Annotated in this window: 120 protein-coding genes and 5 pseudogenes (2 of these 125 only partly in view); 58 read left to right on the top strand and 67 right to left on the bottom strand. The window is 61.6% G+C overall.

Features of this window, described 5'->3' with window-relative positions; genetic code table 11:
• From GGI48_RS01535 to GGI48_RS01525, 3 genes are all read left to right on the top strand, one after another.
• Nucleotides 1-404, top strand: the end of a protein-coding gene (locus tag GGI48_RS01535; protein WP_179596539.1) for a CaiB/BaiF CoA-transferase family protein. It extends 802 nt beyond the left edge of the window; the window shows 404 of its 1,206 coding nt (coding positions 803-1,206); its start codon lies beyond the left edge, outside the window; it ends in the stop codon at nt 402-404.
• A 111-nt stretch (nt 405-515) separates the two neighbouring features.
• A complete protein-coding gene (locus tag GGI48_RS01530) occupies nt 516-1,328 on the top strand; it encodes a CoA ester lyase (protein ID WP_179596537.1) in 813 nt (270 codons plus the stop codon).
• 55 nt (nt 1,329-1,383) lie between these two features.
• The gene (locus tag GGI48_RS01525) at nt 1,384-1,815 is read left to right on the top strand and encodes a GTP pyrophosphokinase (protein WP_179596535.1); all 432 of its coding nucleotides are present in this window, start codon (nt 1,384-1,386) and stop codon (nt 1,813-1,815) included.
• A 47-nt stretch (nt 1,816-1,862) separates the two neighbouring features.
• On the opposite strand, the gene GGI48_RS01520 is transcribed toward GGI48_RS01525, so the two are convergent.
• The 4 genes from GGI48_RS01520 to GGI48_RS01505 form a co-directional block, all read right to left on the bottom strand.
• The gene (locus GGI48_RS01520) at nt 1,863-2,192 is read right to left on the bottom strand and encodes a hypothetical protein (protein WP_016967481.1); all 330 of its coding nucleotides are present in this window, start codon (nt 2,190-2,192) and stop codon (nt 1,863-1,865) included.
• A 53-nt stretch (nt 2,193-2,245) separates the two neighbouring features.
• Complete coding sequence (locus GGI48_RS01515; RefSeq protein WP_179596533.1) at nt 2,246-3,703, bottom strand: amidase; 1,458 nt, start codon at nt 3,701-3,703, stop codon at nt 2,246-2,248.
• 105 nt (nt 3,704-3,808) lie between these two features.
• Nucleotides 3,809-4,930: a polyamine ABC transporter substrate-binding protein gene (locus GGI48_RS01510; protein WP_179596531.1), complete on the bottom strand. Its 1,122-nt coding sequence runs from the start codon at nt 4,928-4,930 to the stop codon at nt 3,809-3,811.
• Nucleotides 4,931-5,036: 106 nt separating this feature from the next.
• Nucleotides 5,037-6,068, bottom strand: a complete 1,032-nt coding sequence (locus GGI48_RS01505; protein WP_047304014.1) for an AraC family transcriptional regulator — start codon at nt 6,066-6,068, stop codon at nt 5,037-5,039.
• A gap of 184 nt (nt 6,069-6,252) precedes the next feature.
• Here GGI48_RS01505 and GGI48_RS01500 point away from each other — a divergent pair, with 184 nt between their 5' ends.
• Genes GGI48_RS01500 through dctM form a run of 3 tightly spaced genes read left to right on the top strand, consistent with a single transcriptional unit; the run spans nt 6,253 to nt 9,222 of the window.
• A complete protein-coding gene (locus GGI48_RS01500) occupies nt 6,253-7,254 on the top strand; it encodes a TRAP transporter substrate-binding protein (protein WP_179596529.1) in 1,002 nt (333 codons plus the stop codon).
• 55 nt (nt 7,255-7,309) lie between these two features.
• On the top strand, nt 7,310-7,942 hold the full coding sequence (locus tag GGI48_RS01495; RefSeq protein WP_179596527.1) for a TRAP transporter small permease: 633 nt from the start codon (nt 7,310-7,312) through the stop codon (nt 7,940-7,942).
• Nucleotides 7,942-9,222, top strand: a complete 1,281-nt coding sequence (dctM, locus tag GGI48_RS01490) for a C4-dicarboxylate TRAP transporter large permease protein DctM (RefSeq protein WP_179596525.1) — start codon at nt 7,942-7,944, stop codon at nt 9,220-9,222. Before GGI48_RS01495 ends, dctM begins: the two co-directional genes overlap by 1 nt.
• A 167-nt stretch (nt 9,223-9,389) precedes the next feature.
• Here the strand turns inward: dctM and GGI48_RS01485 are convergent, their stop codons facing one another.
• The 5 genes from GGI48_RS01485 to GGI48_RS01465 form a co-directional block, all read right to left on the bottom strand.
• Entirely contained in the window at nt 9,390-10,007 is a 618-nt protein-coding gene (locus GGI48_RS01485; RefSeq protein ID WP_179596523.1) for a DNA-3-methyladenine glycosylase family protein, read from the bottom strand.
• 117 nt (nt 10,008-10,124) lie between these two features.
• Nucleotides 10,125-11,027, bottom strand: coding sequence for an alpha/beta hydrolase (locus tag GGI48_RS01480; protein WP_179596521.1), 903 nt, complete (start codon nt 11,025-11,027; stop codon nt 10,125-10,127).
• 44 nt (nt 11,028-11,071) lie between these two features.
• Complete coding sequence (locus tag GGI48_RS01475) at nt 11,072-13,312, bottom strand: TonB-dependent siderophore receptor (protein WP_179596519.1); 2,241 nt, start codon at nt 13,310-13,312, stop codon at nt 11,072-11,074.
• A gap of 103 nt (nt 13,313-13,415) precedes the next feature.
• Nucleotides 13,416-14,753: a sensor histidine kinase gene (locus GGI48_RS01470; protein WP_179596517.1), complete on the bottom strand. Its 1,338-nt coding sequence runs from the start codon at nt 14,751-14,753 to the stop codon at nt 13,416-13,418.
• On the bottom strand, nt 14,753-15,445 hold the full coding sequence (locus tag GGI48_RS01465) for a response regulator transcription factor (protein ID WP_179596515.1): 693 nt from the start codon (nt 15,443-15,445) through the stop codon (nt 14,753-14,755). The genes GGI48_RS01470 and GGI48_RS01465 overlap by 1 nt, the downstream gene beginning before the upstream one ends.
• 185 nt (nt 15,446-15,630) lie before the next feature.
• Between GGI48_RS01465 and GGI48_RS01460 the strand changes: the two genes are divergently transcribed.
• From GGI48_RS01460 to GGI48_RS01445, 4 genes are all read left to right on the top strand, one after another.
• Nucleotides 15,631-16,326: a transcriptional regulator gene (locus tag GGI48_RS01460; protein WP_179596513.1), complete on the top strand. Its 696-nt coding sequence runs from the start codon at nt 15,631-15,633 to the stop codon at nt 16,324-16,326.
• Between the two features lie 5 nt (nt 16,327-16,331).
• On the top strand, nt 16,332-17,117 hold the full coding sequence (locus GGI48_RS01455; protein WP_179601872.1) for a PhzF family phenazine biosynthesis protein: 786 nt from the start codon (nt 16,332-16,334) through the stop codon (nt 17,115-17,117).
• A gap of 115 nt (nt 17,118-17,232) precedes the next feature.
• Nucleotides 17,233-17,880: a hypothetical protein gene (locus GGI48_RS01450; protein WP_179596511.1), complete on the top strand. Its 648-nt coding sequence runs from the start codon at nt 17,233-17,235 to the stop codon at nt 17,878-17,880.
• Nucleotides 17,877-18,347: a surface-adhesin E family protein gene (locus GGI48_RS01445; RefSeq protein ID WP_179596509.1), complete on the top strand. Its 471-nt coding sequence runs from the start codon at nt 17,877-17,879 to the stop codon at nt 18,345-18,347. Before GGI48_RS01450 ends, GGI48_RS01445 begins: the two co-directional genes overlap by 4 nt.
• A gap of 10 nt (nt 18,348-18,357) precedes the next feature.
• Here the strand turns inward: GGI48_RS01445 and GGI48_RS01440 are convergent, their stop codons facing one another.
• Nucleotides 18,358-18,786, bottom strand: a complete 429-nt coding sequence (locus GGI48_RS01440; RefSeq protein ID WP_179596507.1) for an N-acetyltransferase — start codon at nt 18,784-18,786, stop codon at nt 18,358-18,360.
• An 89-nt stretch (nt 18,787-18,875) separates the two neighbouring features.
• Here GGI48_RS01440 and GGI48_RS01435 point away from each other — a divergent pair, with 89 nt between their 5' ends.
• From GGI48_RS01435 to GGI48_RS01420, 4 genes are all read left to right on the top strand, one after another.
• A complete protein-coding gene (locus tag GGI48_RS01435; RefSeq protein WP_016965765.1) occupies nt 18,876-19,169 on the top strand; it encodes a hypothetical protein in 294 nt (97 codons plus the stop codon).
• Between the two features lie 39 nt (nt 19,170-19,208).
• Entirely contained in the window at nt 19,209-19,580 is a 372-nt protein-coding gene (locus GGI48_RS01430) for a hypothetical protein (RefSeq protein ID WP_179596505.1), read from the top strand.
• Nucleotides 19,581-19,666: 86 nt separating this feature from the next.
• The gene (locus tag GGI48_RS01425; RefSeq protein ID WP_047304037.1) at nt 19,667-20,278 is read left to right on the top strand and encodes a hypothetical protein; all 612 of its coding nucleotides are present in this window, start codon (nt 19,667-19,669) and stop codon (nt 20,276-20,278) included.
• Between the two features lie 16 nt (nt 20,279-20,294).
• Nucleotides 20,295-20,882, top strand: a complete 588-nt coding sequence (locus GGI48_RS01420; protein WP_016965769.1) for a hypothetical protein — start codon at nt 20,295-20,297, stop codon at nt 20,880-20,882.
• Between the two features lie 86 nt (nt 20,883-20,968).
• Here the strand turns inward: GGI48_RS01420 and GGI48_RS01415 are convergent, their stop codons facing one another.
• Both GGI48_RS01415 and GGI48_RS01410 read right to left on the bottom strand, forming a co-directional pair.
• Nucleotides 20,969-21,523, bottom strand: a complete 555-nt coding sequence (locus GGI48_RS01415; RefSeq protein ID WP_179596503.1) for a UPF0149 family protein — start codon at nt 21,521-21,523, stop codon at nt 20,969-20,971.
• An 85-nt stretch (nt 21,524-21,608) separates the two neighbouring features.
• Entirely contained in the window at nt 21,609-22,010 is a 402-nt protein-coding gene (locus GGI48_RS01410) for a hypothetical protein (RefSeq protein ID WP_103741986.1), read from the bottom strand.
• Between the two features lie 115 nt (nt 22,011-22,125).
• Between GGI48_RS01410 and GGI48_RS01405 the strand changes: the two genes are divergently transcribed.
• The gene (locus GGI48_RS01405) at nt 22,126-22,842 is read left to right on the top strand and encodes an RNA polymerase sigma factor (protein ID WP_409565337.1); all 717 of its coding nucleotides are present in this window, start codon (nt 22,126-22,128) and stop codon (nt 22,840-22,842) included.
• On the opposite strand, the gene GGI48_RS01400 is transcribed toward GGI48_RS01405, so the two are convergent.
• The 5 genes from GGI48_RS01400 to GGI48_RS01380 all read right to left on the bottom strand — a co-directional run bounded on the left by GGI48_RS01400 (nt 22,814) and on the right by GGI48_RS01380 (nt 25,627).
• A complete protein-coding gene (locus GGI48_RS01400; protein WP_179596501.1) occupies nt 22,814-22,999 on the bottom strand; it encodes a type II toxin-antitoxin system RelE/ParE family toxin in 186 nt (61 codons plus the stop codon). The genes GGI48_RS01405 and GGI48_RS01400 overlap by 29 nt on opposite strands.
• On the bottom strand, nt 22,999-23,277 hold the full coding sequence (locus GGI48_RS01395; protein ID WP_047304071.1) for a type II toxin-antitoxin system ParD family antitoxin: 279 nt from the start codon (nt 23,275-23,277) through the stop codon (nt 22,999-23,001). The genes GGI48_RS01400 and GGI48_RS01395 overlap by 1 nt, the downstream gene beginning before the upstream one ends.
• Nucleotides 23,278-23,385: 108 nt before the next feature.
• Entirely contained in the window at nt 23,386-24,006 is a 621-nt protein-coding gene (locus tag GGI48_RS01390) for a LysE family translocator (protein ID WP_179596499.1), read from the bottom strand.
• Between the two features lie 194 nt (nt 24,007-24,200).
• The gene (locus GGI48_RS01385) at nt 24,201-24,773 is read right to left on the bottom strand and encodes an AidA/PixA family protein (protein WP_179596497.1); all 573 of its coding nucleotides are present in this window, start codon (nt 24,771-24,773) and stop codon (nt 24,201-24,203) included.
• A gap of 224 nt (nt 24,774-24,997) precedes the next feature.
• Nucleotides 24,998-25,627 carry an alpha/beta fold hydrolase gene (locus tag GGI48_RS01380; protein WP_179596495.1) on the bottom strand — a complete coding sequence of 210 codons (630 nt, stop codon included), beginning with the start codon at nt 25,625-25,627 and terminating at the stop codon, nt 24,998-25,000.
• 231 nt (nt 25,628-25,858) lie between these two features.
• On the opposite strand from GGI48_RS01380, the gene GGI48_RS01375 reads away from it, so the two are divergent.
• Nucleotides 25,859-27,046: a PrpF domain-containing protein gene (locus GGI48_RS01375; RefSeq protein WP_179596493.1), complete on the top strand. Its 1,188-nt coding sequence runs from the start codon at nt 25,859-25,861 to the stop codon at nt 27,044-27,046.
• A 234-nt stretch (nt 27,047-27,280) separates the two neighbouring features.
• Here the strand turns inward: GGI48_RS01375 and GGI48_RS01370 are convergent, their stop codons facing one another.
• Nucleotides 27,281-27,622 (bottom strand): low molecular weight protein tyrosine phosphatase family protein, encoded by a 342-nt coding sequence (locus tag GGI48_RS01370; RefSeq protein WP_179596491.1) that lies wholly within the window; start codon nt 27,620-27,622, stop codon nt 27,281-27,283.
• A 249-nt stretch (nt 27,623-27,871) separates the two neighbouring features.
• Between GGI48_RS01370 and katG the strand changes: the two genes are divergently transcribed.
• The gene (gene katG, locus GGI48_RS01365) at nt 27,872-30,052 is read left to right on the top strand and encodes a catalase/peroxidase HPI (protein ID WP_179596489.1); all 2,181 of its coding nucleotides are present in this window, start codon (nt 27,872-27,874) and stop codon (nt 30,050-30,052) included.
• A gap of 207 nt (nt 30,053-30,259) precedes the next feature.
• Here katG and GGI48_RS01360 read toward each other — a convergent pair whose 3' ends face one another.
• A complete protein-coding gene (locus tag GGI48_RS01360) occupies nt 30,260-30,688 on the bottom strand; it encodes a hypothetical protein (protein ID WP_179596487.1) in 429 nt (142 codons plus the stop codon).
• A 235-nt stretch (nt 30,689-30,923) separates the two neighbouring features.
• On the opposite strand from GGI48_RS01360, the gene GGI48_RS01355 reads away from it, so the two are divergent.
• The 3 genes from GGI48_RS01355 to GGI48_RS01345 all read left to right on the top strand — a co-directional run bounded on the left by GGI48_RS01355 (nt 30,924) and on the right by GGI48_RS01345 (nt 32,613).
• On the top strand, nt 30,924-31,838 hold the full coding sequence (locus GGI48_RS01355; protein ID WP_179596485.1) for an SGNH/GDSL hydrolase family protein: 915 nt from the start codon (nt 30,924-30,926) through the stop codon (nt 31,836-31,838).
• Between the two features lie 320 nt (nt 31,839-32,158).
• Entirely contained in the window at nt 32,159-32,422 is a 264-nt protein-coding gene (locus GGI48_RS01350; protein WP_179596483.1) for a hypothetical protein, read from the top strand.
• A gap of 2 nt (nt 32,423-32,424) precedes the next feature.
• Nucleotides 32,425-32,613, top strand: a complete 189-nt coding sequence (locus GGI48_RS01345) for a DUF6360 family protein (RefSeq protein WP_260620598.1) — start codon at nt 32,425-32,427, stop codon at nt 32,611-32,613.
• A gap of 46 nt (nt 32,614-32,659) precedes the next feature.
• Here GGI48_RS01345 and GGI48_RS01340 read toward each other — a convergent pair whose 3' ends face one another.
• Entirely contained in the window at nt 32,660-33,328 is a 669-nt protein-coding gene (locus GGI48_RS01340; protein ID WP_179601868.1) for a phytanoyl-CoA dioxygenase family protein, read from the bottom strand.
• 430 nt (nt 33,329-33,758) lie between these two features.
• Here GGI48_RS01340 and GGI48_RS01335 point away from each other — a divergent pair, with 430 nt between their 5' ends.
• The 4 genes and pseudogenes from GGI48_RS01335 (at nt 33,759) to GGI48_RS01320 (ending at nt 38,298) form a co-directional block, all read left to right on the top strand.
• Nucleotides 33,759-34,052, top strand: coding sequence for a DUF3077 domain-containing protein (locus GGI48_RS01335; RefSeq protein ID WP_179596479.1), 294 nt, complete (start codon nt 33,759-33,761; stop codon nt 34,050-34,052).
• Nucleotides 34,053-34,302: 250 nt separating this feature from the next.
• Nucleotides 34,303-35,847, top strand: coding sequence for an SIR2 family protein (locus tag GGI48_RS01330; protein ID WP_179596477.1), 1,545 nt, complete (start codon nt 34,303-34,305; stop codon nt 35,845-35,847).
• Between the two features lie 63 nt (nt 35,848-35,910).
• Nucleotides 35,911-36,344: pseudogene (locus GGI48_RS01325) on the top strand (tyrosine-type recombinase/integrase); the annotation flags it as partial.
• Between the two features lie 412 nt (nt 36,345-36,756).
• Complete coding sequence (locus GGI48_RS01320) at nt 36,757-38,298, top strand: AAA family ATPase (RefSeq protein WP_179596475.1); 1,542 nt, start codon at nt 36,757-36,759, stop codon at nt 38,296-38,298.
• 91 nt (nt 38,299-38,389) lie between these two features.
• Here GGI48_RS01320 and GGI48_RS01315 read toward each other — a convergent pair.
• Nucleotides 38,390-38,800: pseudogene (locus GGI48_RS01315) on the bottom strand (cupin domain-containing protein); the annotation flags it as partial.
• A gap of 212 nt (nt 38,801-39,012) precedes the next feature.
• Here GGI48_RS01315 and GGI48_RS01310 point away from each other — a divergent pair.
• Nucleotides 39,013-39,468, top strand: coding sequence for an SMI1/KNR4 family protein (locus GGI48_RS01310; RefSeq protein ID WP_179596473.1), 456 nt, complete (start codon nt 39,013-39,015; stop codon nt 39,466-39,468).
• A 192-nt stretch (nt 39,469-39,660) separates the two neighbouring features.
• Nucleotides 39,661-40,419, top strand: a complete 759-nt coding sequence (locus GGI48_RS01305; protein ID WP_260620597.1) for a hypothetical protein — start codon at nt 39,661-39,663, stop codon at nt 40,417-40,419.
• 171 nt (nt 40,420-40,590) lie between these two features.
• On the opposite strand, the pseudogene GGI48_RS01300 reads toward GGI48_RS01305, so the two are convergent.
• A pseudogene (locus tag GGI48_RS01300) lies at nt 40,591-40,749 on the bottom strand (cupin domain-containing protein); the annotation flags it as partial.
• Nucleotides 40,750-40,977: 228 nt separating this feature from the next.
• On the opposite strand from GGI48_RS01300, the gene GGI48_RS01295 reads away from it, so the two are divergent.
• Complete coding sequence (locus tag GGI48_RS01295) at nt 40,978-42,429, top strand: hypothetical protein (protein WP_179596471.1); 1,452 nt, start codon at nt 40,978-40,980, stop codon at nt 42,427-42,429.
• 726 nt (nt 42,430-43,155) lie between these two features.
• A complete protein-coding gene (locus GGI48_RS01290) occupies nt 43,156-43,437 on the top strand; it encodes a hypothetical protein (protein WP_179596116.1) in 282 nt (93 codons plus the stop codon).
• Nucleotides 43,438-43,488: 51 nt separating this feature from the next.
• Here the strand turns inward: GGI48_RS01290 and GGI48_RS01285 are convergent.
• From GGI48_RS01285 to GGI48_RS01275, 3 genes and pseudogenes are all read right to left on the bottom strand, one after another.
• Nucleotides 43,489-43,740: pseudogene (locus GGI48_RS01285) on the bottom strand (cupin domain-containing protein); the annotation flags it as partial.
• A 499-nt stretch (nt 43,741-44,239) separates the two neighbouring features.
• A pseudogene (locus GGI48_RS01280) lies at nt 44,240-44,799 on the bottom strand (cupin domain-containing protein).
• Between the two features lie 140 nt (nt 44,800-44,939).
• Nucleotides 44,940-46,892, bottom strand: a complete 1,953-nt coding sequence (locus GGI48_RS01275) for an FAD-dependent oxidoreductase (RefSeq protein WP_179596469.1) — start codon at nt 46,890-46,892, stop codon at nt 44,940-44,942.
• A 215-nt stretch (nt 46,893-47,107) separates the two neighbouring features.
• Here GGI48_RS01275 and GGI48_RS01270 point away from each other — a divergent pair, with 215 nt between their 5' ends.
• From GGI48_RS01270 to GGI48_RS01210, 13 genes are all read left to right on the top strand, one after another.
• Nucleotides 47,108-48,181, top strand: coding sequence for an ABC transporter substrate-binding protein (locus GGI48_RS01270; protein ID WP_179596467.1), 1,074 nt, complete (start codon nt 47,108-47,110; stop codon nt 48,179-48,181).
• A gap of 99 nt (nt 48,182-48,280) precedes the next feature.
• On the top strand, nt 48,281-49,075 hold the full coding sequence (locus GGI48_RS01265) for a class II aldolase/adducin family protein (protein ID WP_093408513.1): 795 nt from the start codon (nt 48,281-48,283) through the stop codon (nt 49,073-49,075).
• 268 nt (nt 49,076-49,343) lie between these two features.
• Entirely contained in the window at nt 49,344-49,982 is a 639-nt protein-coding gene (locus GGI48_RS01260) for a TetR family transcriptional regulator C-terminal domain-containing protein (RefSeq protein ID WP_047304617.1), read from the top strand.
• 82 nt (nt 49,983-50,064) lie between these two features.
• Complete coding sequence (locus tag GGI48_RS01255) at nt 50,065-50,781, top strand: response regulator (protein WP_179596465.1); 717 nt, start codon at nt 50,065-50,067, stop codon at nt 50,779-50,781.
• 1 nt (nt 50,782) lies between these two features.
• Nucleotides 50,783-51,580 (top strand): substrate-binding periplasmic protein, encoded by a 798-nt coding sequence (locus GGI48_RS01250; RefSeq protein WP_179596464.1) that lies wholly within the window; start codon nt 50,783-50,785, stop codon nt 51,578-51,580.
• Nucleotides 51,577-53,832: an ATP-binding protein gene (locus tag GGI48_RS01245; protein WP_179596462.1), complete on the top strand. Its 2,256-nt coding sequence runs from the start codon at nt 51,577-51,579 to the stop codon at nt 53,830-53,832. The genes GGI48_RS01250 and GGI48_RS01245 overlap by 4 nt, the downstream gene beginning before the upstream one ends.
• Nucleotides 53,833-54,040: 208 nt before the next feature.
• Entirely contained in the window at nt 54,041-55,444 is a 1,404-nt protein-coding gene (locus GGI48_RS01240) for an amino acid permease (protein WP_179596460.1), read from the top strand.
• A 1,240-nt stretch (nt 55,445-56,684) separates the two neighbouring features.
• A complete protein-coding gene (locus GGI48_RS01235; protein WP_179596458.1) occupies nt 56,685-57,476 on the top strand; it encodes an enoyl-CoA hydratase/isomerase family protein in 792 nt (263 codons plus the stop codon).
• 216 nt (nt 57,477-57,692) lie between these two features.
• Nucleotides 57,693-58,853: an acyl-CoA dehydrogenase family protein gene (locus GGI48_RS01230; RefSeq protein WP_060838997.1), complete on the top strand. Its 1,161-nt coding sequence runs from the start codon at nt 57,693-57,695 to the stop codon at nt 58,851-58,853.
• A 21-nt stretch (nt 58,854-58,874) separates the two neighbouring features.
• A complete protein-coding gene (locus GGI48_RS01225; RefSeq protein WP_179596456.1) occupies nt 58,875-60,974 on the top strand; it encodes an acetate--CoA ligase family protein in 2,100 nt (699 codons plus the stop codon).
• 10 nt (nt 60,975-60,984) lie between these two features.
• Entirely contained in the window at nt 60,985-62,592 is a 1,608-nt protein-coding gene (locus GGI48_RS01220; protein WP_179596454.1) for a 5-guanidino-2-oxopentanoate decarboxylase, read from the top strand.
• 27 nt (nt 62,593-62,619) lie between these two features.
• On the top strand, nt 62,620-63,828 hold the full coding sequence (locus GGI48_RS01215) for a pyridoxal phosphate-dependent aminotransferase (RefSeq protein WP_179596452.1): 1,209 nt from the start codon (nt 62,620-62,622) through the stop codon (nt 63,826-63,828).
• 9 nt (nt 63,829-63,837) lie between these two features.
• Nucleotides 63,838-64,542, top strand: coding sequence for an NAD(P)H-dependent oxidoreductase (locus GGI48_RS01210; protein WP_179596450.1), 705 nt, complete (start codon nt 63,838-63,840; stop codon nt 64,540-64,542).
• Nucleotides 64,543-64,809: 267 nt separating this feature from the next.
• On the opposite strand, the gene GGI48_RS01205 is transcribed toward GGI48_RS01210, so the two are convergent.
• Genes GGI48_RS01205 through GGI48_RS01185 form a run of 5 tightly spaced genes read right to left on the bottom strand, consistent with a single transcriptional unit; the run spans nt 64,810 to nt 68,680 of the window.
• Nucleotides 64,810-65,169 (bottom strand): phage tail assembly chaperone, encoded by a 360-nt coding sequence (locus tag GGI48_RS01205; protein WP_179596448.1) that lies wholly within the window; start codon nt 65,167-65,169, stop codon nt 64,810-64,812.
• Nucleotides 65,170-65,172: 3 nt separating this feature from the next.
• Entirely contained in the window at nt 65,173-66,624 is a 1,452-nt protein-coding gene (locus GGI48_RS01200; protein WP_179596446.1) for a hypothetical protein, read from the bottom strand.
• Complete coding sequence (locus tag GGI48_RS01195) at nt 66,624-67,205, bottom strand: phage tail protein (RefSeq protein ID WP_179596444.1); 582 nt, start codon at nt 67,203-67,205, stop codon at nt 66,624-66,626. Before GGI48_RS01195 ends, GGI48_RS01200 begins: the two co-directional genes overlap by 1 nt.
• Nucleotides 67,198-68,319: a baseplate J/gp47 family protein gene (locus GGI48_RS01190; protein ID WP_179596442.1), complete on the bottom strand. Its 1,122-nt coding sequence runs from the start codon at nt 68,317-68,319 to the stop codon at nt 67,198-67,200. Before GGI48_RS01190 ends, GGI48_RS01195 begins: the two co-directional genes overlap by 8 nt.
• Nucleotides 68,303-68,680 (bottom strand): GPW/gp25 family protein, encoded by a 378-nt coding sequence (locus tag GGI48_RS01185; RefSeq protein WP_179596440.1) that lies wholly within the window; start codon nt 68,678-68,680, stop codon nt 68,303-68,305. Before GGI48_RS01185 ends, GGI48_RS01190 begins: the two co-directional genes overlap by 17 nt.
• Before the next feature lie 196 nt (nt 68,681-68,876).
• Here GGI48_RS01185 and GGI48_RS01180 point away from each other — a divergent pair, with 196 nt between their 5' ends.
• The gene (locus GGI48_RS01180; protein WP_179596438.1) at nt 68,877-69,434 is read left to right on the top strand and encodes a DUF4145 domain-containing protein; all 558 of its coding nucleotides are present in this window, start codon (nt 68,877-68,879) and stop codon (nt 69,432-69,434) included.
• Here GGI48_RS01180 and GGI48_RS01175 read toward each other — a convergent pair.
• The 7 genes from GGI48_RS01175 to GGI48_RS01145 all read right to left on the bottom strand — a co-directional run bounded on the left by GGI48_RS01175 (nt 69,431) and on the right by GGI48_RS01145 (nt 75,649).
• Nucleotides 69,431-69,982, bottom strand: a complete 552-nt coding sequence (locus tag GGI48_RS01175; RefSeq protein ID WP_179596435.1) for a phage baseplate assembly protein V — start codon at nt 69,980-69,982, stop codon at nt 69,431-69,433. The two genes, GGI48_RS01180 and GGI48_RS01175, sit on opposite strands and share 4 nt — an antisense overlap.
• Complete coding sequence (locus GGI48_RS01170; RefSeq protein ID WP_179596433.1) at nt 69,982-71,094, bottom strand: phage late control D family protein; 1,113 nt, start codon at nt 71,092-71,094, stop codon at nt 69,982-69,984. The genes GGI48_RS01175 and GGI48_RS01170 overlap by 1 nt, the downstream gene beginning before the upstream one ends.
• Nucleotides 71,082-71,291 carry a tail protein X gene (locus GGI48_RS01165; protein ID WP_081818753.1) on the bottom strand — a complete coding sequence of 70 codons (210 nt, stop codon included), beginning with the start codon at nt 71,289-71,291 and terminating at the stop codon, nt 71,082-71,084. The genes GGI48_RS01170 and GGI48_RS01165 overlap by 13 nt, the downstream gene beginning before the upstream one ends.
• Complete coding sequence (locus GGI48_RS01160) at nt 71,288-72,169, bottom strand: phage tail protein (RefSeq protein WP_179596431.1); 882 nt, start codon at nt 72,167-72,169, stop codon at nt 71,288-71,290. Before GGI48_RS01160 ends, GGI48_RS01165 begins: the two co-directional genes overlap by 4 nt.
• Entirely contained in the window at nt 72,169-74,760 is a 2,592-nt protein-coding gene (locus tag GGI48_RS01155) for a phage tail tape measure protein (protein ID WP_179596429.1), read from the bottom strand. Before GGI48_RS01155 ends, GGI48_RS01160 begins: the two co-directional genes overlap by 1 nt.
• A 183-nt stretch (nt 74,761-74,943) precedes the next feature.
• Nucleotides 74,944-75,258, bottom strand: a complete 315-nt coding sequence (locus GGI48_RS01150; protein ID WP_179596427.1) for a phage tail assembly protein — start codon at nt 75,256-75,258, stop codon at nt 74,944-74,946.
• A 157-nt stretch (nt 75,259-75,415) separates the two neighbouring features.
• Entirely contained in the window at nt 75,416-75,649 is a 234-nt protein-coding gene (locus GGI48_RS01145) for a hypothetical protein (protein ID WP_179596425.1), read from the bottom strand.
• On the opposite strand from GGI48_RS01145, the gene GGI48_RS01140 reads away from it, so the two are divergent.
• Nucleotides 75,648-76,091, top strand: coding sequence for a hypothetical protein (locus tag GGI48_RS01140; RefSeq protein ID WP_179596423.1), 444 nt, complete (start codon nt 75,648-75,650; stop codon nt 76,089-76,091). The two genes, GGI48_RS01145 and GGI48_RS01140, sit on opposite strands and share 2 nt — an antisense overlap.
• Here the strand turns inward: GGI48_RS01140 and GGI48_RS01135 are convergent, their stop codons facing one another.
• From GGI48_RS01135 to GGI48_RS01025, 23 genes are all read right to left on the bottom strand, one after another.
• Complete coding sequence (locus GGI48_RS01135) at nt 76,092-76,616, bottom strand: phage major tail tube protein (RefSeq protein WP_179596421.1); 525 nt, start codon at nt 76,614-76,616, stop codon at nt 76,092-76,094.
• Nucleotides 76,616-78,040, bottom strand: coding sequence for a phage tail sheath subtilisin-like domain-containing protein (locus GGI48_RS01130; RefSeq protein WP_179596419.1), 1,425 nt, complete (start codon nt 78,038-78,040; stop codon nt 76,616-76,618). Before GGI48_RS01130 ends, GGI48_RS01135 begins: the two co-directional genes overlap by 1 nt.
• A complete protein-coding gene (locus tag GGI48_RS01125; protein WP_179596417.1) occupies nt 78,030-78,272 on the bottom strand; it encodes a hypothetical protein in 243 nt (80 codons plus the stop codon). The genes GGI48_RS01130 and GGI48_RS01125 overlap by 11 nt, the downstream gene beginning before the upstream one ends.
• On the bottom strand, nt 78,269-78,751 hold the full coding sequence (locus GGI48_RS01120) for a Gp37 family protein (protein ID WP_179596415.1): 483 nt from the start codon (nt 78,749-78,751) through the stop codon (nt 78,269-78,271). The genes GGI48_RS01125 and GGI48_RS01120 overlap by 4 nt, the downstream gene beginning before the upstream one ends.
• Nucleotides 78,748-79,182, bottom strand: a complete 435-nt coding sequence (locus tag GGI48_RS01115) for a gp436 family protein (RefSeq protein ID WP_179596413.1) — start codon at nt 79,180-79,182, stop codon at nt 78,748-78,750. Before GGI48_RS01115 ends, GGI48_RS01120 begins: the two co-directional genes overlap by 4 nt.
• 6 nt (nt 79,183-79,188) lie before the next feature.
• Nucleotides 79,189-79,521 (bottom strand): capsid cement protein, encoded by a 333-nt coding sequence (locus GGI48_RS01110; protein ID WP_179596411.1) that lies wholly within the window; start codon nt 79,519-79,521, stop codon nt 79,189-79,191.
• Entirely contained in the window at nt 79,518-79,913 is a 396-nt protein-coding gene (locus GGI48_RS01105; RefSeq protein WP_179596409.1) for a hypothetical protein, read from the bottom strand. Before GGI48_RS01105 ends, GGI48_RS01110 begins: the two co-directional genes overlap by 4 nt.
• Nucleotides 79,914-79,920: 7 nt before the next feature.
• Complete coding sequence (locus GGI48_RS01100; RefSeq protein WP_179596407.1) at nt 79,921-80,844, bottom strand: hypothetical protein; 924 nt, start codon at nt 80,842-80,844, stop codon at nt 79,921-79,923.
• Nucleotides 80,845-80,856: 12 nt separating this feature from the next.
• On the bottom strand, nt 80,857-81,963 hold the full coding sequence (locus GGI48_RS01095) for a peptidase (protein ID WP_179596404.1): 1,107 nt from the start codon (nt 81,961-81,963) through the stop codon (nt 80,857-80,859).
• A gap of 234 nt (nt 81,964-82,197) precedes the next feature.
• Nucleotides 82,198-82,674, bottom strand: a complete 477-nt coding sequence (locus GGI48_RS01090; RefSeq protein WP_179596403.1) for a phage virion morphogenesis protein — start codon at nt 82,672-82,674, stop codon at nt 82,198-82,200.
• Between the two features lies 1 nt (nt 82,675).
• Nucleotides 82,676-83,518 carry a phage minor head protein gene (locus tag GGI48_RS01085; protein WP_179596401.1) on the bottom strand — a complete coding sequence of 281 codons (843 nt, stop codon included), beginning with the start codon at nt 83,516-83,518 and terminating at the stop codon, nt 82,676-82,678.
• Nucleotides 83,518-85,011, bottom strand: a complete 1,494-nt coding sequence (locus tag GGI48_RS01080; protein WP_179596399.1) for a DUF935 family protein — start codon at nt 85,009-85,011, stop codon at nt 83,518-83,520. The genes GGI48_RS01085 and GGI48_RS01080 overlap by 1 nt, the downstream gene beginning before the upstream one ends.
• Nucleotides 85,008-86,591: a hypothetical protein gene (locus GGI48_RS01075; protein WP_260620595.1), complete on the bottom strand. Its 1,584-nt coding sequence runs from the start codon at nt 86,589-86,591 to the stop codon at nt 85,008-85,010. Before GGI48_RS01075 ends, GGI48_RS01080 begins: the two co-directional genes overlap by 4 nt.
• Before the next feature lie 32 nt (nt 86,592-86,623).
• Nucleotides 86,624-87,172: a phage protein Gp27 family protein gene (locus tag GGI48_RS01070; RefSeq protein WP_179596395.1), complete on the bottom strand. Its 549-nt coding sequence runs from the start codon at nt 87,170-87,172 to the stop codon at nt 86,624-86,626.
• A 2-nt stretch (nt 87,173-87,174) separates the two neighbouring features.
• Nucleotides 87,175-87,468, bottom strand: coding sequence for an ArsR family transcriptional regulator (locus GGI48_RS01065; RefSeq protein ID WP_179596393.1), 294 nt, complete (start codon nt 87,466-87,468; stop codon nt 87,175-87,177).
• Nucleotides 87,465-87,770: a DUF2730 family protein gene (locus GGI48_RS01060; protein WP_179596391.1), complete on the bottom strand. Its 306-nt coding sequence runs from the start codon at nt 87,768-87,770 to the stop codon at nt 87,465-87,467. The genes GGI48_RS01065 and GGI48_RS01060 overlap by 4 nt, the downstream gene beginning before the upstream one ends.
• The gene (locus GGI48_RS01055; RefSeq protein ID WP_179596389.1) at nt 87,767-87,985 is read right to left on the bottom strand and encodes a TraR/DksA C4-type zinc finger protein; all 219 of its coding nucleotides are present in this window, start codon (nt 87,983-87,985) and stop codon (nt 87,767-87,769) included. The genes GGI48_RS01060 and GGI48_RS01055 overlap by 4 nt, the downstream gene beginning before the upstream one ends.
• Nucleotides 87,986-87,991: 6 nt before the next feature.
• Nucleotides 87,992-88,582, bottom strand: coding sequence for a lysis protein (locus GGI48_RS01050; protein ID WP_179596388.1), 591 nt, complete (start codon nt 88,580-88,582; stop codon nt 87,992-87,994).
• Between the two features lie 176 nt (nt 88,583-88,758).
• Nucleotides 88,759-89,004 (bottom strand): hypothetical protein, encoded by a 246-nt coding sequence (locus GGI48_RS01045; RefSeq protein ID WP_179596386.1) that lies wholly within the window; start codon nt 89,002-89,004, stop codon nt 88,759-88,761.
• Nucleotides 89,001-89,468 carry a structural protein gene (locus tag GGI48_RS01040; protein WP_179596384.1) on the bottom strand — a complete coding sequence of 156 codons (468 nt, stop codon included), beginning with the start codon at nt 89,466-89,468 and terminating at the stop codon, nt 89,001-89,003. The genes GGI48_RS01045 and GGI48_RS01040 overlap by 4 nt, the downstream gene beginning before the upstream one ends.
• A gap of 165 nt (nt 89,469-89,633) precedes the next feature.
• A complete protein-coding gene (locus tag GGI48_RS01035) occupies nt 89,634-90,044 on the bottom strand; it encodes a hypothetical protein (RefSeq protein ID WP_179596382.1) in 411 nt (136 codons plus the stop codon).
• A gap of 14 nt (nt 90,045-90,058) precedes the next feature.
• Nucleotides 90,059-90,649: a hypothetical protein gene (locus GGI48_RS01030; RefSeq protein ID WP_179596380.1), complete on the bottom strand. Its 591-nt coding sequence runs from the start codon at nt 90,647-90,649 to the stop codon at nt 90,059-90,061.
• Nucleotides 90,650-90,651: 2 nt separating this feature from the next.
• Complete coding sequence (locus GGI48_RS01025) at nt 90,652-91,167, bottom strand: helix-turn-helix domain-containing protein (protein WP_179596378.1); 516 nt, start codon at nt 91,165-91,167, stop codon at nt 90,652-90,654.
• On the opposite strand from GGI48_RS01025, the gene GGI48_RS01020 reads away from it, so the two are divergent.
• The 13 genes from GGI48_RS01020 (at nt 91,156) to GGI48_RS00960 (ending at nt 99,562) form a co-directional block, all read left to right on the top strand.
• On the top strand, nt 91,156-91,368 hold the full coding sequence (locus tag GGI48_RS01020; protein ID WP_179596376.1) for a DNA-binding protein: 213 nt from the start codon (nt 91,156-91,158) through the stop codon (nt 91,366-91,368). The genes GGI48_RS01025 and GGI48_RS01020 overlap by 12 nt on opposite strands.
• Nucleotides 91,369-91,756: 388 nt before the next feature.
• Nucleotides 91,757-92,236, top strand: a complete 480-nt coding sequence (locus GGI48_RS01015; protein WP_179596374.1) for a hypothetical protein — start codon at nt 91,757-91,759, stop codon at nt 92,234-92,236.
• Nucleotides 92,233-92,535 carry a helix-turn-helix domain-containing protein gene (locus GGI48_RS01010; protein ID WP_068589130.1) on the top strand — a complete coding sequence of 101 codons (303 nt, stop codon included), beginning with the start codon at nt 92,233-92,235 and terminating at the stop codon, nt 92,533-92,535. Before GGI48_RS01015 ends, GGI48_RS01010 begins: the two co-directional genes overlap by 4 nt.
• Nucleotides 92,536-92,545: 10 nt before the next feature.
• Nucleotides 92,546-93,475: a hypothetical protein gene (locus GGI48_RS01005; RefSeq protein ID WP_179596372.1), complete on the top strand. Its 930-nt coding sequence runs from the start codon at nt 92,546-92,548 to the stop codon at nt 93,473-93,475.
• A 3-nt stretch (nt 93,476-93,478) separates the two neighbouring features.
• Nucleotides 93,479-95,254, top strand: a complete 1,776-nt coding sequence (locus GGI48_RS01000; RefSeq protein WP_179596370.1) for a DDE-type integrase/transposase/recombinase — start codon at nt 93,479-93,481, stop codon at nt 95,252-95,254.
• Complete coding sequence (locus GGI48_RS00995; RefSeq protein ID WP_179596368.1) at nt 95,254-96,435, top strand: ExeA family protein; 1,182 nt, start codon at nt 95,254-95,256, stop codon at nt 96,433-96,435. The genes GGI48_RS01000 and GGI48_RS00995 overlap by 1 nt, the downstream gene beginning before the upstream one ends.
• Nucleotide 96,436: 1 nt before the next feature.
• A complete protein-coding gene (locus GGI48_RS00990) occupies nt 96,437-96,754 on the top strand; it encodes a hypothetical protein (protein ID WP_179596366.1) in 318 nt (105 codons plus the stop codon).
• Entirely contained in the window at nt 96,751-97,233 is a 483-nt protein-coding gene (locus GGI48_RS00985; RefSeq protein WP_179596364.1) for a hypothetical protein, read from the top strand. The genes GGI48_RS00990 and GGI48_RS00985 overlap by 4 nt, the downstream gene beginning before the upstream one ends.
• Nucleotides 97,226-97,843 (top strand): DUF3164 family protein, encoded by a 618-nt coding sequence (locus tag GGI48_RS00980; RefSeq protein WP_179596363.1) that lies wholly within the window; start codon nt 97,226-97,228, stop codon nt 97,841-97,843. Before GGI48_RS00985 ends, GGI48_RS00980 begins: the two co-directional genes overlap by 8 nt.
• Nucleotide 97,844: 1 nt before the next feature.
• Complete coding sequence (locus GGI48_RS00975) at nt 97,845-98,534, top strand: DUF2786 domain-containing protein (RefSeq protein WP_179596361.1); 690 nt, start codon at nt 97,845-97,847, stop codon at nt 98,532-98,534.
• Nucleotide 98,535: 1 nt separating this feature from the next.
• Nucleotides 98,536-98,754: a hypothetical protein gene (locus tag GGI48_RS00970; RefSeq protein WP_179596359.1), complete on the top strand. Its 219-nt coding sequence runs from the start codon at nt 98,536-98,538 to the stop codon at nt 98,752-98,754.
• Nucleotides 98,745-99,203 (top strand): gp16 family protein, encoded by a 459-nt coding sequence (locus tag GGI48_RS00965; RefSeq protein WP_260620594.1) that lies wholly within the window; start codon nt 98,745-98,747, stop codon nt 99,201-99,203. The genes GGI48_RS00970 and GGI48_RS00965 overlap by 10 nt, the downstream gene beginning before the upstream one ends.
• On the top strand, nt 99,200-99,562 hold the full coding sequence (locus GGI48_RS00960) for a Mor transcription activator family protein (protein WP_179596357.1): 363 nt from the start codon (nt 99,200-99,202) through the stop codon (nt 99,560-99,562). Before GGI48_RS00965 ends, GGI48_RS00960 begins: the two co-directional genes overlap by 4 nt.
• A 185-nt stretch (nt 99,563-99,747) precedes the next feature.
• Here the strand turns inward: GGI48_RS00960 and GGI48_RS00955 are convergent, their stop codons facing one another.
• From GGI48_RS00955 to GGI48_RS00925, 7 genes are all read right to left on the bottom strand, one after another.
• The gene (locus GGI48_RS00955) at nt 99,748-100,533 is read right to left on the bottom strand and encodes a hypothetical protein (RefSeq protein WP_179596355.1); all 786 of its coding nucleotides are present in this window, start codon (nt 100,531-100,533) and stop codon (nt 99,748-99,750) included.
• Between the two features lie 74 nt (nt 100,534-100,607).
• A complete protein-coding gene (locus GGI48_RS00950; RefSeq protein WP_016965226.1) occupies nt 100,608-100,958 on the bottom strand; it encodes a DUF2493 domain-containing protein in 351 nt (116 codons plus the stop codon).
• Complete coding sequence (locus tag GGI48_RS00945; protein ID WP_260620593.1) at nt 100,946-102,661, bottom strand: Na/Pi cotransporter family protein; 1,716 nt, start codon at nt 102,659-102,661, stop codon at nt 100,946-100,948. Before GGI48_RS00945 ends, GGI48_RS00950 begins: the two co-directional genes overlap by 13 nt.
• Nucleotides 102,662-102,688: 27 nt before the next feature.
• On the bottom strand, nt 102,689-102,889 hold the full coding sequence (locus GGI48_RS00940) for a hypothetical protein (RefSeq protein ID WP_179596353.1): 201 nt from the start codon (nt 102,887-102,889) through the stop codon (nt 102,689-102,691).
• A gap of 138 nt (nt 102,890-103,027) precedes the next feature.
• Entirely contained in the window at nt 103,028-105,739 is a 2,712-nt protein-coding gene (mgtA, locus tag GGI48_RS00935; RefSeq protein ID WP_179596351.1) for a magnesium-translocating P-type ATPase, read from the bottom strand.
• 285 nt (nt 105,740-106,024) lie between these two features.
• Nucleotides 106,025-106,312: a hypothetical protein gene (locus GGI48_RS00930; protein ID WP_016965230.1), complete on the bottom strand. Its 288-nt coding sequence runs from the start codon at nt 106,310-106,312 to the stop codon at nt 106,025-106,027.
• 407 nt (nt 106,313-106,719) lie between these two features.
• Complete coding sequence (locus tag GGI48_RS00925; protein WP_047304776.1) at nt 106,720-107,070, bottom strand: hypothetical protein; 351 nt, start codon at nt 107,068-107,070, stop codon at nt 106,720-106,722.
• Between the two features lie 558 nt (nt 107,071-107,628).
• Between GGI48_RS00925 and ltnD the strand changes: the two genes are divergently transcribed.
• Complete coding sequence (gene ltnD / locus GGI48_RS00920; RefSeq protein WP_179596349.1) at nt 107,629-108,534, top strand: L-threonate dehydrogenase; 906 nt, start codon at nt 107,629-107,631, stop codon at nt 108,532-108,534.
• Nucleotides 108,535-108,544: 10 nt separating this feature from the next.
• On the top strand, nt 108,545-109,497 hold the 5' portion of the coding sequence (gene otnK / locus GGI48_RS00915) for a 3-oxo-tetronate kinase (protein WP_047304774.1). It continues 340 nt past the right edge of the window; the window shows 953 of its 1,293 coding nt (coding positions 1-953); it begins with the start codon at nt 108,545-108,547; the stop codon falls past the right edge of the window.

The raw sequence follows: 109,497 nt of genomic DNA, 5'->3' as shown, positions 1-109,497 counted from the left end.
AGGTGCTGGAGCGGCCCGAGCTGGCCACGGACGAGCGCTTTGGCGCCAACTTCAAGCGCTCGGCCAACCGCGAGGCGCTGCGCCAGATCATCGTTGAGCACTTTGCCCGGCTCAGCGTCGCCCAGGTGATCGAACGGCTGGAGCAGGCGCAGATCGCCAATGCCCGGGTCAATGACATGCACGGCGTGTGGCAGCACCCGCAACTGGCGGCCCGGGATGCCTGGCGCCAAGTGGACAGCCCGGCGGGCCGCCTGCCGGCGCTGCTGCCGCCGGCGCGCAACAACGCCTTTGCCCCGCGCATGGACGCAGTTCCGGCGCTGGGCCAGCACAGCGCGGCGATCCTTGCGGAACTGGGCCTGAGCCCGCACGCCATCCAGCAACTGCAGACCCGCGGCGTCATCTGAACCCGGTAGCCGCTGCCGCAGGCTGCGCCGGGGCGCGCAGCGGCCCCCGCGATCGAGCTGACACCGGGAAATCCACAGCCTGCAACCGCCATCCCCAACAAGGAACACAGCATGTCCGATTCCATTGTCCGCACCGCGCTGTTCGTCCCCGGCAGCCGTCCCGAACGTTTCGCCAAGGCCCTGGCCAGCGGCGCCGATGCAGTGATCGTCGATTTCGAGGACGCCGTCGAAGAGCCACTCAAGGTCCAGGCCCGCGAACACCTGGGGCGCTTTCTGCTGGCGCAGCCCGCTGCCCGGGTCTGGGTCCGGGTCAATGCGCCGGAGCACCCGCAACACGCGGCCGACCTGGCGTTCTGTCAGGCCCGGGCCGGGGTCGCCGGAGTGCTCCTGCCAAAAGTCGAAAGCGCGGCCCAGGTGGCGCGGGTGGTGGCTTGCGGCCGGCCGGTGTGGCCAATCATCGAGAGCGCCCGAGGCCTGCTGGCCCTGGCCGAAATTGCCACGGCGCCCGGGGTCCAGCGCCTGTCGTTCGGCGGCCTGGACCTGGCCCTGGACCTCAACCTCAGCAGCGGCTCGGCGGCGGCGCAGTTCGCCCTGGATCAGGCGCGGCTGGCGCTGATCGTGCATTCCCGGGCGGCGGGGCTGCAGGCACCGCTGGATGGTGTGTTCCCGGCGATTGCCGACAGCCCGGGCCTGGCGGCCTCGATCCGCCACGCCTACGCCATGGGCTTTACCGGCGCCCTGTGCATCCACCCGGCCCAGGTGCCGGTGATTCATCAGGCGCTGGCGCCCAGCCCCGAGGAACTGGCCTGGGCCCGGCGGGTGGTGGAGGGCGGGCGCGCTGGCGCCGGGGCGTACCAGGTTGACGGGCAGATGGTCGATACCCCGGTGCTGCAACGGGCCCAGCGGATGCTGACCCTGGCCTGAACCGGCCGGGTTAGTATGGCCCCCGGCATTGTTGCCAAGACCCGGAGCCACACCCATGAGTACCCTGGAACGCGCCATTGCCATTGCTGCCCGGGCCCATGCCGGGCAGGTCGACAAGGGCGGTGCGCCCTACATCCTGCATCCGCTGCGGGTCATGCTGCGCGTGTCCGAGCCGCGGGAACGGCTGGTGGCGGTGCTCCACGACGTCATCGAAGACAGCCCGGTGACCCTGGAGCAACTGCGCGGCGAAGGTTTCACTGAAGAGGTGCTGCAGGCCCTGGCGGCGCTGACCAAGGTCGAAGGCGAGGACTATCCGGGGTTTATCCGCCGCGTTGCACAGAATCCTTTGGCGCGTCGGGTCAAGCGCGTGGATCTGGCGGAAAACAGTGACCTGTCACGCATTCCCGCACCGAGCGAGGAAGACCGGCGGCGCCTGGAGAAGTACCGCCAGGCCATCGAGTACCTCGACAGCCTGGACCGGCCCTGAGTCGCTAGCATTGGGCCGCTAGCACCGGGCCGGCGGCGCCCGGGCGCTCAGCTGTTGTAGCTGGAAAGGGCCACTGCGGCGTTGCGCGCCGGCGGCTTGCTGCCCCGGGTGCGCCAGTGTTCGATCAGCGCGCGGCCATGGGCCAGGCCGGCCTGCAGCGCGGCTTCGGTGCTGGTGTAGTCGTTGCCGTAGGGCGGGCAGGCAAAGTGCACGGAAAAGCAGGGGTGCTGGCCATGACCGGTGAGGCGCCCCACGTAGCTGAAGCTGGGACCGGACTGGTGGGCATACAGGCTCGGTGAGCTGGGCTCGCGGATGATCATCACGTAAATGTCATGGTCGAATTGGGTGTCTTGATACCAACTGCTTGAAGACTCCATGGTCCACCTCCTTGTCCGTAAAGCGACGCGGTTGTGCTGCGTCAGCGGGTTGTTCAGTGCAATTCGCGCCCGGGGGCGTCCAGCAGCCCGGCGGGGTGCGCGAACACCCCGGCCGGCAGCTGTTTTTCCAGGGCCCTGGCGGCCCGCAGGACCAGCGCATCACGGCCGAAGCGGGCGACGATCTGCAGGCCTATGGGCAGGCCGGCGGCGCTCAGGCCGCAGGGCATGCTCAGCGCCGGCTGGCGGCTGAAATTGAAGGGGAAGGTGGTCGGCTGCCACATGGCGCTGAGGTGTTCCGGCCAGTCCGGCGGCATCTGGCGTTCCACGGCGAACGGCTCGACCACCGCGGTGGGGGTCAGCAGCAGGTCGTATTCCCCGAGAAAATCGTGCAGTTGCCGGGCCACCTGATGCCGTTCCTGCACCGCGCAGGCGTAGTCCAGGGCGTTGAGCTGGCGCGCCCGCACCTGGCACTGCTGGAGAAAGTCGCCCAGCAAGTGCTGGCGCTCGGCAGGAATCTCCTGGGCCACGGCGCTGGCCACTTCCACCGGCCAGGCCCGCAGGTAGTTCGGCGCCGGGTTGCCGATGTCCGGCGAGGCCTGGACCAGGGTCGCGCCGGCCTGTTGCAACAGCTGGGCGGCGTTCAGGCAGGCCGCGGCGATCTGCGGGTCGACATGGGCGGCGTAGCCCAGGTCGGCGCTGAAGGCGATGCGCAGGCCGCGGACACCGTCCTCGATGGCGCCGAGAAAATCCGTCGGGCCATGGGGCCAGGCAAAGGGTTCGCCGGGTTCATGCGCGCTCATCAGCTCCATCAGCAAGGCGATGTCGCGCACGTGGCGGGCGATCGGTCCTTCGGCCGCCATGCCGCCGGGATCGATGCTCGGGCAGGCCGATACCAGCCCGTGGCTGGGCTTGAAACCTATGACCCCGCAGAAGCTCGACGGGGTACGGATCGATCCGGCGGCGTCGTTGCCGGTGGCCGCCGGGGCATAACCGGCGGCCACCCCCGCGGTGCTGCCGCCACTGCTGCCACCGGCATGCAGGGCCAGGTTCCACGGGTTGCGGGTGACCCCGGTCAGGGGACTGTCGGTCAGCGGCGTGCTGCCCAGCTCGGGCAGGGTGGTCTTGGCGATGAAGATCGCCCCGGCCTCGCGCAGGCGCGCCACCAGGGATGAGTCCTGCTGCAGCGCCCCACGCTCGGCCAGGGCCCGGGAGCCGTTGCGGGTGCGCCAGCCGCGAATGTCGTGGTTGTCCTTGACCAGAATCGCAATGCCGTCCAACCGGCCCAGCGGTTGCCCGGCGGCCCAGCGCGCGGTGGACGCCTGGGCGGCCAGCAGCGCGGCCTGGTCCTGGCGTTCACACAGGGCGTTGAGCTGCGGCTCGTGGCGCTCGATCTGGGCCAGGACGGCCTGCAGCAGGTCCACCGGGGTGAACTGCAAGCGGGCAAAACCTTGCAGCAGCGCCTCGATCGACAGCTGATGCAGGGCCGCATGAGGGGACGTGGGCAACGACATATTCGACTCTTGTTTCAGGCACGCCGGGCGCGGGCTGCGCCACGGCATGGGCGGGCTGCGGGAGCGCCGTGGGCGGCGTCCCGGCAAGCCTTCGCGGTGAGTGACTCAGCGGCCACTGGTGACCTTGACCCAGGTCCGGGTGCGGGTGCGCTCGGCCTTGGCCGGCAGCGGTGCCAGGGGATACAGGCGGGTCATGGTCTCGGCGCTGGGGAACAGGTCCGGGTTGTCCAGCAGCGTCTGCTGGATGAACGGCTTGGAATCGGTCACGCCGTTGGGGTAGCCGACATAGTTGCTGATGGAGGCGATGACTTTCGGTTCCATCAGGTAATTGAGGAAGGCGTGGGCGGTGTCCACGTGCTTGGCGCCGGCGGGAACGGCCACGGTGTCGATCCACACCAGGGTGCCTTCCTTGGGAATGCGCATTTCGATGTGCACGCCGTTCTTGGCTTCGTTGGCGCGGTTGGCCGCCTGCAGGAAGCCGCCGGAGTAGCCCACGGCCACGCAGATGTTGCCGTTGGCGATGTCGCCCATCCACTTGGCGCTGTGGAAGTAGCGCACGTAAGGACGCAGCTTGAGCAGCAGGGCCTCGGCCTTGCGGTAGTCCTCGGGGTTCTGGCTGTTGGGGTCCAGGCCCAGGTAGTGCAGGGCCAGGGGCAGCATTTCGGCCGGCGAATCGAGGAAGGTCACGCCGCACTGGCTGAGCTTCTTCAGGTTCTCTTCCTTGAACACCAGGTCCCAGCTGTTGACCGGCGCGTCGCTGCCCAGCAGTTCCTTAACCTTGTCGCGGTTGTAGCCGATCAGGTTGGTGCCCCACATGTAGGGGATCACGTAGCGGTTGCCCGGATCGCTCTGGGCCAGCAGCTTCATCACCGCCGGGTCGAGGTTCTTCCAGTTCGGCAGTTGCGCGCGGTCCAGGGGCTGGAAGGCCCCGGCGGCGATCTGCTTGCTGACGAAACCGCTGGAAGGCACCACCACGTCATAGCCGCTGTTGCCGGTCAGCAGCTTGGCTTCCAGCACTTCGTTGCTTTCGAAGATGTCGTACTTGACCTTGATCCCGCTCTGGGCCTGGAAATCCTTGATGGTGTTGGGAGCGATGTACTCCGACCAGTTGAAGATGTTCACCGTGCGCTCGGGGGCGGCGTGGGCGCTGAAGCTGGCGCTCAGGGCCAGGGCGCTCAGGGAGCAGCTCAGGGCCAGGCGGGTGAGGGCGGTATGCAGCGATTTCATGCGACAACTCCTTGTCTGAAATGAGCGGGGCCTTCCGGGGCAGTCATTCTTGGCCGGATAGGTCCCTGAGAGAATGTTGGCAACGGTCAATAGGGGATATTTAGCGTCAATCTTCCGCGCAGTCCGCGAGCGGGCCGAGCTGGCCGGACAACTGCCGGAAACGCCCGGGCGCAACGCCGCTCCAGCGCTGGAAGGCGTGGCGGAAACTCGCGGTTTCCTTGAAGCCCAGGGCTTCGGCGATGCGGTAGATGGGCAGGCTGTGCTGGCCCAGCAACTGTCGAGCCCGGGCATAGCGCAGCTCGTCCAGCAGTTGCTGGTAGCTGGTGTCCTGGGCCCGCAGGCGCCGGCGCAGGGTGCTCGGGGAGCAGTGCACCTGGCGCGCCAGGCTGTCGAAATCCGGCACCGCGTGCAGCTGTTCATTGAGGATGCGCCGCACCTGATCGATCCAGGTCGGCCGCGCGCTGAGTTCCTCGTTGAGGCGGATGCAGCGTTGCAGCATGTCGTTCTGGGTCACCAGGTCGGCCAGGGGCAGGCGCCGGTCCAGCCATTCCGGATCGAAGCCGATGGCATTGCGCCCGGCATTGAAGTGTACCGGGCAGTTGAAGGCCTGCTCGTAGCTGTCCAGGTAGGGCTGCGGCGGGTGCTTGAGGTGCACCGCGCGCAGCGGCAGCGTGCAGCCCAGCAGGTCCTGGCAGGTGACCCGGTAGGACGACATGCAGAAGTCGGTGTTGAACACCTCAAGCTCGCTTTCGCTGTACTGGTCGGCGGTGAGCCAGGCCAGGCCGTCGCGCAGCTCCAGGTCGAGGTGGAAGAAGGTGCCCAGCAGCAACGGGTAGCGCAGCGCCAGGGACCAGCCTTCGCGCAGGGTGGCGCTGGTCAGCAGGGTCAGGCCGAACATGCCGTAGGCGCTGATGTGCAGGTTGCGCCCGAGCACCAGCCCCAGGTCCTGGCGAAACTGCACGGCATTGCTGAACACGCGCATTTCCTGGCTGATGTTGATCAGGCTGTTGGGCAGCTCCAGGTCCGCCAGCTGGATGCCGCTGCCCTCCAGCAGCACTTCGGCGGGTACATCGCTGTCACGAAAGGCATCCAGCACCGCTTGAGTGGTATGCAGGGTAGTCAGGCGAAGAGCGGCCATCGGCGATCTCAAGGTGATATCGGGAGGCGTGACTTTAGGGGTTACGCGTCTGCGGTTCAATTGCCCCCTGCAAGGGCACATGGCGTTCGCCAGAGGCGAACGCGGGTATCAAAAATTCGAAATTCTCTATACGCCGCGCCTTGGGCACTCTTCCTGCCATCACAACAATAAAAGGGTGACGTCCATGTTCAAGCTCTCTCGAGCGCTGTTCTGCGCTGCTGCATTGTTCACTGCTGGGCTGGCCCAGGCCGCCGACGCCACGAATAACCCGATTGTCATCAAGTTCGCCCACGTGGTGGCCGAGAACACCCCCAAGGGCCAGGGCGCGCTGCTGTTCAAGAAACTCGCCGAGCAGCGCCTGCCGGGGCGGGTCAAGGTCGAGGTCTACCCCAACTCGTCGCTGTTCGGCGATGGCAAGGAAATGGAGGCGCTGCTGCTGGGGGACGTGCAGATGCTGGCGCCGTCCCTGGCCAAGTTCGAGCAGTACACCAAGCAGATCCAGATCTATGACCTGCCGTTCCTGTTCGACGACCTGGCCGCGGTGGACCGCTTCCAGGCCGCCGAGGGCAAGCAGCTGCTGACCGCGATGCAGGGCAAGGGCATCCTCGGCCTGGCCTACTGGCACAACGGCCTGAAGCAGTTGTCGGCCAACAAGCCCCTGCACGAACCCAAGGATGCCCGTGGCCTGAAGTTCCGCGTGCAGGCCTCCAGCGTGCTCGAAGAGCAGTTCAAGGCGCTGCGCGCCAACCCGCGCAAGATGAGTTTCGCCGAGGTCTACCAGGGCCTGCAGACCGGCACCGTCAACGGCACCGAGAACACCTGGTCGAACTATGAAAGCCAGAAGGTCAACGAGGTGCAGAAGTACTTCACCGAGTCCAACCACGGCCTGATCGACTACATGGTGATCACCAACGCAAGCTTCTGGAACGGCCTGCCGGCGGACGTGCGCGGCGAGCTGGAAACCATCATGGGCGAGGTCTCGCTGGAGGTGAACAAACAGGCCGAGGCCCTGAACCAGAGCGCCAGGCAGAAGATCGTCGAGGCCAAGACCAGCGAAATCATCCAACTGACCCCCGCGCAGCGCCAGGCCTGGCGCGACAGCATGCGCCCGGTGTGGAGCCGGTTCGAGGCGCAGGTCGGCGCCGAGCTGATCCAGGCCGCCGACGCCGCCAACCAGCGTCACTGATGGCCCTCTGGCCGTCCCGCTGCGGACGGCCCCGCTCGTTTTGCGAGGTATCTCTATGCAGTCCCTGAGACGTATCTGGGAGCACCTGGAGGAGGGCCTGATTGCCCTGCTGCTGGCGACCATGACCCTGGTGACCTTTGTCTACGTGATGCTCAACAACATCTACACGCTGTTCTTTGCCCTGGCCGACCGCTGGGCCGCCAGCAGTGCTTTCTTCAATGCGCTGGGCGATGCCTGCATGGGCCTGGCCCAGGACATGACCTGGAGCGTGGCCCTGACCAAGGCGCTGTTCGGCTGGCTGATCTTCTTCGGCATGTCCTATGGCGTGCGCACCGCCGGGCACCTGGGGGTGGACGCTCTGGTGCGCCTGACCCCGCGCCCGGTGCAGCGCTACCTGGCGCTGCTGGCCTGCCTGTGCTGCCTGCTGTATGCCGGGCTGTTCATGGTGGCCAGCTTCAAATGGCTGAGCGCGATCATGGCTGCCCATATCGACGCCGAAGACCTCGACCGTTTCGGCATCCGGGTCAGCCACATCGTGGTGATCGTGCCCATCGGCTTCGCCCTGGTGCTGCTGCGTTACCTGGAAATCTTCTACCGCCTGTTCACCCGCCGGCAGGTCGGCCTGGGCCTGGCCGACGAAGCGGGCGAGGCCAGCAAACTGGCGGGCAACCATAAGGAGCGTGACTGATGGCCGTGCTCTGTCTGTTTGCCTTGTTGTTGGTCTTCATGTTCCTCGGCGTGCCGATTGCCATTGCCCTGGGACTGTCGGGGGCGCTGTCGATCCTGATGTTCAGCCAGGACTCCCTCAGCTCCCTGGCGATCAAGCTGTTCGAAACCTCCGACGCCTACACCTTCCTGGCGATTCCGTTCTTCCTCTTGTCCGGGGCCTTCATGACCACCGGCGGCGTGGCTCAGCGCCTGATCGACTTCGCCAACGCCTGCGTCGGCCACATCCGTGGCGGCCTGGCGATTGCCGCGGTGCTGGCCTGCATGCTGTTCGCGGCGCTCTCCGGTTCCTCGCCGGCGACGGTGGCGGCGGTGGGCTCGATTGCCGTGGCGGGCATGGTGCGCTCCGGCTATCCCAAGGAATTCGGCGCCGGGATCATCTGCAACGCCGGGACCCTGGGCATCCTGATTCCGCCGTCGATCGTCATGGTGGTGTACTCGGCGGCCACCGAGACTTCGGTGGGCAAGCTGTTCATGGCCGGCGTGGTGCCCGGGTTGCTGCTGGGCCTGCTGCTGATGGTGGCGATCTACATCGTGGCCCGGGTGAAAAAACTGCCGGCCCAGCCACGGGCGACCTTTGGCCAGTGGCTGAGCTGCGCGCGCCGGGCGTTCTGGGGCCTGCTGTTGCTGGTGATCATCCTTGGTGGCATCTACAGCGGCATGTTCACGCCCACTGAAGCGGCGGCGGTGGCGGCGGTGTACTCGGCCTTCGTCGCCCTGTTCGTGTACCGCGACATGAAGTTGCGCGACTGCCCCAAGGTGCTGCTGGAGTCGGGGCGGCTGTCGATCATGCTGATGTTCATCATCGCCAACGCCATGCTCTTCGCCCATGTGCTGACCACCGAACAGATCCCCCAGGAAATCACCGCCTGGGTGATTTCCGAAGGCCTGACGCCGATCGGTTTCCTGCTGATGGTCAACGTGGTGCTGCTGGTGGCGGGCAGCTTCATGGAGCCCTCGGCGATCGTGCTGATCCTGGCGCCGATCTTCTTCCCGATTGCCATGAAGCTGGGGATCGACCCGATTCACCTGGGCATCGTCATGGTGGTCAACATGGAGATCGGCCTGGTGCATCCGCCGGTGGGCCTGAACCTGTTCGTGACCTCGGCGGTGACCGGCCTGACCCTGGGCCAGACCATCCGCGCGGCGATGCCGTGGCTGATGATCCTGCTGCTGTTCCTGATCCTGGTGACTTACGTGCCGCTGATCTCCCTGGCCTTGCCCAACTGGCTGGGCATGTAAACGAGACGCTGGTTGCACTGGCTGCACGGCTGCACTGGCTGCTACTGGTTACGCTGGCTGTCTGTAGCCGCTGCCGCAGGCTGCGAACGACTGCGAAGCAGGCGCCGCTCTTGAGGTCCCTGAAGCCCCTTCGGGGCTTTTCGCAGCCTGCGGCAGCGGCTACAGGGTTAGGGTTGGCGGGGCGGTACTCGCCACAGGTACCAGGCGGCGGTGGTGCGCCAGGGGCTCCAGGCCTGGCCGATTTGGCGCAGCTGGCGGGGGCTGGGCGGTTGTTCCAGGCCCTTGAGGCGGCGGTAGCCTTCGCGCACGCCAAAGTCGTCCACCGGCAAGATGTCCTCGCGCTCAAGGCTGTAGATCAACAGCATCTCCACGGTCCAGCGGCCAATCCCAGGCAGCTGGGTCAGGCGCTCTATCAGCTGTTCGTCATCCAGGCCGCGGGCGCTGGCGGCATCGGGGACGCGGCCGTCCAGGGTGGCCTGGGCGATGCCCTGCAGGGTCGCCACCTTGCGCGCGGAAAAGCCGCAGCCGCGCAGGCTCTCCAGGCTGGCAGCGGCCAGTTGCCGGGGCGTGGGGAAGGCCTGCCCGGGAAACAACGCGCGCAGGCGGCCGAGTATCGCGTCGCCGGCGCGGGCATGCAGTTGCTGGTAGGCCACCGCGCGCACCAGCGCCTGATAAGGCTCGCGCTCCGGGCGGGGCTGGTGCAGGCAGGGGCCGACGGCGGCGATCAGCGCGGCCCAGTCGGCATCCAGTGCGGCAAGAAAACGAGTGGTGGGGCAGGTGGGCATTGGCGATCCGGAACACGTGGCGGGGCGAGCGGCAGATTAGCCCGCCGCCCCAAGGCTTGCACTCCGTGTCTTGCGCTGGAACTCGGCGCCCGGGCCTTGCACCCGGGCGCGGGGCTTTCAGTCCTTGGCCGCCGGCAGGTAGAGCCGCTGCAGCACGTAGTTCAAGGAGGCCGCCAGGGTTTGCCCATGGTTGAGTGCTTCAAAACTGTGGTAGTCCAGGGCCAGCCCCTGCACCTGGGCCAGTTGCGCCTGCAACTGGCGGGCGCGCTGGTCGGCACCGGGCCCTGCTGGCTGGCGCGGGTTGCCCGGCTCTGCGCCGCCGCGCATCAGCAGCAATTGCGCACGATGGCCCCGCAGGCGCTCGGTCAGGCCCTGGGCCTGGGGCAGGATCAGGCCGTCGCCCCACCACAGCGAAGGGCTCGCGGCGGCGTAGTGACGAAACGCCTGGGGCTGGCTGAACAGCGCCTGCAGCACCAGCAGGCCGCCATAGGAGTGGCCCCACAGGGTCTGTTGCGCGCTATCGATCGGTGCCTGGGCCGCCACGGCCGGGCGCATGCGCTCGCGCAGCAGTTGCAGGAAGGCTTGCGCGCCGCCGCTGGGTTGTCCGGTCAGCGGGTCTTGCTGCAGCGCCTGGCCCGGTTGCTGCGGGGTGTAGTCATAGGTGCGGGCATTGCGTTCGATACGCAGCGGGGTCTGGTAACCCACCGCCACCAGCAGCGGCGCCTGGCCCTGGTCCAGGCGCTTGAGCTGCTCGGGGTCCAGCGCGCCGAGGGCGGCGTTGCCATCGAGCATCCACAGCACCGGGTAGCCCTGTGGCGGCGGCGCCTGCAACGGCTTGCCGATCCACAGTTGGTAGTGGCGCTGGCCGTCGGCGGAGTCCAGTTGCAGGCTAGTGAAGCGGTAGGGCAGGTCCTGGCGTTGCAGCAGGCTGCGGTCCATGGGCTGGTCCGGGGCGGGGGCGGCCAGGGCCGCTCCAGCGAGGCCCCAGGCCAGGGCCAGGGGCAGAAAAAAGCGTCTCATCAGGCGTTCTCGGCGGGGTCTTGGTGATGGCTCTGGGTGATGGCTCAGAACGAAGCGGTCAGGCTGGTGTACAGGGTGCGCCCGGGTTCGTTGTAGGTGGCGGCGCCGGCCCCGGCAATGTTGTTCACGCCCTGGGCATTGCCTTCACGGAACAGGCGTTTGTCGAACAGGTTGTCGACCCCGGCGGTCAGGCTCAGGTGGCGGGTCAGGGCGTAGGTGCCGCTGACCCCGGCAATCGCGTAAGGCGCCAGTTGCTGGGTGGCGCTGCCGGTGACGCGGTCGCCGTGGTAGTCGTACTTCTTCGGCGTCTGCTGGCCGTACCAGGCCACGCTCGCTTGCAGCGACAGGTCCTGGGTGGCCTGCCAGTCGAGCATCGAGTTGAGGGTGTAGCGCGGGGTCACCGAGAGGTAGTCGCCGGTTTGCTTGTTCTTCGATTGCAGCATGTAGGTGAAGTTGTTGTTCCAGGTCAGCTGGCTGGCCAAGGGGATGGTCAGGGTGCCTTCCAGGCCTTCCACCAGGGCCTTGGGCACGTTTTCCCACTGGTAGATCGCCGCGTTGCGGTAGGCGCCGCTGCCGCCGCTGGCTCGGCTCACTGGCGCCAGGCCGGATTCCACCTTGTTCTTGTAGTCGTTGCGGAAGTAGGTCAGGCCGGCCACCCAGCCGTCGGCCTTGTATTCCAGGCCCAGTTCCTTATTGACGCTGGTTTCTGCCTTGAGCTTGTCGTTGCCTTGCAGGTAGCAGCTGGTGCTCTGGCCGTAGCAGCCCTGGCCGCGGCTGTAGAGCAGGTAGTCGGCGTTGAGCTGGTACAGGTTCGGCGCCTTGTAGGCGCGGGCGATGCCGGCCTTGAGGGTCAGGGTGTCGCTCAGGGCATGGGACAGGTTGAGCGACGGGCTCCAGTTGTCGCCGACGATGCTGTGATGGTCGAAACGCAGACCCGGGGTGAGCATGGTGCCCGGCCGCAGTTCGATGTTGTCCTCGGCGAACAGCGAGAAGATCTGCGCGCTGGACTGGGTGCTACGGTTGCTTGAGCTCAGGCCGCTGACGGCGCCGCCTTCGCTGGTGCTCTGGGTGTTGGCGCTGGGGTCGTCGAGTTTCTGCTGCGACCATTCGCTGCCCAGGGTCAGGGTCTGCTCGAAACCGGCATGCAGCGGCAGGTTGACCTCGCCATGGGCGGTCAGGTCCCGCAGCACCGCGGTGTAGAACTCGCTGTTGCTGAAGATGCCTTCGGTGCCGCCGGCCAGGCCTTCGTTGATTCGCGTGTTGCGGGTCTTTTCGTATTGCAGGTAGGCCATGGAACTGCCGAAGTCCCATTCGCCACGATGGGTCACTGAATAGGTCTGGCGGTAGCTGCGGTTGGTCTCGTGGCCCAGCAGGTTTTTCACCGTGCTGTTGCTGTTGGTGTTCTGGGTATCGCCGGTGTAGAGGTTGCCCTGGCGGCTGAAGCCGGCTTCGAAGTCCAGGCTCTGGTCCGGGGTCAGGTTCCAGCTCAACAGGCCATTGAGGTCCTTGTTGCGTACCCCTTCGCGGCCGGCGGGCAGGGTGCCGACCTGGTTGCCGGTGCGCAGGGATTCATGGCCGGCGTTGATGTCGGCGTCGTCGGCATCGGTCTTGGCCACATTGCCGTAGACCCGGTAGCTCAAGCTGTCGGTCAGCGGGCCGCTGAGGCCGAAGCTGGCGCGCTGGGTGGCGCCTTCGTCCTTGTGGCTCGGGAACGAGCTGTAGAGCGTGGCATTGCCGTGGGTCTGGCTGCCGGCCTGCTTGGTGATGATGTTGATCACCCCACCCGCGGCGCCGTTGCCGTAGCGGGCCGCCGCCGGGCCGCGGATCACTTCGATGCGTTCGACCTGATCGGCCGGCACCCAGTTAGTGTCGCCGCGACTGTCACGCTCGCCGCGCCAGCCGTAGCGCACCGAGTTGCGGCTGCCCACCGGCTTGCCGTCCACCAGGATCAGGGTGTTTTCCGGGCCCATGCCACGGATGTCGATCTGCCGGTTGTTGCCGCGCTGGCCACTGGTGGAGTTACCGGTGAGGTTGACCCCGGGCATGGTGCGGATGATCTGCGACAGGTCGTTGGCCGGCGGGCGCTTCTGGATGTCCTCGGCGGTGATCACCGAGACCCCCGGTGCCTGCTTGGTTTCTTCCTTGGCGGTGGCGATGACGTTCTGCGGTTCCAGCTCCAGGACCGGCGGGGTCGAGCCTGCATTGGCGGCCTGCACCGCGTGGCTGAGCAGGCAGCAGCCGGACAGCAGGAAGGGGGCGAAAGGACGCAGCGAGCGCATGGACATCGGTGATCTCCGGACAGGGGCAGAAACAGAAGATCACGAATGATAATGACTGCTATTTGCGAGTAAAGCGCATTAACTTTCTAAACACTTCCAGGCCGAGGGTCTAGGCGGCGGGCAGCAGCAGGTGCAGGCACAAACCGGGTTTGCCATTGCTGGCCCAGATCCGCCCTTGGTGCAGCTCCACCGCGCGCCGGGCAATGGCCAGGCCCAGGCCGAAACCTTCGCCCTGGGCCGAGTCCAGGCGCTGGTAGGGCTGGAAGATGCGTTGCAGGTCCTGCTCGGCCACGCCCGGGCCCTGGTCTTCCAGGCACAGGTGCCAACAGGCGCCTTCGCGCCAGCCGCGCAGGCTCACCCGGCCGTTTTCCGGGGAATGGCGGATGGCATTGCGCAGCAGGTTTTCCAGGGCCTGGGCGATGCTGTCCAGGTGCACCTGTACCCGGCAATCGGCATCCAGCAGGCAGGGCAGGCGTTCGGCCGGCCAGCCGCTTTCGAAGCAGGCGTCCTCGCGCAGGGCTTCCCAGATCGACAGCACCTGCACCGCTTCGGTGGGCAGTTGCGGGCGCTCGGTGTCGAGCCAGGCCAGGTCCAGGGTGTCCTCCAGCAGGCGCTGCATGTCGGCGATTTCCCGGTCCAGGCGCTGGCGCAACTGTTCTGGCGGCAAAGGGCTGTCGTGGGCGATGCGCAACCGCGCCAGGGGCGTGCGCAGCTCATGGGACAAGGTGCGCAGCAACAGACGCTGCTGGGCCAGGCTCTGGCGCAGGCGCTCGGCCATGTGCTCGAAGGCCAGGGCCAGTTCCCCCAGCTCGTCGTGGCGGTTCACCAGGGGCGTGCCCAGGCCTTGGCTGTCCAGGTCGTCGGCGCGCAAGGCATCGGCGCGGTCGCGCAGGCGGTTCAGCGGCAGCACCAGGTGGCGATAGAGCAGCAGGCCGAGCAGGGCGGCCAGCAGGGTCGGCACCACGCCATGGCTGAAGAGGTGGGTCCAGGGCGTCAGGCCACCGGGCAGCAGGCGCTCGGGCAGTTGCAGCACCAGCCGGCCTTGCTCCGGGTGCTCGGGGAATTCGATGCTGACGTAGGGCAACTGGTCCTGCAGGCGCCGGCTCATGGGCCAGTCGAGCTTGCGCATGAAGGTCAGGTGGCTGGCGTCGTCGGCGCTCAGCGGGGTGCTGCCCAGGCGTTGCAGGCGCTCGCCAAGCACCGCGACCCACGTGTGCTCCTCGGCCGCCAGGCGTTTTTCAAAGGCATCCACCGCCGCCGCGCCGCCCTGTTGCCAGGCGGCCTCGGCCTGCTGCGCATAGCGGGCCAGGTACTGGCGGTCGGCGGGGTCGAGAAAATAGGTGCTGCGCTCGGCCGACAGGCCCCAGGTCCAGATGATCCAGGTCAGCAGCAGGCAGAAACCGATCTGCAGCCCGGCCAGTTTCCACAGCAGGGGATGACGGCGCATCAGTGACGTTGCGCCTCCACCAGGATGTAGCCGGCGCCGCGCACCGCCTGGATCTGCAGGTGTTGCACCCCGAGCTCCGCGAGCTTGCGCCGCAGGTTGCACACGTGCACATCCAGGCCGCGATCCAGGCGCGTGTAGATGCGGTGCAGTACGTGCTGATAGAGAAAGGGCTTGCTCAGGGTTTCCCCGGGGTGCTCGCGCAGGGTCACCAGCAGCCGGTATTCGGAACCGGTGAGGCCGGCGGCGCGGCCCTGGAGCAGCACGTCCTGGGCCTGCTCGTCGAAGCTCAGCAGCCGGTCCTGGCGCGTGGCCGGCGGTGGTTGCACCCGGGCCATGCGCCGCAGCAGGGCGTCGGCGCGGGCGTCCAGCTCGGCCAGGCTGAAGGGCTTGGGCAGGTAGTCGTCGGCGCCCCGGGTAAAGCCGGTAATCCGGTCCTGCTCGGCGCCCAGGGCCGACATCAGCATCACCGGCGTGCCTTGTTCCTGGCGCAGGGTTTCCAGCAGGGCCAGACCGTCCAGGCCCGGCAGCATGATGTCCAGCAGCACCAGGTCGAAGTGCCCGGCACGCACCGCGGCCAGTCCCTGGCGGCCGTCGGTGCAACTGGTGACGGTAAAGCCGCGCTGGCGGAAATGCAGGTCCAGGTCGTCGCGCAGTCGGGCGTCGTCTTCCACGAGGAGCAGGTTGGGGGTCATGGGGGAGAGCACTTGAATAGAGGGGTATTTAATGAGAATGCTTTGCGTTTGCGGATATTGCAGCAATGGCCCTGGTGATGCAATTGCCACGACCGGTGGGCGCGATTGCGGCGCCAATCAACTAAAAGTTGAATATTCAACACTGTGTTGATATTTTTCCTGGCCAATTTTCTTGGTGACTGCCCATGAACCCGCCTTGCGATGCCTTGCTTGCCGAGCGCCAACTGGTGCTGCAGGTGCTCTCCAGCACCTTGCAGATGCTTGCCAGCGTGGTTGGCCAGCATGTGGAAATCGTCCTGCATGACCTGGACCGCCCGGAGTCATCGATCGTCGCCATCGCCAACGGCCATGTCACCGGGCGCCAGGTGGGCGATCCGGTGCTCGGCGGGCCGCGCCAGGACCTGGGATTCGCCGCGGTGCTGCGGGCCCTGCAGGACCGCTCCGCCAGTACCCCGCTGGTGCTGGAGAACTACCCGACCCTGGCCCCCGACGGCCGCGAGTTGCGCAGTTCCACGGTGATCTTTCGCGACCGCAGCGGGCAGCCTTTCGCCAGCCTGTGCAGCAACAGCGACCTGAGCGGCATCGCCGCGGCCCACGCTTGCCTCGGGCAATTGCTGGGCCTGGGCAGCGCGCCCGCGCCGCACCGCGACGAAAGCCGCGACATGGAACAGTTGCTGGCGCAGATCATCCAGGGCGCCTGCCCGGCCAGCGCGACGCGCATGAGCAAGCAGCACAAGCTCGACGCCGTGCGCCAGATGCAGGAACGCGGGGTGTTCATCGTCAAGGGCGGGATCGAAAAGGCCGCCGCGGCCCTGGGGGTGACCCGCTACACCATCTACAACTACCTGGAACAGATCCGCGCCCAAGGCGCCGAGGAATGACCGCGATGCAGCTCGATATCTATCAAGTGGATGCCTTTACCTCTCACGTCTTCGGTGGCAACCCGGCGGCGGTGTGCCCGCTGGAGGCCTGGTTGCCCGATGAGCTCCTGCAACGCATCGCCCTGGAGAACAACCTGTCGGAAACCGCCTATTTCGTGCCCCGGGGCGAGGTCTTCGAACTGCGCTGGTTCACCCCCACGGTGGAAGTCGACCTGTGCGGGCACGCCACCCTGGCGGTGGCCTGGGTGCTGTTCGAGCAGTTGGGCGAGCGCCGCGACGTGCTGCGCTTTGCCACCCGCAGCGGCGAGTTGCGGGTGAGCCGCGAGGGCGGCCTGCTGTCCATGGATTTTCCCGCCAAGCAACCCGAGGCCGTGGCGATTGCTCCGGCCCTGCTGCAAGCCCTGGGCTTGCCGGCGGCTGAGGCCCTGTACCGCACCGACGACTACCTGCTGGTGGTGGACGACGAATCCCTGGTGGAAGCGCTCAAGCCCGATTTCGCCGCCCTGGCCGCCTTCGATGTGCGCGGCATCGCGGTGACGGCGCCGTCCCGGGAATTCGATTTCGTCTCGCGCTGGTTTGGCCCGCGGGTCGGGGTCAATGAAGACCCGGTCACCGGTTCCGCCCATACCTCGCTGGCGCCTTACTGGGCGGCGCGCCTGGGCAAGCGCCAGCTGCGGGCGCAGCAGGGCGGGGCGCGCAAGGGCCAGTTGCAGTGTCAGGTGCTGGACAACGGCCGGGTGATCATCAGCGGTCACGGCGCCCTGTACCTCAAGGGCTGCATTTTTCTCTGAACCGGCTGCGGCGCCGCACTGCCATGCAGGCCTGGCGCCTTGAGGCGGATTTGTCTCGGCAGTGCCGGCGCAGGTAGAGTCGCGGTTTTTTCGCCTGCTCAGGATGTTCCAGACCATGCAATGGACGCGCACCTTGCCCCGCCTTTCCACCTCACCGCTGCTGGCCGTGTTCTTTGGCCTGTGGGCCGGCACTGCCCAGGCGGCCAGCCTCAGCGAGAGCCTGCTGGACTGCCAGCCGGGCTTTTTCAAGGCCCTGTATCAGCAGCGCGGCGAACTCGGGCAGGTGGTGAAGCTGGCCGAGAATCAGCGCCAGGGCATCGCCTGGGTACCGGTGGCCGACCGCCTGAACAACTACTCCGCATCCCAGGCGTTTTCCCGCCCGCTGACCGATCACGGCCTGCGCTTGACCGGCTATTACGACCGCCAGTTCGACCTGGGCGAGCAGGGCAGCTTCCATTTCTGGGGCTTCGAAGTCGACGCCAGCCGCGCCGCAGTGATGGCCGCGCTGCCCCAGGCCGGCTGGCAGGAGGCCGGTGAATACTTCATTTCCCGGCCGCAGATCAAACTCAACGCCGCGGCACCCTGGCAGGACAATCCGGCCGCTGCGTCGGGCATCGCCCCGGCGCCGGGTTCCGCGGAAAAGATCCTCATGCTCAGCGAAGAAGACGGCAAGACCCGTCTGCTCTGCTCGCTGCAGGGCACTATCGATCAGGCATTGTTCGACCAGGAGCGGCCGGACCTGGCCCAGGGAGCGGGCCGATGAACAAGCTGTTGAGCCTGAGCGCGGCGCTGGTGCTCGCCGGTTGCGCGCATTCGGGCAGCCAGGCCCCGGCGCCGCAGCGTCCGGAGGGCCTGTTCAAGGTGCTGGAAAGCCCGGAGCTGGCCACCTACTTTGCCGCCAACTCACTGGCCCTCTACCAGAACAACCCGCACCTGCGGCAGTTCTATCTGGTCAACAACTACGCCAAGCCCACCGAGCTGGGCGGTGGCAAGCCGCCGATCCGCAGCTCGCGGGCGACCCGGGTGATCAACTGCGAGAAGGATGAGTCGGCGCAGTTCGGCCGGGTGTACTTCTCCGAGCCGTTCGCCCAGGGCGTGGAAGTCACGCGCAAGGACGATCAGGCGCAATGGGCCGCGTTTCCCCGCCAGTCGTTGCTCGGCGAGTTGCGCAACATGGCCTGCGCCATCGACCCGACGCGGCTCAAGCTGGCCCCGGCCAAGGCGCCGTGAGCCAGGTGCTTCAGCCCGGCCAGGCCATGATCAGTTCGGCTTCTCCGGTATGGGGGTCGGTGCCGTTGCCGATCACCTGGAACCCCTGCTGGCGGTAAAAACCGATGCTCGGCAGGTTGGCGGCATACACCGCCAGCTCCAGGCGCGAGCGGCGCTGGCGGGCATCGGCCAGCAGCTGTTTGCCCAAGCCCAGGCCCTGGTGCTGGACTGCGACGAAAATCGCCGCCAGCTGATCCTCATGCAGGCAGTAGAAGCCCAGGAGCTGGCCGTCGCGTTCGGCCACCCGGGTCTGGGCATGGGGAATGTAGAGGTTGCGCATGTCCTCGACCTTGGAGCGCCAGAAGTCGGGGTCGATAAAGTGGTGGGCCTGGATCGAAACGTCCAGCCAGAGCGCCAGCAAGGCTTGCAGATCGCTGTTTTGAAAGTCCCTGATCAGCATGGTTGGGGGCCTGTCTGTTTGAAATGTGCGCCGCACGCTACCCAGCTGGCGACGCTCTGTCCAATGGTTGAGAGCCAAGGAAGTATTCGATGCAGGAACGCAACCGCACCATCACCCTCTCCGGCGAACAGGCCCTGCAAGCCCTGGCAGAGCTGGAGTTCGTGTTGATCTCGCTGCACAAGATGGGCGCCTACTACAGGGATAAACCCGTGGCCGACTATCAGCGCGCCACCACCGATTTCATCGATAACCAGCAGGTCACCCAGCGCCTGGCCCAGGTGCGCAGGATTCTCAGCGAACCCTTCGACCGCACTCTGGGGGAGGACGACATGGACGACATCGAGCGTCATGTGCAAGGGCTCGAACTGTGGCGCCCCGAGTAACCGCGCGATCATTACCTGTCGTTTTTCAAGGAACCTGCCATGTCCCGCATCAGCCTCGCCACGGCGACCCCCAGCACCAGCCTGGCGCTGGTCAAATTTCTCCATCAGCGCCTGGGCCTGTCCCTGAGCGTTGCCCAGGGTTATCTGCGCCGTGGCGCCGAGGGCTTTTTCTACAGCGCCAAGCTGTTTCACAACGACCATGTAGAGCGCGAGCAGGAACTGCGCGACATCCTCGCTTTCTGCAACAACGCCCAGGTGCCGTTGCTGATTGTCGAAAGCGACCCCGATGAGGAGTGGAACGGGGTGGCGCCCGAACCGTTGCAGGACTGCACGATGCCCCAGGAGCACTTGTTCAACATGCTCCAGGCCTATGAAGCGGATTATCAATGCGGCCACGGAGCGGATCTCTAGCGCCCGGCTGGATGCGAGGTTTTCCTAAAGTTCTGGGCGCTGGGGTCGAGACGTAGGTGCTGTTCGTCTTTCAATAAGGATATTTCGTGTTCAAAACCCTCCTCGGGGCCGCCGCCCTTGTCGCCACCCTGGCGCTGACCGGCTGTGTCTCCTACAACGTTACCGGCCCGCTGGGCGCGCCGTTGCATCCCGCGCCCATCAGCAGCCCGCGCACCGCGCAAATCGCCGATGTACAGGTCAGCGCTCCCGGTATCGACGAAGCCACCCGCACCGCCATCAGCCGTTCGCTCACTGCCCAGCTGACCCCCTACGTCAAGAGTGCCGGCTACTTCCGCCAGCTCAGCGAATTCCCCACCCGCCTGGGCGAGGACGACGTGGTGCTGAAATTCAACATGACCTCGCTCAAGGGCCACCGCGCGCCGCATCCGGGCTACCTGCCCGGGGCCTTGCTGACCCTGACCGTGTGGATCTGGGTCAACGGTCCGATCTACGTCGATAGCTTCGACCTGGCCGGCGAGCTGTCGATCGTCGACCGCAACGGCCAGGAACTGGCCAGTGCCAAGGAGCAGCTCAAGTTCGAGCGCAACGTCGGCCTGTACGGTCGTGAGTACTGGGCCCCGACCCAGGGCGCCAAGCAGCTGAACGAACTGGTTGCCAAGCTGCTGGACAACGCCAGCGCCCGCTTGGCGCAACACTGAGATCAAGGAGAGACACATGTTGGCTTCCATCAAGCACCTCCTGGTGCTCGGCGCAGTGCTGCTCAGCGGCTGCGTGTCCTACTCGCAACACGAACTGAGCGCTGTCGGCACCTGGCCGCCGGCGGCACAGACCGCCGAGCAAAAGCCCAGCGCGTTTGTTCGCACCACCGCCATGTACCAGGTCAACGGCGGCCCGGCCAATGCCGCCGCCGGCGCGCCGGCGGCCGCCTGGGAAACCGTGGTGGCCGACACCTACCGCCAGTCCGGGCGCTTTGCCCGGGTCAGCACCGACAAGGTCGAGTCGGACCTGTACGCCGAAGCCACCCTGTACAACAACGAACAGTTCAGCATGGCCTCGGCCATCATCACCGGCGTCACCTTTTTCGTGATTCCGTCCACGGCCAAGAACACCTTCACCCTGGAGACGGTGTTCAAGGACAAGGACGGCAAGGAGCTGGGACGGATTCGCAAGAGCGAATCGGTGCGCACTTGGATGCAACTGCTGCTGATCGTTGCCGTTCCTTTCCAGGCGGATACCCGCGACGTGGTCCAGCAACTGGCCCGCAGCACCCTGGATGAAGCGGTGCAGCGCAAACTGCTGTAAGCCTCGCGCCGCCGGCAGGACGCAGACAAAAACGCCGCGGGCCCTGATCGGAGCCCGCGGCGTTTTTTTTTCGGATGCGGTTTATTTCAGCGCTGCGCCGCCCAGTAGGCATGCAGCGCGCGGGCGGCCGGTTCGATGGCCGCCACTTGCTGGCGATGCTGCTCCAGGTCCAGGTCGGCCGGCAGTTCGAAGTTGTCCTGTTCGGCGCAGTCGATGATCAACTGCAGCGCCCGGACCTGCGGCGCCGGCATCTCCGGCCAGTTGCCCACGGCCACCCCACGCAGGTAGCCGAAGCACCACTCTTCGGCCAGCAGCAGGTCCTGGCCCTGGTGCTCGGTCTGTTCGAAGCGCGCCTTGAACGCTTGCGGGGCCTGGGCCAATTGCGCGGCCAGGGTGTTGATGTGGCGCACGCACAGGTCGATGAACTGCCGGCATTGCTCCGGGGTTTCCCAGGCCGGGTTTTCGCCGCCCCAGATGCCCGGGAACCATTCGGCGATATCGACTTGAGCAGGGCCTGACACCAGCGCGGTGAAGTAACCGTCCAGCTCGCAGGGGTTGAGCACCGAGTGGTCGTCTCCGTACTGGAGCAGGGTGTCTTCGATCAGCTCGAAGTCGGCGGCGTTCAGTGGGGTGTTTTGCATGAGGGGAGTCCTGGAAAAAGCAGCGGCAAGTTTCCAGCTTTGAGCCACAAGCCGCAAGCCTGCTGCTTGTAGCTGAAACTTGCCGTCAGGTATCGCGCAGCAAGTCCTGGGCATCGAGCAGGCGGTAGGCGATTTCCGGGCGGTTCTCCATGGCCCGGCGAATGGCGGCCGGAATCGATTGCCGGGTCTTGCGGCACAGCCCGGGCAACTCGCCCAGGGTGATGGCGATGCCGCGCATGCTGCGCACTTCATTGTCGCTGGGGGTGATCTGCACCCGGATGCCGAGTTTCTCCAGCATCTGGCGCTGCATGTGTTCCAGGTCGGCCAGGTCCTTGAGGTTTTCCAGGCGTTGGAGCAGGCGTTTTTCCTCCTGGCGCGTGAGCAGGAGGATGCGCAGGTCGGCTCCCGGGGTGTCCAGCAACTGCTCGCGCTCGCAGATGCAGGCGCCGGGCGGACAGGGTTGGCGAAGGGCGGGGCTGGGGTTCATGGGCAACCATCATAGCGAGCCGGACGCGGCGCGCAGAGAAAAATGTGCACGAGTGCGCATCCGTTTCCTAGGCTTGTTCGTAGGATTGTTGCCTCGGCGGTAAAGGGGCGAGCTGATGAGCATGGAGATCCTCGACATGGAATCTTTGCAGCACCTGCCGCTGACCGCCGTCAGCGACGACTTGCAGTTATTGCCGCGCCTGCTGGCCGGCGAGCAGCGGGCCTTTCGCGAACTGGTCAGGCAGCATCAGGGCGCCATGCGCTCGGTGGCCCTGGCGATTGTCGGGCAGCGCCACGTCGATGACGTGGTGCAGGACGCCTGGCTGGCGATAGTGCGCAACCTTGGCGGTTTCCAGTGCCGCTCCAGCCTCAAGACCTGGATGCTGACCATCACCGCCAACGCGGCCAAGGGCTGCTACGTGCAGAACCGTCGCGAGGCGGGGCGCTTCGTGCGGCCGGCCCAGGCGGGCGACCAGCGCTTTGCCGAGGAGGGTGACTGGGCGCCGCCGCCGCTGGAGTGGCACGAAGACAGCCCGGAAGCCTTGCTGTGCGCCGAGCAACTGCGTGGCTGCCTGGAGCAGACGCTGAGCAGCCTGCCGCTGTTGCAACGCCGGGTCTTGTTGTCCCGTGAGCGCCAGGGCCACGCGCTTGAGGCCATCGGCGGGCGGTTGGGCATTTCGCGCAGTCATGTTCGCGTGCTGTTGCATCGCGCCCGCTTGCAGGTATTTGCTGCCCTGGAGCGCCATCAGGCGGGCGCCTTCGATCCTGTCGCGGTAGGGCATCGGCGGCGGGGCTCGACCGCCATCAAGGCGCCGACGTCCCGGCTGTTTTGAGGGGCTGGTGCGGAAAGGTCTGTAACGCTTGGCAATGGCTCACGATGGCGTCGGTATAGCGCTGGGCAATGCCTGGCGAGGCTGCCGTGGCTATGTAGCGATAGAGCGTGGTTAGCTGCTCCAAAGCTTCTGGTGCAAATTCGACGGTGTGCGTCATTAAGGTTTATTGCAGGCGTTCTGATGCTCTGCTGAGAGCCGAGCACGGACCTGATCGGCACTGAGTGTGCGTGAAGCGTCCGCTTTCAAGGCGTCGTAGGCTGTTGCCACCTGGCCGGAGAGCCAACTTTCCAAGGCTCGATCACGGGCCATCAGCGCCCGCAGGCCATCGCGTATGACTTCGCTTTCGCTGGCATATTCACCGCTAGCGACTTTGGCCTTTACCGCGTCGGCCATCAGGTTTGGCAGCGTGATGCTCAATTGTTGGGTGCTTCGCATGAGGAGCTTCTCCAGCTGAATAGGATTTAATCCTACCCTCGCGCCGAGCAAAATGCCTAGAACCCCTCATGCATGGGCTGTACCCGTCCGACTGAAGGTTGTACGCCTCTAGCTGCGACGTGCCATCAGCAGCACCGAGGCCGCCCCCGACAACAGCAGCGCGCAACCGCGATTGAACAGGCGCTTGCCGCGCGGTTCGGCGAACCAGCGGCGCATGTGCAGGCCCATGTAGGCGTAGGCGCAGATGGCGATCCACTCCAGGCCCAGGAACAGCGCGCCCAGCATCAGGAACTGCGGGCCCATCGGCTGCGCCGGATCGACGAATTGCGGCAGGAAGGCGGTGAAGATCAGGATCGCCTTGGGGTTGCCCGCCGCCACCAGGAACTCCTGGCGGGCCAGGGCCCAGAGGCCGGCGCGGGCCCTGTCCTCGCTGGCTTCAGTGCCGGGGTTGGCACGCCACAGTTGCCAGGCCAGGTACAGCAGATACCCCGCGCCGAGGATCTTGATCGCCTGGAACAACAGCTCCGAGGTCTGCAGGACCACCGCCAGGCCGGCGGCGGCCAGGGCGATCATGGCGGCGAACGCCAGCAGCCGGCCGGCACCCGCCAGGCAGGAGCGGCGATAGCCGTAGCGGGTGGCGTTGCTCACCGACAGCAGGTTGTTCGGGCCGGGGGCCATGTTCAGGGCAAAGCAGGCGGGGATGAACAGGCTCAGGGTGGCAAGGTCCATAAGCTCTCCGATCGGGCATGGGGGTGGTGCCCGCTGCATCGGCAGTCGCGGGATTGACCGGAACGCTGCGGGACGGGAGGGACAAAAATAGTGGCAGTGCCGGGGGCAGGGCAAGAGGGGCCGCGCATCCTCTCCCTGCCCGGGCAGGGAGAGGGCGCCTTGGCCTGGACTAAGGCCGGAACTGAGGCCTGAACTTAGCGGATCGAGAAGTACGGGTCCCAGGAGCAGTAGCCCAGCACCTTGTTGTCACGGTCGACAATCATGAAGGACCAGGTGTAGGTGACCCGGGTGCAGACGCGGGTGGCGTCGGCCTGCCAGTAGAAGGTCTTGACGTTCTGCGGGATCGGCTGACCGGCGGGGTTGTCCCGGTTGATGATGGGCAGTGGCGTGCTCGGCAGCACCGTCGGCACCACGTTGGTCAGGTAGGGGTTGGGGTCCTCGCTCAGTGGCGGGTGGGTCTGGGTGTACTGGTACAGGATCACCGAGTAGTACAGGCCCTTGGACAGGCTGGTGGCGCGCCAGCGCAACTGGTCGCCCTGACGCAGGTTGACCGCCAGCTCGGATCCGCCGTCGGCGCCATCGGCATTGCTGCGCCGCACCACCATGTAGACCACCAGGTCCGAGAGTCGGTTGTTGCCGTCGTAGATGTTGTAAAGCTGGGAAGGGTTGGAAGCGTCCTGGCTGAGTTTGAAGAGTCCCTGTTCGGCACTTTCGAGGATGGTGTCCACATCGATGGTGATGAGGATGTCCACTATGTTGTCGTTCATGTCCAGCTCCCTGCTGTCGCGTTAGAGGCCCGCAATGCCCAGGCAGGCCTGCGTTGGATTTCCATGGCGCGGCTACTGGGCATTGACGCTCGGGGCCTGGATGAACGGGCGTCGGGCGCGGTGCATTTGCCTGCAGTCGCGAGTGGAATCTAGATCCTCGATACGCTTAGTCAAATGCCCCCTGGCAAAAAAATACGCCGCAAGACGAGCGGTTGTGGACGCGGCTAGGCGCCTGGGATCGACTCGCCGTTCAAGTGCCGATCGAGCCACGGCGCGACTAGGGCCGCGTGGCTCAGGCCCAGGTCATGCCCGGCCCCGGGCACGATGCGCAGGCAGGCGTTGGGCAGCAGGGCGGCCAGACGCTGACCCACCGCCACCGGGCTGATGGGGTCGCAGTCGCCCCACAGCAGCAGAACCGGCATGCGCAGTTCCCCCAGGCGCGGGCCAAGGTCGCTGTGGTCGTCGACGAACCAGCGTGGCAGCTGCGGGTAGGCCGCGGCATAGTCGCCGCGCCAGTCGCTGGCGCCGAGCGCGCCCATGTCGACGCCGCCGGAGGTGACGCTCAACACCAGATGGGTGATCAGCGCCGGTCGCGCCAGGGCCGCGCGCACCGCGATGATGCCGCCCATGGACTGGGCCACCAGCGCGCTGGGCTGGTCGATGCGTTGCAGCACCAGCTCCACCAGATCGTCCATGCCCTGGACGTAAGCCCGGGCCGGGGTGTCGCCGAACCCCGGCCAGCCCAGGTGCGCCTGACGCGCCGGATGGCGCAACTGCCTAGCCAGGGGTTGCCAGAATTGACGGTTGCCCGAGGCGCCGGGCAGAAACAGCAGTTGTTGGGGGGCTTGGGGCATGGCAGCGCTCCGGGTCCATGGGCGGTGAATTGTACCCACCTGCGGGCAGGGGGCGCGCGGCGGTGCTAGAAAGTACGGTGCTGGGCTCTTGCGAGCAAGGGGCGCAGCAGGCGACAGCGGGGCAGCAGGCCGCCGCCCCGGGACCGGTTGCCAGGGTTTATCATGCTGCGCTGCTGCCCGTTGCCCGGCCGACAAGGAGCAGCCCTTTCGCCCACCGTGGAGGCGCCCGCCATGCCCGATCTGCAAAAGCCTGCTGCTATCCCTGAGTTCCCGGTGTGCCACGCCCGTGGCGGCACCTCCACCGGGCTGATCCTGGCTCGCGAAGCGCTGCCCCGGGACGAAGCCCTGGTGGAAGAACTGCTGCGCCACCTGATGGGCGTGCCTTTGCAGGGCGAGTGGCCGGGCAACACCCAGATCACCGGCCTGGGGCGCGGCGGGCCCACCAGCAACAAGGTGTTCATCGTCGAGCGCCGCCCCGACGAGACGCGGATGATCAGCACCCTGGCGCAGCTGGCGGCGGGCAAGAGCGCCATCGACTGGAGCGTCAACTGCGGCAACATGTCCGCGGCCCTGCCGTTGTACGCCCTGCAACGCGGCTGGCTGCAGCCCGGGGAGGGCGGCGGACAGATCGAGATCTTCAACAGCAACACCCAGACCACGATGTATGCGCGCCTGAGCCTGCGTGACGGCCGGCTGCTCAGCGACACGCGAATTCCCGGGGTCAACGGGGTGTTTCCCGGGGTCGACCTGTTTCTCGACAAACCGGTGGGCGCCAAGACCGGCGCGCTGTTTCCCACCTGGCAGCGGACCGACCTGCTGGATGGGATTGCCGCCACCTGCATCGACGTGGCGGTGCCCATGGTCATCCTGCGCGCGGCGGACCTGGGCAAGACCGGCGAGGAAAGCCCGGCCGAACTGGACGCCGACCCGCATTTCAAAAGCCGCCTGCTGGAGCTGATGGTGCAAGGCGGCCTGCTCATGGGCCTGCGCAAGCGCGACGGCCGCCTGATGAGCGCCGACGACCTGCGGCGCAGCGAAACCATTCCGAAGATCTGCATCGTCAGCTCGGCGCGCCACGGCGGGGATATCGCCACCCGCTACTTCACCCCGCAGAACGCCCACCCGTCCCTGGCGGTGTCCGGCGGTTGCTGCCTGGCGGCGGCCTGCCTGGCCGAAGGCACCGTGGCCCACGCCATGCTGGCGCGTGCGCCGCTGATAGGTGAAGCGAAGGGTGAATACCCGCTGGCGATTGAAAACCCCGCCGGGGTGCTGGAGACCCTGATCAATGCCCGGCAAGTGGCCGGGGAACTGCTGATCGATGGCGCCGCCTACCGGCGCAGCGCGCAGATCCTGTTGCAGGGCAGCACACCGCTGTACAACGCCTCGCCCGAACTGACCGCCGCCCTTGGTGCCTTGTAGCCACTGCCGCGGGCTCGCCGGCGCTCTCCCAACCGCCGAGGCCCCTTCGGTGCCTTGCGCAGCCTGCGGCAGCGGCTACAGAAGTGCCCGTGCCGCTAGCGCCTGCATTCGCTTCGTGTAGCCGCTGCCGAAGGCTGCGAACGAGCCGCAGGCTCGCCAGCGATCTCGCAAACCGATGGGGTCTTGCGCAGCTTCACCCGCAGCTCAGGCGGGGCCCTGAATGCCAAAGGCATATCAGCGATCCTCGCCGCCATCGGGAAGAAACGGCGGCACCTTCTGCCGCAACAACTGGATCAGCTCCGGGTCCATGAAGTCGTAATCATCGGCAATGTTCAGGCAGACAATCTGCTGGCTGTTCAACTGCGCCTTGAAGCGCTTGCGCAGTTTCTCTCGGTGGCGGGTTTCCATCACCACAATCAGCCCGGCCCATTGCACCAGCTCCGGGCCCAGGGGCACTTCGGCATCGTGATTGAGCCCCGCCGAAGCGGTTTCGATCCCCGGCCAGTCGGCAAACACCTGCTCGGCGGTGGGGCTGCGCAGCTTGTTCTGGCTGCAGACAAACAAGACATTGAGCATGGCGCCGAACTCCTTGGCAAAAGCCGCAGAGTCTCGGCGGCTTTTCAAGCAATGTCGAGCCTATTGTCCGCCCAGGGTCCGGCTAGCGCTCCCTGGGTAAAAACCTGCAACGGTCATGGATTTTTCCTGCCAGGGTCATCAAGCGAAGCTATTTTTACCTTCGCTTGCCCTTCACTACGCTTTTCAAACGCACATCTCGCCCAGGGCCCCAGTCGAGCGGCCGGGCAGGGATGATCGAAGGAGTGATCCATGTCTGATGAATCCAAGTGCCCGTTCAAACACACCGCCGGCCAAGGCACCAGCAACCGTGACTGGTGGCCCGGCCAACTGAACCTGAAGATCCTCCACCAACACTCGCACCTGTCCGACCCCATGGCCGAGGACTTCGACTACGCCGCCGAATTCAAGACCCTGGACCTGGCCGCGGTGAAGCGCGACCTGCTGGCCTTGATGACCGACTCCCAACCCTGGTGGCCGGCGGATTTTGGCCATTACGGCCCGCTGTTCATCCGCATGGCCTGGCACAGCGCCGGCACCTACCGCATCGCCGATGGCCGTGGCGGCGCCGGGGGCGGGCAGCAGCGCTTCGCCCCGCTCAACAGCTGGCCGGACAACGTCAGCCTGGACAAGGCGCGGCGGCTGATCTGGCCGATCAAGCAGAAGTACGGGCGCAAGATTTCCTGGGCCGACCTGATCATCCTCACCGGCAACGTCGCCCTGGAATCCATGGGCTTTAAAACCTTCGGCTTTGCCGGTGGCCGCCAAGATGTCTGGGAGCCGGAAGACAACGTCTACTGGGGCAGCGAAACCACCTGGCTCGGCGACCAGCGCTACAGCGGCGACCGCGAACTGGAGAACCCCCTGGGGGCGGTGCAGATGGGCCTGATCTACGTCAACCCGGAAGGCCCCAACGGCAACCCCGACCCGCTGGCGGCGGCCCGCGACATCCGCGAAACCTTCGCCCGCATGGCCATGGACGACGAAGAGACCGTGGCCCTGATCGCCGGCGGCCACACCTTCGGCAAGACCCACGGCGCCGGCCCGGCCAGCCACGTCGGCCCGGAGCCGGAAGCCGCCGGCCTGGAAGAACAGGGCCTGGGCTGGAAAAGCAGCTTCGGCACGGGCGTTGGTGGCGACGCCATCACCAGCGGCCTGGAAGTGATCTGGACCACCACCCCGACCCGCTGGAGCAACGACTTCTTCGACCACCTGTTCGGTTATGAATGGGAACTGACCACCAGTCCCGCCGGCGCCCACCAATGGCAACCCAAGGGCGGCGCCGGGGCCGGCAGCGTGCCGGACGCCCACGACCCGAATAAACGCCGCGCCCCGTCGATGCTCACCACCGACCTGTCGCTGCGCTTCGACCCGGCCTACGAGGCGATCTCCCGGCGCTTCCACCAGCACCCCGAGCAACTGGCCGAAGCCTTCTCCCGGGCCTGGTTCAAACTCACCCACCGCGACATGGGCCCGCGCGCCCGCTACCTGGGCCCGGAAGTGCCGGCCGAGGAACTGATCTGGCAAGACCCGATTCCGGCGGTGAACCACCCGCTGATCGACGCCCAGGACATCCAGCAGCTCAAGGGCCAGATCCTCAACTCCGGCCTGTCCGTGGCGCAACTGGTGTCCACCGCCTGGGCCTCGGCCTCGACCTTCCGCGGCTCGGACAAGCGCGGCGGTGCCAACGGCGCACGGATTCGCCTGGCCCCGCAAAAAGATTGGGAGGTCAACCAACCGCAGCAACTGGCCCAGGTGCTGCAAGGCCTGGAATCCGTGCAGAGCGCCTTCAACAGCGCGCAAAGCACTGGCAAGCGTGTATCCCTGGCGGACTTGATCGTCCTTGGCGGTTGCGCGGCGGTGGAGCTGGCGGCGAAAAATGCCGGCTACAGCATCAGCGTGCCCTTCGCCCCAGGGCGCATGGACGCCAGCCAGGAACAGACCGACGTCGAATCCTTCGCCGTGCTGGAACCGGTGGCCGATGGCTTCCGCAACTACCTCAAGCCGGTTTCCGGCGTCACCGCCGAAGCCCTGCTGGTGGACAGAGCACAACTGCTGACCCTCACCGCCCCGCAACTGACCGTGCTCCTGGGCGGCCTGCGGGTGCTGGGGGCCAACGTCGGGCAATCGCCCCACGGCGTATTCACCGCGCGCCCGGGCACCCTGAGCAACGACTTCTTCGTCAACCTGCTGGACATGGGCACCCAATGGAAACCCCAGTCCGAGGCCCGCGACCTGTACGAGGGCAGCGACCGCGCCACTGGGCAATACAAATGGAGCGGTACTCGGGTCGACCTGCTGCTGGGTTCCAACTCGCAACTGCGGGCCCTGGCCGAGGTGTATGCAGCGGCGGATGCGGGGGAGAAGTTCGTGAAGGACTTTGTCGCCGCCTGGGACAAAGTCATGAACCTGGACCGGTTCGATCTGCACTGAGAGGTTTGCACAGCGGATAAAACCGCAACGCCTCACAAGGGACTCAAGCGGATGTTGTGGCGAGGGAGCTTGCTCCCGCTGGGCTGCGAAGCAGCCCCAAAAACGCCACCTCCCAAGTGAAGCATTCCCAGCAACGCGGTCGCCGCCATCTGGCCGCGACCGCCCTTGAATCAGCGGGCGCTGTACCCTCAGCGCCCGCCCAACCCCTTACTGGGCCTTGAGGTAGTCATTGAGAAACGCCTGGGCATCGCCATAGCTGGACAGGTTGCTGTCATAACCCACCTTCAGCGGCTTGGCCTCACCCGGCAGATGCAGCTCGCCATAGCCTTCCTGAAGCAGCAGCACCACGAACTTCTGCCCGTCCACCTGAGTGAAGTAACGGGTGTCGCGGTCGGTTTGCTCCACGTTCATTTTCTGAATGCGCATGTTCCAGTCATGGTCGGCGTCTTCCACCTGCACCAACGCCTGATTGGCGCTGCGCTCACCGATGCGCAAGGTCCAGACCTTCACCCCGTGCGGCCCGGTGTAGGCCAGGATCTTGTCCGCCACCTGTGGCCGTTCCTCGGCCTGGGCCAGCCCGACTCCCAGTACCCACGCCATGACCCACGCGGCCGCCCAACGGTAATAAAGCTGCATCCTTCTAGCTCCTGAATATGAAAAAGGGCGGTTATTGAAGCCGACCCGTGCGGCGCTGCCAAGCACCCAAGGCAACAGGCGGGATAAAAAAAACCGGCGCACACGCTGGACTCACCCGCCACCGACCTGTCGCGAACAGCACACTCTTTGCGCCCTCGGCTAAATACAGGTCGCAAGCGTGGCAAGGCAAAACGTCGCCACCGGTAGTCTAGGACCACCACCCGGGAGACTTTCAATGATTCGACGCGCGTGCTTGGCCGCTCTATTGACCATGACTGCCGCAACCGCCTTTGGCGGCCCTGGCTACGATCATCTCTATGCGTTCGGTGACAGCTACTCTGACAATGGCGCGGGTGAAACCTTCACCCGAACCATGGCCGCGCAGAAGGTCAAAGATGCACAGGAGCTGCCCGGTTCGTTGTATTGGCAGGGACGCTGGAGCAATGGTCCCACCGCGGTCGAGCACTTGGCGCAGGCCTTGAAAATCCCCTTGACCGACTACGCCATTGGCGGCGCCAAAAGCGGCAACGGCAACTACTACGCCTGGATGCAGCCCTCTCGCGACACTGGGGTTTTCGGGCAAATCGCCGATCACCTGAAAGCCGCTAAAACACACAAGGCGGATCCGGATGCGCTGTATTTCATTTTCATCTCAGCCAACGACTTTTTTGAATGGGCCGACTTCGCGCACCCAGAAACGATCGACGTGCTTGGCCAGAACAGCGTGGCGAACATACAGAAGAGCACCGAGACGCTGATCGCCGCAGGGGCGAAGCACCTGATGGTGGTGGGGACCACGGATTTGAGCCATGTACCGGCTGTGGTGCAGGGCAATCAAGTCAAGAACGCAACGCACTACCAGCAGATACTCGAACAAAAACTGCCCGCCGTGCTGACAACACTGGCTAACGCCCATCACGTGAGTATTGGCTACTTCGACCATCTGGCCTTCAGCAACACGCTTCGCGCGGCCCCCGAGGTGGCGGGCCTGAAGGACCTGGATACCCCGTGCCAAGCCACCTACCCGGACGTCAAACCCGTGTGTGCGGATCCGGATAGCCATTACTACTGGGATGAATGGCACCCGACCCGCAAAGTCCACAGCCTGGCCGCCGAGGCGATGCTTGAAACGCTGAAAGCGAGCCGTTGAGGTTCGCTATCCGCCCATAGCCGGTCAGCACTGCCCGGCTATGGACGCCAAAGATTGTCATGGCAGTTGCTCGGACACCCTTGCCCTTGTCGTTGAGAACCGCACGCTGCATTCACGGAACGCTTAGCGACATGTGACCTTGTCGGCACCCTGGGGGAGACGCCGGCAACGAGTTCTCCAGTGGTGTGGAGGACATGGGGCTGGCTGCACTCTTGAGGTCGTTGTTTGGGCTTAAACCCGATAAAGTGACCCGCCTCAAAGCGCCTAACGCACAAGCCGCGCCCCGATTCAAAGGCTGCATTTTCAGGATGAATACCCCTATGAGCCAACTCACCGCACTGATCGCCCAAGCCCGAGCCGGGCTGTCGGTCCAGCAAAACATTCCCCAGGAACGCTGGGAGGCCATCGCCACCCAGTGCGGTGCGGCGGAAATCGCCGAGATCAAAACCCGCATCGCCTCACTCAAGGCAGACAGGGAAGCCGTCGAAGACTGGGACGGCGACACCCGCGATGACCTGTATTTCACCATAGCCGACTTCACCCGCCTGCTGGAACTGGCCAGCGCCCACGCACAAGGTGAATGAACATGCCGATTGACCGCACAACGGATTATTTCGAGAGCAGCGAAGGCGCCGTGCGCCTATGGATAGAGCAGGACAGTGCCATTCATCTCAAGGCCATCAGCCCGCACAACGACCCGGTGGAACTGACGGCAGAACAGGCCCTGGAACTGGCCCAGGCACTGCAACGTCTGGCCAGCCGCCTGGCCGACTGAATGAGCGCCACGCTTTGGCTGACGCACCCCTCGCGCCCGAGCCCACTCAGACAAAATCCGCGGGTTCGAAGCGCTCGCTGGTGTCCATGCGGATAGCACGCAGGCCCAGCGTCTGCAGATGGGGCTCATACAGCCCCAGGGCGCAATAACTGATCAGCAAGCTGCGACGGCGCGCACCACTGGGGTTCAGACTGGCCCCATGCACCAGATCGGCATCGAACAGCAGTACGTCCCCCGCATTGCCCGCCAGTTGCACCACCCGGGATTCATCACTGAAATCAAAGGGTGCCAACCGCTCCCCGGGGCGATGACTGCCGGGCACGATGCGCGTCGCGCCATTGGCCGGCCCATAGTCATCGAGATAGACCAGCGCCGTGACCCGGTCACCGAGACGCTGCTCCGACAGATCCCGGTGCAATACCTGATGACCGCCCCCCGCCAACGGCTCGCGGCCCTCCACCTGAGCCAGAAAAAAGCCTTCCCCGATCAACTCCCCGGCCACCGCCAACAGCGCCGGCAAGCGACACACCGCCTGCACCCGTGCACCCAGATCCACCAGCGCATGACGCCAATCGTGGCCCCGAGGCACCGGCCATTGCTCGGGCGCAATCACCCCTGCCTCGAAAGTGGCCTGCAGCTCATCCAGCCAGTCGGCGGGCACCGCCTGACGCAGCAACAGGTAACCGTTTTGATGGAGGTGTTCGCGGTCGATCATGAGGGGGCAGATGTCCTTATCCGGGGTGGGGGAGAGCATAACGGCTCGCTAATCCGAGCGACATAACCGGCTACGGTTTAGCGGTTGCCGGACCCTGAGCAGAGCGCCTAGTCTGCTGCGGTCGCTGCAAAATCAGCGACCGGGCCTGAGAACCCGGTAAGATGCAGGCGCACAAGCGCCCGCCCATGAATGCAGGCGCATTTTTGTGCCCGTCTGTTCGTGTTATGGCGGCTGTGCGTGGGAGACCTTCGGGTCTGCCGGGTTCCTGTATCTCCGGTTTCTCAGCCCGCGCACAGCTGCCACCCACTCGCCTGAGAACGAAGGTGGCAGCTCTCATTACCGATATGGGAGTTTCAATCATGTACGCCCGTAATCTGTGTGGATCTTCCCTTCGTAACACCCGTCTCCTGGCTGTTGTAGGAGGTGTCCGATGAGCACTTCAGCTTCAGTCAAGACACTGGGTTTCGTCACCTTTGGCAGTTGTGCCGATCCTGAACTAGAGCTGTTTCGCGTGAATGCTGACGTGCCTTTGGAGCTTGCGTTGGAGTACGCCTCTACTTTGCTGTACTACGCCAAGAAACTTGCACTTGATGCCGCTATGGAAGAGCAGGGGGAACGCTATGCTTGGGCCTCGCACTTTTTGGCGGAGATGGGTAAGGCGGTGATTGATGATGTGTGTTTGGGGTTGGGGGGAAGAGGGGCTGAGGGAGGGGCTCTGAGTTAGGGCAGCATCGCATGAAGTTGAGAGAGACACCGCTTATCGCTGCTTGATAAGCGGTGTCTCTGTTACTTGAGAGGGTGTTTTCGATCCAAAGCTGCCCTTCGCCACGAGCCGCTAGCTACAGCTACACATTGCGGTAATCGAAGCACGCTAGGGCATATCCAGCGAAGCTCATTTCGGATTAAATTCTCCTATTGATACGCTTTCGGTAGAAATGGACTACATCCGTTAAAGGATACGAGGCTAACCCCACATGACGATCGAGCACCATCTTACCCAAATTCTAAAAGACCGAGCTGCTGGAGCATTTCTTTTCATCGGCTCAGGTTTTTCTCGCCGGTATATTGGACTGGAAAGCTGGGAAGGCCTTCTATCCCGATTTTGTGAAATGGGGAAACCATATGAATTTTATCGAGGAAGTGCCGATGGCAATACGCCTGTCGCTGCCAAAATTCTAGCAAACGATTTTCATAATTACTGGTGGGGTTCGCCAACTTATTCAGAAAGTGTCAGCCTGAATAAAGACAAGATAAAAGACAGTAGTTCTGCACTGCGAATTGAAATCTGTAACTACCTAGCTAAGCTAGACCCTAGCGCAGCACTCAATGACGGCTACAGGGAGGAGGTAGAACTATTATCAAGCCTAAATGTCGACGGTATCATAACCACGAATTGGGATCTTTTTTTAGAGGAGCTCTTTCCAGACTACAAGGTTTTTATTGGGCAAAATGAATTGCTGTTCTCCAATCCCCAGGAAATATGCGAAATCTATAAGATTCATGGGTGTGCCACTGAGCCACAATCACTCGTACTTACGTCTGACGATTACACCACCTTTAATGAACGCAACGCTTACCTTGCCGCTAAACTGATCACCGTATTTGTGGAGCATCCTGTAATTTTCTTGGGCTACTCACTATCCGACCCTAATATAACAGGCTTGTTACGTGCTATTTCTCTTTGTATCGGCGAGGACCAAATTGAGCAACTACGTAGCAATTTAATTTTCGTCCAACGCCCTAAAAACGGCGAGAGCCCTGGTGTATCGGATACGTACCTCACAATAGATAAAGTTCAAATTCCTCTGATTCTTGTCAAGACAGACGATTTTACCGAAGTTTATAAAGCACTTTCAGCAACTCGAAGAAAGATCCCCGCACGAGTTCTCCGCTACTGCAAAGAGCAACTCTACGAATTGGTTCGCTCTCTTGAGCCAGAAAAGAAGCTATGCGTTGTAGGTATAGATGAAATTGAGAACAAAGAAGATGTTGAGTTTATCGTTGGTGTCGGGCTAGCCGCAGGCGAACCAAGCGAAATCGCCAAGGTTGGCTATGATGCACCTGAAGTGCGGGATTTGATCCATGATGCACTATTCGAAGATCGTAACTATGACCCTGCACAGATTCTCCATTCAACAATTCCGCGGGCTGGGCGGAACACTCCTTATGTTCCTGTTTACAAGTATCTGAGAGAAATAGGGATCACTAATGAGGAGAGCTATAAAGCTAGTGAGCTCAGGCTAAACAAGTGGGCCAAATATAATCGTGAAAATTTACGTCTAAAAACCTTCAAGTCTGCCTTCACTAAACGCCAAGGGCAGACCATGGAAGAAATAATCAAAGGCTGCCCGCCTGAAAGTGCTGCAACATTAATCCCCTTCCTGCCTGAGGATCAGATCAACCTAGATCAACTCAGAGATTTTTTGGTCGCCAACGAAGATAAATTTGAAAGCCACCCCTATGCCTCATATTTTAAAAAATTAGTTTCATTATATGATCGCCTCAAGTGGGGTTGGTAAAGGTGACTTGCATCTATCTATAAAACAGCCTTCTGCTGCTCAGGTATTTTGAGTTGGCCGTGCGTGTGTGACCTCGCCCATGGCGAGCACGAATCACCAAGAGTATTGGTGATGCGTCAGAAGACGCAGCGGCCAGTGCAGTTTGAGATCACCGAACAAACACGGTTTGCTATCGCGGCCTGGATATGTCAGGCCCAAGTCCGCAGCGAGGACTGCCTTTTTTCGAGCCAACTGCATACCTCAGACCATCTATCCACACGTCAATATGCTCGGATTGTCAAAGGCTGGGTGGAGGCCGTTGGCCTAGATCTAGCTATGTATGGCACTCACACAATGAGGTGTACGAAGGCATTGCTGATCTATCGCAGGAGGCAGAATCTGCGAGCAGTTCAAGTGCTATTGGCCATAAGAAGCTGGAGAGCACCGTTCGATATCTGGGAATTAAAGTTGATGACGCCCTGGAGATGGCGGAACGACTGAGGTTTGAATATGTATAGCGACGGTCGAGGCCGGCCGTCGCTAGCCTGCCATTAGTGGGCGGTGGATGGTCGAGGGACGAGGGGACAAACCGGTTAAAGCTTGTCCTCAAGTTTTCTGCAAAGAACTGTGCGTGGCCGATCGCAAGGGAAGATCCTAGCCTTTGTCGTTTCTACAGACAAATTTAAGGCGTATCTAGCATTAAATTGACTCAGCGCCGGGGCTCCGTTCACCTATTAGTTCAACCTGTTGATGGTAAGGAGTGGCTGGCGCCGCCCGTCGGCTGTCTTGAACAGGGGAGTTACCATAGCCTCCCCATTTACGTCATGGAAAAGTTTCATAGCCGGCTCGATAGTCTCCAAAAATTGTGCTAGGAATAGCAAATGGCCATGCAGTCCTTCAGTCGGTGTTAATTAATTGTGGGGAGAACCAATGAAGTACAGGGAAAGTAATTTAGATAAGAAATTACGAAATTGGTTCTGCAAGGATAATACCAAAGCCTTACTTCGGAGTATTCAAATCTCAACGGGCGGCATTCGCGGGCTGACGTCATTCAAGGTGAATTTCGACTACCCGATAACTGCGTTTGCCGGAGTTAATGGGTCCGGGAAGTCAACTATGCTGGCGCTCGCCGCTTGTGCTTATCATAACAAGCTGGATGGTTTTAAACTTCCAAAGCGAAGTAGGAGCTATTACACTTTTTCTGATTTTTTTGTGCAGCACTCGGAGGAAATTGCTCCTCCTGGAGTAGAGATCTGGTATAGCTTTGCTCACAATAATTGGAAAAGTGCGCCTGATGGGATCGCGTCCCAAGTAAGAAAGAAAAAGGCAGGTGGGAAATGGAACGACTATGACATCAGAGTAAAACGGACGGTAGTTTTTTTGGGTATTGAACGAATTGTCCCTCACGCTGAACGTAGTCAATCAAGATCTTATTCGCGAGCCTTTAAAGATTTGAGAGTTCACGGCTGGGAGCAGCAGGTTAAAGACGCTGTTGGTTATATCCTTGGTAAACGTTACGATGATTATCGACAGTTAGAGTACAGAAAATACGGTCTTCCGATTGTTAAGGTTGGTGATGTAGTTTACTCTGGCTTCAATATGGGCGCAGGTGAAAACGCGCTTTTTTATATTTTTTCTACCATATATGCTTCTGGCGAGGGAGCTTTGTTGGTTCTTGATGAAATTGAGCTTGGTCTACATGCAAGAGCTCAAAGGTTGTTTATGGAGCGTCTTAAAGAAGTATGTATGAGTACGGGGACTCAAGTTATATGCACCACGCACTCAAAGCAAATATTTCAATGTTTGCCTGATGATGCCAGGTTTTTTATTGAAAGAGCCGGGCTTAAGACAAAAATAACTCCCGGTATATCAGCGGAATTTGCGTTCTCAAAAATGGGAGCTATTGGTGAGAAAGAACTTGAGATATTTGTTGAGGATCCAGTTGCAAAAGTTATAATTGAAACAATTTTAAATGGAGGCGTACGCAGTCGAATAAATATCACTCGGATAGGCTCCGCCGCTGCAGTAGCTCGCCAGTTAGCAGCAAATTTTTTGAGAGATGAGAGTGCAAATATATTGGCTATATATGATGCTGATCAGAAAAAATTGCAGGCGAAGAATATCGAGCACGCCAAAAACATGGCAGAGAGGAAAGATGTTGATATTAATAATTGGTTGCTTGCGCGCACAGGTTATCTTCCTGGCGACACATGGCCAGAAGCCTGGCTTTTGCAAAAGTGTAGCGAAATCCCGCACGAACTAGGAGTTGAGCTAGGCGTTGAACCTCAGCGCGCTACCGAAATCGTCGAATACGCATTACAGGCAGGTAAGCATGAAGAATTTGTCGAAGTGGGTGAGCAAGTAAATCTAGATCCTGAACGTTGTTTAATACTGGTCTGCGGTATTGTTTATAAAAATTTTCCTGAAGAGTTTGACGACTTAAAAAATAAGATATCACGCATGTTGCCTTAAGCTTTTTAGCGCAAAGCTCGAAAAATCGATTGGCAGTAAATCCGCTGCTGGCCGGTAGCAGCCGTTCGGTTAACCCCACTCAACATCCCCCTCAAAACGTCGGCGGCGTTATCACCCACAACACCACCGCATCCTCCTCCCCAGGATTCCCATACTTATGCGGTTCCTGGCTGGAGAAGCTAAAGCTATCCCCCTCACTCAGCTGAAAATACCGTTCCCCCACCCACAGCTCAAAACTCCCCGACAGCACATACCCGGCTTCTTCCCCCTCATGGCTGTAACTCTCCTTGCTGTACGTCCCCGGCGGAAAGCGTGAGTGCAAAAACTCCAGCTGCCGGGTCGGTTGCGGGGTCAGCAGTTGATCGATAATCCCGTTCTCATAATTCACCTGCAGCCGCTGTTTCTTGCGCACCACATAGCCCTGATCCTCGGGCGCGGTCTGGGTTTCGCTGGCGAAGAACCATTGGATGTTCACGCCCAGGCTGCAGGCGAAGTTAAATAGTTCGGTGTGGGGGGAGGTTGCGTTCCAGTTAGATGGTAGGAGGAATTTTTTGGTTGCTGAGGCTGCTTTCTGCCAATAAAGGACATTCAGAAGTGATTGAACATCGCTTTGGATGTTATGCAACAAAAGATATGCTTAATGTGAGTATGAGAATATTGGTAATATGCTGCACTGGCAATGTCGCCTGATAATAGTTAAATGGAGGTTCGCTGATGGAGTGGGATGTCTATTCAGATGCGCATGAGCCGTTGTCCGATGATTTGATTGCTGGCATCGAAAAAGTTATCCGTTTCACGCTGCCGAAAGATTACGTTGAATGCGTAAAACGCTTTCATGGTGGACAGCCGAAAGACCGAAGCCTGTCCATTGAGGTTGGTGGTAAAACATGGGATATCGGCTTCGGCATGCTTTTGACTCTTGACCCTTTACACAGCGCCGAGAATATCGTTACAGCTCTATTTTCGTTGCGAAATCACCATCAGCTACCAAATTACTATCTGCCTATTGTCGTGGGTGGTGGCGGTGATTATCTGTGCTTTGATTACTCTGAAAGTCCTCTATTTCCAAAAGTGGTTTTCTATTTTCATGAGTTGGAAGTACAAGAAGGGATATTTTATGTGGCCGACTCATTTTCAGATTTGCTTTCTATGTTAAAGGAAGAAATCTAAAAGAATAATCAATGAAAATATTAACCCTCTGGTTCGCACCGAGACCCATTCAGATGATGCAGTATTCGGCTGCTTATAGTCGCTGTGATGAAAGGCAGCAGGGCCGTTGGAAGCACTCATTCTGTTCTCTACCAATGTATGGACGATTCAGCCGCAATCGTAATCACAACGAAGATACAAAGGACGTTCCCAGTGGAAAAAGCTTCTCTTAAGAGTTTTTTGGCTGTTGTTTCTGTTTTTTTAGCCACATTCGCAAGCGCGAATGAAAATAATTTAAAAGTGTCCGCAGAAAGCGAAGAGCTGTACTTCAAAGCGCTGCCTTACCTAGAAAAAATCGATGAAGCACAAAACGATATGTTCACGTTTCGGAAGCAGTTAGCAGTCAACGAAAAGGTTCCCGACCAAAAAAAAGAACAATATAGAGACGAAATGCTTCGGCTTATAAAAGAAGGAATGCCTTTGCTCAAGCGTTCAGCTGAGGAAGGCAACCCAGCAGCGCAGTACCGTCTAGCGTTGATGTTGTCGACTTTTGAATCTCGCGATCAAGTCGCCGAAAAAGTCTGCACTCTCCTAAAGTCTAGTTTCAGTAACGGATTTACTCCAGCGGGTTTGCAGATGCTTTTCTACTGCTTCGATGAGGTTAAAACACCTCGGTATCGGTCACTTGTCGACGCGTTGCCTAATGATGAAACCCTCTATGGCAGGTACTACCCCCAGCCAACGATGATGCCGAGTTGCGATAGAAATAGCCGCTCTGACAGCAATCCAATCGTGTTACTCGACGAAAAAAGTTTTCGCGCCAACCTTTATATGAGTATGGCGACTCAAATGTTGACGCAAAACCTTAAACAAGAGCAGGTGCGGTGTCTCAATAAAGCCGCCGAGCATGGATGCACCAGGGCAATAGAAAGGCTAAAGCTCAGCAGCGCTACTAATGGAGCTCACCCGTAACTGGGAGCACATGATTAATCGCACGTGGGATGAAATGGGCGAGCAACACACTCCGCTGATCGAGGCCCAGTTCAGCGAGTGGTTGCGGCAGCAGTTCTACTTCCCAGTCCGTGACAGCTAGTTTTCAGTAAACGAAAGAGCGGTGTATTGCGCTTCCGCTCAGTCGCTCGCTCAAAACGTCGGCGGCGTTATCACCCACAACACCACCGCATCCTCCTCCCCAGGATTCCCATACTTATGCGATTCCTGGCTGGAAAAACTGAAGCTATCCCCCTGACTCAGCTGAAAATAACGTTCCCGCACCCATAGCTCAAAGCTCCCCGACAGCATAACTCTGCGTTTGAGGCTCACCGGGCTGAAAAAGCCTGCGTGACTTGGCACTCCATCGGGGCGAGGACTAGTGCTCTGCCCTCTACGCTACTTCACCTACGGGCGGCCCATTAAAAAAAGCGCATGATCGCATGCGGCTATGGCACATCTGCTCTATCGTTAGATTCGACCGTCGACCTCTGCTTCGTAAACTTGGATTTACCTATCAAAGTCATCATGGAGGGATCTATGAGAAAAGTATGCGCAGCAATTATTTGCTTACTAATATCTCTATCGAGCACCCAAGTATATTCCGATACGGGATCATATAGCCTGAAGGAGAAAGTAGAGCTGAATCTCGCCCTGTTGGATGAGAAGCCTTTAGATGATGAGGAGTATCAAAAGGTTATCATTAGCTCTGTTTTCAATGGAGAAGGTTTTTGTCGAGATAGTTTTAGTCGGGCATTCGTTCGGAATTTTTTCTCGTCTAGCAAGAAATCAATTTTAACGATAACGATTAATAAAATTCCTTACGTCTCGTACACGTACGACCAGAAAAATAAAGCATGCAACAAAACATACTCTATTGAAAGCGAACTATCCGGTCTAGAGCTTGCGCGAAAGACGAATAGGAAATTTATAGTGACGTTGCTGTATAATGACGAGGCTGAAATTGGTGCGCTACAAGATTTAAGTGATATAGGCAAGAGTGTTAGTGCCCTAGGCACTGCCCCTGTTTTGTCTGGTGCCACCTCTGCCTTAGTGGATATGCTTGCTAAAAAGTTCGATAAAGTTGTTCAGGCTTCGCTTAGCTCGAAAGACTTGCATCAAGTTGAAATCAGGCTTCCTAACGAAGCGGGAGCTACTCGATTTCAGCTAAGTGCAAAGATTGCAAGCAAGCACTACGACTTACTTAATATGACGGTTGTCAAACAACCTAGTCGACTGTATGGGAAAAGACCAAGCTCTGTGATGACAACAACATACAGGGCTGATGGAACTTCGGCACAAAGCGTGATTGAAAACTATAGGGCTGGTCCAGGCGCAGCGGTTGGCGATGTGTTTGACAGACTGCGCATCGAGTGTAATGAGCTGCGCAGCAATTTCTCTCTGGCCCTAAACGAAAAGGACATGAGAGCCCTACTCGAAAGCCACTTGTTGCACAATTACTCGCCAAAACAAACGAGGCTTCATTTGCTCAGTTGTTTTAATGATTCTGATATAAGTAAGGTTGTGACTTTCGAGCTTAAGGAGTATGTAGTGTTTAATGATGCTCCAAGACCTGATTTTCGTCGTGATCCAAGTTTCCTTTCAAATCTCAATCAGTCGGGTTATTCTAAAATTACAACGGAATCAACCTTGTATTTCGACAAGGGCGCACTGTTGCCGGTGAGGTCTGTCGGTCAACTTGTAGCGCTTCCTAATATAGTGGGTCCTTTCTGTTATCAGTTTCTTGAGAAGAATAAAGTTAATTTTATTATGTTTGATCGGGTGTCGAATAAGACGCTGTACTTTGAAGCCGTCATAGATAAGGAGTACAGTGCGGAAGAGTATGAGGGCGGAATGCTATCCATAATTAATTCTTTGTCAGTTGATAGCGCCGCACCCTATGAGTACAACACTGCATCCGGCATAGCTGCATGCATTGACTCGCGTAAATCAAATATTGGGATGAAAGTGGCCAGCGCTTCGGTCTATTAATCAGCGAGCTTCAATCTCGGGTTACAGATATGGTCTGTCCCGATCTCAGTGGACACTGACATCGGATGGACATCCGCTACGCTTCTGGTCAGCTCAGCGGCCAAGTTTGAATAGGCATGCTGTTTCCTTGGGAGGTTATGGCAATGCTTGATCGACTTCGAACAGAGGATGTTCGGGCGACTTACTCGTATTTCGGAGGTTATTGAGCTACGGCGCATGGAACTGATCCAGATGGCCTGTATGGTGTTAAGGAACTGCTAAGCGAGTTCGCTGACAGTTCCATATTAAATTTTGAACATGCCGCTGGGTCCAAAGCCGGCAACTGAAGCGCTGGGGGAGGGGGCTAGAGTTGCGAATAGCTATGGTGTCTACCCATGAAGGGTTGTGCTACCTACTATTTTCCCATCGATCGGTATTCCCAGCACAGTGGTCATCTGGATATTTGAATTGATTCAGCGTTTCAAAGTATTCCATGGACTTAGGGTGGCTGTTACGTCTCCCTGTCTTCCTTAGCCGTTGGCTTTGGAGCTCTGAGCCCACATGAGGACTCAGGTGCTGGCTGAATTGACCTTAATTGCTCAAAAGAGATGACCGCTTTTAGTCGCAAGTAGAGATGGTGCTGCACACAACTATGCTAGCCCCGGGTGAAGTGATAACAGAAGAGTAGATATCCTCCGCATCAATCTAAAGGCTGCTTATCCAAACGCTCTGTTTAAGGGACCAGACATGACCGTTGAAATCACCGAATTCAGAAAATTGCTAGAAGCCGGGCGGCGCTATCTGGAAGGCACCGCCACCCTCGCTGAGCTAAACGGTCGAGTCAGGGCAACACTTGAGGCCGGACATTTTTGGGGAGCAGCAGCGCCACTCATGGAAGTCGCCCGAAACTGGGAACACATGATTAATCGCGCGTGGGATGAAATGGGCGAGCAACGCGCTCCGCTGACCGAGGCCCAGTTCAGCGAGTGGTTGCGGCAGCAGTTCTACTTCCCAGTCCGTGACAGCTAGTTTTCAGTAAACGAAAGAGCGGTGCATTGCGCTTCCGCTCAGTAGCTCGCCTCAAAACGTCGGCGGCGTAATCACCCACAACACCACCGCATCCTCCTCCCCAGGATTCCCATACTTATGCGGTTCCTGGCTGGAGAAACTAAAGCTATCCCCCTCACTCAGCTGAAAATACCGTTCCCCCACCCACAGCTCAAAACTCCCCGACAGAACATACCCGGCTTCCTCGCCCTCATGGCTATAACTCTCCTTGCTGTACGTCCCCAGCAGAAAACGCGAGTGCAGAAACACCAACTGGCGGATCGGCTAACGATATTCGCAGCAGACTATTTGATTGCTCTCTGCCATGGCATATCGCGGTGGCTGCGAACTGCAGTCCAGCCAGGTTGAAGGTCAGCCAGGTCAATGATACTGGGATCAAGTTCGACTATAGACTTTAAGGATACGAGAAGAGCGTCAGCCATCTCGATGTCTTCGCCTGTTAGAAATGACCATGCTCCGTCTTCGAAGTCTCGGACAACAGCAAGAATAGGTTTATGACCATCAAGAATTGACCGCACAGTGAGGCAGGCAACATTCGGTGGAGCATCAAAAAGCCAGAGCGCAGTGCCTTCCATAGTCGCTATGTATCCTCGTCAAACGTCGTCTTGTGGTAGACGGCTGTCGTTCGGTGGCACCTCGATTCAAGCAGTGCCTTGGTAGATCAATTTCGACCTTATTCATCAGATATTGACTACTCGATCCTAGTCTCTAGTAGAGACAGACCTCCAGTCTGCGAGGTCGAAAGTAGCTTGTCCCCCAACCCTCAAAACGTCGGCGGCGTAATCACCCACAACACCACCGCATCCTCCTCCCCAGGATTCCCATACTTATGCGGTTCCTGACTGGAGAAACTAAAGCTATCCCCCTCACTCAGCTGAAAATACCGTTCCCCCACCCACAGCTCAAAGCTCCCCGACAGCACATAACCGGCTTCCTCGCCCTCATGGCTGTAACTCTCCTTGCTGTAGGTCCCCGGTGGAAACCGCGAGTGCAAAAACTCCAACTGCCGGGTCGGTTGCGGGGTCAGCAGTTGATCGATAATCCCGTTCTCATAATTCACCTGCAGCCGCTGTTTCTTGCGCACTACATAGCCCTGATCCTCGGGCGCGGTCTGGGTTTCGCTGGCGAAGAACCATTGGATGGTCACGCCCAGGCTGCGGGCGATGTTGAACAGGGCGGGGATGGAGGGGTAGGCGAGGTTGCGTTCCAGTTGGCTGATGTAGCCGGCGGTGAGTTCGCTCTGTTGCGCCAGTTCGCTCAGGGTCAGGCCGCGGCGTTTGCGCAGGCCGCGGATGCGGGTGCCAAGAAACTGCGGGCCGCCAGGGGCCTGGTTGTCGCTGCCGGGCTCGGGCGCGGTGCTCGCGGGCGGCGTCTTGCTGCTTGGGTTCATGGCGGGCTCCAGGCCTGGAAGGCGGGCGCGTCCGGGCACCCGTCCTGCAAAAGCCCTGGAGTATAAAGCAGCCTCAAAGCGCCCAGGCGACTTTCAAGCCTTCGTGGATGGCTTCTTCCACGGTGCGCGGTGCCAGGCAGTCGCCGATGCGTTGGAAGGGCACCAGGCCTTTGAGCTGCTGGCCGAGGTCGTCCACGGATTGGTGGCCTTGGCACAGCACCAGGCTGTCGACGTTTTCCAGCAGCATGGGTTCGCCGCTGGCGGTGTGTTGCAGGTAGACGGTGCTGTCGTCGCAGCCGTAGAGGCGGGCGTAGGGAATGATTGGGACCGCCAGTTTGTGCAGTTCGCCGGCCAGTTGGTCGCGCACGTACAGCGGCAGGTTTTCGCCGCAGTGGGTGCCGTTGACCGCCAGTTGCACCTGGTGCCCGGCGCGTACCAGGCGTTCGGCGATGCCGGGGCCGATCCAGTCGCAGCGCCAGTCGGCCACCACTACGCTGCGGCCCAGTTGCACTTCGTCCCGCAGTACTTGCCAGGCGTCCACCACTTGCAGGTCGCCGCCGCGTTCGAAGTTCGGCCAGTAGGGCTGGGCGCCGGTGGCGATGATCACGTGGTCGGGGTTTTCCCGCTCGATCAGGGCGCGGTCGACCCGGGTGTTGCGCACCACTTCGACACCGGCCAGTTGCATTTCCCGTTGCAGGTTGGTGCTGGCGCCGCCGAATTCGCTGCGCCGGGGCAGCAGTTGCGCCAGTTGAATCTGGCCGCCCAGTTGCGCGCTGGCTTCGTAGAGGGTCACGCGGTGGCCGCGTTGGGCGGCCACCGTAGCGGCTTTCATCCCGGCCGGGCCGCCGCCCACCACCAGGATGCGTTTGCCGCGGGCGCTGGGCTTGGGTTGGCCGTAGAGCAGTTCGCGGCCGGTTTCCGGGTGCTGGATGCAGGAGATCGGCAGGCCCTTGTGGAAGTGGCCGATGCACGCCTGGTTGCAGGCGATGCAGGCGCGCACGTCCTCGGCTCGGCCGCTGTCGCTCTTGTTGGGCATTTGCGGGTCGCAGATCAGCGCGCGGGTCATGCCGCACACGTCGGCCTGGCCCTTGGCGATGATCGCCTCGGCTTCCTGGGGCTGGTTGATGCGCCCGGTGACGAACAGCGGGATCGACAGCCCGGCCTTGAAGGTGCCGGCTTCCCGGGCGAGATAGGCCGCTTCCACCGCCATGGGGGGGACTATGTGCACCGCGCCGCCGAGGGAGGCGGAGGTGCCGGCGACTATGTGCACGTAGTCCAGTTGCCCTTGCAGCAATTGCACGGCGGCCAGGGATTCGTCTTCGGTAAGGCCTTCGGGGTCGCGTTCATCGGCGGAAATCCGCAGGCCGATGATGAAGTCGGCATCGGTGCTGGCGCGCATGGCGCCGAGGATTTCCCGGATAAAGCGCAGGCGCTGTTCCAGTTCGCCGTTGTAGCCGTCGGTGCGGCGGTTGACCCGCGGGTTGATGAACTGCGCCGGCAGGTAGCCGTGGCTGGCCACCAGTTCCACGCCGTCCAGCCCGGCCTGATGCAGGCGCCGGGCGGCGTCGGCGTAGCCCTGGATGATCTCGTCGATCATGTCCTGGTCCAGGGCCCGGGGCATGACCCGGAAGCGTTCGTTGGGCACCGCCGAAGGGGCGTAGGCCACCGCCAGCAGGCCATCGGCGGACTCCATGATTTCCCGCCCCGGGTGGAAGATCTGCGACAGCACCACGGTGCCGTGGGCGTGGCAGGTTTCGGCCAGGCGCCGGTAGCCGTCGATGCAGGCGTCGTCGGTGGCCATCAGCACGTGGCTGGTGTAGCGCGCACTGTCGTGGACCCCGGCCACCTGCAGCACGATCAGGCCGACGCCGCCTTCGGCCCGGGCGCGGTGGTAGGCAATCAGCTGTTCGTTGACCAGGTTATCGGTGGGCATCGAGGTGTCGTGGCCGCTGGACATGATGCGGTTCTTCAGGCGTTTGCCACGGATCTGCAAGGGTGCGAACAGGTGCGGGAAGGCGCTGGTCATTGCGGTGACTCCAGGCGGGCCAAGGGCAGGGGAGCACAGCCTTGGCGTTGTTATTGTTGGCCTATCAAAATTTACCGCCAGTAAAAAATCAACTTGTTTTTTTACTAAGGCTTGCAGTAGCTTCGACCTGCGCCCGCTTTTGGCGCGAACCTCACAACAATAAAAAAGGGCCGTGCCGGCGCCTGCCGGTGTGGCACCGCGACGAGGATTCACAGATGAAAGCGCTCACCCGCAAGCACGGTTGTTCTTTCCTGGCCCTGAGCCTGGCCTTGGGTCTGACCCTGGGCCAGCCGCTGATTCACAACAAGGCCCAGGCAGCCCCCGACATGGTGGTCGTGGCGTACGGCGGAGCCGGACAAAAAGCCCAGGACGTGGCGTTGTTCCAACCCTTCAGCAAGGCCGATGGCAGCAAGCTGATCCAGAGCGAATACAACGGCGAAATGGCCCGGATCAAGGTCATGGTCGACACCGGCAACGTCGATTGGGACCTGGTGCAGATCGAAGGCCCGGACCTGATGCGCGGCTGCGACGAAGGCATGTACGAACCCCTGGACTGGAAGGCCCTGGGCCGTGCCGAGCAGCTGATTCCTGATGCCGCCCAGCCCTGCGGCTCGGCGGTGCTGGTGTGGAGCGTGGCCATTGCCTACGACCGCAACAAGCTGGCCAAGGCCCCGACATCCTGGGCGGATTTCTGGGACGTCAAACAGTTCCCCGGCAAGCGCGGCCTGCGCAAGCGCGCGGTGTACAACTTGGAATTCGCCTTGATGGCCGACGGGGTCAAGGTCGAGGACGTGTACAAGGTCCTGGCCACTCCGCAAGGGGTGGAACGGGCCTTCGCCAAGCTGACCGAGCTCAAGCCGTACATCCAGTGGTGGGAAGCCGGAGCCCAGCCGGGGCAGTGGCTGGCCGCCGGTGATGTGGTGATGACCTCCAGCTACAGCGGGCGTATCGCCGTGGCGGCCCAGGGCGGCGCCTCCCAGGCGGTGGTCTGGCCCGGCAGCCTGTATGGCATGGATTACTGGGCGATCATCAAGGGCTCGAAACACGTGGATCAGGCCAAGCGTTTCATCGCCTTCGCCAACCGACCCGAGGTCCAGGTCGACTACGTCAAGCAGATCCCCTATGGCCCGACCAACACCCAGGCCGCGGCCAAGCTCGACCCGGCCCTGGCGCAGTGGGTGCCGACCTCGGAACAGAACCTCAAGGACGCCCTGGCGATGAACGTGGAGTTCTGGGTCGATCATGGCGAAGAGCTGGAAGAGCGCTTCAACGCCTGGGCCAGCAAGTAAGCGCAACGGGCTGGACGCCTGCGGGCGTCCGGTCCTATTGTTTGCCGGCTCTTTTTACCGACCCTGTTTGCCCGCCCACCCGCCTGGAGGACTCCAACAATGAACAATATCGCTCCCAGCCCCCACGCCCTGACCGAGCGCAGCGCCACTGAACAGCGCCTGCGCGAAGAGCTGGCGGCCTGCTACCGGCTGATCGCGCACTTTCGCATGACCGACCTGATCTTCACCCATATCTCGGTGCGCCTGCCCGGGCCCGAGCATCATTTCCTGATCAACCCCTACGGCCTGATGTTCGATGAAATCACCGCCTCCAACCTGGTGAAGATCGACCTCAATGGCGAAGCCGTGGAGCCGTCGCCGTACCCGGTGAACCCGGCGGGTTTTGTGATTCACAGCGCGATTCATGGCGCCCGGGAAGATGCCCAGTGCGTGCTGCACACCCACACCAAGGCCGGTTGCGCGGTGGCGGCGCTCAAATGCGGCTTGCTGCCGGTGAACCAGATTTCCATGGAGTTCTATGGCCGCGTGGCCTACCACGACTACGAAGGCGTGGCCCTGGACCTGGGCGAGCAGCAACGGCTGGTGGCCGACCTGGGCGACAAGAGCGTGCTGATGCTGCGCAACCATGGCTTGCTCACCGTGGGTGAAACCGTGAGCCAGGCGTTTTTGCGCATGTACTACCTGGAGAAGGCCTGCGAGATCCAACTGGCGGCCCAGGCGGCGGGGGAGATCGTGCTACCGCCGGACGCGGTCTGTGCCCACACCGAACGCCAATTCAACGACCCGGGCCGGCCACTGCAGGAAGGCGAACTCAACGATCCGGATGCCATGCAGCTGGCCTGGGCGGCGCTGTTGCGCCTGCTGGAGCGCATCGCCCCCGACTACCGCGCCTGACCCCTGTGGGTTCATATCTGCCTGTAGCCGCTGCTGAGCCTCGGCGAGGCTGCGAAAAGGCCCGCAGGGCCTTGCTTGACGATCTCCAGCCGAACCGGTGTCGCCTTCAAGATCGTGGCGTCCCTACGACGGAATGCCGCCCAGCCCGTGCGCAGCCTGCGGCAGCGGCGGCAGGAAGGACGGTCGCGCAATCGCTGGATCGCCCCGGAAAGCCTGTTGTACAGTCGTTCAGCTGCACCTTCCCGTCACCGTCCAAGGAGTTTGACCCATGAGCCAGGAAGCGCGCTTTTCCCGTCTGGAACCCGACCTGCGCAAGGCCGAGCTGATCGAGGCGACCCTGACCTGCCTCAAGCGTCACGGCTTTCAGGGGGCGTCGATCCGCAAGATCTCCGCCGAGGCCGGGGTCTCGGTGGGGCTGATCAGCCATCACTACGCCGGCAAGGACGAGTTGGTGGCCCAGGCGTATCGGGCGGTCACCGGGCGGGTCATGAGCCTGCTGCGCGAAGCCATGGAGCAGGCCGCACCCACTCCTCGGCAACGGCTGTCGGCGTTCTTCCGCGCCTCGTTCTGCGCCGAACTGCTGGACCCCAAGCTGCTGGACGCCTGGCTGGCGTTCTGGGGCGCGGTGAAGACCGCCGAGGCGATCAACCTGGCCCATGAACATTCCTACGGTGAATACCGCAACGAGCTGGCCAGCCTGCTGACCCGCTTGGCCGGGGAGCAGGGCTGGGCACAGTTCGACGCCGATCTGGCGGCCATCAGCCTCAGCGCCTTGCTCGACGGCCTGTGGCTGGAGTCCGGGCTCAACCCCGGCACCTTCAGCCCGCAGCAGGGCGTGCAGATCTGCGAAGCCTGGGTCGAGGGCTTGCTGGCCAGCGGCGGGCGCGGTTTCGTCAGGCCGACATAGGGCTGTTGATCGGTTGTTCAGTAATGGCTAGGCTGCTGCGCACAAGGTTCCTTTTCTAATAAAAATAATCAGGAAACAGGCGATGACTCCTCGGGTTTTGATCGTCGACGACGATCCGCTGATTCGCGAACTGCTTCAGGCTTATCTCTCTCAGGAAGGCTACGACGTGCACTGCGCCGCCACCGCAGAGCAGGCGGAGAGCTTTCTCGGCCAGCACACGGTGGACCTGCTGATGCTGGACATCCGCCTGCCGGGCAAGGACGGCCTGACCCTGACCCGGGAACTGCGGGTGCGCTCGGAAGTGGGGATCATCCTGATCACCGGGCGCAACGACGACATCGACCGCATCGTCGGCCTGGAATGCGGCGCCGACGACTACGTGATCAAACCCCTCAACCCGCGCGAGCTGGTGTCCCGGGCCAAGAACCTGGTGCGCCGGGTGCGTCAGGCCTACCAGCCGCAACCCCGGGCGTCGAGCCCGAGCCCGGTCAAGCAGTTCGCCGACTGGGCTCTGGACACTGACCGCCGTCGCCTTATCGACCCTCAGGGCGGCGAAACCCTGCTGACCCACGGCGAGTACCAACTGCTCAGCGTGTTCCTGCGCAACAGCGGCCACACCCTGAGCCGCGACCAGTTGATGGACCAGATCCGCAACCGCGAATGGGTGCCCAGCGACCGTTCCATCGACGTGCTGGTGGGCCGCCTGCGGCGCAAGCTGCACGACGACCCGGCCGAGCCGGAGCTGATCATCACCATTCACGGTGCCGGTTACCTGTTCACCGCCAGCGTGGCCGCCTGAATTGCTGCGTCGCGCAGGGGTGCTGTGCCTGAGCCTGTGCCTGATCCTGCTGGCCGGCCCGACGTTCGCTGAACCCCGGCCCGTGCTGCGTTATTGCGACTACCCGGTGTACCCACCGATTTCCTGGAGCGACGGCCAGCAGGTGCGCGGGCTGGCGCCGACCCTGGTGCGCCAGGTGCTGGGGGAGCTGGGTTATCAGGTGCAGGTGGTGGTGCTGGGCAACTGGAAGCGCTGCCTGCTGGACGCCGCCGCGGGCCGGGTGGATGTGGTGCTGGCCTACAGCACCAGCCAGCGCCAGCAGGACCTGCTGTTTTCCCGGGTGCCGGTGCTGCGCGAAGAAGTCGCGCTGTTCGTCAACCGTCGCCATCTGCCGCGTTTTACGCACTTGCAGGACTTGCGGGCCTACCGCGGCGGCCTGCTGTTCGGCGAGAGCTACGGCCAGGATTTCGACCGCGAAGTGGTGCAGCACGGCAACATCGAGTGGGTCTCCAGCAGCCAGCAGAACTTCGGCAAGCTGATCCGCCAGCGCATCGATTTCATCCCCCATGAACGCCGCACCGGGCAGCTGTATATCGAGCAGTTGCCGGGGGCCGAAGACATCATCGCCTTGCCCCAGGCGGTGAGCGTCGACTACCTGCGCCTGGCGGTGTCGCGCCACTCGCCCCTGGCGCCGCGCATGGCCGAGATCGACGCGCGGTTGCAGCAGCAGGTGGACAGCGGCGCGGTGCAGCGCTGGCTGGTGCAAAGCCAGGACGACTACCGCGCCATGCTCAAGGCGCAACGGGAGACGGCGCCATGATCCCCCTGCGTTCCGCCGGCCTGTTGCGCCGCCTGCTGCTGTTTATCCTGCTGTTCAGCCTGTGCTTCACCGTGCTCGCCAGCAGCGTGCAGCTGTACTTCGAATACCGCCGGGAAATGCGCGACATCGACAGCCGCATGGAGCTGATCCGCGCCGGTTACCTGGGCAGCCTGGAACGCAACCTGTGGGACCTCAACCAGGAGCAACTGACCGTGCAGTTGCAGGGGCTGGTGGACTTTTCCGACGTGGCCCGGGTGCACTTGATCAGCAATGACTTCGACTTGCAGCAGGGCAGCGCCGAGTTGATCGGGCCGTTGCGGGTGGAGCGTTTTCCCTTGAGCTATCAACCGCCATCCGGGCCCCTGCGGCAGTTGGGCGAGTTGCAGGTCAGCACCGATCTGGGGGCGGTGTACCGGCGCCTGTACGCCACCGGGCTGGCCAGCCTGTTGTGGATGAGCGTATTTCTCTGCGGGTTGGCGGTGGCCTTGTCCGGGCTGTTCTACCGGCTGGTGACCCGGCACCTGCAAGTGATGGCCGACTTTGCCCGGCGCGTGGCGGCCGGCGAGCTGCGCGAGCCCCTGCGCCTGGACAAGCGCCAGCGCCCCGGCGGCGACGAGATCGACACCGTGGCCCGGGCCCTGGACGACATGCGCCGGGCAGTGCTCGACGATGTGCAGCGCCGCGAAGCCGACCGCTTGGCCTTGCAGGACAAGCGCGACGAATTGCAGAAAATGGTCCAGCGCCGCACCGCCAGCCTGATGCACGCCAAGGACGAGGCCGAAGCCGCCAACCTGGCCAAGTCGCGCTTTCTGGCGACCATGAGCCACGAACTGCGCACCCCGTTGAACGGCATCCTCGGCATGGCCGAACTGCTGCGCCAGGCGCCCCTGGAGCAGCAGGACCGCCAGCGTTTGCAGGCCTTGCATCAAGCCGGGGAGGGCTTGCTGAGCATCCTCAACGAAGTGCTGTCCTTTGCTCGCCTGGAGGAGGGCGAAAGCCGCCCGGAACTGCGCGACTTCTCCCTGCGTCAGTTGCTGGAAGAAGTCACCACCCTGTTGCAGCCCCGGGCCGAGGGCAATCGCACCCGCCTGGAGTTGCACATCGACGAACAACTGGCGCCGCGTCAGCAGGGCGCCGAGCAGTACTTGCGCCAGGTGCTGAGCAACCTGCTGGCCAACGCCATTCGTTTTACCGAAGACGGCTGGGTGCGGGTCGAAGTGCAAGTGCTGCACAGCACTGCCGAGCGCCAGCGCCTGCGCTGCTGCGTGCGCGACAACGGCATCGGCATTGCCGCGTCGATGCGCGAGAAGATCTTCGAGCGTTTCGTCCAGGCCAGTGACGAGGTGACCCGGCGCTATGGCGGCACCGGCCTGGGCTTGGCCATCTGCAAGCACCTGCTGCAGCAACTGGACGGACGCATCGGTGTGGACAGCGAGCTGGGGCAGGGCAGTTGTTTCTGGTTCGAGCTGGCGTTGGGCATCGGCCAGGAGCCCTTGTCGGTGGCCGCGCTTGAGTTGCCGACGCAGGCTTTGAAAATCCTGGTGGTGGAAGACGTGGCCCTGAATCGCGAAGTGGCCAGCGGACTGCTTGAGCGTGACGGCCATCAGGTGTGGCTGGCGCAAGACGGTGAAAGCGCCCTGGCCCTGTGTCAGCAGCAAGCCTTCGACCTGTTGCTGCTGGATGTGCACTTGCCGGGCATCAGCGGAGTCGAGCTGTGCCGCGAGATCCGCCAGCGTCCCGGGCCCAACCGGCAGGTACGCATTGTCGCCCTGACCGCCAGCGTCCAGCCGTCCGTGGTGCGCGGTTATCTGCAGGCCGGGATGCAGGGCATTCTTGGCAAGCCGTTGCAGCTGGAGAGCCTGCGTCAGGTGCTGGCCGGGCAGGTGCAGATGCCGCAGGCCGACACTGAGGAGGGTTTGCTCGACCAGGGTTTGCTGGATACCCATCGCAGCCTGCTGGGCGAACAGAAGTTGCAGGGCTTGCTCCAGGTGCTGGCCGACGCCCTGGATCAGCAACGGCCCCTGTTGAGCGATGCCCTGGCCGCCGAGGACTGCACCGAAGTCCTGCACCTGGCCCATCGCCTGGCGGGCAGCGCCGATTCCCTGGGCTTCTGCGCCCTGGCCCGGGTGCTGCGGGAAGTAGAGGAGGCGGCGCAGCAGACGGATCGCCCGGCGCTAATGGCCCTGGCGGCGAGCCTGCATTCGTCCTGGCAGCAGTCTCGGGCCTTGCTGCAACAGCTGTTGGCGGCCTGACGTACAAAAACCTTACGACTTTTTACATCTTCGATCCTGGCGTTCAATCCGAACTTACATGGCTTTCCAATAATCGCTTGAGCCGCGCCCGCCGCGGCCTTCGAAGCTTATTGGAGATAATAATAATGAACTGCCTGCAAGCTGCTTCCGCCCTCCGCCACACCCCTTCGCCCCGCGCCCTGCGCCTCACTGACTGCTGAGGTGCGCCATGACAACCACCACAGAACGTAAAGGCATCCACCTGACCCGCTCCTTGAAGAGCCGGCACATTTTCATGCTGTCCCTGGGCGGGGTGATCGGCACCGGGCTGTTCATGGGCTCCGGGGTCACCATCAACCAGGGCGGCCCCTGGGGGGCGATCCTCTCTTACCTGGTGGCCGGGTTCCTGATGTACCTGGTGATGGTCTGCCTCGGCGAACTGTCGGTGCAGATGCCGGTGTCCGGCTCGTTCCAGGCCCACGCCAGCAAATACATCGGCCCGGCCACCGGCTTCATGATCGGCTGGGTCTACTGGATGAGCTGGGCCACCACCGTGGGCCTGGAATTCACCGCCGCCGGCATGCTGATGCAGCGCTGGTTCCCTGGCGTGCCGATCTGGTACTGGTCGGCGCTGTTCGTGGCCTTGCTGTTCGGCATCAACGCCCTGGCCACCCGGGCCTTTGGCGAGGCCGAATACTGGTTCGCCGGGGTCAAGGTGCTGGCGATCCTGAGCTTTATCGTGGTCGGCGCGCTGGTGATCTTCGGCGTCATCGACCTGCCCAGCGGCGCCCCGGCGCCGATGTTCGACAACCTCAAGGGCGACTCAGTGTTTCCCAACGGCCTGCCGGCGGTGTTCGCGGTAATGATGACCGTGGTCTACGCCTTCCAGGGCTGCGAGATCATGGGCGTGGCCGCCGGCGAAACCGACCAGCCGGAAAAAAGCATTCCGCGGGCCGTGCGCAACGTGGTGTTCCGCGTGCTGATCTTCTACGTCCTGGCGGTGATGGTGCTGGCGGCGATTATTCCCTGGCAGCAAGCCGGACTGGTGGAAAGCCCCTTCGTCCAGGTGTTCGACATGGTGGGCATTCCCTACGCTGCTGACCTGATGAACTTCGTGATCCTCACGGCGATTCTTTCGGTGGGCAACTCCGGGCTGTATGCCTCTACGCGCATCCTCTGGGCCATGTCCAAATCCGGCATGGCACCCAAGGCCCTGTCGCCCCTGAGCAAACAAGGCGTGCCCCTGCGGGCCCTGTTCATCACTCTGTGCTTTGCCCTGATCTCGCTGATGACCAGCTTTATCGCCGCTGACACCCTGTTCATGGTGCTGATGGCTGTGAGCGGCATGGCTGGCACCGTGACCTGGATCGTCATCGCCCTGGCGCAGTACCGCTTCCGTCGCCAGTTCCTGCGCGAGGGTGGGCAACTGGAGCAGCTCAAGTACCGTGCGCCGTGGTTTCCTTTGGTGCCATTGCTGTGCATCGTGCTGTGCAGCTCGTTGTTTGTGTTTCTGGCGCTGGATGAAACTCAGCGGCCGTCGTTGTATTGGGGTTCGGGTTTTATCGTTCTGTGCTATGGCGCCTATTACCTGATGCAGCGCAAGCGTCAATTGCAACCTTTAGCGGCGGTGTAGGAGCCGGATTGTCGGCGAAGGGGGCCGGGAGGCGTGCAGCGTCTGGGTGGATGCCTTTGCTGGCGTTTGCGGCCAGCGGGGCGGGGTACATATCCGTTGCTGCGGTCACGGCCACTTAGGGTTTCGCCCTTACGGCGAGTCACTTTTACCAAACGCCGTAAAAGTAACCAAAAGGGCTTGCCCCTCCATGGGCCCCTCGCTGAGGCTCGGGGTGCCCGAGCTCCGGCATTGCTCCGGGGGCCCGCCGCCAACCGGCCATCCATGGCCGGGTGGCGGCTAGCTCGGCATCCATGCCGAGCTGCCCCCTACGCAACGCCTGCGCTCGGCCTGCTGGGAAGGGGCCTGAAGATCAAGAGCAAGATCAAAAGCCAAAGCCAAGCTGCGCAGGCCGGCTCTTTGTAGCCGCTGCCGAAGGCTGCGAACGAGCGCCAGCGCTCGCGAAACCAGGCAGCGCGGTGGGTCAGGAGCATTGGGGGAGGCAGGTTTAGCGTCTCCTGCGACGGAGTGCCGCCCAGAGCGTTCGCAGCCTGCGGCAGCGGCTACATGTAACGCTAACGGCAATGAAACAGGTCGGCCGGCAGGCCGCCGTCAGATTTTGCCTTTGCTTTTGATCTTGTTTTTGATCTTCCTGCCCCTTTAGACACGATGGCCGAACGCAGGCATTGAGCCGTGGGTAACCCGGCAGGACGCCGGGTTAGCCGCACTGGGCCAGGGATGGCCCATTGCGGCGGCCCACGGATCAATGCCGGAGTGAGGGCATGCCGAGCCTAGGCGAGGCACCGAGTGGAGGGGCAGAGCGTTTTGCTTACTTTTGCGCTCTTCAAAAGTGAGCCGCTGTAAGAGCGGAACCGCCAGCGGCCGCACCCGCAGGAATGGATATGTACCCAACCCCCGCTGTAAAAGCGGAACCATAAGCCGCCGCACCCGCAGCAACGGATATGTACCCCAAGAAGACCGCACCCTCAGGCTTTACGGCCGCTACGCGCCCGAGCGGGAGCAAGCTCCCTCGCCACAAAAAAACTCCCCCACCCACACTTTTGTCGAGGCTTGTTCGAAGTTGTAACAACCCCCACCCAACAACCCCCGGCACCCAGATTTTTACCTAATAAAAACAAAGGGATACCTCAAGAATTCAACCAAAAAGCTCCCCTGGCCCCCCAATTGCCGCCTTGTTGAACGCTCGTTTAGTATCACCCTCAAGTCACCCCCTCACGCCAACCACAATAATTCGAGGACGCCCATGACCCCTTCATCGTCGCTGCTCAGCCGGCTCGAAGCCGGCGTAGCCTGGATCACCCTCAACCGCCCGGCGCAACGCAACGCCCTGGACATCCCGACCCTTAAGGCGCTGCACAGCCTGCTAGACACCTGCAACAGCGACCCCAGCGTCCGAGCCGTGGTCCTCACCGGCAGCGGCCGCAGCTTCTGCGCCGGTGCCGATCTGGCGGAGTGGGCCGAAGCCGAAGCCCGCGGCGCTCTGGAAAGCTACGGCTGGACCGAAACCGCCCACGCCCTGATGACCCGCCTGCACAGCCTGGACAAACCCACCATCGCCGCCATCAACGGCACCGCCGTGGGCGCGGGCATGGACCTGACTCTGTGCTGCGACCTGCGGGTGGCGGCGCAGTCGGCGCGGTTCAAGGCCGGCTACACCAGCATGGCCTACTCGCCGGACGCCGGCGCCAGTTGGCACCTGCCGCGTTTGATCGGCAGCGAACAGGCCAAGCGCCTGCTGTTTCTCGATGAGTTGTGGAGCGCCGAACGGGCCCTGGCCGCCGGGTTGGTCGGTGAGGTGTGCGCCGATGAACAGCTGATCGCCAGCGTCAGCGAGCTGGCCGCGCGCTTGGCGGCGGGCCCGACCTTTGCCTTTGTCCAGACCAAGAAGCTGATCCGCCAGGGGGCCGAGCGCAGTTTGCCGCAGCAGTTGGCGGCCGAGCTGGCCGCCGGCCTGCTGTGCGGGCGCAGTGCCGATGGCGCCGAAGCCCTGCGCGCCGCCACGGAAAAACGCCCGCCACGTTTCCAAGGGGTGTAGGAGCGGCCGGGCGGCGCTCGGTTTGCCGGCGAAAGGGCCCCTGGGCCATGCGCCCCTTTTGTAGGAGCCGGCTTGCCGGCGAAGGCGCCCGCAAGAACAGCGCCTTATTCAAGGGCCTGTTCGCCAGCAAGCTGGCTCCTACGGGAAGGTTTTTTCGCCAGATCGTACTGTCAGATCACTGTTTTTTTGCACCGTCACTCACTCACAGGTAGCGCCATGAATTTCCAACTCAGCCAAGAACAAGAAATGCTGGTGGACGCGGTTCGCAGTTTTGTCAGCAAGGAGTTGCTGCCCCACGAAGAGGCGGTGGACCGCGCCGATGAGGTCAGCGCCGACCTTGCCGGGGAGATCCGCAGCAAAGCCATCGCCGCCGGTTTCTATGCTTTCAACATGCCCGAGGAGGTGGGCGGCGGCGGCCTGGACTACCTGTCCCAGGCGCTGATCGAGCGTGAGCTGGCCAAGTGTTCCTGGGCCTTGCATGTGTTCGTGGCCCGGCCTTCGAAAATCCTCATGGCCTGTACCGGCTCGCAGATCGGCGACTACCTGCTGCCCTGTGTGCAAGGGCGCAAGGTCGACTGTTTCGCCCTGACCGAGCCCGGCGCCGGTTCCGATGCCAATGCGATCAAGACCCGCGCCGTGCGCGATGGCGGCGACTTCGTGCTCAACGGCAGCAAGCATTTCATCAGCCACGCCGGGCATGCGGATTTCGCCATCGTTTTCGCGGTCACCGGCACCTATGAGCACAACGGCCGCCAGCGCAACGCGGTGACCGCGTTCCTGGTGGACCGCGACACCCCGGGCCTGACCATCCGCCGTGGCCCCAAGTGCGTGAGCAACCGTGGCTACCACACCTTCGAGATGTTCTTTGACGACTGCCGGGTACCGGCCAACAAGGTGCTGGGGGAGGTGGGCAAGGGTTGGGAAGTGGCCAACGCCTGGCTCACCGCCGGGCGAGTGATGGTGGCGGCCAACTGCGTCGGGCAGGCCCAGCGCGCCCTGGATGCCTCCCTGCAATGGGCGGCGGATCGCAAGCAGTTCGGCCAGGCCATCGGCAGTTACCAGGGGGTGTCGTTCAAGCTGGCGGACATGGCCACGCAGATCCGCGCCGCCGAGCTGTTGACCCTGCACACCGCGTGGAAGATGGACCAGGGCAGCATGACCGACGGCGAGGCCGGCATGGCCAAGCTGTTCGCCAGTGAAGTGCTGGGCCGGGTGGCCGACGAGGCGGTGCAGATCTACGGCGGCATGGGCCTGATGGACGAAGGCCCGGTGGAACGCATCTGGCGTAATGCGCGGATCGAGCGCATCTGGGAAGGCACTTCGGAGATCCAGCGCCACATCATTTCCCGTGAACTGCTGCGGCCGCTGATGCGCTGAGCGCCCTGGAGAATTGCCGTCATGTCCCAGACCTTGCGTGACAATCTCAAACGCCTGCTGGCGCCCCGGCACCTGGCTTTCGTCGGTGGGCGCAGCATGGCCCGGGCCCTCAAGCGCTGCGCCGAAGGCGGTTTTGCCGGGCCCATGTGGCTGGTCAACCCGCAGCATGCCGAGCTCGATGGCGTGCCCTGCGTGGCCAGCATCGAACAACTGCCCTGCGGTCCGGATGCGGTGTTCGTCGCCACCAACCGCGAGCTGACCCTGACTTGCGTCGGGGAACTGGCGGCCAAGGGCGCGGGCGGGGCGATCTGCTACGCCTCGGGCTTTGCCGAAACCGGCGCCGAGGGCCAGGCCCTGCAGCAGCAACTGCTCCAGGCCGCAGGCGACATGGCGCTGTTGGGCCCCAACTGCTACGGCCTGCTGGACTACCTGCACAGCGCCGCGCTGTGGCCGGTGGCCCATGGCGGTCAACCCGTGGAACGCGGTGTGGCGGTGCTGACCCAGAGCGGCAACTTTGCCTACAACCTGTCCATGAGCGATCGCTCGCTGCCGGTGGCCTACATGGCGTCGGTGGGCAATCAGGCGCAGTTGGGCATTGCCGAGCTGATGGACGTGCTGCTGGACGAACCACGGGTCACGGCCATCGGCCTGCACCTGGAAGGCCTGAAGAACGTGCCGGGTTTTGCCCGGGCGGCGCACAAGGCCCTGGAGAAGGGCATTCCGATCATCGCCCTGAAGACCGGGGTGTCGCAGATCGGCGCCGAACTGGCCTTGAGTCACACCAGTTCACTGTCGGGATCGGACGCGCTGTACGACGCGTTGTTCCAGCGTCTGGGGGTGATCCGGGTCAGCGGCCCGGTGAGTTTTGTCGAGACCTTGAAGGCCGCCTCTTGCGGGCAGTTGCCGGCCGGCCCGCACCTGATGGCCCTGGCCTGTTCCGGCGGCGACGCCGGGCTGATCGCCGACTACGCCGAGCGCAACGGCCTGATGCTGCCCAAGCTGGATGCCGGGCAATGTGCCGAGCTGTCCCGGGTGCTGCCGGGCTACGCCAATCTGGTCAACCCGCTGGATTTCACCACCGCGATCTGGGGTGATGCCCAGGCCTTGCAAGCCATGCTCGACACGGCGCTGCGTACCGAGGCCGACAGCGCCATGCTGGTGCTGGATTACCCGGCCGAGTTCACCGGCGAGCGCAAGGAATGCGACCTGCTGCTGGAGCTGTTCTGCGCGGCGCTGCAACGCCACGGCAAGCGCGGTTTTGTCACTTCGGCCTTTCCCGAACTGCTGCCCGCCAGCGCCCGTGAGCGTTTGCACGGCCACGGCATTCCCGCCTTGCAAGGGGTGGAGGATGGCCTGGCGGCCTGGGGCCGGATCGTCGCCTATCAACAGCGACGTCCGGCACTGCTGGCCCTGGGGGAATCGGCCCTGGTGCTGCTGTGTCCGCAGGCCCTGCATGGCGCGAGCGTGCTGCTGGACGAGTGGCAGTCCAAGCAGGCCTTGCGCGGCTTCGGCCTGAGCATCCCTGACGGTGTATTGAGCACCCCCGAGCAGGCCCTGAGCGCGGCGGCTGCGGTCGGTTACCCGCTGGTGCTCAAGGCGGTCAGCGCACAGTTGCCGCACAAGACCGAGGCCGGGGCGGTGGCCCTGAATCTCAAGGACCCTGAAGCGCTGAGCGCGGCCCTGCGCCTGATGCGCACGCGGATCGTCGAGCATGCCCCCGGCGTGGCTTTTGAGCGGGTGTTGCTGGAACCCATGGCCGCGCCGCCCCTGGCGGAGTTGATTGTCGGCATCAAGCGCGAGAACGACTTCGCCCTGGCCCTGGTGATCGGTGCCGGTGGGGTACTGGTGGAACTGCTCAAGGACAGTCGCAGCCTGCTGCTGCCGACCACCGAAGGGGCGATCCGCCAGGCCCTGCTCAGCCTGCGCAGCGCCGCCTTGCTGCAAGGCTTTCGCGGGCGCCCGACGGCTGACCTTGACGCCCTGGTGGCGGCCATCGGCGCGGTGGCGGACTACGCCTGCGAACACGCCGGGCAACTGCTGGAACTGGATGTGAACCCATTGTTGGTCGGTGCCCAGGGCACCGTCGCGGTCGATGCGTTGATTCGCCTTGGCCAGGCTTGAGGAGAGAGACATGCACGATCAGACCTTGACCGGTGGCCAGGCCCTGGTGCGCCTGCTGGCCAACTACGGCGTGGACACGGTGTTCGGCATTCCCGGGGTGCACACCCTGGAGCTGTATCGCGGCCTGCCCGGCAGCGGCATTCGCCATGTGCTGACCCGCCACGAGCAGGGCGCGGGCTTCATGGCCGACGGTTACGCCCGGGTCAGTGGCAAGCCCGGGGTGTGTTTCGTTATCAGCGGCCCGGGGGTGACCAACGTCGCCACGCCGATTGGCCAGGCTTATGCCGACTCGATTCCGCTGCTGGTGATTTCCAGCGTCAACCACAGCGCCAGCCTGGGCAAGGGCTGGGGCTCGCTGCATGAAACCCAGGACCAGCGGGCGATTACCGCGCCGATCACCGCGTTCTCGGCCCTGGCCCTGAGCCCGGAGGACTTGCCCGAGCTGATCGCCCGGGCTTTTGCCGTGTTCGACAGCCAGCGCCCGCGCCCGGTGCACATCAGCGTGCCCCTGGATGTGCTGGCGGCCAGGGTCGCTCGGGACTGGACCGGCGAAGTGCGGCGGCGCCCGGCTCGCGGCCCGGCTGCGGCGGCGGATATCCAGCAGGCGGCGGACACACTGCGCAAGGCCAAGCGGCCGATGATCATTGCCGGCGGTGGCGCGCTGCACGCCGCCGAGCAACTGCGCGCCTTGAGCACCCGGTTGGGCGCAGTGTTTTTCAGCAGCGTCGCCGGCAAGGGCCTGCTGCCGGAGGAGGCGCCGCTGAACGCCGGGGCGACCTTGTGTGTCGAGCCCGGCTGGCAGTTGATCGCTCAGGCCGACGTGGTGCTGGCGGTGGGCACCGAGATGGCCGACACCGACTATTGGCGCGAGCGCCTGCCGCTGAACGGCGAGCTGCTGCGCCTGGATATCGACCCGCGCAAGTTCAATGACTTCTACCCGTGTGCGGTGGCTTTGCACGGCGATGCCCGCGCCACCCTGGACGCCTTGCTCCAGGCCTTGCCACCCACACCGGCCGAAGCGGGGGCGGCGATTCACGCGGTGGCCGATCTGCGCCAGGCGCTGCAGAGCGGGCAGGGGCCTTTGCAACAGATTCACCGCTCGATCCTGCAACGGATTGCCGCCGAGTTGCCAGAGCACGGCTTTATCGCCAGCGACATGACCCAGCTGGCCTACAGCGGCAACTACCTGTACCCGAGCCGGGCCACCCGCAGCTGGCTGCATCCCACCGGCTACGGCACCCTCGGCTACGGCTTGCCGGCCGGCATCGGCGCCAAGCTCGGTGCCCCCGAGCGTCCCGGGCTGGTGCTGGTGGGCGATGGCGGTTTTCTCTACACCGTGCAGGAGCTGGCCACGGCGGTGGAGGAGCTGGACGGCCCGCTGGTGGTCTTGCTGTGGAACAACGACGCCCTGGGGCAGATCCGCGATGACATGCTGGATCTGAACATCGAGCCCATTGGCGTGCTGCCGCGCAATCCGGATTTTGCCGCCCTGGCCCGGGCCTTTGGTTGCAGCGTCAGCCAGCCCGCCAGCCTCGATGGGTTGCAGCAGGAGCTGCGCAGCGGCTTTGCCCGCAATGGCCTGACCCTGATCGAACTCAAGCACGCCTGCGCGCGCTGACCATCCCTTTTTGTCTGGAGCCTGAGCATGCGCTTTTCTCAACTGACCCAACGTATTGCCGGAGACGGCGCCGCCGCCTGGGACATTCATTACCGGGCCCTGGCCAAACGCGAACGTGGCGAGGAAGTCTGGTTGCTGTCGGTGGGCGACCCGGATTTCGACACTCCGCAACCCATCGTCCAGGCGGCCATCGACAGCCTGCAGGCCGGCCACACCCATTACGCCGATGTGCGCGGCAAGCGCGCCTTGCGCGAGGCCATTGCCCGGCGCCATCAGCAGCGCAGCGGGCAAGTGGTGGATGCCGAGCAAGTGGTGGTGCTGGCCGGTGCCCAGTGCGCGCTGTACAGCGTGGCCCAGTGCCTGCTGGACCCGGGCGATGAGGTGATCGTGGCCGAGCCGATGTACGTCACCTATGAAGCGGTATTCGGCGCCTGCAATGCCCAGGTGGTGCCGCTGCCGGTGCGGGCCGAGGACGGCTTTCGGGTGCAGCCCGCAGCGGTGGCCGCGCGCATCACCGGCAAGACTCGGGCCCTGGTGCTCAACAGCCCGCACAACCCCACGGGCGCGAGCATTCCCCGGGCCACCTGGGAGGCCCTGGCGGCACTGTGCATCGAACATGACCTGTGGCTGATCTGCGACGAGGTCTACAGCGAGCTGCTGTACGAGGGCGAGCATGTCAGCCCGGCCAGCCTGCCGGGCATGGCCGAGCGCACTGCGACCCTCAACAGCCTGTCCAAGTCCCACGCCATGACCGGCTGGCGCCTGGGCTGGGTGGTGGCGCCGTCGTCCCTGGCCGCGCACCTGGAAAACCTCGCCCTGTGCATGCTCTACGGCTCGCCGGAATTCATCCAGGACGCGGCCATCGTGGCCCTGGAGCAACCCTTGCCGCAGCTGCGGCAGATGGCCGAGGCCTATCGCCAGCGGCGGGATCTGGTCTGCGACTGCCTGGCCGATTGCCCCGGCGCGCGGCCGCTGAAGCCCGACGGCGGCATGTTCGTCATGGTCGACATCCGCGCCACCGGGCTCAGCGCCCAGGCCTTCAGCCAGCGCCTGCTGGACGAGCAGGGCGTCTCGGTGCTGGCCGGCGAAGCCTTCGGCCCCAGCGCCGCCGGGCATATCCGCCTGGGGCTGGTGCTGCAGCCGGAGGACTTGCGCGAAGCCTGCCGGCGGATTGCCCAGTGCGCCGAGCACTGCCTGAGTCGCCGCGTTGCCCCCGCCACTTTGCCTACTGCTTGAGGAGTCTTCATGAAGGTACTGATCGTCCACGCCCACCCCGAACCGCAATCCTTCACCGCCGCCTTGCGCGACCAGGCCCGCAGCACCCTGGAGGCCCAGGGGCACCAGGTGCAGGTCAGCGATTTATACGCAATGAACTGGAACCCGGTGGCCAGCGCCGCCGACTTTGCCGCCCGGGACAACCCGGATTACCTGGTGTACGCCCTGGAGCAGCGCCTGGGGGTGAAGAACCAGAGCATCGCCGCCGACATCCAGGCAGAGCTGGACAAGCTGCTGTGGGCTGACCTGTTGATCCTCAACTTCCCGGTGTTCTGGTTCTCGGTGCCGGCCATGCTCAAGGGCTGGATCGACCGGGTGCTGGTGTCGGGGGTGTGTTATGGCGGCAAGCGTTTCTATGACCAGGGCGGGCTGGTGGGCAAGAAAGCCCTGGTGACCCTGACCCTGGGCGGGCGCGAGCACATGTTTGGCGAAGGCGCGATCCATGGCCCGCTGGAGGACATGCTGCGTCCGTTGCTGCGGGGTACGTTGGCCTATGTCGGCTGTGATGTGCTGGAGCCCTTTGTGGCCTGGCACGTGCCCTACATCAGCCAGGAAGCCCGAGAAGAATTCCTGCACCGCTACCGGCAGCGCCTGGAGCATCTTGCAGACGAGCAACCGCTGGTTTTCCCCCGTCTGGACCAATTCGACGAAGCCCTGCACCCCCTCCCAGCCTGAGCGGACCCAACGGTGCCCCACCTACCGCCAATCCCCTTGTAGGAGCCGGCTTGCCGGCGAAGAGGCCCGCAAGTCTTGCACCGCCTGGGCGGACGTCTTCGCTGGCAAGCCAGCTCCTACGGTGAGGGAGGGTGGGGATTGGAAAAGGTCGGGGCCTCAGATGATGCCGCGTGCGAAAAATCTAAAACCTGAATTGAGATAAATCACCTCAGAAGTTATTGCATCTGCTGCAATTGAATTGCTGAGGTGAGCAAGCCAAGCAGAACATTACTCGATCTGCCCTGCTAACCAAGTCGGAGATATTGGGCGGTGCTGACTAGCAGGAAAGTCCGGTGACTGTGGCCAGTCGCGCAGAGCTTGCATGTACACAAGCAGCTCCTTGAACTGTTCCCCCGTCAACGTTGTAGGGGCTTCAATTTCAAGCTGATCGCGGTGCCGCTCGCGCAGCCACATGACCGCAACTAACTCGCCGTCACGCCAAACACGCTCGGCAAGCGCGAGCTGGTCGGGATCAATCGGCGACAACTCCGGCGAACCCTCTTCTATCCACTCTTCCGCGAAACCAGGCTGCAGGTTTGCGAACTGACCGAAAATTCGGCCGCTCTCGGTGCGCTGTACATACGGCATTGCTTAATCCTCCCGCCAGCCGGCTGTTAAAAGCCGGGCCGATTGAACTAGATAGTTTGGCCAGGCAAAGACCTGTACAACCACCTGGGCACTTTGATTTGTGGACGCTTCGCAATAGCTCGCAAAGTTCTCGTTCAGATAAGAAGTACTGTCCAGACCAACCCCGCCCGCGTACGCACCGCCCGAAGTGACACCGAGCACAGCTGCAGCAGCATCGGGGGAACGAACATAGATCAGCGGCCCTTCTCCAATAGCCGAGACGTAGAAGCACGCCCGAACTCTGACGCCGGGGGGAACACTGATAGTGACCGTGTGACTGCTTGTTGGTACTGCCGCCAGGGTCATATCGAAGGGCAGAATCTTCCAGTCCGTGCTGTTACCGTAGTTGATGAATGGAGCGATGTTCGCAGCCCCATCAGTTCGCAGTGCGCGCCCCTTGAGGCGCATTACCAACTCATAACCAGCAGGAACAGCAGGGGCCGAACTGCTCATAGAGAACAGCAGATCCGCCTCCCCGCCTTCATTCCTGCGGATCAAGAAAACGTGATACCAGCTGTTCGCCGCTCGGGTGCCCGCATCAAGCTTGTTACCGCCGGTCCCTGCGGTCCAGCTACCTGCCGCCTGCAGAGCGCCGGTAATGGTTGCCGCCGAGAACACCGGATTTCCGGCGCCACATGCAGTACCTGGTAAAACGTCCACAGCCATGGCTGGCGCCCCTGCATTCATCGACATGACAAAGCCCACGCAATACCCCTTCGGGACCGCGTTGGCCACCTGGGCAGCAAGTGCTGCATCGACTTCCGCCCTGGAATAGGTCCCGGTCTTAGGATACGCATCCGTGATGCCATAGCCGCTGAGGGTGGTCGCCTTGTTAGCCTTTCCCGCCAGGGCGCTGGTCATCGAGGTGGCAAAGTTCGGGTCATTACCCAACGCGTCCGCCAGCTTCTTCAGCGTGTCGAGTGATGCAGGTGACGATGCCACCAGACTCGCTATTGCTTGCTGAATAGCCGAAGTGGTTTCTGGCTTGGTGAAAGCATCGGTAATGCCATACCCACCGAGAGTGGTTGCCTTTCCTGCCTTGCCTGCAAGGGCATTGGTCATCGAGGTGGCAAAGTTCGGGTCATTACCCAACGCGTCCGCCAGCTTCTTCAGCGTGTCGAGTGATGCAGGTGACGATGCCACCAGACTCGCTATTGCTTGCTGAATAGCCGAAGTGGCCTCGGGCTTGGTGAACGCATCAGTGATGCCGTAGCCGCCAAGGGTAGTTGCTTTCCCGGCTTTCCCAGCAAGGGAAACACCCAGCGTGTCGATCCTGTCCTTCAGCCACCGCGTGCGGTTCGCAAGCTGTTTGGCCTGCAGGTTGTCGATGCCTTCAGGGCCACCGAGGACAGGGTCTGAGGTTTCGAGTTGATAAATGCCAGTTGTCCACTCATTGGACTCGGGTAGATCGGCCATTAGCTGCTCCCATGGTTGTATTGGCCATCGCGACGCGCAACGCCGTTGTGCCGGATCGCGACAGACTGATAGTCGAGGGTCACCAAACGGCAGCGTGCGGGCGCTACTGAAAGAAGGAGGCGGCGCAGAAGCGCGGCCTGGTCGTTTGTTATGGCGCGTTGAAGCACAACGCGATAAAGGGCCCAGGCTGAAGGATCGCCATGGACATAGCCGCCATTTCGGGTGATCGATCCATCACGCAGGCGGTTGTTCATGCCCTCCTGGAGCATCACCTCGCCGAAGCCAAGCAAGCGGATGACCTCTCGCACAGCCCAGGGGGTGCCCTTGTATCGATGCAGCTGGGCGGCGTTCTTGACCAGGTTGCGCTTGGCCTCGTCGGACTCTGCCAGTTGCCAGGCCGCCTCATCGAGCAGGGAAAACTGATCCGCCAGATTTGGCAGCAATGCGGGTTTCACCAAGTCGACCAGGTAAACCAACACGGCATTGAGGTCGAGGCCCTCCAGCGTTTCGTCGAGCAATTCGCAGAGCACTGCAAAACGCTCATCACCGGCCAGCGCCGGTGGCAGTTGATGGTTAGCCATAGACGAACCCTGCATCCACCAACTGGATAGAGGTGCAGTTTGCCCACTCGTGCCCCTGCAGTTCGCGTACAGCGCTCGGAAGCTCAACGTCTGCTCGGTACACACCACTCACCTGCAGCAGCGCGGTTAGTTGCTCCTGAACAAGATCACGTCCAAGGCCTGCACGTCGTTCAACGGCGTAGGCTTGCGCTGCAGCCTGAGCCATCTTCATAGCGCCTTCACGACTTGCAGAATCATAGAAGGTGATGCGCGCCTTAATCTCGTAGGCGACCTCGGTGGGTGCGTAGGTATGCACGGTGTCGCACAGCGGACGTACTTTCTCGCCACTCACCTGGCTCTTGACGCGCTGAAGCAGGTCAGCTGAGGGCAAGCCGGTATTGGTCAGAGGAAACAAGGCCACGTGCCCATCCGGCTGGCCTTCGTCTGGCCCATGCACGGCCACATCGATGATGGACTGATGCACTGCCAGCGCGTGGTAGCGATACGCGCCACGGCTGCCCGCATTGCTGAATGCCTCCGGTGCAAGAATGATCCGCTCGCGATAGCGGTCATCGTCCTCGTCCTCTGCGCCGTCTGCAGTGATGCTGGTGTTTGTGGCGATCAGACCAACTGCAGGTGGGTTGGCAATGCTGCTGATCTGGCCGACAGCCCACCCGTTGCCCAGGACACCGGCAGTCAAACAGGTTGCCGTCACGCTGATCTGCGTTTGTCCGGCCGGAATGAGCGCGTCCTGGTCTGTCAGGAACGAAAGCTTGGCGTCCTGAGTGCTGACGCGGGTGCCTGCAGGTATCAGCAGGGGCTGCTGCACGGCAGTCGGCATGCGGAACTTCAGGGGGCAGCGGGCGGGAACGGCCAACAGCCTTGGGGTCGCCACCAATTCGCCCAGATAATCGAGTATCGGAGCCTTGGCATAACGCACCAGGAGCTGCTCGCCAGCGCTCTGAATAGCCAACTGCAGGCGCGTCTGGGCATATGCGACCTGGTCTATAAACAGTCGTTCCACTTGCGCGGGATACAGGGTCTTTCCTGTCTTGCTCTCGTATCGGGCAATCAAGTCCGCTTCGTTGGCGGCCGGATTGATCTCGACGAACACTGGTTTAGGCAGCTCGCGCATAGGACACCTCGGTCAACTGGGTGACACCATCCGCAACACGCCATTGAACCCGCAGACTCACCTGCGAGCCCTCAATGCTCACCTGTACCTGGACTACGGAAACCCGTGGCTCCCACTGGCGAATCGAATCAACCGCCTCACGCACCAGGTGCGGAGTCACGCGATTGACAGGCCAGTCGATGTACAGATGGATGTTGCTGCCGAACTCTGGCCGGTGTGCATCACTGCCCTTGGGGGTGGTCAGGATGATGCGGATCGCCTGGTCGATGTCACGCAGGCCCTCGACAACCTCGCCGGAAGTACCGAGGACGGGTTGCCAGTGGGCGGCGGTGATGCTGGTATAAGGAATTGGCGTGGTCATGCCCCCATGTTGGAGAGATCGGAGGCAGTAAGCTTTTGATCGAGATTAAAGATGCATTCAGGTTAAATAAGACTGATGTTCAACTATTTCGAAGGATCGTATGAAACAGAGTGATACAACCCCCGGCTATAAAAAACAGAGCTTCAGATGCCCTCATTGCGGTGCTTTTTCCGCGATGCAATGGAGGCATCTACTGGTGAACCCTGATGAATACTCACCGGTATCAATGTCGTTCTGCAGTGCTTGCAGTCGGCCTGGTGTGTGGATTGGTGATGACAAATCTGCCACGAATCCACTATCAGTACTAATCGGAGGTACGGGCTACCTAATTTATCCGAGTGCCTCTACCGCTCCAGCTGCAGAGGAGGATATGCCTGACGACATAAAAATAGACTTCGAAGAGGCTAGGTTGATTTTTAACCACTCACCACGTGCTTCTGCGGCGTTGCTCAGGTTATGCGTACAAAAGCTCTGTCAGCAGCTTCTAGGTAAGAAAGGAGACATCCACACGCAAATTGGTGAACTCGTAGAAAAAGGACTTCCGAGTCGAGTTCTAAAGGCGTTTGACACCATTAGAATCTTCGGGAATGAGTCCGTGCATCCGGGAACCGTGAATCTTAATGACACCCCTGAGGTCGCGCTGGCGCTTTTTACACTATTGAATATGACTGTTCGTTATTGCATCACTGAAGAAAAAGAACTGGAAGCAGTTAGGGCTTTAACACCAGCAACAAAGCGCCGAAATATTGTTTAGTGACTATGGTGGTTCGAGTTTCCACCTGCGTCCATGACCACTCCACTGGCGGTGACGTTGCCATTGACCTGCAGATCGCCCTTCATCTGCAGGTTTCCATTCAGTGTGACCTGCGGGATATCTAAGATCGCTGAGGGCGCCTTAACCACCACCGGCTCCCCAGCTTCAACCGTGATGTTCCGCCCGCACTTCACAAGCAAAGCCCCCACACAGTCCAACGTCATGACCCCGGCCGCACGGTCGTAGGTCGAGACAGTCCCATCGCTGAAGCGTACATAGTCCGTGTCCTCATCGACCACGGGCGGCGGTTCTGCCGTTGAATAGACCCCGCCCAGGTACACACCACCCACGCCATCAGCATCGAGCAGCACCGCCACCTGTTCACCCAGCTCGGGCATCAACGGGCGACGCTTTGTGCCCTGCGTGTTGCGCTGGGGCACGTTGAGCCAGTAGCTCTCGACACCATCACGCTCATCAAGGCGCACCCGGATACGGCAGGTCACATAGTCCACGGCACTGACTTCGCCGTATTCCAGTTCAACGCCCATCAGGCGATCACCTCGCGCTCGATGCCGTAGGTCGACAGAGCCAGATCAGGCTTGGTGTTTTCCAGTGTCATGGAGATCGAGGGCGCCGAGATCCGGCACGACTCCATGTCAACGATGTAGCCGCCGCTGCGGGTCATTTCATGGCGAGCGGAGGTGATCAGGTAGTTGCCTCCGAGCTTGCCAGCGGCCGCCAGGGTGACGATATTGCCGCTAACCAGGTTGGGGCGGCCCATCGCGGTCCAGCTGCCCTTTGTACGCTCCCGGTTGGCCTTGGCCAGTTCAGCTTTGGCCTTTGCCTTGGCCTCTTCGGCCGAGGCGGTGCGCTTACGCTTCTTCTTTGTGTCGCCGCTGGTCGTGGTCTTGCTCGCGCTGCTGGGGACCGCGACGGTCTCGCCGTTGACGATGTCGTAGGCGACCAGTTTTTTTTGCGCGGGGTCTTTGTGTTTGACCTTCACGGCTTTGGGGATGTCGCGGATCTGGTCCCGTAGGTTGACGTTCGCCAGGTCGCCGAGGACTTGAGTGGCCACTGGCGCACCTCTGGCCAGTTCACTGATGGCGTGAAACACCATCTTGTTGCCGGTGACCTTGAAGGCATAGTCATATTCCTCGGCCAGCTGGCGCAGAAAGACCAGGTCCGACTCTTGCTGCGTCAGTCGGTCAAGTTTGATCGGCTCGATGCTGCCCACCAAGACCAGCCCCTGGCGTGTAGCGACCTGCTTAGCCACTGCATCCAAAGTGGTGTTTTCGTAGGCCTTATGTTCCGGCGTGCGCAATGGGCTGTTGATGCCAGTGCCCAACGCGCGAATGGTGATCGTCGAGGGCGGGCAACGCAGCTCGATACCGTCGATCTCAAACCGGCCTACTGCTCGTAGAGGCTCCCCAGCCCATCCGATGGACAGCGCCAAGGTATCGCCGTGTCCCGGATACCAAGCATCCCGCCACTTGCCTTCGGAGTCTTCAAGCTCGACATCCAGGTTGTCGGCTTCACCAGTCAGGAAGTCCTGGTAAGTCAGTGATAAAAGGTGGTCGCTGATGTTCCGCGTGATATTGCGCTGTTGGTACGTCAGCACGAAGCGCGCCTCGGGCACCTGTGCAGGTGTTATCGCATCCATGGCGGCAGATCCTCCGCTGCTGGTTCGGGTTCAAGGATGGGGATGGCCAAGGTCAAGCCTGCAGGTAAAGCAGCTGTGATCGGCACATGGGGGTTGGCTTCAACGATCGGCAAATACCGGTGAGCATCGCCGTAGTAGCGCCAAGCCAGTTGATCCCAGCGCTCGCCCTCAGTGGTGACATGGACAAGAAACATCATGCCTTCCTCGTGAGGACTTGCGCCGCCAGGCCGGACAGTCGAGTACTGGCGCCATCCATCTTGGTCAGGGCCTGGCCAAGTGACTCTCTCGATGTGGCGAACCGATCAACGATGTTGCCCAGGTCTACCGGGTCCAGGCTGGAGCGAGCGCCCATGACGCTGGAGAGCACATCTTCGCCCAGCCGCGACAAGTCGGAGCCGTCATCGAGCAGGCCAGCCGCATCCTTGAGTCCCTGCAGTGGCTCGATTGCCCGAGCGGTCACTCCCAGCAACTGGGGGACTTGGCCAAGAATCATCGAGGCGTTGCCGCTTTTGACCGTCTCATAAAGGTTCTGGCCAGCCTTCAGCACGTTACCGGCAGTTTTTGCGTGCCCGATCACCAGTTGGGTTGTGCTGGGTGATGGCAGCATCCGTGAGATGAGCCCAGGGGAGCCTGTCACTGCTGCAGAAGTTCCACTGACTGCCGGATCGAGCAGACCAGGACGAAGAGCCTTCCGAGTAAATGCCCCGGTGTACTCCTTCAGGCTCACTTGGACCGATGCCGACTTGATCTGGCCTACGGCCGTAGCGCGGCGGATAACGTTGTTGAGGTCGACGATGACATACGGGCCGAGGTATTCGCCGCTCCCCATCACGAGCGCCAGGGGCTCATGCTTTTTCTTGGCCAGACGCAAAGCCCGGAGCCGCGCCTCGGGATCGCCCAGAACAGGATGCAGCTCGATGGTCAGGTTGCACTCTTCCAACCCTTCACCGATCCACTCCAACAAGGGCTTGCCCTGGATGCGCGAGTGTTCCGCCCAATCAGCCGATCCGCGTTGCTCCATGCCGCTGATACCACCGGCAACGGTAAATTCAATCTCGCCCAGGATCGCGAACATCAGGCAGAACCTCCGCCTGCAGGCCCATAGCTGCGGCGTTGCTTGTCGTACTCGTAGCGCTCCATGAACCGCACAAACTCGGCATAACCGGCCTGCAGCGCCTGACCGACCTGGTCACGCACGCCAGGGCCACCTGGCACCGTGATCTGAGGCGAGAAGTTGAAGACGGGCTGACCGCCAGCAGCTGGCACCGCACCAGGAGTGGCGCCTCCTCCATTGCCCATCATGCTGGCTCTGGAGACGGCTGCAGGATCGGGCGGCAGCAAATCGACTTTCGATTGCGTGGCCATGCCCAATGCGGCGTTGCGTACCAGGCCAGCCTGAGAGCTGATCCCAATGGCGGCGCCTTCACTGATGTTTGCGCCGTACCCCATGAACACGCGGCTCGGCGACTGAATACCGAGAGTCTCGGTGAACCAGCCTTTGACCGATGAGCCAACGCCAATGACGCTGTCTTTGAGAGATCCGGCCATGTTGGTGATGCCATTGACCAGGCCCGTTATCAGCATGCTGCCGAACTCGGTAAATTTCCCAGGCAACTCAATGCCGAAGTAGTCCATCACGGCCGCAAAGGCCCGGTAGAACCAGCCGATGGGCGAGAAGTTGATCAGCAAACCGATGATGCCCGTCAGACCACCATTGAAGCCTTCCTTGACCTCGGCCCACAGGCCAGTGAAGAAGGTCTTGATGGGTTCCCAATAGCGGTAAATCAGGTAAGCAGCCAAGGCGATGCCAGTGATCGCCAGCCCGATAGGGTTCATCATCAGAGCACGGCCCAACCACAGCACAGCCTGGCCAGCCAACTTAAGGCCGAACAACAAAGTGCCACCCAGGACCTTGCCCAGACCGAGCGCGCCACGAGCGATCATGGCGAGCGGAGCGCCCAAGGCCATCCCGACGCCACGTAAGAACAGGCCACTGTACCTTGCAACTGTCGCCAGCCCGCCACCGACGCGGCTGAGGCCGGTAATCAATGGGGTGAACTTGCCCATTTGCCATAGGGCACGGAGTAACGTCCATTTTGCAGATAGCGTCCTGACAGAAGTGGTTAACGCCACGAAAGGCGACATCACCAGGTTCGCGCCATAGGCAATGCCGATAAAGGCCATTTTACCCAGTAGCAGACCGCCAACTAGACCGACAACACCTTTGATGATGGCGGGGTTTTCACCTGCCCACGTTGAAAATGATTGCATCAGCGGAATAAGCGCAGCAGTTGCATCAACTAGAGCCGGAATTAATGCGCTACCGACAGAAATTCCAATATCGGCCAAGTTTGCACCTAACTGTTTTAGCTCCTCTTTGGGGCTACCCATACGCTTTTTCCAGTCCTCATCCAGGACTCCTTTGTCCGCAGCATCCATGCTTCCCTTTTGAATACTTGCTTGCTCAGCTCTGTTAGCGATTGCTGGGCGAATGAACGATAGAACTTGTTGATCCCGGAACAACTCTCCCAGTTTGTAAGCTTCGTTGAGCCGATTGAGGGCACTTTCACGCTCTGTGTCATCCTTAAGAGCGATCGCCTTCTGGAATTCTGCGGCCGCTGCTGGGCCTTTAGTACCTGTGTATTTTGTGATGATTTCAAGCATGGCTTGCATCGGTGTCAAACCGTTGCTGACCAGGTTCTTCATACTTACTTTTAAATCGATTCCAGCATCTTCAAATGCTTTCAAAGTGTCGGGGGCTGTAATCTTTGAAAGGAAATTTTTGAAGTTATTAGCGGCTTCGTCATTGCTACCTGCGCCCTTGCGAGCGATTTGCAGAGAGGCGCCGATCTCGGCGACAGCACGCTCTCCAGTGATACCAAGTGCCGCAAATTGCGGGGTTAGTTGGGGCAACCACTTGGCCATATCCGCAAGTTCAAACTGACCGCGTTTGCCAGCGTAAGCCAGCATGTTCATTGACCGCTCCAGGCCCGCCGCGCCAATTCCGAGGTTGTCATTCAAAGCGATAGCGACTGAGCCAAGATCGTCCATGCTTGCACGAGTCGCGGTAGCGCTCTTAGCCATTACTGGAGCGTAGGCAGCCAGCTCCTTTGCACTGGAGATGCCACCCGCGATCAGCACGGCGGTGCCCTTGGCAACTTCAGTTTGGGTCTGATTCCATCTTAGTGCGGCTCCGCGCATCACATCGCTAAGGCGTTTTTCCTCTGCCTCGTCGAACCCCCCAGTGATTGCGATATCGCGGGTCTGGTCTTGAAACTCGATTGCAGTACGTATTGACTGAACGACAGGAGCGCCAAATGCAACGGCTGTACCTGCTGTTTCCACTGCTTGGCCGCGAAGTTCTCCACGTTTCGACTTCAGTGTTTCCCCTCTGGCAATACTTGTATTGAGACGCTCCTGCTTAATCTTGAGCTGATCAATGGTGCGGCCGACCTGGTCATACTGACGGCGCATACGTTCGATGCCCGAGCCGCCGCGAGCGATGGATGCGGCCAGTTCGGTCCCGATGAGTTTTTGCTTGGCCGTCAGACCATCAGTCGCACGCCCGAGCTGCTGCACCGTTGACTTGGCAGAACCAAACGCGGCACTCAAGGAGCCCGATACAGCGGCGCCTATTCGCAGTCCGACTAAGACTTCATTCGCCATGGAGTACTCTGCAGGCTATCTGATTGAGGGAGCGCCCCAAGGTCAGGGGCGCCGGACGGTACAGGCTCTAGATGTGAGCGGAATGGTTAGCGCTGTGCCTCGGCTATCTCGTTGCGGCGGTCGATTTCTCGCCGACACACGTCGACCCAAAACCAGTACCGCTCCATATCCAGCTCATCGATCTCAGATGGCTGCATCCTCAATACCAACAACAGCGCTTCGTCCCAGGACTGCAGCAATGTCTCCTCCGCCAGCCATTTCCCGAAACACCTCGACGACCGTCTTGGAGTCGGCGATGTCCAGGTCCATCAGGTCTTCGATGGTGACGCCAGTCATTTTGGCGAGCAGGAAGTCCTCCATCGCCGCTTCGTCTTTGGTGTGTGTCTGAGCAGCGCTGATGTCTTTGCGTTTGAGGCGAGTGATGGGCAGCGAACTGATTTTCACGCCAGCTGCGGAGGTGAAGGGAAACTTGAGGGGGATGCTGAGCTTGTCGGCCACGTTCGTTACTCCAGGTTGATCGATTGATCAGTTGCTCTAAATGAGTCCTGAGCATCGCACCTGGTCGTGGCACTGGCTTTTAATCGAGTTTAAAGACGAAGCCCCGCACAATTGGCGGGGCTTCGGGGAATGGTCGTGGCAGCTCAGTAGGCTGGTGTTAGCGGTTTCGACAGCATGGGCAGCCGCGTGGTGTCATCTGATAGCGGCCAGACGCTAATGCCATCGTCAGCGCCTCAACCAGTACATCATTTGGGGTTCCTAACAGCGTGGTCTCCCAGTAATGTTTCGCCCGCATTGAGTCGACATCTCGACGCACTTGCAAATCGATGCTCTTCAACACCTCATCAAGACGTTGAGGCTTTAAATCTTGCGCTCCAGGAGTCAAGGACATGACCATCTCCAATATCAAACAATTTGACGAGTTCACCGGCCTGATACTCGGTGCGTTGTATGAGAACTTTCCAGTTCGACGCCCTCTGGTCGTGTCGAAACTTATTCCTGATGGCACTTATTACAACGAGTCCTATGGCGCAGACCTTCCCAATGAGAAGGGGGACTTTCTGTTTGCCTGTGTCGATTGGTTAGCCGAGTCAGGGTATTTGCGCTTCAACGACAGAGTTCATAACGTTGGCTATGCAGATGCAGTCCTTACCGCCAAAGGGCTTGAAGTGCTGAAGGCCATTCCTGATAGCCTCAGCACCGGGCCAACCCTAGGTGATCAACTGGTTGATGCCACCAAGAGTGGCGCCAAAAGCCTGTTGGGCGACATCGCTGGCCAGGCCCTGTCCATTGGGGTCAAATTCGCCAGCAACCACTTGGGGTTACCTGGCTAATCAAGCCTGACCGATGTTCTGCCGGTACTTGGCAAACTGATCCTGACCGCCTACTCGGAAGATGTTGGCCAGGTAGTCGAGCAACACCACCTCCTGTCCATCTAGCACCTGCCGCACATAGGTCGCCGAAAACGGCGTTTCATACTTCGTCGGATCTCGTGGCTTATGACTCCCCAGCTGAAACTCCTTGCCGCTGATGGTCATCATGGTGACTAGCGCCACCTCGCGAACCAAACCGCCGTTGTTGAAGACCTGGACGTTGGAGCGACACTGCAGTTGCACGCTCTTGAATGGCGTCACCAACTTGATTGCAGCGTCGTAGTACATGCTGTTCCAGACGATCTTGCCTTCCAGTTTGTCGATGCCGTCTGGCAGTTCGATCAGGCCAACCATCCCCAGCCCCTGGAAGTCGCTGGTCACGGTCTTGACCGAGCCCAGATCGATCTCTTCGGCGCGGCCAAAGAAGCTGGCGCCGTCGAGGTAGATAGCGGCGTTAGAAACACGATGCGCACTAAAACCGGCCATTATTGGGCTCCCAGGTTGACCAGGTATTCCCCGGTGATTTCGGTTTCAAAGGTGCCACGCTCAAATGGCAACGGCACAGTCAGTTTGTAGTTGAACAATGCGTGCCCTTGTTCCAGCTCCGTCTGAGGGTTGCGCGCTGGGTCATACCAGCATTCACCGCCGATCAGGGCTTCATCGCCGATCAGCTTGCGCAGGAACAGGTTGACGCTCTCGGTGATGCTGGTGATGAGCGAGTTGGTGATCGGCATGTCAACGAACTGCAGCGAGCTGTAGCGGATCGACTCGTCGACAACGTCCTTGGTGCGCCGGACGTTTTCGAAGTTGCGCATGTGGGTCACGGTCGGCCAAGCCGCTGTGCGGTTGCCCCACAAACGAAGACCGGTGCCAAATGAGTTGAAGACGGTGGTGATGCCCACCTCGTTCAGCAGGTTGACTTCGCTATTCGGATCATCGATTCGCGCCGTCAACGGCCGCTCCAGCCCAATGACGCCGAGCAGCTCCTGGTTGGAGCTGCTCCACCAGTAACCCTTGTCATTGTCCACCTTGGCCCGCAGGCCTGCCGCACGGATCGACAGCGGCTGCAGGCGCTCGCCATTGGTGGCGGCGTCGTACACCTTGACGTGCGGGTAGCAAAGACGGACCCGGTCGCTGCTGGTGTTGAAGTTGATGGCGCCCGCTGGACCACGACCGGCAATCACTTGTTGCACCGTGGTGCCGATAGGCGCATCGATGTAGGTGACGCCGCCCACTTTAATGGCTTCCGAGGCCAGTTCGACGCCCACCGAATTCAGGGTACTGAACCCTGGCGCGATGAATATCTTCGAAAAGAAACCCAGGGTGTTGTAGCTGTCTTGGAACGCCTTCAAGCCGGTGCGTCGACCTGCAACGGTTACCGCGCCGATGATCTCGGCAGGCGTGACCTTGGACGGGTCAGCATGGGTGTAATCCGCCTTCACCTGGGCATTGGCGGGAATACTGCCGGTGGCCACTCGTTTCACCCGGCCGATCAACATGTCAACGGTGTAGTCAGTGCCCAGCACATAGGCACTGTCGCCCTCCGCTGGTTTCAGCGTCAGCAGTTGTAAGGCCCCGTGTCCCAGTTGCAACAGGTCGTTGTCCCCGAACTGTTTTACCTGGCCAGCGACATTGGCGCGGTGGATAGCAGGATCGAGCACGTTGACCACCAGCACCGTCCCGGCACCGAAGTCATAGATGCCGTCCAGGGCTTCTGGAATGCTGAACCCGGCGAGGTGGGTGCCGAACTGCGCAGCATCACCTTCGTTCAAGCACAGGGTCAGCGCATTGACTGGCCCGATGGGGGCGGTGCCCACCAGTGCAATGACTGCGGACTTGACCACTTTGATGGCCCGAGGGCCGCGTTCGATCTCGGTGGTTTCAATACCGTGCAAATAGTTAGCTGGCATTGGGCTTCGCCTCCTTCTTGGGTTCAGACGCGCCGGACAACGTTTTGCCGGTCGGTTTCGGTGCCAGCACCAGGTGCTTCAGCTCCAGGAGCGCGAGGGTGTATTCGTGTCCTGCAGGCAGTTCAACGCTTTCACCGGTATGCAGTTGCACTTCCAGCAGCTCACGCGAGTCGTCTACCCGCAGGGAGGCGGCGCTTTGTGGGCCGGTGTAGATGTAGCGGGTAAGGTTCATGGGTTCTCCTCAAATTGGAGGTTGACCGACGGAGGCGGATCGCTTGGGGCGAATGCCTGCAGTTGAGTGGCGCGCATTGCAAAGTCCTGTCCGTATTGCCAGAGGCCGCTGACCTGGCCGATAAACTGTTCGGCCACCGGGCGACACGCCTGGTCGCAGTGCGGAGCGAACCAGCCAGTCAGGCAAGCGCGGATCTGGTCCAGGTAGCTGACCACTCCGTCCTTGCCATTGAGTTGGCGAAACACCAGGGTCAGCCTGATGACGATGTTGCGAGCCTGGAACATGGAGTCACCGGCCTCGGAACCACCAAAGGTCGACTTGCCGTAGGCCAGCAAGATCGCGCCGCGAGGGTGATTCAGGCGGTAACTCGCTGGGTTTTCAGGAAACAGCTCGACCATCAGTACCTTGCCGAAGGCCTCCTGCAGGCGGATACGCATGGCGTCCAGCATCTGCTCGGTTTGGGTTTTGAGCTGGTTCATTCGTATCGCCCCCAGAGATCTCCACCAAACTGCTGGCGACGTGCGCGAACATGGATCTCACCAGGCTCTGGCGTGGCTTGCCCGCTGGGCATGCCCAGGGTGACCACACCGTCACGGATGCTCTCCAGGAGCTTGATGGTGTCCTTGCGGCTGTCTTTCACCGCATCAGGCAAAGCACCTTCAGGACGGCGCTGATACAACCAGTGCCGAGCCAGGTACACCACTGCATCCCGCAACACGGTGGGCACCGGATTGAGCGGCAAGTCGTAGCGGCCTCGTAGATAGCCATCGACCAGCTCTTCTGCCTGGCGGACGGCATCCTCGATCACGTTCTCGTTGGGCTGCTCGGCTGCGGGGTCATCGTTTGAGAGCTGAATCAGGGTCAGCTCAGGAATGGCCCGCCCGATGTCATCACGGGTGCAGTAGCGCATGACTGGTCAGATTCCCCGGACGATACGGATGACATCGCCTGCAGCAGTCGCGGCATCCATGGCGAAGCCGTTGGACTTACCGGTAGCGAGAGTCACCGCACGCCCAGAGGCGTCCGACTCAACCTCGGCACCGGCCGCCACTGCAGCACCGGCCACGACCAGGCAGATACCCAGGGCACTGATGGGGGCCACGTTATCGGCTTCGGTATCGGCTTGAACCGTGCCCAGGGCCTTGGCACCGGCCGCGCACAAACCACCCGCGAAGTTGGCAAAGCGGTTGCGCGGAAGATCGACCAGGGCGACCACCGAGGTGATGAGAATAGGTTGTTGAGTCTTCATTTTTCGCTCCGGGACGGTTTGATAATTCGGCGGTCCAACAGCGGCGCCGCGTCCTTGTCGTTCAGGAAAATGTCATCGCCCTGGTGATACCAGGTGCCGTCATGCAGCACGGACGACACGTCGGTCACCATGTAGCCAGGCAGTTCCTGGACAGAACCTGGTGCAGCAGTTGCGTCAACCGCCGTCGTGCTTGGTGCTGGGGCAGCCGCGGCTGTGGGAACTGCACTTGCAGCTGGAGCGCCGGGCTGTTCGTTCGCTGGCGCAGCGTCTGATTGCGAAAGTGCTGCAGCAGCTGGGGGAACTGCAGCGGCCTGGCTGACACCACCCGGAGCCGCGTCAACAGCCTTTTCCGAAGTACTGTCCTGATCTTGTCCTGTCTTTTTAGCAGCCATGGAAACCTCAGCCGTTGATATCGGAAATCAGGTAACCGGCATCAGCGCCCACGACCACGGGCTTGTAGATGTCAGTGTTACGAACGAAGCGCACTTTGCCGCCCGAACCGTCATAGGTATCGATCTCGGGCATACCTTTACGGCGCAGGGTGTAGCCGAAGCTCGGTTCGTCGTAGTCGGCCTGGGCGCCAGCTGCAGGTTTGGCCACGTAGGCCAACGTGATGTTGTCGCTCCAGATATCGGAGGTGTTGACCGAGCCCGCCAGGGATTCGCCGATCAGGACATCCTGGATACCGAACAGGGCTTTCAGGTGTTCAACGGTGATCAGCTTGCGCTCAGTCGAGCCCAAGGCTTCCTGGAGTTTTGGGTGGAACTTCAGTGACTGATACACCGAGGCGCCCATGGTCATGGTATTGGGGCGAATGCCGATTCGGCTGCGGATCACTTCCTTGCCTTGTTCGACCACTGCAATGGGGTCACCACCGCCGTTGCTCCATTGGCTGGAGCCCGCCAAGGTGACCTTGGCACCAGCAAGGAAAGTGCTCGGGCTTTGCGCCAGCTTGGCGCAGGCCACTTCGCGGCGCAGATCGATAGCGTTGACGACACGACGGGAGGCCCGCGACTCAGCGTCGAACATGGACTCGTTCTTCTCGCGGTAGTCCACGGGATAAGCGAGGTCATGTTCGCGCAGCACCACGTCGAGGCCGTCCACATCATCCGGGGTCATGATGTTGGACTGGGCACGGATTGCCCGCTCGGTATCGTAGACCTCGAAAGCCTCCTTACCGAACAACGGAACGACCCCGGCTTCCTTGTCCATCAGCGCGATAGGGAACAGGCCCTCGCCGATGTATTGGGCGTTGCGATAGCCCCGCGCTAGGTTGGTGAGGACCGGGTCAACGATCCGCAGTTTGCTCAAACGATCAGCCATGATGACTCCTTGTTACTTGATGAGCTGGCGAACTGCCGACTCGTAGGGAATGTTCTTGTCAGCCGCCAGGGCAGTTGCACGGTTGTGCAAGCTGAGGCGATCGGGGTCGGTGTTCTTCTCGGCGAACTCCAGATCGGTAGGTACATGCAGATCGCCCTGGCGGTCCTTGCTCGCCTGTTCGGCGAAGTCGATCTGTTGCGGCAGGTCGTCGAAGATTGCCTTGAGGCCTTCGATAACCGGCTTGCGTTGATCACCTTCACCGAACTCCAGCGGTGCATCACCTGCTTCGGCGAAGTCCAGGGCGGCGATCAGTGCGGCGGTGTGTTTGGGCAGCAGCTTGCCTGCACCGACCAGGCCTTCAGCGAAAGCCAGATTCTTGGTATGACGTTGGGCAGCCTGCTCCTTCTGCTCCCGTTCCTGGTGTGCGGCCAACTGAGTTTTGAGGCGAGTGTTTTCCGCCTCCAGGGCGGCTTTTTCCGCTGGGTTCACGGGGTGTTCCTCGGTGGTGGGTTTGTTGGGTGGAGTGGGTTCGGTGAACGCGGGGCTGTCGACTTCGCGGCGAGATTCCGCCAGCAAGTTGTCCACGTCCCAACCAGGAACAACGCGGTCAGCGTCTTCCTGACTGAACTTGTCGATGAGCCACTCGCGCAGGCGGCGGAAGACGCCGGCCGAAACGCTATCGCCGAAGTCGCCGAACTCGACGACGCCTTCTTCGTCCTCTGCCAGCTCGATGGGGCGAAGCCCTTTGACTGACGGCGGTTGAGCGCCGAGAAAGCCGACATGGCGCAGGTAGTACACGCCTGGAACCGGGTTGTTGGCGGCGTCGGGGTGATAGAAGGAGGCAGAGATCTTCTTGAATTTCTTTTGCGCCACCAGATCCGCGAAAGCCACATCAACCTCGTGTGGAACTGCGATCAGGCCGTCAGCGGCAGTCGACAGCGATTTGACCCAACCGGCTGCAGGTGCATCGTGCTTGGGATGGCCAATGACCAGCGGGGCCTCGTGCAACGCTGGATCGTAGGCGAGTACCGTGGCGGCCAGATCGGACTCGCCAAAGGAGATGCAGGCGCCACTCATGGTGATGTGGTTGCCCGGCTTGAAAATGTGGAGTGGCTTCATGGTCGGTGCGCTTCATTGAACGTGATGCGCACAGACTGGGCCAATGAATGGCCCAAGGCTTTTAATCGAGTTTAAAGAGTGTCGCGGCGGTGTTGATGAGATCAGGGCGCCGTTGGCACCCCGGCAGCAGGATGGGAATAAGGCATCAGAGCTTTATAAAGCGTTTACAGCGTTCTTCACCTACACGGTTTGATGAACCGGAGCTGTATGCGTGCGCAAGTACCTCTGTGGAGCTTACAGGCGAGCGGCTTTTTCCAGGTGACTCAGTGCGAGTTCCAGGATTGCCTCCTCTGTTTCGGGCTGTAGTTCGCCCTCAGCGTCCATCGGCAGGAAAGGACGGCCTGGAATGTCACCCCAGAGATGCGGGAAGTCTGATTGGTCCCCACCGAACTGCATCATGGCGGCATAGGGTTTGTTGCTGCCGACCAGGGCAGAGCTATCGGTCGCCCGAGTAGTGACCGACGCAGCCAAACCTGCAGCGCTGACCTGCAGCATCTGACCAGGCCAGTTGCCGTGCTTGGCTCGGCGTTCGGTGGTTACGTCTGACAGGTCTTCCCAGTCGGGGCGACCTTCTTCTCTGAAGTTTTCCTCAGTCTGGCTGGCCAGCTCGGCGGCAATGCCGCGCATCAGTGGCGCCAGATCCCCTACGGCCCACTCAACGCGACGCAAGGCCGTCTGCAGACGTTGGTGATCCAGCTCAACAGTGAACATCTCAAGTCTCCCGAGCAGCAGCTGCTTGTTTCTGTTTTAGAACATCCGCCAAGCCAGTACCTGGTGCGTGATTGAATCCCGGATCAGTACGGAAGGTGATGGGCCTACCCGCTGCATCGGTGGTACGGATGCCGGTCACGGCCGCCGTGCGGACTTCGCCGGTACGCTTGTCGATGCCTGTTTCGACAGTCTCGGTGAATAGACGCCCCTCGCTCGACTCGACCTTCAGGCCCCGGCGCTTGGCCGCTGCCTCGCTCAACGCCGTCACGCGGCAACGGCAGTTGAAGCCGTTGGGCGGGTAGATCGCGGACCAGATCGGGTCATCGTGGCGGAACACCTGGCCTTGCAACGCACGGTGACTGGGCCGGGTCTTGCCGTCCAGGATGGCCACGTACATCCAGTACGGATGGGTCTCGGTGGTTTGCTCCATCTCGGCCTTGCGACCAGCCATATAGGCGCTCTGCAGGTTGGTTTGATAGATGGTCTTGAGACGGCGCGGGCTGCCCAACTGCACCAACTCGCCGACGCCGTCGCTGTCGACAATCACCTGTTTGCCCCACCAGCCCTGGGCTTCGAGCGTTGGTTGCAAAGCGGCGATAAATTGCTTGAGGGTTTGGCCGTCCTGGAGCGCAGTCTCCAACGCACCGCGAATGTCCGACAACAGATCGAGGCGCATCGCCTTAGCGACGGTGAAGGCTTGCTCATGTGCCTGGTCGAGCATGTCCCGCCAGTCCCAGGTGACCGCGTAGCCCTTACTCTTCAAGTACGCAATAGCGTTGCTTGGTTCAAGGCCGAAGATGGCCTTCAGGTCGGCCGGGGTTGGACTCTTCGTTGTGGTTGCCATCAGTCTTCCCGATCCGCACTTGCACTCAAGCGGCCCCAAATGTCAGCCATGAACAGCAGTCGTGTGAGGTTCTCTTGCAGCGCCTGGTCATCCATCGTCGGATACGCTTCCGCGAGCAGGCCGAGCGCCTCGGTATCAGTGCGAGCGCGTAACAGCGCATCGATCACAGAGGCAACGGCCTTTTCGCTCTGCTCCTGGAGCAACTCAGCGGGAAGGCTATTGATGGCTTGATCAAGTGCTACTTGGTCGAGAATGGGCTTGAGGGAGGCCTCGGCAAACTCTGGCGACTCGGCTGGGGCCAGGGTCTCGTCCAGATCGCCATCCTGCAGGTTGTAGGTGCGCTTCCAGTACTGCGGTGTGAATTTCACACCCGCTTCAGTCAACGACTTGTCGCGGTCGGCCTGGGTCTTGTCGATCTCCTCCTGTTCCCATAACTCGTACACCGGGGCGGCCACGTTCTCACCGAAGTTCAGATCGACGACTCGACGAATGACCGCGTTCATGGTCGTCGCGACAATGCCTTTGTCTCCGTCGCGGATGTCTTTGAGCACCTCAAGGCCTGCTGTCGCGCTAGCCCGGTTGCTGTTTGCCTCGGTAGTTTGGTTCTGCCCCAACAGCCCGATGTTGATCTCACTACGGCAGTAGATCAGTAGCTCGCGGTAAACCTCGGCGCTACCAGCTTTACCAGCGGCCTCAATGATGTCGACGCTTGAGTCATTCGGGATGGCAGCAACGGCGTCCTGAACCATCGCCTCCAGGCTGTCGAGCAGCAGATCGGTCTCGCCAGTACTTGCTCCTCGCGGGTGTTTGCCAATGACCCAGGGCGAGCCGTACTTCTCTGTGAACTGGACCCAGAACTTCAGACCGCCCTTCATGAAGATCACCGGCCAGAAGCACATGGACAGGTCAGCGAAGCCATACGGGTTGTTGTAGGTCGCGTCCTGGCGGGCAACAACAAAGCGTTGCGGATCGCATAGCTCGCCGGTCAGCCCAGCATCGCGAGCCCGGAAACGCAGATTGTTTTCCTGGTCGTAGAGGAACCACTCGGCTGGCTTGCCCAGCAGATCCTCGGGGACAACGCTCAACCCGAGTGGACGCCACATCACTTCGATAGGCTGAAACCCGAACAGCGGCGCGTCCAGCATCTCGCGAATAATCCGGTCGAGATCGAGGTCAGCCAGCCAATCACGTACAAAGCGCTCAACCCGTACTGGGGCATTGCCGCGTTTCAGGTCGCGTTCCAGGGCAAGCACCGACGACTTTCGGCGGCGGATGTTACCGCCAACCAGGGCCGAGCTGCGCAGATCCCGATAGACCGTGATGTCCTTACCCTGAGCCTTGAGGATCGGGTCGGGATTGGGCAGGTACATGCCCAGCGCCTGGGCATCGAAGCTGCGCGCCCGACTGGCAATATGCTCGGTCAGGCCTTTGTGCTTCGGTTCGGCGAAGTTGACGAATTCTGTGGGGGTCACCCACACACCTTTCTTGTTCATGCGTACCCCTGGGTGATGCGGGTGCCCTGACGCGGGCGGCGGGATTTAACAGAGACTGGCCCTGCAGCGCTCTCTAGTGTCGCGAAGTTGGCCAGCGCACCGGCACCTGCGAAGTCACCGTGGCGGTAAAGCTCGGGATCTTTAAGGTCTTGCGAGCGAGCCTTCATGATCATCGGAATGCCCTCAACCGTTTCAATCGAGCGCACGTCCTGCTGCAGAGAGTCGTCTTTGGGCATCGTGATGGTGGTGTCTTCAAAGAGCTGAATGAACTTCGGCATCCAGGCGCCGTACCAGGCGCGACTGAGTTTCACCTGCAGGATGCGGTCATGGCCGAACTCATCGGCAGCTTCTTCGGCAAGGGTTTCACCACTGCCGGTAGCATCCAGCGCCGCGCTGGCAAAGCGTGGCAGTAGGCGCAGGATGTAGAACAGGATCTGCTTCTGTTGGCGGTACGGCACTTTGTGCATCTCCACCACAAACGGCACGTCGCGATGCCGTGCCTGGTCTACGGACATCGGGCAAATGATCGAGAAGTCACGGTGACGGGCATAGTCCATACCCAGGTAGTGCCGTAGCTCAGGCGTCAGTGCCTGCACCAGGGGTGCGAGATAGCGCTCGATCCAGTCCTCGACATACGCTTCACGGCGGGCAAGGGTCTGCAGCGTAAAATCATCATCCAGCGCCAGGCGCAACACCGTGCGACCCGCACGCATGGCGTCCTCGATCCACACACCAGGAATACACACGCCGTTGCCATCGCGAGGGATCGCATCCAGCTCTTCATGCATCTGTGCCTTACGTGGGCCATAGGCATTGCGGATCTGCTTGTACCAGGACTCCTTGCCCTCAGCCGTAGGGACTTCCCCGGTCATCATGCACTTGCGCTCATACAGACCATTGGCAACGGCATCGTCAAAGGTCGCCTTGTAGACCTCTGCCGTATCGCCATAGCGGCCTTCACGGATGTCACTGACCATTTGATTGAACGGGTTGCTCTTGCCGTTATGACTGCTGATGATGACTATCCGACCACCCCAGATCAGCAGAGCCGTGGCAGCATCGAGCACGGCGGACACGTCACGGTGAAAGGCTGCCTCGTCGATGATCACCTTGCCTTGCAGGCCGCGCAGGTTGGCCGGGTTGCTGGACAGGGCAACGATCTTGAAGCCTGATGCGTAACGAATACGGTAGGCGTTGATCTGGCGGGTGTTACCCGACTCGTCCTGGTCCTCAAACAAGAACTCTTCAATTTCGCTGACACCCGAGGCCTGGGCCTCGGCCATCACTCGGCTGAACTTTGCACAGTAACCGATGAACTCCAGGCCTTTTTCCTTTGTATCGCCGACATAGAACACGTCCATGCCGCCAGCGGCCTTGCGTGACGCTGCGGTGATCACCGAGTCCAGGGCCTCGGCGAATGTGATGCCGGTCCGACGGCCTTTTTCACAGAGTTTGATTTGGGCCTGAATGCTCAGCCATTCGCCCTGGTGAGCCATGAGGATGCCTTCGGCAATCGGGTTGTAGTCGCTGGGGATCTGTTTGACGCTCGGCGGCAAATCGTCCCATTCGACAACGCGCAAGGTACTCGATGACGGCTTGACCGCTGGGGCGCTCATTTGACACCCAGGAATTTCTGACGCCAGAACAGGGCCTGCTCTTCGCTGATCCCCCCGGTCTGCACGGTCTTGGCCAGCTCGGCGTCCTGCTCCTGGAGCAGCCGATCACGCGCAGCTTTCTCGATTGCTTGGCGTTCCTTGATGCTCAAGGTCCGGGCCTGCATGGTGTTCTTGGCTGCCCGCGCCAACTCGGCCACTTCCTTGGTGGTGACATCATCCTTCTCATGAGCGCCCATGGCGGCCTGGTAAGCCAACGTCGATATGGCCTCGACCAGCAAGGCGCCGGTCTTGTCAGATGCGTCTTCACCGAACGCACCCACAAAAGCTTCCGCCTGCTCTCGGTGCTGGCGGGCTTTTTCGGTCAGCAGATCAAAGCCTTGCTTGAAGCGCCCCAGCGCGCTGCGGCTGGGGGCTTTTTCGTTGGGAAAGCGCGACTGGATATCGGCCAGCATGTCATCCAGCGTCATGCGGTCTTCACGCAGCAGCTTCTGGATGTACGCCTTGACTATTGGCGGCAGACGATTGATAGACGACTTGCCCGCCATGGTTATGCCCCCGGCCGCTTGATGCCTGGCACCCGCGCACGCCCTGCAGCGATGTCCTGGCCGCGCTCGGTGAGAGTTGCCACGATCACAGGGCCCACATCTGCGATGGTCAGAGCCCCTTGCTCAGCCAACCAATGCAGTTCGGTTTTCACCTGGTCACGGCTGAGGGTGTGTCCATAGCTGTCCAGGGCCATGGTCAGCACAGAACTGTTGGCACGATAGCCAGTCATCTCGACCAGCAGGCGCAGAATCACCAGGCGATAGTCCTGGCGTAGGAATTCGGCGTATTGGGTCATGTCTTCTCTCGCAGCAAGTAATCATTGATCCGGTCCAGCGAACGGGCTAAAGGGCCAAGCGCGTCCTTGACCCCCGACAGCTCGGCTCGTACCGCTTTCATATCGCCCAGCAGATCGGTGACGGCCTGTTGATCTGGCAGATGCCGGACATGTTCTTCTAGAGCGACAATGCGAGTACGTAACTCCAGCAGCTCCTGGGCACTCGCGGCCTGGCGGTTGGTGAACCAGGTGTAAATTCCGAGCACCGTGACAACAACCCATTGCACGGCGGTGAAGCTGAAATTGAGTTGTTCTAGGTTCATTCAAAACCCCCCGTGTCCATATGTTCCAAGGCGTCTATGCAGTCAAAGCAATGTTCGATACCAGGGTTTTCCTGGCGTTGATCTTCAGGAATTGCATCGCCGCATTCATCGCAGCGGTAAGCTGAACGACCGGAGCTACGTCGCAAACTACTGTTGCGAACTCGCAGCTCCGAATCGCTGATGTCGTCATCTGTAGCGGGTTCAGCTAAATCCATAGGGCGTCAGTCCTTTTCCTGGAGATCAAGCAAGGCATTGAGCTGGGCAAGGTTGGCTCTGGCCCACACGCCGTAGTCCTGGGCATGGGCAAGAATGTCTGCGGGAGTGACGCCGCTTTCCAGTAACTCGGTGTCAGTGCCGGGGGTGGGCCAGGCCGCTTTTTCAGCAGTGGTGACAGCGGTGCCCGGTCCTGGGGCGGGCACACCGAGGGCGGTGTTGAAGTCGCGCAGCCAACCAGCAGTGAACACGCAACGAGGAATAGACTTAGCAACAGCGCCAGGCGCCGGAATGTAGTTCGTTGTGACATGGGGGATTCGCTCCTGGAGCTGGCGTTTCTCTTCTGCGTGTCGATCAAATGTGGTGAGCAGCAAGGCCTCGGCTTCGTTGGCACGAGTGACCTGCTGCAGCAGCTGCAATCGGTTTGCCCGCTCAGCCGCTAACGCCTGTTCAGCCTGCTGAGCCGCAAGGTTCGACAGATTGGTTTTGCCCTGTGCCTCGGCGTACCGGTAGGCGATTGAACCGGCAGCCGCTGCGCTGATCACGCACGCCAGCACGGCAACCAGCACTCCTGTTGGCAATCGATCAAGCGCGACCATGGCGGTGCCTCATACGATTGCGGGACTGCCGCGCACGGCGTTTGGCTGCTGCGATACCGGTCTTGCCGTGACGATAAGGGGGCATGGCACTGGATCGGCTCCAGGTCCCGGCATCGCTGCCTGGAGAAGGCCAGCGACACATGCCCGCCAGGCCCGCTAGCAGTGCCGCGAAAGCTCTACTGAAGAGGTTCAGTCTCATGGCTGGCCCCCTGATCAGGTTGGTTTGGCCCTTGCCTGACGAGGCGAGCGATGAACAACAGAACGGCCAACACGCTGTTGACCATTGCGTAGGTCGAGGGGGAAAGCTGGGCTTCCCACATGGGCAGGACGGTCACCTGCAGGAGGCCCAGCAACGCGATGACGATAGCCAGCTGGACGCTATGGAGCTTCCAGCAGCAATGGCAGTTGTCGATCAGCTTCATGCCTGTTCCCCGTGATAGGCGTCGGGAACGATTCCGGCCAGGTGCAGGCCCTCGCTGACCAGAGACTCGCCGTACCAGTTGCCCTGCGAAAGCGGACCCGAGCCGTTTTCATGGCGAATGATTGCTTCGACCAGGCTCCGCATGGTGCGGTAGTCGTACACGTCGATCCGGGCGTCAGGCGACACACCGAGACGGGTGGCGACCTGACGGATGTAACTCTCGGTGTTGTTCTCGTTGGGGGGGGCCCAACGGCCAATGATTTGGCGGATGGTGCGCAGGCCGTGCTTGTCCTGGTAGGTGATCAGGGTGCGGGCAATGGCACGGATGCCCCATTGAGGGCCGGTGAACTGGACGAATGCGGTGTCGTTCTGATTCGCCGACATGCCTTGCCAGCGGGTGCCTTTGACATGGCGAATGTTGCCGGGGTTGAAGTTGCGGATGCCGCGAGGGGTTTCGGGTCGCATCGGACGCCTCCTGTAATGGCGCCGTACTTTTCGGACGCCAGAAATACACACGCCGCCATGATCGGCGGCGTGGGACAGGAAGGCTTTTAATCGAGTTTAAAGAGAACGCTAGGGCAGTTGGTGCCTACTTAATAAGTCATCTCAACCATAATTTTTAGATCACCATCAGCTATCAGTCGCACCCTGGGCGAGGTCAATTTTAAGCTGGCCGTCCGGGGTATTCAGTTGATCCAAGCAAAGGGACTTACAGCCTAGTTTCTCGATAAATATGCTTTTTCCCGTAGAGTCGATCTCCACATAACAGGTATGCCCACCAACCTTGTAAGCATCGGGAATAGATGCTGATTCAGCGACATCAAAGAGAATCGAGGTGCGGAAATTATCTTGAACGCGGATGTTCTTTAGTGCCTGAGAGTACTTATCCAGACCGGGACATGCTTGGCGAATCGCTGGCAACGCTTTACCAACCAGCGCGCTATCAGATACAACCTTGAACTCGGAGATTGTTGCCTTTTCCCCACAACCCGACAAAACCAACAGTGAAAAACCTAACAGTCCCAAAATTCTTGATTTCATTTTCTACTCCTTAACTAGAACAAAATTCCGCCGACAAGCAGGCCCAAGCAAAACAAGCATGCAGCATTCTGTCTATGCAACATCACAAAATCCCGGAACGTCAGTGAGCCGAGTTCAGGGACTAAAGGCGCACTTTGCATATTCGGTTTAAAGTCCAGTACGAACTCAAGTGTTTTTTGGAGTTGAGGCTTTTGAAGTTTATTCAGTTGAGTACGACCAAAATTTAACTCGCAGAAAGTGTTCATCTCGGTCTTAGCATCTTTTTCAGCTACTGCACGCAGGACTTTACCAACCAAACGACGCTTATCAGCGTCTTCCTGCAAGCGCTCCAACCTTGTTTGCATCACATCGCGAGCTTCGACAAATTGCTCTGCAGTGATTTCAGAGATAGATGTCACTGCTAACTGCGCATGGACCGTGCGCCAGACATCACGAGGGTCATCACCTAGCTCTTCACACTTTGCGCGCAGCTCATGCAGCTCCTTCCTCTGAGCAGAAACCAAGCCTCGGGCCTCAGCTTTGTCAGTCAGGTTGATACTGATCCCGTAGTTGTTGATGTCGCCTTCGGCCACCTGGCCTACACCGCCATGAAAGTCCTGGCTCATGGTTACTTCTTCCCTTTGCTACCACCAACGTTGAGCGTCAGTCCGGACTGATCGACTGATCCATGGATGTACTGGCCGACACTTTGGAATGTGTGTTGTGCTGCAGCAGAAGACTGCGCGCCCAGCAGAACACGAAGAGCCTCATCTTGCCGATCTTCAGGGCTTCGCCGGAATTGATCGAGGAAAAGTCTCTCCCTAGTTGAGGGAGGGGTTGAACCGCGAACCCCGGTCAAAACGAACTGAACATCTGCACCCGCCAAAGCAAAAGCTTCTAACGCCTCCATTCCTGGGGATAGAGCGCCCGATTCATATCGACTCCACGTTTCTCTTGTAACGCCCGCTACAGCACCTGCGGCCGCCTGGGTCAGCTTAAGGCGTTTGCGCTCTTCTTTGAGACGCACAAATGGTGATGTATTGATCACAAATATCCCTTGACTATGTGATGTATAGATCACAAAATCATTCAAACAAACAGCAATTATCTTTGCATCACAGGAGCCACCACCATGGCCACCCATGCCAAAGCCCTAACCGCCGACCAGGTGAAAGAAAACTTCCGTCGTGTCGGCAAAACCATTACTCAGTGGGCTACCGAAAACGGCTACACCCGCAACGAGGTGTACCGCGTCCTCAATGGCCAGGCCAAAGCCAATTACGGCAAGGCCCATGATATTGCGGTGAAGCTTGGTCTCAAGCCGACTGCTGCGATGGCAGCGTAATGGCTATTGCACCGCACCGCCGTACCGGCAGGCTGACGCTTGAGGCCCAGCAGCTCGGCGCGCATTTCGCGCTTCGCTCAACTGATCACACAGCCATGCCAGCGTCTTGGTTGCCTCAGCGTCTATTGACTGCCCCGGCCATCGGACCGACTGCAGGGAATGGTCTATGTCATTCGGTGAAAGCAGTCCTTGAACTTCAAGAGCTGCAGCAAGGCGTAACCAGCCCTGCGCCAATGCATTCACCTGTGCCTCAAGCTTCTCAATGCGGTCAGTCATTGCTCATGTCCATGTCGGGGAATGTACCCCAAAACATTGCATCCAACGCAATCACTTTGCATAGCTGCAAAAGTTCAGATTGTTTGGAATGCCTTTCAGAAAGGTCTTTCCAATGAGCCGCCGTCGCTGGAAGAGCATTCAACCGACCTCGTTGCGCCATGCACTGGAGCTGTGCAAGGACTTCGCCAAGGACAACCACAACAAGGGTGTCGAGCGTATCGCCGACGAGATGGGCGTTACTGATCACTGGTCGGTTTACAAGTGGCTGCAGACAGGCCGCATGCCGGCCAACTTGATTCGTCCCTATGAGCGAGCTTGCGGCTGCGACTACGTCACTCGCTGGATTGCCGCCAGTGCAGGTCGGTTGACCATTGATGTACCCACAGGCCGGAACTGCACCGCCCAGGACACGCAGGCTTTACAGGAACTTCTCACCACTGCAACTGGACGGTTGCTCGCTTTCTACGCCAAAGCCTGCGAAGCCGACGAAGCGCTTGCGTCCATACAGGCGGCAATGGAAGGGCTTGCCTGGCACCGAGGCAATGTCAGCCAAACCCAACACCCACAACTTGAACTGGAGGGGCAGCCATGAGCCGCACCGTCTCAGCCGCTGCACGTGTGTTGCGAGTCCTCAAGGCTTTGAAGGGCCACACCGTGACCGGCCTTAGCAACAACGATCTGGCCCAACTTACCCAGGACAGCCCGAGCAACATTACTCGTGCCATGCAAACCCTGATCGAAGAAGGCTTGGCGGTGAAGCTCGACAATGGTCGGTTCGCTCACTCCGTGGGGGTGCTGCAGATCGCCCAGGCTCATGCCGAGCACATGGCCCGCTTGACCAACCGCATGCAGGAAATCAATCAGCGTATCGCCGCTGGATCGATGAATTAAGGAGAAGACCATGGCACGTACCAAATCCCCAGTTACCGACGTTGTTGAGCTGCCTGCTCTGGACGGTGAAATGCTGACCGCGACTCAAAACTCGATGGCTTCAGCTTTGACCTCACACGGTGATGATCGAGACCTCGTAAACCAGCTGCTTGGCCAAGCCCAAATGGCAGATGCCTTTGGCAAGTTTTCCCAAACCGTTTGGGCTTCCAAACTCGCCTACGTCAAGGAAAACAAGCTCTACAGAGCACTTCAAGGAAAATCCATGCCAAACGGTTTGGTTTTTTCAGGTACATGGGAGGAGTTCTGCGGCGTTCTGGGAGTGTCAGACGAAAAGGCGAACCAGGACATTGCCAACCTCCGCACATTCGGTGAAGAGGCACTCGATTCGATGTCCCGTATGGGCATCGGCTACCGCGAAATGCGCCAATACCGCCGCCTTCCTGAGGACCAGAAATCGGCTCTGATCGAAGTTGCCAAGACCGGTGACAAGGATGCCTTCGTTGATCTCGCCGAAGAGATCATCGCCAAGCATGCCAGGGAAAAAGAAGAGCTGAGCAAGCGCCTGGACGAAACCAACGCTGACTACGAAGCGCAAAGCGAAGTCATGGCGAAGAAAACCAAAGAGCTGGACAGCACCAAGCAGGAGCTGGAGAAGCACCGTAAACGCATTCAGACCGCCACCCCGGATGACGTCATCAAAGAGCTGCGCACTGAGATCGTCGCACTGCAATTTGAGGTCGAGGCCAAGATCCTGGGCGAGTTGCGCGAAGGTTTCTCCAAGATGGCTGAGCACGGCAATGAACACGGCGTAGATCACCGAGCGTATCAGGCGGACCTGATCCTTCAACTTGAAACCACCCTGGCCACCCTGCGTAGCGAGTTTCACCTGCACGACCAGCAAGGGGGCGCCCCGGCCTGGATGAGTCAGGCCGAGGCTTAATCCATGAATCCGGTACAGACCCAGCAACTGGCACAGATCGCCCAGCGTGCAGAGAGCGCTCCGCACGGTCAGCGCACTGCAATCTATAAGGCAGGCGCCGCCGAGCTGGGTGTTTCCATCCAAACGCTTCAGCGCAAGCTGAAGGAGGTTCGAGTGGCAAAGCCGCGTAAACGTCGCAGTGATGCAGGCAACAGTGCCTTGCCACTGAATGAGGCCCGGTTGATCTCGGCAATGCTGCTGGAGTCGATCCGAGCCAACAACAAGCAGCTGTCTACGATTGAGCGCGCTGTTGAACGCCTGAGAAGCAACGGGTTGATCCTGGCCGGACGGGTCGACGAGGCGACTGGACTGTTTCGCCCGCTGACCAGCGGCGCCATCAGCCGCGCCCTGCAGGGCTACAAACTGCACCCAGACCAACTGCTGCAGGATGCTCCCGCAGTGTCGTTGGCCAGCAATCACCCCAACCACGTTTGGCAGGTGGACGCCTCAATCTCGACGCAGTTCTACCTTGCCGACAGCGGCGCCCAGGTGATGAACAAGGCCGAGTTCTATGACGGCAAACCCGGCAACTTGAAGAAGATCGAACGCCAGCGCCTGTGGCGCTACGTGATCACGGACCACACCAGCGGCACCTTGTATCTGGAGTATGTCCTGGGGGCGGAATCCGCAGAGAACCTGTGCAATGTGTTGATCAACGCGATGCAAAAGCGTCACGAGGCGGACCCATTCCACGGCGTGCCATGGATGCTAATGACCGACCCGGGTGCGGCCATGACCAGCGGCATTTTCCGCAACCTGTGCCGCGCCATGTCCATCGAACTGATCATCAACCAGGTCGGCAATGCGCGGGCAAAGGGTCAGGTCGAACAGGCGCACAACATTGTTGAACGTGAGTTTGAGAGTGCGTTGAAGTTTCAGGCAGCGAACAGCCTGGAACAGATCAATACCTGGGCCGGAAAGTGGATGCGTTACTACAACGCGACCGCGATTCACACTCGGACCCGCCGCACGCGGTACGGCGTTTGGCAGTTGATCAAGCAGGAGCAACTGCGCCTGGCACCCAGCATTGAGGTCTGCCGTGAGTTGGCCGTCAGTACCCCGGAGTACCGGAAGGTCAGCAACCTATTGCGGGTTTCGTTTCGCGGCGCTCAATTCGATGTCAGTTCAGTACCGGGTGTGATGGTGGGTGAAAAGCTGCTGATCACCCGCAACTGCTGGCGTGACACGGATACCGCCATCGCTGTGCTGGTGGGTGAGGATGGCCGTGAGCAGTACCACGTGATCGAACGGATCGAGATCGACCAATTTGGTTTTGCGGCGACCTCGGCGACCATCGGCGAGCAGTACAAAAGCCACGCGGAAACTCCGGCCCAGCTCTCGCGCAAGGTCCTGGAGCAGATCGCCACCGGCACAACCAATCAGGCCGACGCTGAAACCGCACGCAAGGCCAAGGCCGTTCCGTTCGGTGGTTTGATCGACCCTCACAAGCACGTCAATGACACGGTGCTGCCGTCCTACATGCCACGTCGCGGCACGTCGCTCAACGTCAATGCTCCGACTATCGAGCTGGCGCCGCTCAGTCATGTTGAAGCGGCAAAGCTACTGCGCCCACGCCTAGGCAATCTTTGGTCGGCTGACAGTTTCAGTCGGCTGCAGCAGCAATACCCGGAAGGAGTTCCCCAAGAGCAGCTCGACGCCATTGAGGCGGAGCTGAAACGACCTGTTGAGGTCATGCGCAAGCCGCTCAGCCTGGTGCTGGCTGCGGTTGGAGGTGAGTGATGTTGAAGCTCAAGCACGTTTTACAAGGAATCGGTAGACCTCAGTCGGCCTTGGCCGAATCGCTGAAACTCAGTGACGCGACAGTCGCCCAGTTGCTGAACCATGGTCAGTGGCCTCGCAGCCTGGACTGCGAAGAACTACAGGGGCGCATCCGCGTATTCCTGACCGAGTCCGGCGCCAACGATGCCGATATCGCCAACGCCTTTGAAGAAGTGGATCTGCCGTGCGCCAACACGGCAGATCCGGCCCTAGTGAAAGAGCCGTCCGGGGAGGACGAACCTATGTTACTGCCAAAACAGACCTTACAGCCAAGTACCCGTAAAGCCTTTGGCCTTTTCCGTGACCCATTTGATGAGCTGCAGTGCGCCCAGGACATGTGGGTCAGCCCTGATATTCGCTATGTCCGCGAGATCATGTATCAGACAGCGCGGCACGGTGGCTTCCTCGCTGTCGTGGGTGAGTCGGGGGCTGGTAAAAGCACGCTTCGCCGTGACCTGGTAAACCGCATAGCCGACAGCGGTGACCCGGTGATCATCATCGAGCCCTATGTTTTGGCGTCCGAAGACAACGACACCAAGGGCAAGTCCCTGAAAAGTACTCATATCGCCGAGTCGATGATGGCGGCGGTGTCGCCCCTGGCCAAGCCCAAAAGCAGCCCCGAGGCGCGTTTCGCTCAGTTGCACAAGGCTCTGAAGGAGTCCCATGCAGCCGGTTACCGCCACTGTCTGGTGATCGAGGAAGCCCACAGCCTGCCGATCCCGACGCTGAAGCACCTCAAGCGCATTCTTGAGCTGGAAGTCGGTTTCACCAAGCTGGTCAGCATCATCATGATCGGCCAACCCGAGCTGGACGTGAAACTCAGCGAGCGCAACGCCGATGTGCGTGAGGTCGTACAGCGCTGCGAGCGCGTGACGTTGACGCCCATTGAAGGGGCTCGCCTGGAAGAGTTCCTGAAATTCCGCTTCGACCGCGCAGGCAAGGCGCTTGAAGAGGTCATTGACGCCAGCGGCATCCAGGCGATTGCTGAACGCCTGTCCCAGCCGAGCCGACGCAGTGGCCGCGATGAGACGGTTTCGCTGCTGTATCCACTGGCCATTGGCAACTTGGTCATCGCTGCGATGAATCTGGCTGCCCAGTTGGGTGTGCCAGTGATCACAGCTGATGTCGTGAAGGGGGTGTGAGATGGCCGCTCTGTATCTGGTCGATGTTCAACCTGCACAGACACCCAGCATCTTGGCGGAGGAGTTCCCGGTGAAGCTGTCGGCGTTCAACGAGTTGACCCGCGAATTTCGCGAGGTGGGTGTTGTGATCAAGCACCTGGTGCTGGCTGACAACAAGATCTTCATCGAGCCATCCAGTGTCGATCTGTTCTCGCGGCGGTTTGGGCATGAGCTGCGAGGCATTCGTTATTCGCCTGCGGGGCGGTTCACCTGCAACACAGTAACCGTGCGGGGCGTTGATATCGCCTGGTACACCTTGGTGAAGGAGCAGGACCAATGAATCAGCCTCTCGCAAACGCAATCGCGGCCATGGGTGACGCCGTCAACCATGAACAACCCACCATGTTTTGGGGGGAAGCCATGAAGCATGTCCGCGTGCTGCTGGAGCATCTCCAGACGCCGCTTGGTGCTTCAGCAGCCCTCACATCTACCCGGACCTCTATCGCTGAAGGTCGACCGCTAGAGGCAGTGCAGCATCTGGACCAGGTGTTGCTGCACCTGCAGGCACAGTCCAGCGAGCATGTCATTCACCTTGCTGACTTGCTGGTTGCCTTCGAGTCCGCGCTATCGGTCAAGCCATTCCTGTGGCTGGAGATTGGCTACAACCGCGTCTCTGGCTGGATGGTCACGGTGTATGACAAGACTGCTGGGACTGAGCGCGTCATCGTCCAGGTGCAAAGCTACCAGAGTGCTGGCGATGCAAGTATTGAGGCTGCGCAACAGCTTCTGGCACATATAAAGGAAGAGTCTCATGACTGATATCGCCATTCCTGCGGGCTTCGTTCGCAATGCCATTGGCCACCTGGTTCCGGTTGACCAAGTGCGCGAACACGACAAGCTCCGTGATTGTGTCGCACGTGATCTCGGTACTGAAGCTGAGCAGCTCAGCGCAGCTTTGGCTCGCTTCAAGAAAAAGGCATTGGCCGATGTTGCCGATCTGGTGGCCGTTTCCTCAGAGCGCTACGGTGTAACGCTTGGCGGTCAGAAGGGCAACGTCTCCATCACCACCTACGACGGCGAGTTCAAGATCGAGCGGGCCTATGCTGACAAGGTTGTCTTTACCGAGGAAATCCTCGCCGCCAAAGAGCTGATCAACCAATGCATTAGCGCCTGGTCCGAGGGCGCCAACAGCCATCTGCGGGTGCTGGTTGACCGCGCATTCAGGGCCAACCGCCAGGGGCAACTGATGGTCAAGGACGTGCTCAGTTTGTTGCGTGTAGAGATCGACGATCCCGACTGGAAAAGAGCCATGCAGGCGCTGAAAGACTCCATCCAGGTCAACGGCACTGCCGTGTACATCCGGGTCTATAAACGCCAGGGCAATACCGATCAGTACTTGCCTATCAACCTGACTTTGGCGGGGGTGTGAGATGGACCAGGATCGTATTCTCGACAAGATCAAGAAGTGCTTGGAGATGGCAAAGGGCAAGGGTTCCAACCCCAATGAAGCGGAGATCGCCCTGCGGCAGGCTCATAAGTTGATGGAGGCCTACCACCTGGAGATGGGAGACGTGCTCGCCAGCATGGCTGGAGAGGCGAAGGTGGCGGCAGGTTCAGAAAGCGACCCACCGGCCTGGCGGGTGCGCTTAGCCCACGTCTGCGCTGAGGCCTTTGGCGCCCATTTCATTATTAGTACGCCCTGGTTTGAAAGCGCGTCGTTCATCTTCATCGGCTGTGGAGCCGTGCCCGAGTTGGCAGGTTATGCATACCAGGTACTGGAGCGTCAGTTGCAGAAGGGGCGCCGTGATTTTCTCGCTACACAGAAGCGCTGTAAACGCGCCACCAAGGTTGCCCGGGGCGATGCATTCGCCCATGGCTGGATCGACGCAGTCTCAGCCAAGGTAGAACAGTTCGCAGGGGTCGAAGACAGCATCGCTGAGGCGATCCAGGCCTACATGACCAAGAAGTATCCGAACCTCGGCCAAGCCAAGATGAAACGCCGCAAACTCAAGGCCCGAGACGAAGTGGCCGGAGACGCCGGATACCAGGCTGGCCGGTCGGCTCAGCTGCACCACGCGGTGAGTCATCGACCATTGGCACGTTTGACGGTGGGTGGCTGACATGAGCGTAAAAGAGAGCTATGACACCCTCGTTGTGGAGGGTATGGGCAACGATATTCCACGAGAGATTGGCGGGCTTCGCGTTGCGGCATGGTCGACGGGGAATGCTATCGATGACAGGAGTGAACTGGAAGACTTCATTCGTGAACTGTCCTACGGTGATGTCGAAGATCCACAACAGGCCGCCATTGACCTGATGGAGCGCGGGGGATGGGCATGAACGCCGCGCCTTCCAACCCGGACCGCCTGCGATTAATCAAGCTGATCCATGTTGCACGGCGCGAGATGCGCATGGATGACGAGACCTATCGGCTGATGTTGTCTGGAATGACCGGATTGGACGGCGCGACATCGACCGCCGACTTGAGTGTTCCAAACCTGCAGAGGGTTTTGGAACAGCTCAAGCAGCGGGGCTTTAAGCCACGTCCAAACAAGGCAGGAACGCGGCCACGGGCCAATGATGAGCAGTCCAGGAAGATCCGGTCGCTATGGCTGGAGCTGCACGACCTGGGCGAGGTTCGCGATCCGTCCGAGGAGGCTCTGGCCAACTTCGTGAAAAGCATGACCAAGGTGTCTGCACTGCAGTGGCTCAACGTCGCCCAGGCGAGCCGGGTGATCGAGAACCTGAAGCAATGGCAGCATCGAGTGACGAATAAGGGGGGCATATGAAAGAGCCGAGCAGTACGGCGGGCGAGCTTCTCCAAACACTTGCCGACCATGTAGCGCAGTCTGCAAAAGAGACGCTGAACATCAGCCCTGAACTTGCCGAAGCACACGGCAATGAGGTGGCTATGCAGATGGCGGCGATCTGGGGTGGCCAACAGCTGTACATGCCCAAAGGCATCCACGTACAAGCGTCGAAGCTGCATCAGCAGATTTTTGAGGAGTGGACAGGCCGTAACCATCGAGAGATCGCCAGGAAACACAATCTCTCACTGGCGTTTGTCTACAAGGTCGTTAAACGGATGCGGTTGGCAGTGGTCGCCCGCGATCAGGGCGACCTGTTTGCATCATATGAAGGGGAGTAGGCGCCAACGGAAAACAGCACCAACTCCCCATCTACACCCCCGGTCACCAGGTGATGATCGGGGCTCAATCAAATTGCACCAGCTGCAACTCAATTACAAACCCCATACCACCCTGTACCATCGAATCCCGGAATGTCTCGGGTTTACCTCACACCTACCCCTGTATTTATCTCAGTCCTAAACACTCAGAAGCGCAGGGTCGCGCCGGTGGTCAGCCAGCGGTCGCGGTCTTCGCTCAGGTGCTGGCCAACGATCAGGTCCAGGTCCAGGTGCTGCCCTACGTGCAGGCGCGGGCCGGCTTGCCAGCCCTGTTCGCCGCCGCGCTGGCCGTAGCGCTCGGCAATCAGGGTCAGGCTCGGTATCAGGTCGTATTCGACACCGCTGCCCCAGGTCCAGCGGTGGTTCTGTTCTCCTTCGTCATAGGCGTGGGTCCAGCCGGCATTGAGGTTCAGCCGCAGGCTCTGGGCCGGGCTGAAGGTCAGGGGCAGGGCGAGGTCGCCGCCGTCGAAGCTGTGGTGGCGGTTCAGGGCCCAGTGGGCGGAGCCGGCCAGGGCCAGTTGCAGGCCCAGGTCTTCGCGGTCCAGCAAGGCGATCTTGAGCTGCGGGCTGAGCTGGGTTTCGCCCTGGCCGTCAGCCTGCTGGCGCTGCACGGCGGCGCCCAGTTGCACCCAGGGCAGTTGGCTGAAGGTGCAGGCCGGGGCGATCACGCTGTTGTGGCTGGAGCCTTGATGCCGGGTGCTCTGGTACCAGACATCGACATTGCATTCCCCAGGGGCGTTGATCGCGCCGTCATCCACTACATAGGCGCCGCCGGCGGCCTGGGCCTTGGAGCACAGGGCCAGGGTCGCGGTGGCGCCGGCGGTGAGGGCGAGGAACAGCAGGTTGCGTTTGAGCATGCGGCTTTTCGCGGCAGGCAGGCTGTGGCCCCAGGAAGCGCAACGCGAGGAGCGATGTGGGCGGTGCTTGGACATGGCGGATCTCGGTCTGTTGGGGCGCCGGACCGCTTGGTTGCGGAGCCGGCGCGGGTGGGTGCTGCGTGGGGTGTTTACTGCTCGTCCACCGACAGGGTCTGGATGCCGCGGACCCGGGCCTGGGCCAGCAGCTCTTCGGTGTCTTCCCCGCCGGGCAGGGCGAGGACGATGTCCGGGCGGCTGTCGGCCAGCATGAAGCTGTTGCGCAGGCGCTCGGCGTGTTTGCCGTGCAGTTGCCAGTTGGGCGGGTAGCGGACGATGTGGGCCCCGGTTTCCCGGGCCCAGTCCTCGATGTGGGCACCGAGAAACTGGCTGCCGCCGTGGATCACCACCCGCACTTCGTGCAGGCGCTGGAAGGCTTCCAGGACCCGGCGGCACAGGCGGCTGTCGGCGTAGTAGCGGCCGGCGCAGATCAGGACGCGCATGTTGCGTCCTCCTTGGCTCCGGTCGCCGGGTGCTCGGTGCTCGGCGTGTCGGCCAGGGGTTCGTTGAGGTAGCCGTGCTCGATGTCGCGTTCGCCAGCGCGCTCCAGGGCCGGGTAGGCCAGGGCGGCGATGTGGTGGTGGACCCGGCGGTAGTCGCGCAGCAGGCGCTGGAAGATGTCCCCGGATTCGGCCCAGGCGCTCTGGTCTTCGCGCAGTTGGCGAAAGTGCTCGCGGCCGGCGGCGGCTTCCAGGCGCCGCACGTTTTCCTTGCGCGCCAGCAACTGGTGGGCGGTGGGCAGGTCTTCGCGCAGGAACACGGTAATGGCCAGGCTCAGGCTGTCCAGCAACTCCTGGTGCAGCGGGTACAGGGTGCCCAGCTCGAACTCGGAGAAGGCTTCGCCGCGGCGCAGGCGGCGCACCGCCAGTTGCGCCAGGCTGGTGGCGAGGATGTCGCCGGCGTGCTCCAGGTTGATCACCAGCAGCAGGATCTCCTGGGAGCGGTCGGCGTCCTGGTCGCTGATGCCTTCCTTGCCGACGTCCGCCAGGTAGGCGCGGATCGCCGCGCTGAGCAGGTCCAGGGACTGGTCGATGTGCCGCACCTGATCGGCGTGGGCGATATTGGAGGTGCGAAACAACTGCAGCACTCGATCGAGCATGCTCGAAAGCATGTCGGCCATGCGCAGGGCTTCGCGGGCGGCGTTGGCCAGGCCGATATTGGCCACTTCCAGGCCGGCCTGGTCCAGGTACAGCGGCATGCCCGGGTCGGTGACCGGGGCGGGGGCCGGCAGCAGCCGGGTCAGCAGCTTGCCCAGGGGCTCGGTGAAGCCGATCAGCAGCAGGGCCAGGATCAGGCTGAAGGCGCTGTGCAGATAGACCACCAGCAACTCCGGCGCCAGGGCCTGCACCGCGTCCAGGCGAGCCAGGGTGGGAATCCACGGCAGCACCAGGGCCACCCCGAGCAGGCGCGCCAGCAGGTTGCCCAGGGGCAGGCGCCGGGCCACGTTGCCGCTGGCGCTGAGCAGCGACGGCAGGCTGGCGCCGAGGTTGACCCCGAGCACCAGGGCCATGCTGGTGGCCGGCGACAGCAGGCCGGTGCCGGCCAGGGAGGCGATCAGCAGCACCACCGCGACGCTGGAGTGGCACATCCAGGTCAGCAGCACCGCCACCAGCAGGGCCAGCAGCAGGTCGCCGTCGAGGCTGGTCATCACCAGCCGGAACACCGGGGTGCTTTCCACCGCGCCCAGGGTGGCGCCGAGCAGGCCCAGGGCCAGGAGCATCAGGCCCAGGCCGATCAGCGCGCAGCCGATGCTTTCAAAGCGTGAGTCGTCGCGCAGGCGCAAGGTCAGGAAGCCCGCCAGCAACAGCACCGGCGCCAGCAGCGAGAGGTCGAGGCTGAGCAGCTGGACCACCAGGGTCGAGCCGATGTTGGCCCCCAGCATCACCGCCAGCGCTGGGGCCAGGCCCAGGGTGCCGGCGGCGGTAAAGGAGCTGGCCATCAGGCTCACCGCGGTGCTGCTTTGCAGCACGCCGGTGATGCCGACGCCACACAGCAGCGCCAGCCAGCGGTTGTTCAGGTGTTGCCCGAGCCAGTGCCGCAGCGGGCTGCCGAAGCCGCGCAGGAGTGATCCGCAGATCATCTGCGAGCCCCACAGCAGCAGGGCGATGGCCCCGGCCAGGTTGATCAGAAGAGTGGTGCCCGACATGAGTATTCTCCCGGGACTGTGACAGGTTCAGGCGATCGCCAGGCGCAGCGAGGCGCGGGTGAGGGCGGCGCTGAAACCCAGCAGAAAACGAATTTCAACGGCGCTCAGCAGGCCGCGCACATACAGCCGGATGCTCACCCGGGTGAGCAGGCGGGCGCAGGTGCAGAGGCAGCAGACCAGCAGGGCCTGGAGGCCGCGTTGCAGCATGGAAAAAGGCTTGAGATACATGGCGATGCTCCTTGCGGGCGAACAGCGTCGCCGTCGGCGGGGCGCTGGCCGCGCCGACGGTGGCATCGTTGGTTAGGTGTATCGGGCGCGGCCGTCCGAGGGCGGCCGCGCCGGGCTCACGCCCTTAGAACCAGGCCTTTAGAACCACTGCTTGAAGCGGCGGATGTACAGGGTCTTCATGGTCTGGGCGACCACGCAGTAGGCGAGCAGGGTGCCCACCAGCCACGGGAAGTATTCCCACGGCAGCGGCACCAGGCCGACCATGCTGCCCAGGGGCGAGAAGGGCACGTAGATCCCCAGCGCCATCACCAGTCCCGTGGCCAGCATCACCGGCAGCGCGGCGGTGCTCTGGATGAACGGGATCTTGCGGGTGCGCAGCATGTGCACCACCAGGGTCTGCGAGAGCAGGCCTTCGATGAACCAGCCGGACTGGAACAGGGCGGCCATTTCCACGCTGTTGGCGGCGAACACGTACCACATCAGGGCGAAGGTGGTGATGTCGAAGATCGACGAGGTCGGCCCGATCCACAGCATGAAGCGCCCGATGTTGTTGGCGTCCCACTTGCGCGGCTTGGCCAGGTATTCCTTGTCCATCTTGTCCCACGGCAGGGCCAGCTGGGAGAAGTCGTACATCAGGTTCTGCAGCAGCAGGTGGATCGCCAGCATCGGCAGGAAGGGGATGAAGGCACTGGCCACCAGCACCGAGAACACGTTGCCGAAGTTGGAGCTGGCGGTCATGTTCAGGTACTTCATGATGTTGCCGAAGGTTTCGCGACCCTTGATCACCCCTTCCTCCAGCACCATCAGGCTCTTTTCCAGGAGGATGATGTCCGCCGATTCCTTGGCGATGTCGGTGCCGCTGTCCACCGAGATGCCGACGTCGGCATCGCGCAGGGCCGGGGCGTCGTTGATGCCGTCGCCGAGAAAGCCCACGGTGTGGCCGTTGGCCTGCAGGGCCTTGAGCACCCGGGACTTCTGCAGGGGCGTGAGCTTGGCAAACACCGTGCGCTCTTCCACCAGGCGCCCGAGCACTTGATCGTCCATGTGTTCGATGTCGCGGCCCAGCAGTGGCTCGCCCGCTTCCAGGCCGACTTCGCGGCAGATCTTCGCGGTGACGATGGGGTTGTCGCCGGTCAGCACCTTGACTGTCACGCCGTTGTCGCGCAGGGCGGCGATGGCCGGGCCGGCGGTTTCCTTGGGTGGATCGAGGAAGGTCAGGAAGCCTTCGATCACCAGCTCGCGCTCATCGCTGGCGCTGTACTGGCTGCGGGTCTGGTCCTTGGGCAGGTCCCGGGTGCCCACCAGCAGCACGCGGAAGCCGTCGCGGTTGTAGTCCTCGGCCAGTTGCAGCAGGGCGGCGCGGCGCTCGGCGTCGAGGCTCACGGCAATGCCGTCCTGGCGTACCCGGGTGGCGGTTTCCAGCATCTCTTCCACCGCGCCCTTGCACACCAACAGGTGATCGCCGCGGGCATCGGCGAGGATCACCGACAGGCGCCGACGGACGAAGTCGAAGGGCAGCTCATCGACCTTGCGCCAGGCGGCCGGCGGGGTGAAGTGCGGGTTGCCCTCGGCGAAGCTGACCACGGCGCGGTCCATCAGGTTCTTCATGCCGCTCTGGTGGTGGCTGTTGAGCCAGGCCAGTTGCAGCACCGCGTCGCAGCGGCTGCCGCTGATGTCGACGTGGTGTTCGAGGATGATCCGGTCCTGGGTCAGGGTGCCGGTCTTGTCGGTGCACAGCACGTCCATGGCGCCGAAGTTCTGGATCGCGTTGAGGCGCTTGACCACCACCTTGCGCTTGGCCATGGCCGCGGCGCCCTTGGCCAGGTTGGCGCTGACGATCATCGGCAGCATTTCCGGGGTCAGGCCGACCGCCACCGCCAGGGCGAACATGAAGGCATCGGCCCAGTCGCCCTTGGTGAAGCCGTTGATCAGCAGGACGATGGGCACCATCACCAGCATGAAGCGGATCAGCAGCCAGCTGACGCTGTTGACCCCACGGTCGAAGGCGGTCTGCGAGCGCGAGCCGACGATGGAACGGGCCAGGGAGCCGAAGTAGGTGCGCCCGCCGGTGGCCACCACCACCGCGGTGGCGGTGCCGCTGACCACATTGGTGCCCATGAAGCAGATGTTCGGCAGGTCCAGCAGGTCTTGCTGGTCGGCGGCCAGGGCCTGGGCGGATTTTTCCTGCACGGCGCCCAGGGTGTCGTATTTCTCCACCGGCAAGGCTTCGCCGGTGAGCACCGCCTGGCTGATGAACAGGTCACGGGATTCGATCAGGCGGATGTCCGCCGGGATCATGTCGCCGGCGGACAGCTGGATGATGTCGCCCACCACCAGTTCGCGCATCGGCACTTCGCGAACCCGGGCCTGCATGCCCATCTGCTCGCGGCGCAGCACTGCCGCGGTGGTGCGGACCATGGCCTTGAGTGCCTCGGCGGCCTTGGCCGAGCGGTGTTCCTGCCAGAAGCGCATCAGGCCGCTGGCCAGCACCATCACCAGGACGATGATCACGCCGGTCAGATCAGTTTCTTCGCCGGCTTGCAGCGGCAGCCAGAAGTCGGTGAAGAAACTGATACCGGTCAGGGTCATCAGCACATAGATGAAGGGGTTGTTGAAGGCTTGCAGCAATTGCACCAGGGCGTGGGGCGGACGGTCATGGGCGACTTCGTTGTGGCCATCCCGTTGCAGGCGGCCTTCGGCGTCCAGTTCAGTCAGGCCGGCGGTGCTGGAGTTGACGTTGGCCAGGGTCACGGCCAGGCCGTTCTGGGCTTCGCGGGCGGCGCGCATCGACAGTTTTTGGCTGTCGCGGGTGGCGCTGGTGTTGCGGGAAGTTGTGGTTTTTGCAGTCATTGCGTGTGCTCCTGCCGCCTGACTGCGGCACGACACAGCGACCACTCAACTAATTAAAGACGAGCGAAAGTATGTCGAATCGCAGGTTGGCGATCGATTAGGATCTTGGCGTTTTTCAGGTTTTAACGTTCGCTGCCCAAACAATGAAGTTGAATGGACAGCGAACCTACTACTGGCCTCTTCCATAACTTTCTCCAGCAAGTTTTATTAACGAGAAGGCAATAAGATGCCGTCAAACTTCCAAGTAAGAAGTTTGTGTGCAAACAACGGAAAGCGACCGTTGATTTATGGGTAAGTGCGCGCCCCGAGGTACAGGCCGAAGATCAGTCCGGCCTGCCGCAGCAGGGCCGCGCCCCGACTCTGCGGCTCCTGGCTGTCGTCCAGGCTCCAGCGTTGCTGCAGCTGGCCGGTCATCGGGCAGACGCGCCAATTGGCCCGCAGGGCGGTGGCGGGTGTGGGCGAAACAGAGGAGAAGGGGGAGCGCGCCAGTGCCTTGGGCTCACGGCACAGCCGGACCCGCATGGTTGCAGCGAAGGCGCGTACGCCGGGCATTACAGAAGATGTGAAGTGCATAACTCGTGCCTCGTGACCGGACTGGTTCCGGGGAGGCAAGTTACGTTGGAGCGTCAAGCCCTAGCGCAGCTCACCCGACCGCGGAGTCGAGTCCCGTCATTGTTCAGGGGTGCCTGGCGCTGCGCAGCGGCAGTGACCAGACAGCGTCTAGATACTGTGTCCATTGGCTTCTTTAGTGAGTTGAAAAAAGGCCGGTTTGCCCGGCCCGCGCAATGTACTCAGGAGGGTCCCGGGAGTCAAGGTTAAATTGTCTTGAAAGAGTATTCGGCGATGAAGTTTCAGCTGAGGTTCAGCTAAGCGACTAAGTTGGGTAGTGCAATAGACCGGCATATATAACGAGGGGTAATGAAAAAGTGCTCATGACAGCGACCGGATGTCATGAGCACTTGATACAACTTTGCCGAAGATCAATTCAGCACGTGCCGGGAGATGTCCTTGTAAGTGTTGCTGTCGGTGGCGGCCATCAGTTGCCGGCCATCCTTGAGGGTGCCGATGAAGGTCACCTCGTTTTCCGTCCCCGCCATCAGGTAACCGGCAATCGCGCCGACCGGCCCCAGCAGCATGGCGCCGGCCACGCCATAACCGAAGGCGTCCTTGTTGGCGACGGGGCCTTCAGTGGCGATCTCCAGGCTTTTGAAGGCCGACGCCTTGACCTCGACACCGGCGCTGTTGAATACCGTCTTGAGCCTGAAGGTGCCGTGCCGGTACTCGCCGGCGCCTTGCAGAAAATCGCCCGATAGAACTTCGATCTTTGCCATGTTGAATCATCCTTGTCCAAGCATAACGAGTGGGCCATTGAGCCCCTGGTCACGGGGAGCGTCAACGGGGTTGCGATGAAGGGCGCTACCGCCAGTCCGCCATCACCTGTCCTGAGCCTCGGCCAGGATCTTGCGCTCAATGCTGATCCAGATCAGGGCTGTGAATGGTTGTAGCAGTCCGCGGCGCCCGGACCGCGTCGTTCCGACCAGCGGCGACCACGAGAGTCGGGGCGGGGGGCAGGAAATGGTGATGTTAAAAAATGTTAGATTGAAAAATATCTTCACATAATCCGTTCATTAGTGGATGATCGGTCACAGCCAACGTTCAACCTGATAACAACAGCAACAGGATGGCCACGATGATCGATTCACTCCTGCCTTCTCCCGCGTCTGCCCCAGGGGCCCTGCGCCCGTGGTCCGCGGCTGCGCTGGCCGCGCCTGTTGCCACTCAACCTTGTGCATGTGCCGGACCGTCTGTCCGGGTTTCCCTGTCCTGTCCGGTTTGCGGCCGGCGCCCGTGCGGCGCGGCACGCTTGCGGTCCCTCTCTGGAGTCCCCCATGAATAACAACAATGTCGGTGTCATCGGTCTTGGCGCCATGGGCCTGGGCATCGCCCGCTCGTTGCTGCGCAGCGGCTTCAAGGTGCACGCCTGTGACGTGCGCGCGGCGGTCACCGAGCAGTTTGCCGCCGAAGGCGGCGTGGCCTGCGCCTCGGCCGCGCAGTTGGCAGAGCAGTGCGAAGTGATCATCAGCGTGGTGGTCAACGCCGAGCAGACCGAGAGCGTGCTGTTCGGTGAGGGCGGGGCGGTGGCGGCACTGCGCCCCGGCAGCCTGGTGATCGGTTGCGCCACCGTGGCCCCGACCTACGCCGTGGACTTGGGCCAGCGCCTTGAGGCCCAGGGCCTGCTCTATCTGGATGCGCCGATCTCCGGGGGCGCGGCCAAGGCCGCCGCCGGCGAGATGACCATGATGACTTCCGGCCCGGCCGCCGCTTACGCCAAGGCCGTGGCGATCCTCGCGGGCATGGCCGGCAAGGTCTATCGCCTGGGGGATGCCCATGGCCTGGGCTCCAAGGTCAAGATCATCAATCAGTTGCTGGCCGGGGTGCACATTGCCGCCTCCGCCGAAGCCATGGCCCTGGGCCTGCGCGAAGGGGTGGATGCCGATGCCCTGTACGAGGTGATCACCCACAGCGCCGGCAATTCCTGGATGTTCGAGAACCGCGTGCCGCATATCCTCAAGGCCGACTACACGCCGTTGTCCGCGGTGGACATCTTCGTCAAGGACCTGGGCCTGGTGCTGGATACCGCCCGCGCCAGCAAATTCCCGCTGCCGCTGTCGGCCACCGCGCACCAGATGTTCATGCAGGCCTCCAGCGCCGGTTTCGGTCGCGAGGACGACTCGGCGGTGATCAAGATCTTCCCGGGCATCGAGCTGCCCGTGGCCAAGCCCGATGCCGTTTGAGGAGTCTTTTATGAGCACTTCCAATCCACGCCCGTTGCTGGGCTGCATCGCCGATGACTTCACCGGTGCCACCGACCTGGCCAACATGCTGGTGCGCGGCGGCATGCGCACCGTGCAGAGCATTGGCATTCCCAGCGCCGAAGTGGCCGCCGGCCTGGATGCCGACGCCGTGGTGATCGCCCTGAAGTCCCGCACCACCCCGGTGGGCGAGGCCGTGGCCGAATCCCTGGCGGCCCTGCAATGGCTGCGCGAGCAAGGCTGCGAACAGATCTTCTTCAAGTACTGCTCGACCTTCGACTCCACCGCGGCGGGCAATATCGGTCAGGTCAGCGAGGCGCTGCTCAAGGCCCTGGGCAGCGACTTCACCCTGGCCTGCCCGGCGTTTCCGGAGAACGGCCGGACGATTTTCCGTGGCCACCTGTTTGTCCAGGACCAGTTGCTCAACGAGTCGGGCATGCAGCATCACCCGCTGACGCCGATGACCGACGCCAACCTGGTGCGCGTGCTGCAGGCGCAGACCACGCTGCCGGTGGGCCTGCTGCGCTACGACAGCGTGGCCCAGGGCGTGGACGCGGTGCGGGCGAAGATCGCCGAGCTGCGGCAAAAGGGCGTCGCCATGGCGATTGCCGATGCGCTGTCCGATGCCGACCTCTATACCCTTGGCGCCGCCTGCGCCGACCTGCCGTTGTTGACCGGCGGTTCCGGGTTGGCCCTGGGCCTGCCGGAGAATTTCCGCCGCGCCGGCAAGTTGCGGGACCTGGATGCCGCGAGCCTGCCGTCGGTGGCCGGTGGCGAAGTGGTGCTGGCCGGCAGCGCCTCGGCGGCCACCAATGCCCAGGTGGACGCCTGGCTGGAAGCCGAGCGTCCAGCCCTGCGCATCGATCCCCTGGCCCTGGCGGCGGGGGAGCCGGTGGTGGCCCAGGCCCTGGCCTTTGTTCAGGCCCAGCAAGACACCGTGCTGAT

It is taken from the genome of Pseudomonas protegens (assembly GCF_013407925.2).
Lineage (GTDB): Bacteria > Pseudomonadota > Gammaproteobacteria > Pseudomonadales > Pseudomonadaceae > Aquipseudomonas > Aquipseudomonas fluorescens_AP.
This window is presented reverse-complemented; position numbering and strand designations above follow the sequence as displayed.

Coding starts and splice junctions, on each gene's coding strand:
- GGI48_RS01020 (WP_179596376.1), top strand. CDS start 91,156: ATGGCCACCCATGCCAAAGCCCTAACCGCCGACCAGGTGAAAGAAAAC.
- GGI48_RS01090 (WP_179596403.1), bottom strand. CDS start 82,674: ATGTTCACTGTTGAGCTGGATCACCAACGTCTGCAGACGGCCTTGCGT.
- GGI48_RS01435 (WP_016965765.1), top strand. CDS start 18,876: ATGCAGGAACGCAACCGCACCATCACCCTCTCCGGCGAACAGGCCCTG.
- dctM (WP_179596525.1), top strand. CDS start 7,942: ATGGCCGTGCTCTGTCTGTTTGCCTTGTTGTTGGTCTTCATGTTCCTC.
- GGI48_RS00950 (WP_016965226.1), bottom strand. CDS start 100,958: ATGCGCGTCCTGATCTGCGCCGGCCGCTACTACGCCGACAGCCGCCTG.
- GGI48_RS01190 (WP_179596442.1), bottom strand. CDS start 68,319: ATGCGCGAGCTGCCTAAACCAGTGTTCGTCGAGATCAATCCGGCCGCC.
- GGI48_RS00990 (WP_179596366.1), top strand. CDS start 96,437: ATGGCCGCTCTGTATCTGGTCGATGTTCAACCTGCACAGACACCCAGC.
- GGI48_RS01295 (WP_179596471.1), top strand. CDS start 40,978: ATGAGAAAAGTATGCGCAGCAATTATTTGCTTACTAATATCTCTATCG.
- GGI48_RS01130 (WP_179596419.1), bottom strand. CDS start 78,040: ATGCCAGCTAACTATTTGCACGGTATTGAAACCACCGAGATCGAACGC.
- GGI48_RS01355 (WP_179596485.1), top strand. CDS start 30,924: ATGATTCGACGCGCGTGCTTGGCCGCTCTATTGACCATGACTGCCGCA.
- GGI48_RS01035 (WP_179596382.1), bottom strand. CDS start 90,044: ATGAAATCAAGAATTTTGGGACTGTTAGGTTTTTCACTGTTGGTTTTG.
- katG (WP_179596489.1), top strand. CDS start 27,872: ATGTCTGATGAATCCAAGTGCCCGTTCAAACACACCGCCGGCCAAGGC.
- GGI48_RS01125 (WP_179596417.1), bottom strand. CDS start 78,272: ATGAACCTTACCCGCTACATCTACACCGGCCCACAAAGCGCCGCCTCC.
- GGI48_RS01135 (WP_179596421.1), bottom strand. CDS start 76,616: ATGGCCGGTTTTAGTGCGCATCGTGTTTCTAACGCCGCTATCTACCTC.
- GGI48_RS01145 (WP_179596425.1), bottom strand. CDS start 75,649: ATGTCCTTGACTCCTGGAGCGCAAGATTTAAAGCCTCAACGTCTTGAT.
- GGI48_RS01340 (WP_179601868.1), bottom strand. CDS start 33,328: ATGATCGACCGCGAACACCTCCATCAAAACGGTTACCTGTTGCTGCGT.
- GGI48_RS00965 (WP_260620594.1), top strand. CDS start 98,745: ATGGGCATGAACGCCGCGCCTTCCAACCCGGACCGCCTGCGATTAATC.
- GGI48_RS00980 (WP_179596363.1), top strand. CDS start 97,226: ATGACTGATATCGCCATTCCTGCGGGCTTCGTTCGCAATGCCATTGGC.
- GGI48_RS01040 (WP_179596384.1), bottom strand. CDS start 89,468: ATGCGACCCGAAACCCCTCGCGGCATCCGCAACTTCAACCCCGGCAAC.
- GGI48_RS01290 (WP_179596116.1), top strand. CDS start 43,156: ATGACCGTTGAAATCACCGAATTCAGAAAATTGCTAGAAGCCGGGCGG.
- GGI48_RS01175 (WP_179596435.1), bottom strand. CDS start 69,982: ATGGGCGTTGAACTGGAATACGGCGAAGTCAGTGCCGTGGACTATGTG.
- ltnD (WP_179596349.1), top strand. CDS start 107,629: ATGAATAACAACAATGTCGGTGTCATCGGTCTTGGCGCCATGGGCCTG.
- GGI48_RS01270 (WP_179596467.1), top strand. CDS start 47,108: ATGAAAGCGCTCACCCGCAAGCACGGTTGTTCTTTCCTGGCCCTGAGC.
- GGI48_RS01240 (WP_179596460.1), top strand. CDS start 54,041: ATGACAACCACCACAGAACGTAAAGGCATCCACCTGACCCGCTCCTTG.
- GGI48_RS01345 (WP_260620598.1), top strand. CDS start 32,425: ATGCCGATTGACCGCACAACGGATTATTTCGAGAGCAGCGAAGGCGCC.
- GGI48_RS01100 (WP_179596407.1), bottom strand. CDS start 80,844: ATGGCTGATCGTTTGAGCAAACTGCGGATCGTTGACCCGGTCCTCACC.
- GGI48_RS01505 (WP_047304014.1), bottom strand. CDS start 6,068: ATGGCCGCTCTTCGCCTGACTACCCTGCATACCACTCAAGCGGTGCTG.
- GGI48_RS01500 (WP_179596529.1), top strand. CDS start 6,253: ATGTTCAAGCTCTCTCGAGCGCTGTTCTGCGCTGCTGCATTGTTCACT.
- GGI48_RS01480 (WP_179596521.1), bottom strand. CDS start 11,027: ATGAGACGCTTTTTTCTGCCCCTGGCCCTGGCCTGGGGCCTCGCTGGA.
- GGI48_RS01450 (WP_179596511.1), top strand. CDS start 17,233: ATGCAATGGACGCGCACCTTGCCCCGCCTTTCCACCTCACCGCTGCTG.
- GGI48_RS01320 (WP_179596475.1), top strand. CDS start 36,757: ATGAAGTACAGGGAAAGTAATTTAGATAAGAAATTACGAAATTGGTTC.
- GGI48_RS01080 (WP_179596399.1), bottom strand. CDS start 85,011: ATGAACAAGAAAGGTGTGTGGGTGACCCCCACAGAATTCGTCAACTTC.
- GGI48_RS01495 (WP_179596527.1), top strand. CDS start 7,310: ATGCAGTCCCTGAGACGTATCTGGGAGCACCTGGAGGAGGGCCTGATT.
- GGI48_RS01025 (WP_179596378.1), bottom strand. CDS start 91,167: ATGGGTGGCCATGGTGGTGGCTCCTGTGATGCAAAGATAATTGCTGTT.
- GGI48_RS01360 (WP_179596487.1), bottom strand. CDS start 30,688: ATGCAGCTTTATTACCGTTGGGCGGCCGCGTGGGTCATGGCGTGGGTA.
- GGI48_RS01260 (WP_047304617.1), top strand. CDS start 49,344: ATGAGCCAGGAAGCGCGCTTTTCCCGTCTGGAACCCGACCTGCGCAAG.
- GGI48_RS00975 (WP_179596361.1), top strand. CDS start 97,845: ATGGACCAGGATCGTATTCTCGACAAGATCAAGAAGTGCTTGGAGATG.
- GGI48_RS01055 (WP_179596389.1), bottom strand. CDS start 87,985: ATGGATTTAGCTGAACCCGCTACAGATGACGACATCAGCGATTCGGAG.
- GGI48_RS01215 (WP_179596452.1), top strand. CDS start 62,620: ATGCGCTTTTCTCAACTGACCCAACGTATTGCCGGAGACGGCGCCGCC.
- GGI48_RS01095 (WP_179596404.1), bottom strand. CDS start 81,963: ATGAAGCCACTCCACATTTTCAAGCCGGGCAACCACATCACCATGAGT.
- GGI48_RS01395 (WP_047304071.1), bottom strand. CDS start 23,277: ATGCGAAGCACCCAACAATTGAGCATCACGCTGCCAAACCTGATGGCC.
- GGI48_RS01445 (WP_179596509.1), top strand. CDS start 17,877: ATGAACAAGCTGTTGAGCCTGAGCGCGGCGCTGGTGCTCGCCGGTTGC.
- GGI48_RS01000 (WP_179596370.1), top strand. CDS start 93,479: ATGAATCCGGTACAGACCCAGCAACTGGCACAGATCGCCCAGCGTGCA.
- GGI48_RS01440 (WP_179596507.1), bottom strand. CDS start 18,786: ATGCTGATCAGGGACTTTCAAAACAGCGATCTGCAAGCCTTGCTGGCG.
- GGI48_RS01170 (WP_179596433.1), bottom strand. CDS start 71,094: ATGGATGCGATAACACCTGCACAGGTGCCCGAGGCGCGCTTCGTGCTG.
- GGI48_RS01185 (WP_179596440.1), bottom strand. CDS start 68,680: ATGACCACGCCAATTCCTTATACCAGCATCACCGCCGCCCACTGGCAA.
- GGI48_RS01010 (WP_068589130.1), top strand. CDS start 92,233: ATGAGCCGCACCGTCTCAGCCGCTGCACGTGTGTTGCGAGTCCTCAAG.
- GGI48_RS00960 (WP_179596357.1), top strand. CDS start 99,200: ATGAAAGAGCCGAGCAGTACGGCGGGCGAGCTTCTCCAAACACTTGCC.
- GGI48_RS00955 (WP_179596355.1), bottom strand. CDS start 100,533: ATGTCCAAGCACCGCCCACATCGCTCCTCGCGTTGCGCTTCCTGGGGC.
- GGI48_RS01065 (WP_179596393.1), bottom strand. CDS start 87,468: ATGACCCAATACGCCGAATTCCTACGCCAGGACTATCGCCTGGTGATT.
- GGI48_RS01420 (WP_016965769.1), top strand. CDS start 20,295: ATGTTGGCTTCCATCAAGCACCTCCTGGTGCTCGGCGCAGTGCTGCTC.
- GGI48_RS01475 (WP_179596519.1), bottom strand. CDS start 13,312: ATGTCCATGCGCTCGCTGCGTCCTTTCGCCCCCTTCCTGCTGTCCGGC.
- mgtA (WP_179596351.1), bottom strand. CDS start 105,739: ATGACTGCAAAAACCACAACTTCCCGCAACACCAGCGCCACCCGCGAC.
- GGI48_RS01430 (WP_179596505.1), top strand. CDS start 19,209: ATGTCCCGCATCAGCCTCGCCACGGCGACCCCCAGCACCAGCCTGGCG.
- GGI48_RS01030 (WP_179596380.1), bottom strand. CDS start 90,649: ATGAGCCAGGACTTTCATGGCGGTGTAGGCCAGGTGGCCGAAGGCGAC.
- GGI48_RS01510 (WP_179596531.1), bottom strand. CDS start 4,930: ATGAAATCGCTGCATACCGCCCTCACCCGCCTGGCCCTGAGCTGCTCC.
- GGI48_RS01455 (WP_179601872.1), top strand. CDS start 16,332: ATGCAGCTCGATATCTATCAAGTGGATGCCTTTACCTCTCACGTCTTC.
- GGI48_RS01115 (WP_179596413.1), bottom strand. CDS start 79,182: ATGCGCTACTGCACCCGTGATGACATCGGGCGGGCCATTCCTGAGCTG.
- GGI48_RS01335 (WP_179596479.1), top strand. CDS start 33,759: ATGAGCACTTCAGCTTCAGTCAAGACACTGGGTTTCGTCACCTTTGGC.
- GGI48_RS01255 (WP_179596465.1), top strand. CDS start 50,065: ATGACTCCTCGGGTTTTGATCGTCGACGACGATCCGCTGATTCGCGAA.
- GGI48_RS01415 (WP_179596503.1), bottom strand. CDS start 21,523: ATGCAAAACACCCCACTGAACGCCGCCGACTTCGAGCTGATCGAAGAC.
- GGI48_RS01120 (WP_179596415.1), bottom strand. CDS start 78,751: ATGAACCAGCTCAAAACCCAAACCGAGCAGATGCTGGACGCCATGCGT.
- GGI48_RS01200 (WP_179596446.1), bottom strand. CDS start 66,624: ATGGCCGATCTACCCGAGTCCAATGAGTGGACAACTGGCATTTATCAA.
- GGI48_RS01005 (WP_179596372.1), top strand. CDS start 92,546: ATGGCACGTACCAAATCCCCAGTTACCGACGTTGTTGAGCTGCCTGCT.
- GGI48_RS01385 (WP_179596497.1), bottom strand. CDS start 24,773: ATGAACGACAACATAGTGGACATCCTCATCACCATCGATGTGGACACC.
- GGI48_RS01015 (WP_179596374.1), top strand. CDS start 91,757: ATGAGCCGCCGTCGCTGGAAGAGCATTCAACCGACCTCGTTGCGCCAT.
- GGI48_RS01230 (WP_060838997.1), top strand. CDS start 57,693: ATGAATTTCCAACTCAGCCAAGAACAAGAAATGCTGGTGGACGCGGTT.
- GGI48_RS01070 (WP_179596395.1), bottom strand. CDS start 87,172: ATGGCGGGCAAGTCGTCTATCAATCGTCTGCCGCCAATAGTCAAGGCG.
- GGI48_RS00925 (WP_047304776.1), bottom strand. CDS start 107,070: ATGGCAAAGATCGAAGTTCTATCGGGCGATTTTCTGCAAGGCGCCGGC.
- GGI48_RS00985 (WP_179596364.1), top strand. CDS start 96,751: ATGAATCAGCCTCTCGCAAACGCAATCGCGGCCATGGGTGACGCCGTC.
- GGI48_RS00940 (WP_179596353.1), bottom strand. CDS start 102,889: ATGTATCTCAAGCCTTTTTCCATGCTGCAACGCGGCCTCCAGGCCCTG.
- GGI48_RS01220 (WP_179596454.1), top strand. CDS start 60,985: ATGCACGATCAGACCTTGACCGGTGGCCAGGCCCTGGTGCGCCTGCTG.
- GGI48_RS01520 (WP_016967481.1), bottom strand. CDS start 2,192: ATGGAGTCTTCAAGCAGTTGGTATCAAGACACCCAATTCGACCATGAC.
- GGI48_RS01225 (WP_179596456.1), top strand. CDS start 58,875: ATGTCCCAGACCTTGCGTGACAATCTCAAACGCCTGCTGGCGCCCCGG.
- GGI48_RS01160 (WP_179596431.1), bottom strand. CDS start 72,169: ATGTTCGCGATCCTGGGCGAGATTGAATTTACCGTTGCCGGTGGTATC.
- GGI48_RS01060 (WP_179596391.1), bottom strand. CDS start 87,770: ATGAACCTAGAACAACTCAATTTCAGCTTCACCGCCGTGCAATGGGTT.
- GGI48_RS01400 (WP_179596501.1), bottom strand. CDS start 22,999: ATGACGCACACCGTCGAATTTGCACCAGAAGCTTTGGAGCAGCTAACC.
- GGI48_RS01390 (WP_179596499.1), bottom strand. CDS start 24,006: ATGGACCTTGCCACCCTGAGCCTGTTCATCCCCGCCTGCTTTGCCCTG.
- GGI48_RS01275 (WP_179596469.1), bottom strand. CDS start 46,892: ATGACCAGCGCCTTCCCGCACCTGTTCGCACCCTTGCAGATCCGTGGC.
- GGI48_RS01410 (WP_103741986.1), bottom strand. CDS start 22,010: ATGAACCCCAGCCCCGCCCTTCGCCAACCCTGTCCGCCCGGCGCCTGC.
- GGI48_RS00995 (WP_179596368.1), top strand. CDS start 95,254: ATGTTGAAGCTCAAGCACGTTTTACAAGGAATCGGTAGACCTCAGTCG.
- GGI48_RS01195 (WP_179596444.1), bottom strand. CDS start 67,205: ATGGCTAACCATCAACTGCCACCGGCGCTGGCCGGTGATGAGCGTTTT.
- GGI48_RS00930 (WP_016965230.1), bottom strand. CDS start 106,312: ATGCACTTCACATCTTCTGTAATGCCCGGCGTACGCGCCTTCGCTGCA.
- GGI48_RS01140 (WP_179596423.1), top strand. CDS start 75,648: ATGACCATCTCCAATATCAAACAATTTGACGAGTTCACCGGCCTGATA.
- GGI48_RS01515 (WP_179596533.1), bottom strand. CDS start 3,703: ATGTCGTTGCCCACGTCCCCTCATGCGGCCCTGCATCAGCTGTCGATC.
- GGI48_RS01530 (WP_179596537.1), top strand. CDS start 516: ATGTCCGATTCCATTGTCCGCACCGCGCTGTTCGTCCCCGGCAGCCGT.
- GGI48_RS01155 (WP_179596429.1), bottom strand. CDS start 74,760: ATGGCGAATGAAGTCTTAGTCGGACTGCGAATAGGCGCCGCTGTATCG.
- GGI48_RS01210 (WP_179596450.1), top strand. CDS start 63,838: ATGAAGGTACTGATCGTCCACGCCCACCCCGAACCGCAATCCTTCACC.
- GGI48_RS01375 (WP_179596493.1), top strand. CDS start 25,859: ATGCCCGATCTGCAAAAGCCTGCTGCTATCCCTGAGTTCCCGGTGTGC.
- GGI48_RS01045 (WP_179596386.1), bottom strand. CDS start 89,004: ATGAAGCTGATCGACAACTGCCATTGCTGCTGGAAGCTCCATAGCGTC.
- GGI48_RS01310 (WP_179596473.1), top strand. CDS start 39,013: ATGGAGTGGGATGTCTATTCAGATGCGCATGAGCCGTTGTCCGATGAT.
- GGI48_RS00970 (WP_179596359.1), top strand. CDS start 98,536: ATGAGCGTAAAAGAGAGCTATGACACCCTCGTTGTGGAGGGTATGGGC.
- GGI48_RS01380 (WP_179596495.1), bottom strand. CDS start 25,627: ATGCCCCAAGCCCCCCAACAACTGCTGTTTCTGCCCGGCGCCTCGGGC.
- GGI48_RS01265 (WP_093408513.1), top strand. CDS start 48,281: ATGAACAATATCGCTCCCAGCCCCCACGCCCTGACCGAGCGCAGCGCC.
- GGI48_RS01205 (WP_179596448.1), bottom strand. CDS start 65,169: ATGCCGTATGTACAGCGCACCGAGAGCGGCCGAATTTTCGGTCAGTTC.
- GGI48_RS01235 (WP_179596458.1), top strand. CDS start 56,685: ATGACCCCTTCATCGTCGCTGCTCAGCCGGCTCGAAGCCGGCGTAGCC.
- GGI48_RS01465 (WP_179596515.1), bottom strand. CDS start 15,445: ATGACCCCCAACCTGCTCCTCGTGGAAGACGACGCCCGACTGCGCGAC.
- GGI48_RS01085 (WP_179596401.1), bottom strand. CDS start 83,518: ATGGCAACCACAACGAAGAGTCCAACCCCGGCCGACCTGAAGGCCATC.
- GGI48_RS01350 (WP_179596483.1), top strand. CDS start 32,159: ATGAGCCAACTCACCGCACTGATCGCCCAAGCCCGAGCCGGGCTGTCG.
- GGI48_RS01245 (WP_179596462.1), top strand. CDS start 51,577: ATGATCCCCCTGCGTTCCGCCGGCCTGTTGCGCCGCCTGCTGCTGTTT.
- GGI48_RS01330 (WP_179596477.1), top strand. CDS start 34,303: ATGACGATCGAGCACCATCTTACCCAAATTCTAAAAGACCGAGCTGCT.
- GGI48_RS01460 (WP_179596513.1), top strand. CDS start 15,631: ATGAACCCGCCTTGCGATGCCTTGCTTGCCGAGCGCCAACTGGTGCTG.
- GGI48_RS01165 (WP_081818753.1), bottom strand. CDS start 71,291: ATGATGTTTCTTGTCCATGTCACCACTGAGGGCGAGCGCTGGGATCAA.
- GGI48_RS01110 (WP_179596411.1), bottom strand. CDS start 79,521: ATGAAGACTCAACAACCTATTCTCATCACCTCGGTGGTCGCCCTGGTC.
- GGI48_RS01050 (WP_179596388.1), bottom strand. CDS start 88,582: ATGGTCGCGCTTGATCGATTGCCAACAGGAGTGCTGGTTGCCGTGCTG.
- GGI48_RS01485 (WP_179596523.1), bottom strand. CDS start 10,007: ATGCCCACCTGCCCCACCACTCGTTTTCTTGCCGCACTGGATGCCGAC.
- GGI48_RS01405 (WP_409565337.1), top strand. CDS start 22,126: ATGAGCATGGAGATCCTCGACATGGAATCTTTGCAGCACCTGCCGCTG.
- GGI48_RS01370 (WP_179596491.1), bottom strand. CDS start 27,622: ATGCTCAATGTCTTGTTTGTCTGCAGCCAGAACAAGCTGCGCAGCCCC.
- GGI48_RS01470 (WP_179596517.1), bottom strand. CDS start 14,753: ATGCGCCGTCATCCCCTGCTGTGGAAACTGGCCGGGCTGCAGATCGGT.
- GGI48_RS01105 (WP_179596409.1), bottom strand. CDS start 79,913: ATGGCTGCTAAAAAGACAGGACAAGATCAGGACAGTACTTCGGAAAAG.
- GGI48_RS01525 (WP_179596535.1), top strand. CDS start 1,384: ATGAGTACCCTGGAACGCGCCATTGCCATTGCTGCCCGGGCCCATGCC.
- GGI48_RS00945 (WP_260620593.1), bottom strand. CDS start 102,661: ATGTCGGGCACCACTCTTCTGATCAACCTGGCCGGGGCCATCGCCCTG.